The sequence below is a fragment of the Shinella sp. WSC3-e genome, from assembly GCF_945994535.1.
In the GTDB taxonomy this organism is placed as follows: domain Bacteria; phylum Pseudomonadota; class Alphaproteobacteria; order Rhizobiales; family Rhizobiaceae; genus Shinella; species Shinella yambaruensis.
In genome coordinates this window covers 2299963-2409517 of the sequence record NZ_OZ000530.1, presented here as the reverse complement: position 1 = coordinate 2409517, position 109555 = coordinate 2299963, and the positions used below count along the sequence as shown (strand labels likewise).

The following is a 109555-nucleotide window of genomic DNA, read 5'->3' as shown; positions in this document are numbered from 1 at the left end:
CGAGCGGGTGAAGGACTGATCGACCTTGACGATATCGACGGGGAAGCGGTTGAGATAGGACAGCGAGGAATAGCCGGTGCCGAAATCGTCGAGCGCAATGCGGCAGCCAAGGTCGGAGAGCGCGTCGAGCACTTCGCGCACGACGGGATTGTCGAGCATCAGCACCGCCTCGGTGATCTCCACCACGATGCGCGACGGCGTGATGCCGTGCTCCAGAAGCAGGGCGGCAAGGCGCGCGGGCAGGGCGGGCTCGAACTGCAGGGGCGAGAAGTTCACCGCGAGATAGGCGTCGGCAAGCCCGTCGAGCTTCGAGATGATGGCAAGGCTGGCGATCGACTTCGACAGGATGCAATCGCCGATGCGGCCGATCGAGCCGTTCTCCTCGGCAATGCCGATGATCTCGGCCGGCGGCAGCAGGCCGCGCTCGGGGTGGTTGAGCCGCATCAGCGCCTCGAAGCCGGCGACGCGCCCGTCGGCGAGCGACACGATCGGCTGGAGATGGGCGATGAACCAGTCCTCGCGCAGGCCCTGGTCGATGAACTGCTCGGTCTCCAGCCGCTTGCGGGCGATGTCCACCATGTTGCTGTCGAAGAGCTGCACGCCGTTCTTGCCGCTGCGCTTGCGCGCATACATGGCCATGTCCGACTTCTGCAGCAGGCAGGCCGCCGTCTCTGCATGGTCGGGATAGACGGCGACGCCGATGCTGGCGCTGACATGGAGATCGGCACCGTTGACGGTGAGCGGGGTGCGCAGGCTGGCGACGAGCCTTTCGCTGACATCCATGGCGAGCTGGCACGCGTTCGGCGCGCAAAGCAGGATCGCGAATTCGTCGCCGCCGAGCCGGGCGATCCGGTCGCCCGCGCGCAGCTGCCGGCGCAGGCGCGTCGCCACCTGGCAGAGCACGTCGTCGCCCGCCGCATGGCCGAGATTGTCGTTGATCCACTTGAAGCGGTCGAGATCGACGAAGAGGCAGGCGAGCTGCTGGCCGAGCTTGTCGACGTCGCCGATCAGCTCGTCGAGCACGGATTCGAAACCCTGCCGGTTGAGCAGCCCCGTCAGATGGTCGGTGATCGCCTGGCGGTGGTTGCGGTTCTCCGCCTCCTTGAGGTCTGTGACATCGGTCATGACCGACAGCGACAGCGCCTGCCGGCTGCTGCTGGCCGCCACGCCGGTTTCGAGGATCAGCACGTCGATCATGCTGCCGTCGGCGCAGCGGAAGCGCACGGTCGCCTCGCAGATCCCACCTTCCACGCTGTTTTCGTCGTGGCGCTTGCGATAGGTGTCGCGCCAGTCCTCGGCGACGAAATCGGTGAATTCCTGGCCGATCACCGCGGCGCGGCGATAGCCGGTCGCCGTCAGCCAGTAGTCGCTGACGGCGGTGATGCGGTTGTCCGCATCGATGGAGAAGAGCATGGCCGGCGTGAGGTTGTAGATGTCGGTGGCGCGGGCATGGGCGAGCTTCAGCTCCTTCTCCTCGCGCTCCAGCTTGCTCTGCATCTCGTTGAAGTTATGGGCGAGCGCGCCCATTTCGTCGTTCGAGGTCCAGTCGACATGGTGGCGCGAGCCGAGCCGGCGCGTCGCCTCGATGGCCGCCGTCAGCCGCATCAGGGGGCGGATGATGGTGATGCGGTTGCCGATGATGGCGGCGGTGAAGAGGGTGGCGACGGCGAAGAAGAAGATGGTGAAGATGCTCATCTCGTCCTTCGAGAAGCGCGAGAGCAGATGCGCCTTGCGGATCCAGATTTCCGCCGTGCCCACCTTCTTGATGCCGTCGTTCGCCTTGTAGAGGATGTCTGCCTTGACGATGGAACGCGTGTCGTCCGGATCGGGACGGGTGGCGGGCTTCCGGATGTCGATGAGGTCGGACGTGTCGCGCACATGGACGAAGACGATGTCGGCATCCGCCTGCAACGCGCCGACGATCTGATCGATGCTGTCCTTGTCGAAATCCCAGAGCGGCTTGCCGAGCGCCTGGACATTGGCCTGCAGCAGAACTTCGGTGTTCTGCAGGCGCTCGCGCGCCACGCGGTCGGACGAAAGGATCAGGAACAGCACGAAGAGCGGGGCGACGAAGATGAGCAGGGCGCCGATGACGATGGCGATGAAGCGGCTTTCCACCGAATGCATTTTCATGCCGGTTGCCCCCCTGCCATGATGCCAAGCCCGCCCATGATGCCCCTCGTTGGCTTTCGTCATTTTGGAGGCTTAGATTTTCACCAAAGTCTTAAATGTTGCTGAAATGGCGATCCGGAAAAGTGCCGGTTGCTCAGGCTTCCCGCAACGGTAGTGCCTGGCGGCGGACAAAGAAAACCCCGCATCCGGTGGGATGCGGGGTCTTCAGGATCGTTTCTGAACGGAGCCGATTACTCGGACGCTTCCGTTGCTTCTTCTTCCTTCACGCCGGCAGCCGGGACGGCGATCGTGGCGATCGTGAAGTCGCGGTCGGTGATGACCGGGCTCGTGCCCTTCGGCAGCTTGATGTTGGAGATGTGGATGCCTTCGCCGACCTTGAGGCCCGTGAGGTCGGCCGTGAGGAATTCCGGAATGTCGCCGGCCAGCGCGTGCAGCTCGACAGCGTGGCGAACGATGTTCAGGACGCCGCCGGCCTTGATGCCCGGGGACTTCTCTTCGTTGACGAAGTGAACCGGAACTTCGACCACGACGTGGGTGTTGCCCGAAACGCGGAGGAAGTCGACATGCATCGTGAAGTCGCGGACCGGATCCAGCTGGTAGTCCTTCGGCAGGACCTTGATCTTCTCGCCGTTGACGTCGATCGTGGCGACGGTCGTCTTGAAGCCGCCGGCGTGGATGCGCTGGGTGACGTCCTTGGTCGAGATGGCGATGGAGAGCGGGGCCTGCTTGTCGCCATAGATGACTGCGGGAATAAGGCCGTTGCGGCGAAGTTCACGGGAGGACCCCTTACCAACCCGTTCGCGCGTCTCGGCCTTGAGCTCGTAAGTTTCGTGGCTCATGGCTTTACCTTTCATGTGTTACTGGAGAGCCCTTCGCACGCGGAGAGCACTCCGCCGCGCAAAAAGCTTGAGGATTTCGTGAAAGCCTCATCCACGTTGCCTCCAAGGGTGTCTACGCGGACGGGGGCTCGATAAACGAGAATGCCCGGAAATGCAAGGCCCGTGGCCGGATTGACACGATGCGGTCATGATTGGATGTTCGCCTGCAAACCGGTTCGGCGAAGGAGGCCATGATGAGACTACAGATCCTGATGGCCTCGGCCGCATTCGCGCTGGCATCCGCAAGCCCGGCCCTCGCCCAGGCGGTCTCGCCCGCCGAAGCCGAGAGCATCCAGCAGAAGCTCACGCGCTACCTGCCGCAGGACATGATCGAGGCCGGTCTCGTCACCGTCAAGGCGGCGACCTCGTTCTACGAACTGCGCTTCAATCCGGCCGTGCTTGTCGAAAAGCACAAGTCCGGCGCGGTGACGGTCGAGGGGCTGAAGCCGACGACGGCCTATCTCCGGCCCATGCCGGAGGGCACCTACCGCGTCGAGGCCAGCGACAGCTTCGACATCAAGGGCTCGGTCGATGCCGCGCCCGGCAAGAATTCCTTCTCCTATATCATCGCCTCGATGAAGCTCGACGGCATCTACGATCCGGATATCCTCTACTTCACCTCCGCCGACTGGACGGCCGAGAGGATCGCCTTCACCAGCACCTCGCCGCAGGAGAGCATCACGGCGAGCTTCGGCGAGACGGCGATGCGCCTTGCCGCCGAGAAGAAGGGGGAGGGCATCCTCGACATATCCAGCACCGGCGTGATGAAGGCCTTTGCCGAGACGATCACCGGCGGGACGAACGGCCGGGTCGACATAAGCGCCGATACGGTCGACATCGATGTCAGCATGGACGGCGCGCGCAACAAGGTGGTCCAGGACCTCGTCTTCTTCGTGCTCGACAACATGCACAAGGACAGGCTGGAGGCGGCGGATGCGGCGCGGCTGAAGGAGATGCTGCGCTCCGCCCTGCCGGTCTTCGACAATCTCACCGAGACGATCAGGGCCTCCAATGTGACGGTCGGCACGGAGCGGGGCATATTCGGCGCCGAGAGCGTCAGCTATGTCATCGACATGAACGGCATCGCCCATTCCACCCGTGTCGGCTTCGGCTTCGGCGTGGAGAAGCCCAGGCCGCCGGCCGGCATCCTGCTCGCCACCTTCGCGGAGGCCGTGCCGGAGCGCGCGACCTTCAAGGCGGCGGTGACCGATCTCGACCTTGCGGGCGCCGTCAACTATCTCATCGACCATGCGGATTTCACCAAGTCCGAGCCGCTGACGGACGAGCAGAACAAGGAAATCGGCCGCATCGTCCTGCCGGATGGCGCGATGACCGTGGAATTCGAGGACGTTTCCGCCGTTTCGCCGATCTATGACGTGCACCTTGCCGGCAAGATGCAGGTCTATCCCGAGCAGAAGGACCGGCACAGCGCCGAGGTGACGCTGACCATGCGCAACTTCGACAAGACGGTCGCCTATCTCCAGAAGAACGCCGCCACCGTGCCGCAATTCGGCCAGGCCGCCTTCGGCCTCCTGATGATGAAGGGCCTTGCGCGGGATGCCGGCGGCGGCGCGCAGGTCTGGGACGTCAAGGTCGGCGAGGACGGCAAGGTGCTGATCAACGGCCAGCCGCTGCCGTTCCAGCAGTAGGCATCAGGGTCTTGCGCGGCGCCTTGCCGTGAGACGGGCAAGCGCCAGCATCAGCCCGCCGGCGATCAGCCCCCAGAAGGCGCCGGAAATGCCGGCGAAGGAGACGCCCGAGGCGGTGACGAGGAAGGTCACCGCAGCCGCCTCGCGCCCTTCCACGGCGTGGAAGGCGTTGAGCGCCGAGCCGGCGAAGGCGCTGATCAGCGCGAGGCCGGCGACGGCCTGGATGAGGATCGACGGGGCGAGGCTGACGAAGGCCGTGACGGCGCCCGCGGCAAGTCCGAAGATCACGTAGAAGACGCCGGCATTGATCGCCGCCCAGTAGCGCCTGGCCGGGTCGGGATGCGCGTCGCTGCCGGCGCACATGGCGGCGGTGATGGCGGCGAGGTTGACCGCATGGCCGCCGAAGGGCGCCGACAGCAGCGAGAAGAGACCGGTGACGGCGAAGAGCGGGCCGGGGCTGGGCTCGTAATGGTTGACCTTCAGCACGGCGATGCCCGGAATGTTCTGGGAGGCCATGGTGACGATGAAGAGCGGCAGCGCGATGCCGACGAGCCCGGCGACCGTGAAGACAGGCGCGACGATCTCGGGCTGCGGCAGCAGGGCATCGGTGAGCCCGGCAAAGGCGCCCTCGGGAATGTCGATGCCGAAGGCGAGCACCGCGACGAAGGCGGCAAGTGCCGCGGGCACGGCATAAAGCCGGTTGATGCTGCCGACGACCACCCAGGCAAGAACGATCGGCAGGCCGAGCAGCGGATCGAAGGCGATGGCCTTCACGGGGGCGAAGCAGAGGCCGATCAGCACGCCCGAAAGCATGGCGTTGGCGAGCGTCGCCGGAATTGCGGCGACCATGCGGCCGAGCGGCTTCCAGAGGCCTGCCATGACGATCAGCACCGCGCAGACGAGGAACCCGCCGACGGCTGTCGCAAAGCCGCCTTCCACCGCGCCGGAACTGGCGAGCAGCGCCGCGCCCGGCGTCGACCAGGCGATGGAGACGGGAAGCCGCGTCGCGGCGCTGAGAACGATGGCGCACAGGCCCATCGACACGGACAGCGCCATCAGGCCGGAGGCCGCCTGCGCTTCCGTCGCGCCGACGCCCGTCAGCCCGTGCAGCACGACGGCGAAGGAACTGGCAAAACCGACGAAGGCGGTGAGCAGGCCCATGAACAGGGCTTGAGCGGAAAAATCACGAAACATGGCAGGATCGATGCTGAAAAGGAATGTGCACTGGTAACAGGCGCCGGGCGGCTTGGGAACAGGCTTGTGGCGAGGGCAGGGGCGGTGTGCCTTGAATGAGCACCGTCATTCCGCCAGTCTCCGCGCTGACCGGGGCAACCGTATATCGTGCGAGGTCGCCGCCCCCGGCGGGGAGAAGGGGCAGGAGGTGTCCGCCCTCCCAATTCCATGGGCGACCGCTCCTGTCCCCACAGCCAGGGAGAGGCGGAGGCCCTTGCCCGCCTGCGCCACGCTCGGCGCCTTGTACCTTCGTCCCGCTGGACCCGCGGGCGCAAACATGGGTATAGTCGTTGGGCGTTGTATTCTGGTGCGACGATCGGTCGAAGCTTTCGGGGAGGAGAGCGGATGCCTCAGCGTTTCGATCACGCGGATCATGTGCAGACCGTGGCGGCCCATGCGTCGGCGGCGGCAAGTTCGCCTGTTGCCGCGTCCTGGCGCCGCTGCCTCACGCTGCACGGCCTTTCCCCGGAGGAGGCGCGGACGCCCTGGCGCCTGACCGAATCGGAATTCCGCCAGGCGCGGGCGCGCTCCAGCGTGCTGATCGAGGAGGCGCGGGGCGAGATCGACCGGCTCTTCGCCACCGTCGGCAAGGCCGGTTGCTGCCTGCTGCTGACGGACGAGCACGGCATCGCGCTCGAACGGCGCGGGGCGGCGAGCGACGATCGCGATTTCCGCGGCGTCGGGCTCTGGTCCGGCACGGTGTGGAGCGAGGCGAGCGTCGGCACCAACGGCATCGGCACGGCGCTGGCCGACGAGCGGCCCGTGCTCATCCTGCGCGACCAGCATTTCCTCTCGCAGAACACGGGCCTGTCCTGCACCACCGCGCCGATCCGTGACCATACGGGGCGCATCGCCGCCGCCATCGACATTTCCACCTGCCGCGACGATGCGGGCGAGATGACCATGTCGATCCTCTCCCAGGCCGTCCGCGATGCCGCCGCGCGCATCGAGGCGGGTCTCTTCCGCCGCGCCTTCTCCGCCGCCCGCATCCTGCTCGTGCCCGTCGAGGGTCGAACCGCGCCGGCGCTGCTCGCCGTCGACCGCGACGACCTCGTGCTGGGCGCAACGCGCGCCGCACGCCAGGTGCTCGGCCTCGACGACCGGCGCATCGCCACGGGCGTCGCCGCCTCCGATCTCCTGCACGAGGACAGGGCGGAGGACGGGCGCGACCTCGACGACGCGGAACGGGCCGCGCTGCGCCGCGTGCTGACGCGCGCCGGCGGCAATGTCAGCCAGGCCGCCGACCTGCTCGGCATCAGCCGGGCGACGCTGTACCGCAAGATGAAGAAGCTCTCGATCAACTGATATTGCAGCGCAGCACAGGCTGTCGCACCGGCCTGTCTCAATTCTGAAACAGTCGCGGCGACGATCGTCCTGCGGCCCCTACCGCAATCGGCCGAAGCGCAGCACCATCCTTCCCGACGGCCCATCCGGGCCCTTCATGGGAGGAATGACATGCTGCATCAGAAGATCGTCGAAAACCCGTACAAGGCAAAGTACGGCAACTTCATCGGTGGCGAGTGGAAGGAGCCGGTCGCGGGCCGCTATTTCGACAACATCACGCCGATCACCGGCGGCAAGCTCTGCGAGATCGCCCGCTCCGACGCCGCCGACATCGAGCTCGCTCTCGACGCCGCCCATGCCGCCAAGGACAAGTGGGGCCGCACCTCCGCCACCGAGCGTTCCAACATCCTGATGAAGATCGCCCAGCGCATGGAGGACAATCTCGAACTCCTCGCCAAGGCCGAGACCTGGGACAACGGCAAGCCGCTGCGCGAGACCATGGCGGCCGACATTCCGCTCGCCATCGACCACTTCCGCTATTTCGCCGCCTGCGTGCGGGCGCAGGAGGGCACGATCGGTGAGGTCGACCACGACACGATCGCCTACCACTTCCACGAGCCGCTCGGCGTCGTCGGCCAGATCATCCCGTGGAACTTCCCGATCCTGATGGCCGCCTGGAAGCTCGCCCCGGCGCTTGCCGCCGGCAATTGCGTCGTGCTGAAGCCCGCCGAGCAGACGCCGTCCTCGATCCTCGTCTGGGCCGAGCTCATCGGCGACCTCCTGCCGCCCGGCGTTCTCAACATCGTCAACGGCTTCGGCCTCGAAGCCGGCAAGCCGCTCGCCTCCAACCCGCGCATCGCCAAGATCGCGTTCACCGGCGAGACGACGACCGGCCGGCTGATCATGCAATATGCCAGCCAGAACCTCATTCCGGTGACGCTGGAGCTCGGCGGCAAGTCGCCGAACATCTTCTTCGCCGACGTGATGAACGAGGACGACGACTATCTCGACAAGGCGCTCGAGGGTTTTGCGATGTTCGCGCTGAACCAGGGCGAAGTCTGCACATGCCCGAGCCGGGCGCTGGTGCACGAGAAGATCTACGACCGCTTCATGGAACGGGCCGTCAAGCGCGTGGAGAAGATCGTGCAGGGCAACCCGCTCGACACGGCGACGATGATCGGCGCGCAGGCCTCGTCCGAGCAACTGGAGAAGATCCTCTCCTATATCGACATCGGCAAGCAGGAAGGCGCGGAAGTGCTGACCGGCGGCGGGCGCAACGAACTCGAAGGCGATCTTTCCGGCGGCTACTACGTCAAGCCGACCGTCTTCCGCGGGCATAACAAGATGCGCATCTTCCAGGAGGAGATCTTCGGACCGGTCGTCTCGGTCACGACCTTCAAGGACGATGCGGAGGCGCTCGCCATCGCCAATGACACGCTCTACGGCCTCGGCGCCGGCGTCTGGAGCCGCGATGCGAACCGTTGCTACCATTTCGGCCGCGACATCCAGGCCGGCCGCGTCTGGACCAATTGCTACCACGCCTATCCGGCCCATGCGGCCTTCGGCGGCTACAAGCAGTCGGGCATCGGCCGCGAGACGCACAAGATGATGCTCGATCACTACCAGCAGACCAAGAACATGCTGGTCAGCTACTCTCCCAAGGCGCTCGGTTTCTTCTGAGCGACCGCCCCCTTCTCCTCCGGAGAAGGCGCGCAAAGGGTGCGGGAGCCCTGTCCGCCGTCGCTTTCCGCCCCATCCCTCTCCCCGTTCCGGGGGGAGGGAAAATCGTTTGGAGGAAGAGCTGTCATGTCCGAAGTCACGACCCAGCCGCGCGTGATGGCGACCGATGCCGCGCTTGCGCTTATCCGGGAGATCCAGGCGGATCATCCGGAAATCCTGTTCCACCAGTCGGGCGGCTGCTGCGACGGGTCCTCGCCCATGTGCTATCCGGCGGACGACTATATCGTCGGCGACCGGGACGTGAAGCTCGGCGAGATCGGCGGCGTGCCGGTCTATATCAGCGAGAGCCAGTTCGACGTGTGGAAGCACACGCAGCTGATCATCGACGTGGTGCCCGGCCGCGGCGGCATGTTCTCGCTCGACAATGGCCGCGAGAAACGCTTCCTCACCCGCTCGCGCCTCTTTACCGGCGGCGAGGCCTGCCCGCTGCCGGGGCGTTGACGAAAGCCCGCGACATATGGCCCGGCATTTTCCGGAAACCCCGGCCACCCGTGACGTCATCCTCGGCTCTGGGCCGAAGAGCTATATTTCTCAAGGGCTTGTCGATGGTCGGGTCAAGCCCGACCATGACGAAGGAGAGATCGGCGTGGTTTTCTGCGTGTCAGGATGGGCTCAGCGCACCGGGCACCGGCCCGCGCGATAGACACTGAAACCGGCCACCTGCGCCGAGCAGGCATTGCCGAATTCCTTGAAGTCGGTGCCGCGGCGCCCGCAGACCGGGTTGTACTCCATCGTGCAGACGCGCTGGTCGCGCGGGCGCTCGCGGTCTCCACGATCGCCCCGGTCGTCGCGGTCACGATCCCGGCGGTCCCTGTCGTTGCGATTGCGGTCCCTGTCCCTGTCCGGGCGCTCGCGGCCGTCATTGCTCCAGCCGTCGCGGTCCTGGTCCTGCCAGCCGACCCGGTCGCGATCCGGGCGGCGGAACTGGCATTCGCCGCGGCCGATGATGCCGTAGCCGCTGGAGCGCGCCTCGCAGGCATTGGCGAAGGTCTGGCGGTCGCGGCCGCGCTCGCCGCAGACCGGGGCATATTCACGGGTGCAGAATTGCGGCGGGCGCGGATTGTAGCCGCCTCCGCCCTGGTCGGCCTCGACCGAGCAGGCCGCCAAGGTGCCGGCCGCGAGAAGGATGGCGATAGGCCCTGCGAGCCGGGACAGAAATGGCATCGAGATCATGGATTTCCCCTGTCGAATCTAGGGGGAACTTAGCGCAGAAATCGCGGGGCCGATATCGGCCTCGGCAAAAATCCGTCAGTCGAACAGGCTCGACACCGATTCCTCGGCGCTGGTGCGGTTGATCGCCTCGCCGAGCAGGTTGGCCGTCGAGATGACGCGGATGTTGTGCGCCGACTGGACGGCCGTGGTCGGCTGGATCGTGTCGGTGATCACAAGCTCCTTGAGCTTGGACGAGGTGACGCGCGCGACGGCGCCGCCCGACAGAACGCCGTGCGTGATATAGGCGGTGACGCTGGTCGCGCCGTTCTTCAGCAGCGCTTCGGCCGCGTTGCAGAGCGTGCCGCCCGAATCCACGATATCGTCGATCAGCAGGCAGTCCTTGCCGGCGACGTCGCCGATGACGTTCATCACCTCGGACTCGCCCGGCCGGTCGCGGCGCTTGTCGACGATGGCAAGCAGACAGTCGAGGCGCTTGGCCAGCGCGCGGGCGCGCACCACGCCGCCGACGTCGGGCGAGACGACCATGACGTTTTCGAGATTGTAGTTTTCCTTCACGTCGCGCGCCAGGATCGGCACGGCGTAGAGGTTGTCGGTCGGGATGTCGAAGAAGCCCTGGATCTGGCCGGCATGCAGGTCCAGCGTCAGCACGCGGTCGGCGCCGGCCTCGGTGATGAGGTTGGCGACGAGCTTTGCCGAGATCGGCGTGCGCGGGCCGGGCTTGCGGTCCTGGCGGGCATAGCCGAAATAGGGGATCACGGCCGTGATGCGGCGCGCCGAGGAGCGGCGCATGGCATCGATCATGATGAGCATTTCCATCAGGTGGTCGTTGGTCGGGAACGAGGTCGACTGGACGACGAAGACGTCCTCGCCGCGCACGTTCTCCTGGATTTCCACGAAGATTTCCTGGTCTGCGAAGCGTCTGACCGTGGCCCGGCCGAGCGGAACATTCAGATAATTGCAGATCGCTTCGGCCAGGAGCCGGTTCGAATTGCCCGCGAAAACCTTCATTTATGGTCCGCCTGTGGATTATGCTGATGGGGGGGCTTTAAGCGGCAAAATCCGCGAATGCAAGGGTCTTGCGCCGCGGAAAAGCGTTTCTTCGCATTTCGCTGTGATTAACAGCGCAACGCGCTTAACCACGGGTGGTGCCGCGCCAGTCGAGATACTGGCGGATGGTCGTGTCGGCGATGCCCTCCATCGTGCGCGCCGGCACGGCGGCCCACGGGTCGGAGGCCGTGCCCGAGACGCTTTCCTGTCCCTGGATGCGGTGCAGCCGCGCGCCGTTGCCGTCGAGCACGTCCCAGACATAGACGACGGTGGTCTTGCCGTTGTCGTTCATGGCGGAGAAGTAGCCCTTCAGGATGTACTTGCTGGAATTGTCCGAGGCGCTTCGGATCGTCAGCCCGCTTCCGCGCGCCGCCGCGCCGAGGCGCCTGGAGAGCGGTGTCACGGCCTCGACCGGTGCGCCGATGATCGGCAGGAAGCGGATCGTCTCGCCGGCTTGGGCGGCGGTCGGGACGGCGGCGACCTCTTCCGCGCCGGTCGACGTTTCCGCCGCGAGCGAGCGCTGGGCGGTGGTGCGGGCAAGCTCCGCATCCGTCGTCCGGCGCCCCGTGTTGCGGGCGAGCGCGTCGGCCTGGCCCTGCAGCGTGCCGGCGGTGTCCGCGCCGGTCGTGACGCCGGTGCCGGATGACGGGGTGAAGGCGGTTTCCTGGCTGGTGCGCGTGACGGGCGTCGTCTGGGCGCTCATCTGGTCGAGGTCGTTCTGGGTGACCGGGGGCGAATTGAAGGTGCCGCCGCCGACATCGACCTGCGGCGTCAGCGCGTCGGTGCTGTTGCAGCCGGCAAGGGTGGCAATGAGGCCGATCAGTGCCAGCCGCTTCATCAGCTCTTGCATCGTCGTCGTCCGTGTCCTGCGGAAGGCTTTTCGCCTCCTCCGTTCCCCGCAACGATTTATGGGTGCCGCCTCAAGGCCTGTCAATCGCGGGATCTTGCGGGGCCTGCGGTTGACCCGTCAGACCTCGATGAAATCGAGCCCGTAGCGCGACAGCGCCTTCGGCGTGTCGGTCGTCGTCAGATAGGTCTGGCCGAGCGTCATGGCCGTGCCGCTTTCGGAATCGAGCACGATCGTGTGCACGAAAAGCGACATGTTCGGCTGGATTTCCTGCGGATTGCCCATCAGGAACATCTGCTGGTCCATCCAGGAGGGCGCGAAGCGCGCGCCGACGGAATAGCCGCAGGTGTTCAGCCGGTGGCGGGCAAGGCCGCGCTCGTCGATGATGCGGGCGAAGGTCTCGAAGACGGTGCCGAAGGTGTTGCCGGGGCGCAGCACCATTTCCATCGCCTGCATGGCCTCGCGGCAGGCGCTGTAGAGCTCGCGGTGGCGGTTGGTCGGCTCGCCGATGATGGCGGTGCGCATCATCGGTGCGTGATAGCGTGCGCTGACGCCGGACCATTCGAGGGTGAGCTGGTCCTCGGCATCGAGCTTGCGCCGGCCGGACTTGGAGCGGCAGAGCAGGGCGTCGGCGCCCGAGCCGATGACGAATTCATTGGCGGCATAGTCGCCGCCGGCGGCCAGCACCGCGTTCTGCATGGCCGCGAGGATCGCCGCCTCGCCGCCGCCGGGCACGATGAGGGGCAGGGCGGCGGCCAGCGCATCGTCGGAGAGGGCGGCGGCACGCTCGACATAGGCGATCTCGGCCGGGCTCTTGATGAGGCGCAGGCGGCTGACGAGGCCCGACGCATCGACGATCTGGCCGAAGCTCTGGAGCTGGTTGTCGAGGAGGCGCGCATTGCGGCCGGTCAGGCCATGCGTGTCGTATTCGACGCCGATGCGGCAGCCGAGCAGGTCGAGATCGGAGAGCAGGTTCTTCAGGTCCATCGTCGGATCGGCGTTGACGCGGTCGATCCAGATCTCGATCTTCTCGATGTTGGAGGTGTGGCGCGCCTGGCGCAGGTCCGCCGAGCGGGTGAGCAGCACCATCTCGCCGGTCGCCTTGACGACGAGCGTCTGGAAGAAGCAGTAGCCGAAGGTGTCGTAGCCGGTCAGCCAGTACATGCTCTCCTGTGCGAAGAGCAGCATGGCGTCGATCTTCTCCTCCCGCATGCGGGCGGTGAGGCGCTGGAGCCGGTTGGCGTATTCCTCGCTGTCGAAGTGAAGTGCCATGGCGGTGTCTCCCTCGTCCTGTGTCGTTTTGGGGGCCTCAGCCCCGTAGCATGATCGCCGAAATCTGGCGGCCGTAGTCGGGCTCCTGGCGGTGCGTGGTGCGCCGATAGGAGAAGAAGCGGTCTTCGTCCGGATAGGTGCAGATGTCGAGGTTCTCCGCCGTCACCCCAGCGTCGCCCAGCCGCTGCGTCGTCAGGCCCGGCAGGTCGAACAGGGCATGGCCCGGTTTTTCCGACGGCGTGAAATAGCGCTCGTACGCCTTGTCGACGCCGAGGAAACGCTCCACGAATTCCGGCCCCACCTCGTAGTTCCGCCGGCTGATCGAGGGGCCGAGGCTGGCGACGATGTTCCGCCTGTTGGCGCCGAGCCGTTCCATCGCCGCGACGGTGCTCTCGAGCACGCCGTAGAGCGCGCCCTTCCAGCCGGCATGGGCGGCGCCGACGACGCGGGCTTCGGGGTCGCAGAAGAGGATCGGGCCGCAATCGGCGGCGAGGACGCCGAGCACCATGCCGGGCGCGGCGCTGACCAGCGCGTCGGCCTGCGGGCGCGCGCCGTCATAGTCGCTGTCGACCACGACGACGTCGGGCGAATGGACCTGGTGCACGGTGGCAAGCCGGTCGGGCGTTACGGAGAACCATCGGGCGACGCGGGCGCGATTCTCCTCGACCTTCCCGCGCTCGTCCTTCGAGCCGAGGCCGACATTGAGGCCGCGGTAGATGCCGTCGGAAACCCCGCCGGCGCGCGTGAAGAAGCCGTGCTGCGCGGCCTTTCCGGCACGCTCCGTCAGAAGCGGGCTTTCGATCGGGGAGAGGAGCGCGTCGTCCTTCATCGGTCTCTCGGCTGGGCTTTGGGCGGCCCGTCGGGCCAAGGATTTCGGCCGGGGCATGCGGGGTGCAAATCGGGCCGGATGTTGTCCGGCCTGACGCCCGGTGTCAATCCGGCTGGCGGAAGGGAAAGAGCGCAAGCGGCGTGCTGCCGACGGCCAAGACCTTGAAAAGATCACCCATTTTGCCGACGCCTGCGCCGGCGAGCCGGTCGACATCGGCAAGAATCGATTGCTGCGTCGCTGCGTCGCGGTTTCGGCCGAGGGCGGAGGCCCGCTCGCCGATGCCGAGGCCGACGAGGAAATCGCCCTGGTGCAGCATGCCGTGCACATGCAGGCCCACGCTTGCCGCCGCCCCGGCAAGGCGCTCGAAATCCACATGGCTCGTCAGGTCCGCCTCGCCGGGATGGGCGAGCGGCGGGTCGAAGTCGTGCTTCAGCACCGCCTGCAGCGTATCGCCGAAGCCGGTGACGAAATGGCCGTAGTCGATGATGAGCGCGGTGCCGCCGAAGCGGGCGATGCGCTCGCCGATCGTCGCCATGACGGCTTCGCGGGCCGGCGCGATCTCGAAGATCGTGCCGTTCGGCATCGCCTTGTGGTTTTCCGGCAGGAGCGCGGGATCGAGGCCCGCGACGCCGGCGGCAAAGGTCAGCGCGTCATTCGCATCGAGGCCGACGAGGCGCTCGCGGAAGCCGGACGCGGTCTTGATGAACTGGCGGATCGGGATGGCGTCGAAGAGCTCGTTGGCGGCGAGCAGCACGAAGCCGTCCGGCAGCTCCTCGAAACTGTCGTGCCAGGTGACGCGCGCGGCATGGGTGCCGAGCGTCTCGTGCTGGACGGTGCGCAGCTTCGGGCTGGTCTCGATCAGGTGGATCGTCGCGTTCTCGTAGAGCTGCGGGGCGATCCTTGCCACGACGCGCAGCATGTCGGCCATCATCGTGCCGCGGCCGGGGCCGATCTCGGCGATGCGCACGTCCGCCGGACCGCCGTGCTTCTGCCAGGCATGGACGAGGAAGACGCCGAGCATCTCGCCGAAGAGCTGGCTGACCTCGGGCGCGGTGACGAAGTCGCCGGCGGCGCCGAAGGGGTCGCGGGTGCGGTAGTAGCCGTGTTCGGGATCGGCAAGGCACAGGGCGAAATAATCGGTGACGCTGATCGGGCCGTTGGTACGGATCAGCGCCTTGATCTTGCGGGCGAGGGGTGTGGGCATGGACGCGTTCGCTCAGGCACTGGCCGCTGCGGCCGGCCGGGCGCGGAAGATCGCCCAGAGGCCGAGGGCGAGCATCGGCAGCGAGAGCAGCATGCCCATGGTGAGCCAGCCGCCGAGGAGATAGCCGAGCTGGGGGTCCGGCTCGCGGAAGAACTCGACCGTGATGCGCGACAGGGCATAGCCCGCCACGAAGAGGCCTGTAACGAGGCCGGGCCGCTTCAGCGCGGCGAAGCGATAGATGGCGAGCGCGAGCACGACGAGCAGCACGACGCCTTCGAGGCCCGCCTCGTAGAGCTGGCTCGGATGGCGGGCGAAGGGGCCGGCCTCCGGGAAGATCACGGCCCAGGGCGCGTCGGAGAGGCGGCCCCAGAGCTCGCCGTTGACGAAATTGGCGATGCGGCCGAAGAACAGGCCGATCGGCACGACGGCGGCGACGATGTCGAAGAGGCTCCAGACCGGAATGGCGTTGCGCCGGGCGAAGAGGATCATGGCGAGCGTCGTGCCGGCGAGGCCCCCGTGGAAGGACATGCCGCCGTTCCACACCTGCAGGGCGCGCAGCGGATCGGCCGCGACGTTCGGGAAGTCGTAGAACAGGATATAGCCGATACGGCCGCCGAGAATGATGCCGACGGCGGCCCAGACGAGGAAGTCGTCGAGCTGGGTGCGGCTCATCGGCGCCGCGCCCGCCCACAGGCGCGGCGTCTCGATCAGCCGGCGCGCATAGACCCAGCCCAGCAGGATGCCCACGACATAGGCGATGCCGTACCAGTGCACGGCGACCGGGCCGATGGAAAAGGCGATCGGATCGATCTGCGGATAGGGCATGATGGCGAGGAGTTGGGCAAGGTTCGTCAAGATGGGGCTCTTTTGCGTTTTCGGGCGGAAGATGGCGGCGCCTTGGGGCAGGGTCAAGGCGATAAATCGTGATCGGCGGCGGCGTGACGGCGTGAACCGGCGGCGATCCACCGGAATCCGCTTGCAAGCGGCGGTCTCAGACCCTACCTCAGGGACAAGACGCGGGCGCTGGCGCCCGAAAGGACCATCGACACCCGAGGAGGGCAGACCATGACCACCGGTGCGAACCGCATTCTCGACGACTTCGCCAAGCTGATGACCGATGCCGCCGGCGCCGCGCAGGGCGTGCGCAAGGAGGCCGAGACGATGTTCCGCGCCCAGGCCGAGCGCTTCATCAACGGCATGGACCTCGTCAAGCGCGAGGAATTCGAGGCGGTGCGCGAGATGGCGATCAAGGCGCGGGACGAAAACGATGCGCTCCTGAAGCGCATCGAGGCGCTGGAAGCCCGCCTCAACGCGGGCGGCTGAGCCGTTCCGGCACGGGTTTTGACCGACAGGACTCGGTTGGCGTGATTCACCCCGCGCCAACCGTTTTTTTTAATAAAATTTTTACCCCTGTGGACACTTGCGAAAAGCCCTTTTCGAAGAGTCTCTTAAGCCTTCGACCTGAATCTTTTTCACAACCTCTGTCCACAACCGGACGGAGAAAATGGCAAGCCAGGGGCTGGCGTCGTGACTCCGGCGTTATACACTGATTTTAAATGATGATTCGAGACGGGCAGCGCAAGCTTCGGGCAGGGTAAGTCGTCCAGATTGCGCAAAGTGCCGAGCAATCATTCAGTGTTGTATCCGGAGTACGGTTTGCCGCGTCGTGTGTGTGAGCACGATGTCGCATGCCTTCCGGCCTTGAAGGTGATGCATGAGCCTTATGGAATTGGATATCGGGCGTCAGTCCAACCCGGTCGACATGATCGAGTTCGTCGCAGCCAACAATGACTGGACGTTCGAGCGGTCCGGCGAAGACGAGATCGCGATGACGGTCGAAGGCAAGTGGACGGATTACCACGTCTCCTTCTCTTGGATGGAGGAGTTCGAGGCGCTGCACCTTGCCTGCGCCTTCGACATCAAGGTTCCCGAGAGCCGCGTCAACGAGGTGCATTGCCTGCTCTCGCATGTGAACGGCCAGGTGCTGATGGGCCATTTCGACTTGTGGCGCCGCGAGGATGTCGTGATCTTCCGCCAGTCGCTGCTGCTCGCCGGCGGGGCGGAGCCCACCAACAGGCAGGTCGAGGTGCTGCTGTCCAGCGCGCTTGAAGCCTGCGAGGCCTATTTCCAGGCCTTCCAGTTCGTCGTCTGGTCCGGCATGGACGCCCAGTCCGCCGTCGATGCCGTCCTGTTCGAGACGGTCGGGGAAGCGTAAGGATGACGGTTGCAGGTTCGGGCCCCATCATTCTCATCGGTGCCGGAAACATGGGCGGCGCCATGCTTGCCGGCTGGCTGAAGAGCGGCATTTCCGGTTCCTCGGTCATCGTCATCGATCCCGGCCCGCAGCCGGCCCTGGCGAAGCTGATCGCCGACAACGGCGTGCGCCATGAAACGTCGGCGCCGGAGGGCGTGACGGCCGGGGTGATCTTCGTCGCGGTCAAGCCGCAGGTGATCGACCAGGTGCTGCCGCCGCTGAAGGGGCTCGTCGGGCCGGAGACGGTCATCGTTTCGGTCGCTGCCGGCAAGACGGTCGCCAATCTCGAAAGCCATCTCGGCGCGGCCGCCACGGTGCGCGCCATGCCGAACACGCCGGCCATGATCGGCCGCGGCGTGACGGGCGCCTTTGCCAATGCCCGCGTTTCCGCGGGCCAGCGCGATTTCGTGCATGCTCTTCTCAAGGTGAGCGGCCCCGTCGAATGGGTCGCATCCGAGGGGGATATCGACGCCGTCACGGCGGTCTCGGGCAGCGGCCCGGCCTATGTCTTCTATCTCGTCGAGTGCATGGCGGAGGCAGGACGCAAAGCGGGCCTGCCGGCGGACCTCGCCATGCGGCTCGCACGGGAAACCGTCGCGGGGGCTGGTGAACTGCTTCACCAGTCCCCCGACGACGCCGCGCGCCTGCGCCAGAACGTCACCTCGCCCGGCGGGACAACCGCCGCGGCGCTCGCCGTCCTCATGGCCGAGGACGGCATGCAGCCGCTCTTCGACAAGGCGATCGCCGCCGCCCGCAAGCGCGCCGAGGAACTGGCAGGCTGATCTTTCCGGCCGTTCTCAATTTTTGCCCCTCACCCTGACCCTCTTCCCGTAAACGGGCAAAGGGGACTTGCCCCACGAGGGGTGAGTGATCTGGGAATGCGGTGCGGCATATCCCCTTCTCCCCGCTTGCGGGGAGAAGGTGCGGCAGCGGGATGAGGGGCCAGGGCAAATGCTGTAACGCGAGGATTTCTCATGACCGAGACCATTAGCTACGCCGATTTCGAACGGGTCGACATCCGCGCCGGCACTATCATCGAGGCGCTGCCGTTCCCGGAGGCGCGCAAGCCCGCCTACAAGCTGACGATCGACTTCGGCCCCGGGATCGGCATCAAGAAGTCCTCGGCGCAGATCACCGTGCATTACACGCTGGAAGACCTCGTCGGCCGCCAGGTGCTCGCCGTCGTCAACTTCCCGCCGCGCCAGATCGGTCCAGTGCGCTCGGAAGTGCTGACGCTCGGCTTCGAGGACGAGACCGGCGCCATCGTCCTCGCCGGCGTCGAGCGGCCGGTGCCGAACGGCAGGAAGATGTGCTGATTCAGGGAATAGACGGCCTGCCTTGCCACACACGCAGCGTCATCCTCGGCCTCCGAGCCGAGGATCCATTCTCCCGGGTGTGGATGCTCGGGTCAGGCCCGAGCATGACGGAGGGGGGTGGGGGCCCTTGTGTGAGAGAGGTGAGGGCGACTGTCTTGGAGAGAACGGACTTTTGTTCTAATGAATATCCCGCGACAGGGGCAGGCCCAGCCGGAATTCCGTGAATTCCGCCTCGAAACCCTCGCGCTGCGGCGAGCAGGCCATCAGGCCGACCGAAAGGTCCGAAAGCTCCGGTGGGAAATAGGCAAGGCGCGCCATGCGCCAGTCCGTCATGGCATCCGTCCGGTACTGGATAAAGAGCGCATCGCCGTTGCGCGTCACGCGCACGGACATGGCCTCGAAATCATGATCGATGCGGAAGGCGGACCAGTCGGAATGGCCGCGCGTCACCACCACGCTGAAATGTTTCGCGCCGTCGGTGAACTCGATGCCGCATTTCATCCAGGTCGTCTCGTTGTGGCGGACCATCAGGCCGGCCTGGTCGTAGAGCGTCTCGTAGCGGCCGGAAAAGGTCGTCTCCAGCGTGAAGTTGCCGGTCCAGGGGCGGTGCAGGAAATGGCCGCTGTCCGGCTGGAAGCCGTAATAGGTGCGCTGCCAGAAATCGCTCTCAAGACCGGTGCGGACATGGAGGCGGCCGTCGCGGATCGCGCTTTCGGCCGGCGGGTTGAGCCAGGTCAGGCCGTCGAAAGTGGATACGCTCATAGGCTCGCCCCGTTCTTGTTTCCAGTTCTTGCCGCACCGCCCGGCGCTGAAGCGGCGTCGCCTGGCCTGAAATGCCCTATGCGGGAATGCGGATCGTCGCGCGAAGGCCGCCCATCGGGCTGTCCGACAGCGTGACATTGCCGCCGTGGCTGCGGGCGATGTCGCGGGCGATGGCAAGGCCGAGGCCGGTGCCCGACGCATCGAGATTGCGCGCCTCGTCGAGCCGGAAGAAGGGCTTGAAGACATCGTCGCGCGAGCGCTCGGGAATGCCGGGGCCGTCGTCGTCGACGGTGATGGTGAGCCATTTCGAGCGGTGGCGCGCCTCGACATGCACGGTCTTGGCATAGCGCATGGAATTGGAGACGAGGTTTCCGACGAGGCGGCTGAAGGCGTTCGGCCGCACCATGACCTCGTCCTCGCCGTCGATCTCGCTGGAGAAGGCGCGTTCGTGCAACTCCGCCTCCATGGCGAACTTGTCGAAGAGGTCGGTGAGCCGCAGCCGGCCGACGTCCTCCTCCACGTCGCCGCGCGCGAAGGAGAGGTATCCCTCGAGCATGGTCTGCATGTCCGCGACATCCTTGTTGAGGCCCTGCAGGTCGGGATTGTCGCCGGCAAGGGCGAGCTGCAGCTTGAAGCGGGTGAGGATGGTGCGCAGGTCGTGGCTGACGCCGGTCAGCATGGCCGTGCGCTGCTCCATCTGCCGCTCGATGCGCTCGCGCATGAGGATGAAGGCAAGGCCGGCGCGGCGCACCTCGTCCGCCCCGCGCGGCGCGAAGTCCTCCGGCATCTTCTGGCCCTTGCCGAAGCTCTCCGCCGCCTGCGCCAGCGTCAGGATCGGCCGGATCTGGCCGCGCAGGAAGAGGATCGAGATGGTGATCAGCACCAGCGAGGTGCCGACCATCCAGAGCAGGAAGATATGCGTGTTCGAGGCATAGGCCTGGTTGCGCCGCGCATAGACGCGCAGGATCTTGTTGTCGAGCAGGATGCGGATTTCGACGAGATTGCTTTCGCCGACCGTGTCGATCCAGAACGGGCGGCGGATCTGCCGCACGATCTCCTCGCTCAGGATTTCGTCGAGGATGTTGAAGAAGGGTTTGGTGCGCGGGGCGGGCAGTTCCGTGCCGGGCTCGATGGCGATGTTGAGCTCCAGCCGCTCGCGCGCGATGCGCGTGATCTCTGAATAGTTGGCATCCTGCGGATAGGTGTCGATGAGATCGATGATGGCGGCGATGTCGCGGGTGACGGCCGTCGAAAGGCGCTGGGTGACGAGCTGCCAGTGGCGCTCCATGAAAACGAAGGCGACGACCGACTGGAGCAGCACCATCGGGATGATGATGATGAGCAGCGAGCGGGCATAGAGGCCCGTCGGCATCTGCCGGCGCAGCCAGCGGGCAAGGCGCTTCCAGCCGGCCGCCGGCGCGCGTTCGATATCCCGCTTGAAGCTCTCGAAGGTGGTCATGGGACCGGATTTTCCACGATGGTGCAGCGACGATTGTCTGAGTCGCGCCAAGACCTTGCCGCAAGGCCTTCATCATGCGGATGCGCGCGGAAAGCCGCGTTGAACCTCTTCTTGAATTGGACTCGGCAGCGCACGGTCAGCCTTGCTCCACGCTCAATCGATAGCCGATGCCGCGTACGGTCTGCAGCCACACCGGGTTGGACGGGTCGTCCTCGATCTTACGCCTCAAGCGATTGATCTGCACGTCGATTGTGCGTTCGCCCACTTCTGTTTCTTCGCCGATCAGCTCGTGGCGCGGAATGGTCTCGCCCGCGCGCAGCGAGAAGAGCAGCATGATCTCCTGCTCGCGGTCGGTGAGGCGGATGGCGTCGCTGCCGCGCTTCAGCTCCTTGCGCACGATGGAGAAGGTGTAGGGGCCGAACATGACCTGCTCGATCTTCGGCGTCACCGGCGCGGCGTTGCGCTTCAGGATGTTGTTGATGCGCAGCACCAGTTCGCGCGGCTCGAAGGGCTTGGAGAGGTAGTCGTCGGCACCGGCCTCGAGGCCCTCGATGCGGGCCTTCGATTCGGCGAGCGCCGTCAGCATCAGGATCGGCACGGGGCGGATTTCGCGCAGGCTCTTCGTCAGCGACAGGCCGCTTTCACCGGGCATCATCACGTCCATGATGATGAGGTCGAAGTCGAGCCCGCGCAGCTTGCGCCGCGCCTCGTCCGCATCGGCGGCGACGGTGACGCGAAAACCCTCGCCCATCAGGTAGCGGTTGAGCAGATCGCGGATGCGGGTGTCGTCGTCGACGACGAGGAGATGGGATGCATCGTCGGAAGGCGTGCCGGCAGCGGTCATCGTCTGTCCTGCCTTTTCTGCTTTTCAGTCGTTCATTCGCTCTTGGCGTTCTGCATGCCGGTGAGGAACTGGATCACCACCCGGCGCTCGTCCGCGCTCATCGCCTCAAATGCACGGGCGATGCGGCGGGATTGCGGCTCGGCGAGCGCCAGTGCCAGCTCCCGTCCGGCCCGCGTCGGATAGAGCTTGCGCTGGCGGCGGTCCTCGGGGCCGGCCACCTGCTGGATATAGCCGGAATCGATGAGCTGCTTCAAGACGCGCGCCAGGCTCTGCTTGGTGATCTTCAGCGTGTCGAGCAGGTCGGCGACCGTCATGCCGGGCTCGCGGTTGACGAAGTGCACGACCCGGTGATGGGCACGGCCGAAGCCGCTCTTTTCCAGGATCGCGTCGGGATCGGAAATGAAGTCGCGATAGGCGAAGAAGAAGCCCTCAATGATCTCGAAATCGATGCGGCCGCCGCCCGTCATGGCGTCGTGGTGCAGCTCGCTCACGCCGTTCTTGTCCGGCATCTGTCGCGCCACGTTGTCATTTCCTTTCATGCCTTGCCGTCTCCGCGTAATTTATAGCAAAATATGTCAGCTTTGTTGACATATTTTGCCACCCTTGTTAGGGTCCCGCGCATCGTGCGGTTCCCGGGCGCCGAAGAAATCCGGTGTTTTTCCGATCCCCAATCTGGATTACGCTTATGATCGGGTAATCCAGGCCCGTTTCTGGTTAGACCGTAACGGGCGAAACAATCAACTTGAAAGAATGGCGCGGACGCGCCGGAGGATGAGACGATGGCAGTTCCTTTCGATCAACTGGACGGACAAATCTGGTTCAACGGCGAGTTCGTCGACTGGAAGGACGCGAAGATCCACGTGCTGACGCACGGCCTGCACTATGCGAGCGCGGTGTTCGAAGGCGAGCGCGCCTATGGCGGGCGCATCTTCAAGCTCACCGAGCATAACCAGCGCCTGCACACGTCCGCCGAGATCCTCGGCTTCAAGATTCCCTATTCCGTGGAAGAGCTGGACGCGGCGAGCATAGAGCTCCTGAAGCGCCAGGGCTTTTCCGAGGCCTATGCGCGGCCGATCGCCTGGCGCGGCTCGGAGATGATGGGCGTTTCGGCGCAGAACAACCGCATCAACGTCGCCATCGCCATCTGGCAGTGGGGCAGCTACTTCAACCCGGCCGAAAAGCTGAAGGGCATCCGCCTCGACATCGCCGAGTACCGCCGCCCCGACCCGAGGACCGCGCCCTCGAAGTCGAAGGCCGCCGGCCTCTACATGATCTGCACGATCTCCAAGCACGCCGCCGAAGCCAAGGGCTATGCGGATGCGATGATGCTCGACTATCGCGGCCAGGTGGCGGAGGCCACGGGTGCCAACATCTTCTTCGTCAAGGACGGCATCATCCACACGCCGGTGCCGGACTGCTTCCTCGACGGCATCACGCGCCGCACGGTCATCGAGCTTGCCAAGCGCCGGGGCTACCAGGTGGTCGAGCGGGCGATCCTGCCGGAAGAGCTTTCGGACTTCTCCGAGTGCTTCCTCACGGGTTCGGCGGCGGAAGTGACGCCGGTTTCGGAAATCGGCCCCTACCGCTTCACGCCGGGCACGATCTGCGAAACGCTGATGAACGACTACATGAAGGAAGTGTATCCGGTCGCGGCCGCCGCGGAGTGAGCGGCTAATCCGGGTGATGAACCGGGCGGCCCTTTCGGGCCGCCTTTCGTTTGCTCAGGCCGGCTTCTTGCCCAGCACCGCGCCGACGATCGCCGTCAGCACGCCGCCGCCGACGAGGCCGCCGATGCCGTCGGCGACGAGGCCCGAGAGGCCGGCTTCCCCGCCCAGCATCTGCAGGAGAAAGCCGCCGCCGACACCGCCGATGGCGCCGACGATGGTGCGGACGATCGCGCTCACGGCCGCCTGTTTCAGGGCGGCGCCGGCCACGTTGCCGCCAATGGCACCGGCGATGAGCTGCGTGATGATGGGCATCAATGCTTCCATGACTTCCCCTCCGAAAGGTCCGCCCGGAATGGAGAGTGATCCGGACCGGACACTTGCCTCGCTACCGGGGCGCGGCCTGGAGCCCGCGCGCCCGTTGCCGAAAAATTCGGCACCGGCAACGTGCGGACAAAACTGGGATAAGTCAATTTGCCCGTGTGCTCCTGCACCGGAGTTTTTTTGAACGAAAAGAGGCGGCCGCTCAGCGGCCGCCTCTTCCTTCCCCGCAGTGGCTTGGTTGCCGCGGTTGTTATTCTGCTGCGATGACGCCCCGGCGGATCTGATCCTCTTCGATCGATTCGAAGAGCGCCCGGAAGTTGCCCTCGCCAAAGCCTTCGTCACCCTTGCGCTGGATGAATTCGAAGAAGATCGGGCCGATCACGGTCTTCGAGAAGATCTGGAGCAGGATCTTCGTCATGCCGCCGTCGACGACGCCTTCGCCGTCGATCAGGATGCCGTGCTTCTTCATGCGCTCGACCGGCTCTTCATGGCCGACGACGCGCACATAGGAGCGGTCGTAATAGTTGTCCGGCGGGCCGGGCATGAACTTCACGCCGTTGTCGGCCAGCCTGTCGGTGGCGTCGTAGATTGCGTCCGTGCCGACGGCGATGTGCTGGATGCCTTCGCCCTTGTACTTCTTCAGGTATTCGACGATCTGGCTCGTCTCGTCCTTCGATTCGTTGAGCGGAATGCGGATCTTGCCGCAGGGCGAGGTGATGGCGCGCGAGACGAGGCCGGTGATGCGGCCGTCAATGTCGAAGAAGTGGATCTGCTTGAAGCCGAACAGCTCGCGGTAGAAGTCCCACCACTTGTCCATGTTGCCGCGATAGACATTGTGGGTGAGGTGATCGAGATAGTAGAAGCCGACGCCGGCCGGTTTCGGGTCGCGTTCGCCCGTCCAGTCGAATTCCGCGTCATAGGCGGAGCCCTTGGCGCCGTATTTCTCGACGAAGTAGAGCAGCGAGCCGCCGATGCCGACGATGGCGGGTACGTCGAGCGCCTTGTCGTCGCCTTCATAGGGCGTCGCGCCCTTGGAGACGGCATGGGCGAAGGCGTGTTTCGCATCGACCACGCGCCAGGCCATGGAGGCGGCGCACGGGCCGTGCAGGCCGGCGAATGTCATGGCGTGCGAGCCGGGCTCGGCATTGACGACATAGTTGATGTCGCCCTGGCGCCAGACGGAGATCGCCTTGGTGCGGTGGGTCGCGACCTTGCTGTAGCCCATGCGGGCAAACAGATCTTCCAGCTTTTCCGGCTCGGGGTGGGCGAATTCGACGAACTCGAACCCGTCGGTCCCGGCCGGGTTGTCGGCGGTGATCAGCGCCGGCGGTGCGTCATGCGGGAAAGGGCCCATCCTTCGTCCTCCTCGATGGTGATGGCGGGAAGTATGGCGCGTCTTTCATGCAATGTGCTTGCATAGTGCTTGCGCTTTGGCAATTTCATGCGATCTTCGTGCATCATATGGAGATTTGGAGGGCAATCCGTGCAACTGGACGACTTCGACCGTAAACTGCTCGCGCATCTGCAGGAGGATGCGCGCCTGACGAACAACGAACTGTCCGAGCGCATTCATCTTTCCCCCTCGCAATGTTCGCGCCGGCGCATCCGGCTGGAGGAGGAGGGCATCATCCGCGCCTACCGGGCGGAGCTCGACCGCGAGAAGCTCGATCTCGGCATCGTCATCGTCGTCACGGTAACGCTCTCGACGCACAACCGCGACAATGCGGTGCGCTTCGCGCGGCTGATCTCCAACCTGCCGGAAGTGCTGGAGGCTTTTTCGCTGACGGGGGAGATGGACTATATCATCAAGGTGGTCGTGCCGAACCTCAAGGCGTTGTCGGCCTTCGTCAATGATGTGCTGCTGCCGCACGAATCCGTTTCGCATGTGAAGACCGCCATCGTGCTCGATACGCTGAAGGAGACGATGGCGCTGCCGCTCTGAGCACTGTTGCCGGTGTGCAACAGCCATCCCCGTTGCCCTGTTCCCGCGGGAACACGCCCGACTCTGCCGCCGTTGTAGAAACCGATCACAACGAACGAGACAGCGCCGAGCACGGCCGACAGCCAGGGAACAGGATCATGCAGACGAACACCCCGAAACAGGACAACCCGGTCGCCAATCGCCTCCGTCCGGTCGTCTACCTCTATGCCGCGGTCAACATCGCCGTCGTGGCGCTGCTTTTCTCCACCGTCTCGCCGACGCTGGCGACCGGCCCCGCACAGGAGATCGCCAGCCTGCGCTGAGGGCGTCCGGTTTTCGCGTGGCTCGCCGCATGATCCCGGAGTCGGTTGAAGGGCTTATGCGCAAGACCTGACGTTCTGCAGCATGCTTTGCGTGCGGCGCCGTAATGGCTATATCAGGCGCAACGCGGCACTTTGAGCGAGGACCCCATGGGCATGCTTCAGGCGGGCATCATTCCCGTCACCCCCTTCCAGCAGAACTGCACCATTCTCTTCGACAGCGAGACGAAGGAAGGCGTGGTCGTCGATCCGGGCGGCGATGTCGACGTGATCCTCAGCACGCTCAAGGAGAACGGCATCACGGTGAAGGCGATCTGGCTGACGCATGGCCATATCGATCATGCCGGCGGCGCGAAGGAACTGAAGGAGGCGCTCGGCGTCGATATCGTCGGGCCGCACAAGGACGACCTGTCGCTGCTGCAGCGGCTGGAGGCGCAGGCCTCGATGTTCGGCGTGCCGATGAAGGTGAGCAATGTCGTGCCGGACCGCTGGCTCGAGGACGGCGACACGGTATCCTTCGGCGACCATACGTTCGAGGTCTACCACACGCCCGGCCATGCGCCGGGCCACGTCATCTATTTCCACCGCGGCCAGGGCTTCGCCCATCTCGGCGACGTGCTCTTCCAGGGCTCGATCGGCCGCACGGACCTGCCGGGCGGCAATCACCAGCAGCTCCTGGAGTCCATCCGCGACAAGGTGTTCCCGCTCGGCGACGAGGTCGGCTTCCTCTGCGGGCACGGGCCGGGCGGCAAGATCGGCGAGGAGCGGCGCAGCAACCCGTTCCTGCGCGGACTTTAAAGACAAAGGCGCGTGCCGTTATGGTCAGGCCCGACCCATCACGCTCCGGGCACCGCGGTAGATCCTCAGGTCGAGCCAGAGGATGACGTCGGGGGTGGGGTGAGGTCGCCAAAAAAATCAAGGCGGACGCCATGCCGCGCCTGTCGGGCCGTTGACGATTTTCGCCAAACCTCTCCTCCGTCATGGTCGGGCTTGACCCGACCATCCATGCTCCGGGCACGCTTGCGGATCCTCGGGCCATGCCCGAGGATGACGTCGCGCGTGGAGTTGGGGTCGGCAAAAAACCAAGGCGGGCGCCGTGATGGCGCCCGCCTCTCGATGCCGGTCCGGTCCGGCCTCAGCCGGCGGTGCAGAAATGCTCCAGCCCGTCATAGCCGACGAAGGTGCCGGTGCGCGGGTTGAACGAGCGGTAGCGCTGGGCGCAGTAATCGTACCAGGATTGCGTCCACGGCTCGTAGGTCGGCACGACCACGCGCTCGCGGTAGATCACGCGCGGCTCGGGCTCGGGGTAATAATCCGGCTCGACATAGACGCGGCGTTCCTCATAGCGCGGCTGGGAGGCGATCGCGCCGCCGATGATCAGGCCGGTGGCAAGGCCGAGCGCACCGCCGACGACGGCGTCGCGGCCATGGTCGCGGTCGCGGTGATGGCGGCGCGGCTTGCGGTATTCATAGGTATCGCCTTCACGCCAGTAGCCATCGCGGTTGCGGTCACGCGCTTCAACGACGCCGGTCGTTGCGGTGAGGGTCGTCGCGGCGATGGCGGCGGACAGCACCAGGGTCTTGAGAAACTTGTTCATGACGTCTTTCCCTACGCTCCGGCCCAATGCCGGCTGATGGCGAGGAAACTAGACAAACGAGGCTGAATGGCGGCTGAACGAAAAAACCCGGCATCTCTGCCGGGCTTCAACTGAAATTCCTGAAAGCCGCTGGATCAGCCGGCGATCTGCAGGTTGACCGCCTTCGGGCCTTTGCCGCGGCGATCGGGTTCCGTGTCGAAGCTTACCTTCTGGTTCTCGGAAAGGCCGTTCAGGCCGGAGGCCTGCACAGCGGAAATGTGTACGAAGATATCCGCACCACCGTTGTCGGGCTTGATGAAGCCAAAGCCCTTCTCGGTGTTGAAGAATTTTACGGTGCCAGTCTCGGCCATGCGTCAGGTCCTTTTCTCTCTGCCCGTATATTTGGCGGCGGGCAGCATATCAGTTTTGCCCCAAGGGGCGTTAGGCAGGCAGTTCTCGAGGTTGAGGAAAGGGTCCTGTTTTCACCGCAGCCAGCCAGCCAGATAGTCCCGTGGACCGTCCGGATCTTGGCTGCCCGGAATTGTTTCGCGTCTCCGGCGCGCTTTTATTCAAGGTCTTCCCGTGTTCGCAAATTGCCCGAACGGCGCAAGAGTGATGTGTTTGCGTTAAATTGGCAAGCAAAAGTTTTGCCGCCCGTTTGCCGCGCCTCACTTTGGTCAAATTCCGGGCGATTGCCGAAAAAACCCGCAGGCTCTGCGGGGCTTTGCAGTTTTCGTATGATTTATATTGCGCTGCCGAAGGAAGGGCTGTGCATGTGCGGTGCCGCCATACTTGGGCGGACGCGGCCGGACAGGCCAAGGCCAGATGATGTCAGTCCGTCGTGGTCGAGCGCGAGACGCGCAGCAGCGCGCCGTTCGTATCGTCCGTCACGAGCAGCAGCGCGCCGTCGGGCGCCACGATGACATCGCGGATGCGGCCGAATTCGCCGCCGAACATCCGCTCCTCCGCGACGATGGCGCCGCTTTCATCGCGCTCCAGCCGGGCGACGAGCTGGTATTTGAGGGCGGTGACGATCAGGTTGCCCTCCCATTCCGGGAACATCGCGCCGCGATAAATGGCGATGGCGCCCGGCGCGATGGACGGGTCCCAATAATAGAGAGGCGGCTCGAACCCTTCCGCCGCCGAGCCGAGATCGAATTCCGCGCCGGAATAGTGCCTGCCGTAGGAGACGAGGGGCCATCCATAGTTGCGGCCGGGCTGCGGGGCGTTGATCTCGTCGCCGCCGCGCGCGCCGTGCTCGACGGTGAGCAGCGTGCCGTCCTTCGGGTCGATGGTCAGGCCCTGCGGGTTGCGGTGGCCCTTCGACCAGATCTCCGCCAGCCCCTCGGCGCTGCCGAGGAACGGGTTGTCGGCATGCGGGCTGCCGTCCGGGTTGATGTGCAGGATGGCGCCGGCATGGTCGCGCGGGTCCTGCGCGCGGGGGCCTTGGCCTCGGTCGCCGATGCCGAAGAACAGGCTGCCGTCCCCGGCGATGGCGATGCGCGAGCCGAAATGCTGGCCGCGCGCGGTGAGGCGGTTCATCAGGAAGATGCGCGTCGTGTCCTCCAGCGCCGTGCCGTCGGCCGAAAGCCTCGCCCTGGCCACCGCCGTGCCGGAGCCGCCATTGCCGCGGGCGCTGTAGGTCAGGTAGAGCGTGCGGCTGCCGGCGAAATCCGGGGCGAGCGCGATGTCGAGCAGGCCACCCTGGCCGGTGGTCGAGACTTCGGGCACGCCGCGAAGCGGGGCGGAGACCTTTCCGTCGCGCACGAGGCGGAGCGTGCCGCCCTTTTCCGAAACGAGGTAGGCGCCGTCGGGCAGGACCTCGACGGACCAGGGCTGTTTCAGGCCCGTCGCCAGCGTCTCGACGACGAGCGCGGCCTTCTTGCTGGGGATTTCGCGGGTTTCGGCGGCGGATGCGGGGGAGGCCAGAAGCGTCGCGGTCAGGAGGAGCGTCGCGGCGGTGCCCGCCAAAATGCCTTTCAAGGGCCAATTGTCCTGTCGCATCGCCGTCTCCTGTCTTCTGCCGTTAACTGGCCCAGAGGCGAGCGGCTTTCAAGGGCGGGGCCGGCGCGGGCGGCTCACTTTTGCGTGGGCTCGACGTGAGGCGCCGTCTTTTCGATGCCGGAGGTCTTGATCGTGTCGAGCGCGACGGCCGGCGGCGACATCAGGCTGATCACCATCGCGACGCAGGCGGCAAGCGCCGTCATCGCGATCAGGAACATGGCGCGGGACTCGCGTGCCTTCGGCTTCCTGCCGATCTTGTCTTCATCCAGAAACATCGTTTCCCCTCCTGTCCTTCGCTTGCCTTGGCATCGAAAAAGCCCGCCGAAATCGGCGCGACGACGACCGAATTGCGGCAAGGCCCGACATTTATTGTGGCGAAAAGGTGGCAGGGTAAAAAAGGCGGATTTTCAGTGCGTTCGACCGAATAGAGCGCGCGGCTCCGCCGTCCTAGATGCCTCTACGGCCGAACTGGCGGACGGGGCGCGTGGCGCGGTTTTCCACCGGTGCGGAGCCTGCCGTGGCAGATGCGGCCGCGGGGGCCTGCGCCGGCGCGTCGTCGCCTTCGGGAAAGGTGAGGTTGAAGCTCGTCGGGGCCGGTTCCGGCCGGGCGAGCAGATAGCCCTGCATCAGCGGCCCGCCCATGTCGCGGCACAGCGCGATCATCTCCGGTTCCTCGATGCCGCCGACGATGGCGCGGATACCCTTGTGCGCGAACTGGCCGATGACGACGCGCAACAGGGCGAGGCCGGCGGAGTTTTCGGCAAAGCTGCGCAGCCAGGCGGTGTCGAAGGTGACGAATTGCGGCTTCAGGCGCTCCAGCCGCGCAAGATCGCGGTCCTCGCCCATATAGTTGTCGATGGCGATGGCGAAGCCGGCGCCGTGCAGGCGTGCAGCGAAGGATGCCAGCATGTCGAGCTCGTCCTGCGGGTGCTCGCGGATCTCGCAGGCGATGCGCGCCGGCGGCAGGCCCGCCTCGTGTGCGGCGAGCCGCAGCCATTCCACCTCCTGGCGGATCGCCTGGGGCGTCGTGTAGAGGCCGGCGTGGAAATTGATGATCAGCGCGGCCTCGCGCCGGCCGAGCGCGCCGGCGTTGAGGATGTGCAGGCTGCGGCAAAGCCCGTCCACCGCCGTGCGTTCCTCCTCCGGCACCCGCGCGAAGAATTCCGCCGGGGAGCAGGGCATGTCGCCCGCGCTGGCGCGGATCAGGCCCTTGAACGCGGCGATCTGCAGCCGGCCGTCCGGCCGCTCCGAAAAGATCGGCTGGAGGGCGGATTGCAGCAGGAACGGGCCGTAGGCTGCGCCGAAGGCGCCGTCCGGCTGCCGGACGAGATTGGAGAAGATGCTTCTTTCGCTCATGCAGCGCACCATCCGCTGGGACGTCCCGACCGCACGATCATAGGCGATACCCGTTAATACCGGCTTAATCCTTCGCGTAAAAATCTCTTCTGTTGCACGTCGTTTCAACCAATTGGTGTGCCGCTTTCCAGGCAGGCCTGCAATCCATTCCCTCCGTTGATGGGCTTCATGAATTTTTGCGGTAGAGCCCGCATTTCCCGCTTTTTTCGTCCTTCGTGCTTGCAAGACCCGCCCACATTCGACATAGACCTAACCGCTATGGAGCCCGGCGCTCCGGGTCCATGGCGTCAAGCCGTCTTTGAACCCGATGAGGACATCTCCATCATGGCCTTTCTTGCCGACGCCCTTTCCCGTGTGAAGCCTTCCGCCACCATCGCCGTTTCCCAGAAAGCGCGTGAACTGAAAGCGAAAGGCCGTGACGTCATCGGGCTCGGCGCTGGCGAGCCGGATTTCGACACGCCCGACAACATCAAGCAGGCCGCCGTCGACGCGATCAACCGCGGCGAGACGAAGTACACGCCGGTCTCCGGCATTCCGGAACTGCGCGAAGCGATCGCCAGGAAGTTCAAGCGCGAGAACGGCCTCGACTACACCGCCGCGCAGACGATCGTCGGCACCGGCGGAAAACAGATTCTTTTCAACGCCTTCATGGCGACGCTGAATCCGGGCGATGAAGTCGTCATCCCGACGCCGTACTGGGTGTCCTACCCGGAAATGGTGTCGCTGTGCGGCGGCACGCCGGTCTTCGTCGCCACGACGCAGGAAAACAAGTTCAAGCTGAAGGCCGAGGACCTCGAAAAGGCGATCACGCCGAAGACCAAGTGGTTCATCTTCAACTCGCCGTCCAACCCCTCGGGCGCCGCCTACAGCCATGACGAGCTGAAGGCGCTGACCGACGTGCTGATGCGCCACCCGCACGTCTGGGTGCTGACGGACGACATGTACGAGCACCTCACCTACGGCGACTTCAAGTTCGCCACCCCGGTCGAGGTGGAGCCCGGCCTCTACGACCGCACGCTGACCATGAACGGCGTCTCCAAGGCCTATGCGATGACCGGCTGGCGTATCGGCTATGCGGCCGGTCCGCTCGCCCTCATCAAGGCCATGGACATGATCCAGGGCCAGCAGACGTCGGGTGCGTGCTCGATCGCCCAGTGGGCGGCCGTCGAGGCGCTGAACGGCACGCAGGATTTCATTCCGGCAAACAAGAAGATCTTCGAGGGCCGCCGCGACCTCGTCGTCTCGATGCTCAACCAGGCCAAGGGCATCGAGTGCCCCTCGCCGGAGGGCGCCTTCTACGTCTATCCGTCCTGCAAGGGGCTGATCGGCAAGACCGCGCCGTCGGGCAAGGTCATCGAGACGGACGAGGACTTCGTCTCGGAGCTTCTGGAAGCCGAAGGCGTCGCTGTCGTGCATGGCTCGGCCTTCGGCCTCGGCCCGAACTTCCGCATCTCCTATGCGACCTCGGAAGCCCAGCTCGAGGAAGCCTGCAAGCGCATCCAGCGCTTCTGCGCGGCCTGCACGTAAGCGGCGAGCCAAGCCCGCCGGCAAGGGCGGTGCGGCAAACCCCGCCCGCCCGCTGCCGTCGTCCTCGGCTTTGAGCCGAGGACCAGCCGCCGCATCCGGAGGGTGGATGGGGAGGCTGGCGGATCTTTTCGATAATTCGGCCCGCCGGCGACGGCGGGTTTTTTATTGCCGTCCCCCCGTGAAATTTCCGCTTTCGTTGCCGATATTGAGGGAAAGCGAATCCTGGAGCAGGACCATGAAAATGAAGTCACTCGCCGTAACCGCCCTGGCGGCCCTTGCCGTCGCCGCGCCCGCCATTGCCGCGGACGGTTACGAGAACGGCGCCGAGCGGGCGCCGCGCGGCAGCGCAGTCAGCGAACGGGCGCAGTACATGTCGTTCTACGACTATTTCTTCAACAACCCGGGCAAGTCCCGCACGCTGCGCTACGATCCCGGCGAATATTACAAGGGCCTGACCCGGGAATACGACCGGCCGTAACGGTCCTTGCCCCTGTCCCGGGGCATTTGTTCTTCACGCATTTCCGGACGCAAAGCCGCTGCGTACGTTTGCTGGAAATGCTTTAGAGCCCGATCATCGTCAGCATGACGAAGGTGGCGAAGAGGATGAAGTGCGTCATGCCCTCGATGGCGTTCGTCTCGCCGTCGTTGAGGTTGATGGCGGCGGCGATCAGCGTGATCATCACCATGACCGTCTGCACCGGCGTCATCGCCATGATGAAAGGCTGGCCGGTGTAGAGGGCGATCGCCTCCATGACGGGCACCGTGAGGATGACCGTCGAAAGCGAGGCGCCCATGGCGATGTTGACGACGGACTGCATGCGGTTGGCGAGCGCGGCGCGCAGCGCCGTCAGGATTTCGGGCGCGGCGGAGATCGCCGCGACGATGACGGCCATCAGCGCCGGCGGGGCGCCCGTGCCCTTGAGGCCGGTGGCGAGCAGCACCGACATGACTTCGGCCAGCGCGCCGATCAGCACTACGCCGAAGACGATGATGACGATTGAGACGCTTGCCGCCTCGCTGTCGTCCGGCGCCTTGCTCGGCAGGCCCTCCTTCCGTTCGGCGCGCGGATAGGCGTAGCTGAAGAAATAGCTGTGCGCGCCCACCTGCATGCGCAGGAAGAGGGCGTAGAGCGCGATCATCGCGCCGATGGTGAAGGCCGAATAGAGATGCCAGCTTTCGCGCGGCACGAATTCCGGCACGACCATGGAAATGCCCATGGCCGTCAGGATCATCACGCCGTAGGTCTTTCCCGAATCGTCGTTGTAGGGCTGTTCGCCATGGCGGATGCCGCCAAGGAGGGCGGCGAGGCCGAGGATGCCGTTGATGTCGAGCATCACGGCGGCATAGATCGTGTCGCGCACCAGTGTCGGCGACGTCTCGCCCTGCATCATGATCGCCAGCACCACGACCTCCACCAGCACCGCCGCCAGAGTCAGGATCATCGTGCCGTAGGGATCGCCGACCTTCGAGGCGAGGATTTCCGCGTGATGGGCGATGCGGGTGGAGACGAGGATGATGGCGGAAACGAGCGCGAAGGCCGCGACGAGCACCGGCAGGCGGCCCATTTCCAGGAGGCTGTGCTCCGTCGCATAGGCGAGGAGGGCGGCGGCAAGGCCGACGAACAGGAAACGTTCCTTCAGCAGGCTGGAGAGCATGGGCGGGCGGCCTTTCGACAGATGTGCTGGAATAGATGTAGCCGAGCCGCGCAAAAAGAAAACGCCCGCAGGGAGGAGACTGCGGGCGTTCTGTCCTCCCTTGGGGGAGGAGGCACCGGGGCGCTGGATTGCGCAGCATCCCGGTGAGACATGTCAGGCGACGTTTTCGAGGATCGGATAGTCGGTGTAGCCCCTGGCGCCGCCGCCGTAGAAGGTATCCTTGTCCGGCGTGTTCAGCACCGTGTCGTTCTTCAGCCGCTCGACGAGGTCCGGGTTGGCGATGAAGAGCTTGCCGAAGGCGACGAGGTCGGCCCTGCCGCTTTCGACGGCGTCGATGGCGAGCGCCCGGTCGTAGCCGTTGTTGACCATCCAGGCCGCCTTGCCGCCGGCGGCCTTGTAGGCCGCGCGCAACGCCGCATAGTCGAAGGGTGCGTCGCCCTGCTGGTGGTCACGCGCCCCGCCCGTCGCGCCTTCGATGATGTGGATATAGGCAAGGCCATACCTGGCGAGGCCTTCGACCACATGGGTGAAGAGCGGCTGCGGGTTCGGGTCGAAGGCATCGTTGGCGGGCGTGACCGGCGAGATCCGGATCGCGGTGCGGCCGGCGCCGATTTCTGCGGTGATGGCGTCGACGACCTCGAAGAGCAGGCGGGCGCGGTTCTCGATCGAGCCGCCATAGTCGTCCGTGCGGGTGTTGCTGCCGGACCGCAGGAACTGGTCGATCAGGTAGCCGTTGGCGGCATGGATCTCGACGCCGTCGAAGCCGGCGTCGATGGCGGCGCGGGCGGCGCGGCGATAGTCCTCGATGATGCCGGGCAGCTCGGTTCTCTCCAGCGCGCGCGGCTCGGAGGTCTCGGCAAAGCTGCCGCTGCCGTCGGCATTGACGAGATAGGTCTTCGACTTGGCGCGGATCGCCGACGGGGCGACCGGCTTGCCGCCGTTCGGCTGCAGCGTGTCATGCGAGATACGGCCGACATGCCACATCTGCACGACGATCTTGCCGCCGGCCTTGTGCACGGCATCGGTGACTTCCTTCCAGCCTTCCAGCGCTTCCGGCTTGTAGAGGCCCGGCACGTCGGCATAGCCCTGGCCCTGGTGGCTGATGGCGGTCGCTTCGGTGATGAGCAGGCCGGCGCTGGCGCGCTGCTCGTAATAGGCGGCATTCAGCGTGTTCGGCACGGCGCCCGGCGAACGGTTGCGCGTCAGCGGCGCCATGACGATACGGTTGGCAAGCTGGATGTCGCCGATCTTGAGGGGGTCGAAAAGCGAGGTCATGGTAGTCCTTCTTCTGGCTTGGGGAGAGCGCTCAAAGCGAGCGGTTGATGTGGTGGAGGAAGGCCGCGATCTTTTCCTCGTCGCGTTTGAAGAACACCCATTGGCCAACCTTGCGCGTCGTCACGAGGCCGGCGCGCTGGAGGGTGGCAAGATGGGCGGAGACGGTGGATTGCGAGAGCGCGCAGCGCTTTTCGATCTGGCCGGCGCAGACGCCGAAATCCAGCGGGTGCTCCTGGCCGGCGAAATGCCGCTGCGGCTCCTTCAGCCAGGCGAGGATTTCCAGCCGCTTGGGATGGGCGAGGGCCTTGAGGATTTCGTCGGCGTCGAGCTCGGTCATGTCAATCGTGGTTCAGCGATGAATATATCGTATATCAACGATATTGGGTTCGCCGTTTTCCGATGCAAGAGGTCCAGGCAAAAAAAGAGGGCCACAAGCGAAGCTTGGGCCCTGCAGGTGTGAAGGTATTAGAACCTCCAGAGGGGAACAGCCAACGCGCGGCACTGGGAGGAGAAAGACCGCAAGTGCGTCGGCTGAATTGAATATGGGGGAGACGGGCCGCTTCTTCAAGGGAAACGCGTGCCAAGTTTTGCAGGAAGCGTGAAAATTCCGTCTTGGTTAACGGAAGGCAAAAAAAGAGGGCCGCAAGGTCAACTTGGGCCCTTTATAGTTTTGAAGGTAATAAAACCTCCAGAGGGGAACAGCTGGTGCGGTGGCACTGGGAGGAAAAAGCCACCAAAGTGCATCAGCTGCGTGCGATATGATGGTTTTATGGGCATACATCAATCATTTAATGTGCATGCCAGCCATGCATGGGACGCAGGCCTACCGAATCCGCTCCCTCAGAAGTTCCAGTTGCGTGCCTTGGCGACGATGAAGTCTCTGAAAACCTTGAGCTTGGCGGAATTCTTCATCTCGCTCGGATAGCAGAAATAGGTGTCGAAGGAGGGGATATCCGCGCTCAGCGGCAACTGCAGCAGGCCGGGGTCGCGCCCCACGATGTAGTCGGGCAGCATGGCGACGCCGATGCCGAGCAGGCAGGCACGCTTGATCGAGGTCTGGCTGTTGATCTGCAAGACGGAAGGGCGCGGATTGTCGGAATCGCGTCCGGCGATCTCCAGCCAGTTCACATCGAGCAGGTAGCTCGGCGCGGGCTCGCCGAAGGTGATGATCTTGTGGTTGTCGAGATCGTCGATCGACTGCGGCTCGCCGTAGCGGTTGATGTAGGAGGGCGCGGCATAGATGTGCATGTGCACGGTGAAGAGCCGGCGCTGGATGAGGTCCGACTGCTGCGGTTCGCGCAGGCGGATGGCGCAGTCGGCATGGCGCATGTTCACGTCCAGCTCCTCGTTGTCGAGGATGAGCTGCACCTGCATGTCGGGGTAGAGCGCGAGGAATTCCTGCACCTTGTCGGTCAGCCAGCCCTGGCCGAGGCCGACCGTGGTGGTGATGCGCAGCTTGCCGCTCGGCTTCTCGGTGTTTTCCGTCAGCTGCACGCGCACGCTTTCGAGCTTCATCAGCACGTCGTGCGCGGTGCGGTAGAGGATCTCGCCCTGTTCGGTGAGGATGAGGCCGCGGGCATGGCGGTGGAAGAGCTTGATGCCGACATCCTGCTCCAGCGCGCTCACCTGGCGGCTGATGGCCGATTGAGAAAGATGCAGCTTGTCTGCGGCATGCGTGAACGAGCCCGCCTCGGCCGCGGCATGAAAGATCCGCAGCTTGTCCCAATCGAGCGGCATTCTGACCCCCATATGTCTTTGTGGCGGGGAGCGCGTGCTTCCCGCCCGGTCGCTGATTCAACTGTTCCCACGCGGGCGGTCGGACTATCCCGCCACCCTTTGTTGGCGGCTTCTACTCGGCCGCAATTGCGACAGGCATATGACCTGCAAGGTATTTTTCGGTTTCGAGGGCCGCCATGCAGCCCATGCCGGCCGCCGTCACCGCCTGGCGATAGATATCGTCGGTGACGTCGCCTGCGGCAAAAACGCCCGGCACGTCCGTCGCCGTGGAATCGGGCGCCGTCCACAGATAGCCGTTCGGCTTCTGGCGCAGCTTGCCCTTGAAGAGCTCGACCGCCGGCGCATGGCCGATCGCCACGAACACGCCGTTCGTCGCCATGTCGCGCGTCTCGCCGGTCTTGACGTTGCGCAGCTTCACGCCGTTGACGGAGGCGGGCATCGGCGGCTTGGGATCGGCGCCGAGATATTCCACGACCTCATGGTCCCAGACGACCTTGACGTTCTCCTTGGCGAACAGGCGCTCCTGAAGGATGCGTTCCGCGCGGAAACTGTCGCGGCGGTGCACGACCGTCACGGTCCTGGCGAGGTTGGAGAGGTAGAGCGCCTCTTCCACGGCCGAATTGCCGCCGCCCACCACGATGACGTCCTTGCCCCGATAGAAGAAGCCGTCGCAGGTGGCGCAGGCCGAGACGCCGAAGCCCATGAACTTGTGCTCCGTGTCGATGCCGAGCCACTTGGCCTTGGCGCCCGTCGCGATGATCAGCGCGTCGGCGGTCCATTCGGCGCCGCTGTCGGTGGAGATACGGAAGGGGCGCACGTCGAGGTCGACATGGGTCACGAGGTCGTTGACGATCTCGGCGCCGACATGGCTTGCCTGCTTGAGCATCTGCTCCATCATCCACGGGCCCTGCACCGGATCGGCGTAGCCCGGGTAGTTTTCCACATCCGTGGTGATCATCAGCTGGCCGCCCTGTTCCATGCCGGCGATCAGCACCGGCTCCAGCATGGCGCGGGCGGTATAGATGGCGGCGGTGTAGCCGGCGGGGCCGGAGCCGATGATCAGCACCTTGACGTGGCGGGTGGACATGGTCGTTCCTTCCGGGGCCTTCCGCCCCAATGGGCCAATCCGCGCGGGTGGCGCGCAGGCATTGGCCGGCGTGTCGTTTTTCGACCCTCATTTATGAAGGGAGTGCCGTGAGTTTCAAGTGCGCGCAAGGCTTTGCTAACAGGCAAGCGAAGGCGCGTGACATATTTGTGCCGCTTGCGGTAACAATGTTGCGCTGATGTGGGCGATTCGGGTCACTTCCGGTCGCCGCCCTGAAAGGTTTCAAAAACTCCCATGTTTCGTGCCGAACTCGACGCCATCGACATCCGTATCCTGAAGGAGCTTCAGGCCGATGGCCGGATGACCAATGTGGAGCTCGCCGCCCGTGCCGGCATCTCCGCGCCGCCCTGTCTGCGCCGCGTGCGCAAGCTGGAGGAGGCAGGCATCATCGAAGGCTATACCGCGATGCTGAACGCCCCGGCGCTCGGCTACGACCTCGTCGCCTTCTGCATGGTCGGGCTCAAGCACCAGTCGGAGGCGAACCTCAAGGCCTTTGCCGCCGCGACGGGCGAATGGCCGATGGTGCGTCAGGCCTGGATGGTCTCGGGCGACAGCGATTTCCTCTTGCACTGTGTCGCCGAAAACCTCACGCGCTTCCAGGATTTCGTCATCGAGGAACTGACCGCCAATGCGCAGGTCGATACCGTGCGCACCATGCTGACGATCCGCCAGGTCAAGAAGGTCGGGCTGGTCGAGCTTTAGCGCAATACCAGCTAAAGTGCGAAGCGGTTCTGCGTCCGGAATTGCGCCGGAACTCTAGCTCGCCCGCCAGCGCTTCAGGATTTCCTCCGCCAGCCCGGGCGTCGAATTGACCGGTTTGGCATGGCCGTGCGCGGGTTCCTCCGGAAACCGGCAGATGACGGTCTCCTGCGACAGGGCGGCGATGAGCCTGTCGATCTTCGCATGGCCGCCGGACGGGTGGAAGATCTGCACGGGCACGCCCAGCGCGGCCGCCTCGCCCACCATGTTGGTCGAATCGGCGGTGACGACGATCTCGTCCGCCCATGAGAGGTAGGCAAGGAGCGGGTTCTCCCCCGTCCCGTCCCAGAAGCGCACCCCGGGGCGGTTGCCGAGGCCGGAGAGGGCGTTGGCGAGCGGTGCCGGCGTGCGGCGCGACGTGGTGATCATCAGTCCGCAGCCATCCTCCAGCCTTGCTTCGAGACCGCGAAGGAACCGGTCGTTGTCGGCGTCCGTGAACCGATGGTGCCGGCTGTCGCCCCCGACGAGCACGGCGACCCTCGGTCGGGGCAGGGGGGCGAGCGCCTCCGCAAAGGCGGCATGCGCGTCTGCCAGCCGTTCCGGGGAAAGCCGGTTGGGCGCGGTGGTGACGACGAGGACATTTGCGCCGCGGGGCGCATCATGCTGCTGCACGATAAGAAGGTCCGCGCCGTGCCGCCGGGTCCGGGGATCCTTGAAGAGCACGCAGAAGGTCGCGGGCGCCAGCGCCTTCAGCCGGCGCAGATAGGGCACCGCGCGCCGGCCCGTGGCAAGGCAGATGTCCGGAAAGGGCGGGGCGAGCGGCGAGCCGGCCTTCGCGGGCGCATCCTTCGGGTCGATCGGGCCCCGTGGCATCAGCCAGGTGAAAGCACGCCGCGGCGCCACGCGCCGCAGGACCGGTACCGATCCCATGGCCTCCGCAAGGCCGATCAGCGGCTGCTCGTCGCCGGCCTTGCCGTCGGTCAGAACCCAGACGACGGGAGGGGCGCCCTTCGCCATCTCAGCGCCGCGGCCCCGCCATCAGCCGCTCATAGGCGGAAAACTCCTTCTCCAGCATCTGCCGGGTGGTGAAGTTGGCGAGCACATGCGCCCGGCCGTTCGCGCCCATGGCCTTCAGACGGCCCGGGTCGGCAAGCGCCTCTTCAAGGGCGTCGGCAAGCGCGGCGGCGTCGCCGGGCGGCACGAGCCAGCCGGTCCTGCCGGGCAGGACCGTCTCCCGGCTGCCCCCGTGATCGGTGGCGATCACAGGCGTGCCCATTGCCTGCGCCTCGATCGCCGCCCGGCCGAAGGCTTCCGGATCGGTCGAGGCCGAAACCGCAAGATCGGCGGCGGCGAGGATCGCGGGAATATCCCGCCGGCTGCCCGTGAAGGTGACGCGGCCGTCGAAGCCGAGCCGTGCGATGTCGCACTGGAGCTCGGCGACCAGCGCGTCCGAGCCGCCGCCGACGAAGGCGAGGCGAAGACCGGGACGATCGAGCCGGGCGGCGGCCTCCAGCAGCACGGCATGGCCCTTCCACCGCGTGATGCGGCCGACCATCACCACCAGCGGGCCGTCAGCCGAGGCGCCGAGCTCGCTGCGCAGGGCCGCCCGTGTTTCGGCCGATATGGCGGCGGGATCGAAGAGCTCCGGCTCGACGCCGCGCGGTGCGACGACGACGCGCGCCTGCGGAAAACCGTAGACGGTGACGATGTGGTCACGAATGAACCCGGAATTCGCGATGACCAGCGGCGCGCGCAGCATGACGCTGTTGTAGAAGCGCTTCAGGGCGTTGCCGTGGCTGTAGACGCCGTGGAAGGTCGTGACGAAACGCACCGGCCGGCGCGCCAGGCGGCAGGCGAGAAGGCCGACCCAGGCCGGCACGCGGCTGCGGGCATGGATGATGTCGATGCCCTCGGCATCGACCAGCCGTGCGACGGCCCGTGCGGCCGAAATGGCGGAAAAAGGCGACTTCTTTCCGACCGGCAGCGTGACGTGCCTGGCGCCCGCGGCCTCCGCGGCGGCGACGAGCGGGCCGCCTGCGCTGGCGATCCAGTTCGGCAGGCCGAGCGTGCCAAGATGGCCGGCCATTTCGACGGCACTGCGTTCCACGCCGCCATCGCCGAGGGCCGGGAGGAGCTGGAGAACGCGCGGTCCGGTGGTCGTCTGTGCTTCCGGCGGAGGCATCAGGAAATCCTCGATCTTGTGCTGCCAGGTCTGTTCGCGGGCATGGCGGGCGGCATTCTCGCCGAGCCGGAGCCGGAAGTCACGGTCGCCGAGCAGCGCGTCCAGCGCCGCCGTCACCGAGGCCGGATCGGCGCCGTCGCACAGAAGCCCCGTCTCGCCGTCGTGCACGGCATCCGCCGCCCCGCCGTCGCGGCCGGCAAGAGCCGGCACGCCATACCAGGCCGCCTCCAGATAGACGAGGCCGAAGCCTTCGACGGAATTGCCCTCGCGGCGCGCGGGCATGGCAAAGACGTCGGCGCGTGCCAGGAGGGCGGCCTTTTCCGCGTCCGACACGCGGCCGTGGAAGATGACCGCGTCGGCGATGCCGGCGTCTTTCGCGAGGCCTTCGAGCCGGGCGCGGTCCGCGCCGTCGCCGGCGACGTGCAGGGTCAGGCCGGGATAGGCCGGATGCAGGGCCGCGACGGCCTCGATCAGCCGGTCCACGCCCTTGCGCGGCTCCAGCCGGCAGAGCGTCACGACCTGCAAGCCGTCGCCATAGGCCCTCCGCAGCGCCTCCAGCCGCTCGGGATCGGCCGCCGCCTGCGCCGGCACGGTGGGGGTGACGGTGCGCACCCGGCCGGCCGCCACATAGGGCGCGGCAAGGCCGGCGGTGAAGCTGGAATTGGCGATGACGTCCCTCGCCTTGGCCATGGCCGCCAGGATGCGCCGCGCCTTGCGCCGCGACGGGGCCGCGGGGAACTCCATGCCATGGGCGAGCACGGTGACGGGAACGGTGTCTATCGTGAGATTCTCGGCGCTCTTCCAGGTGTCGGTGATGATCCGGTCGTAGGTGCCGGAGCGGACAAGCCTTGCGGCGTCCCGCGCCTTGCGCCAGCGCCGCAGCGGCTTCCAGCCGGAGAAGCGCTTGATGCGGTAGGGGCGGCTTCCATCCGCGGCGTCCGGATCGTCGTCGGCCAGCACGGTGACGGTGTGGCCGCCCTCCTGCAGGGCAAGCGCCATCGAGCCCATCATGTTCTCGATCCCGCCGACGACCGGCGGGAAGCATTGCGTGAGTATGAGGATGTTCATGGGATGTGGGGCTCGAAAATGCGGCGTGTTCGCGGAACTCCTACCACCGGCCGGCGATATGGTCTATGGAGGCGCCGGCGCTCAATCGGCGCGGTCCAGAGGAGATGATGCGGATGCAGACGATCGTATGCATGAAATGGGGCACGCGCTATCCGGCGGACTATGTCAACCGCCTGTGGTCCATGATCAAGCGTAACACGGTGCGTCCGACGCGGCTCGTCTGCTTCACGGAGGATGCCGAGGGCATCGATCCCGCGGTCTCCGTCTTCCCGCTGCCGCCGATCACCATTCCCGAGCGCGTCGCCTGGAAGCCGTGGCGCAAGATCTCGCTTTGGCAGGCCCCGCTGGCAGACCTCGAAGGTGACGTGCTGTTCGTCGATCTCGACGTGGTCATCACCGGGCCGCTCGACGATTTCTTCGATTATGCGCCGGGCAAGTTCTGCATCGCCGAGAACTGGACGCAGCCCGGCCAGGGCATCGGCAACACCTCGGTCTATCGCTGGACGGTCGGCACCAACACGCATATCTACGACGATTTCGTCCGCGATCCGGACGCCAAGATCAACAAGCACACGATCTCGCAGCGTTACGTCTCCGCCGCGGTCGACACCATGACCTACTGGCCGGCGGAATGGTGCGTCAGCTTCAAGCACACGCTCCTGCCGCGCTGGCCGCTGAACTTCTTCAAGGACGTGCCGCTGCCCGCTGGCACCCGCATCGTCGCGTTCACCGGCAAGCCCGACCCCGACGAGGCCGTGATCGGCCAATGGCCGGTGAAGGCCTGGTGGAAGAAGGCCTACAAGCACGTCCGGCCGACGCGCTGGATCGACGAGAACTGGCGCTGAGGCGCGCCGGCCTCTAGAACATTTTCGGTGAATTCCGGTTCACCGAAAATGTTCTGGATTCTTGTTTTTGCCGCATTATCCGACGCCGAAGCGACTTCGCTTCAGCTGGAAATGCTCTGGCGGCCGAGCGTGTCGAGATACCAGCGATAGGCGCGGTCGATGCCCTCGCGGAGCTCCGTGGCGGGTTTCCAGCCCATCGCCGCCAGCTTGGCATTCGACATCAGCTTGCGCGGCGTGCCGTCCGGCTTGGAGGGATCGGTCTCGATCCGGCCCGTAAAGCCGACGACCTCGGCGACGAGCGTCATGAGGTCGAGGATGGCGATGTCCTCGCCCGAGCCGACATTGACGTGCTCGTAGTCCTCGTAATGCTTTAGCAGGAAGACCAGCGCATCGGCGCAATCCTCGCTGAACAGGAATTCGCGGCGCGGCGAGCCGGTGCCCCAGATCGTCACATGGTCGAGGCCGGCAAGCTTCGCCTCATGCGCCTTGCGGATCAGCGCCGGCAGCACATGGCTGGTCTCAAGGTCGAAATTGTCGTTCGGGCCGTAGAGATTGGTCGGCATGGCCGAGATGAAACGGGCGCCGTGCTGCTTCATATAGGCTTGGCAGAGCTTGATGCCGGCGATCTTGGCGATGGCGTACCATTCGTTGGTCGGCTCCAGCGCGCCGGTCAGGAGCGCGCTCTCGGTGATCGGCTGGTCCGCGAATTTCGGATAGATGCAGCTCGAGCCGAGGAAGAGCAGCTTCTCGACGCCGGCCTCGTGCGCCGCCTTGATGACATTCATCTCCATGGCGAGATTGCGCTGGAGGAAGTCCACGGGCGCGCGGTCGTTGGCGAGGATGCCGCCGACCTTCGCCGCCGCCATCACCACCGCCTGCGGCCGCTCGGCCGTAAAGAAGCGCTCGACATCCGCCTGGCGCTCCAGGTTCACCGCATCGCGCGGCGCGGTCAGCACCGTGCAGTTATCGGCCGCCAGCCGCTTGGCGACGGCGCTGCCGACCATGCCGCGATGGCCGGCGACGAAGACGCGTTTTCCCGCAAGGTCGTACATTCAGGGACGGCCCTTTTCCGCAAAGTCTTTCCGCATGAGCTTCAGGTCCTCCCGCACCATTTCGCGGGCAAGCTCGTGCGCGCCCGTTTCATGGCGCCAGCCGAGCACCCGTTCGGCCTTCGAGGGATCGCCGAGCAGGAGATCGACCTCCGTCGGGCGGAAGTAGCGCGGGTCGATGGAAACGAGCTGCCTGCCCGTCGCCGCGTCGAAACCCTTCTCGTCGATGCCCTTGCCCTCCCAGCGGATGGTGATGCCGGCCTCGGCGAAGGACCATTCGGCGAACTGGCGCACGGTGGTCGTCTCGCCGGTCGCCAGCACGTAGTCGTCGGCCTCCGCCTGTTGCAGCATCAGCCACATGCCGCGCACATATTCCCTCGCATGGCCCCAGTCACGCTTGGCGTCGAGATTGCCGAGGAAGAGCTGGTCCTGCTGGCCGAGCGTGATGGCGGCGACGGCGCGGGTGATCTTGCGCGTCACGAAGGTCTCGCCGCGCAGCGGGCTTTCATGGTTGAAGAGGATGCCGTTCGAAGCATGCATGCCATAAGCTTCGCGGTAGTTGACGACGATCCAGTAGGCGTAGAGCTTCGCCGCCGCATAGGGCGAGCGGGGATAGAAGGGCGTCGTCTCGCTTTGCGGCACGTCCTGCACCTTGCCGTAGAGCTCGGACGTGGAGGCCTGGTAGAAGCGCGTCTTCTTTTCGAGGCCGAGGATGCGGATCGCCTCCAGCATGCGCAGCGTGCCGATGGCGTCGGCATTGGCCGTATACTCCGGCGTCTCGAAGCTCACCTGCACATGGCTCTGGGCGGCGAGGTTGTAGATCTCGTCCGGCTGGGTCTGCTGCACGATGCGCACGAGGTTCGTCGCGTCCGTCATGTCGCCGTAGTGCAGGAAAAGCTGCGGGTCCGGCTCGTGCGGATCCTCGTAGATGTGCTCGATGCGGCCCGTGTTGAAGGAGGAGGAGCGGCGCTTGATGCCGTGCACGATATAGCCCTTGTCGAGCAGCAACTGCGCGAGATAGGCGCCGTCCTGGCCCGTCACACCCGTTATCAAAGCCACCGGTTTCTTGGACACGTCTGTTCTCCAGGATGAATGCGGGTTTTAGAGCAGGCCTTTGTCGGAGCCGTTCAGCGTGTCAGCAGGCCGGCAATGCGGTTTTTCAGGTGAAGCGCCTCGCGGAAGAGGAAATCGCCGGCCGTCAGCAGCGGGTGGCCCTGCCGCGCCGCGCGCTGGCTCTTCAGCACGGCCTTGCCGTCGCCTTTCGGCCTGGTACCGTTCTTCTCCACCACATCGGCGATCAGTGCGACGAGATTGTGATCCTCCAGCACGCGCCGGCGCGCCTCGCGGATGGCAGGCAGCCGCTTCTCATATTCGTTGTTGTCGATCGCTTCGCGCATAATCCGATACGCCTCGTCCGGCTTGCGGATGTCGATGGCGATGAAGCTGTCGGCCGGAAAATAATCGGCAGCGTTCGGCGCGCCGAAATAGAAGGGCAGGGATAGGCCGAGGAAGGGGTCGGCCAGCTTCTCCGTGAAGTGGTGCGGGGCGAGGTGGTTCTCGATGGCGATATGGTACTTGTAGGGATCGATCGCTTCCGCCTTGTCGTCCACCGGCGTATGGCCGCGGCCGAAGACGTCGAGATCCGGCATGCGAGCGGCCATGGCCTGGGTGAAATCGTAGCGCAGGCGATGCAGCGTGTGGCCCTGCCGCTTCGTCGAGCAGACCGTGCCGATGACCCTGGTCTTTTCCGGAAAATGGCCGGCGATCTCGTCGGCGGTCATCAGGTGGCGGCTGCCTTCGCCGTAGAACCAGCGCAGGCCCGCCTGGCTCCAGATGCGGCCGGGATGGTGGAGCGCAAAGGGCTCCTGGCTCGTCACCACATGGCCGAACTGCCGCGTGAAGGCGCGGCCGTAGATCTTGATGCCCGACGGCTCCGTGGTGAAGAGGATGGTGTTCTCGGGCGCACAGGCGAGCTCTTCCACCCGCATCGAGCGGCGCTCGCTGCCGGCCGACGGCAGGTTCTCGTAGACCGCCAGCCAGTCGTAGTCGCGCGCCTCGGGATCGAAGGTGAAGGCGAGGCCGCGCGTCGCGGAGAAGCCGGACGGCACCTGCCGGGCAAGGGGGCTTATGCCGTGGGTCCGGTTGACCCGGTCCATGACCTTGACCACCGTCGCGGCGGTGCCGTTCTTCCCTGTGGAAAGCATGGGGCTCGCCTTGTCCGTCACCCCCAGGTGACAGCGAGGATCTCGTAGGCCTTGGAGCCGCCCGGCGCGTTCACCTCGATCGAATCGCCGACTTCCTTGCCGATGAGCGCGCGGGCGATCGGCGAGGAGATGGAGATGCGGCCCTGCTTCACGTCGGCTTCCTGGTCGCCGACGATCTGGTAGACCTTCTCCTCTTCGGTGTCCTCGTCGACGAGCTTCACCTTGGCGCCGAACTTGATCTTGGAGCCGGACATCTTGGAAAGGTCGATAACCTCGGCGCGCGCGACGAAGTCTTCCAGCTCCGTGATGCGGCCTTCATTGTGGCTCTGGGCTTCCTTGGCGGCGTGGTACTCGGCGTTTTCCGACAGGTCGCCATGGGCGCGTGCCTCGGCGATCGCTTCGATGATTCGCGGACGCTCTTCCTGCTGACGCCAGCGCAGTTCTTCCTGCAGCTTGACGAAACCGCCCTGAGTCATCGGTACCTTTTCAACCATTTTATCCCGTCCTTCAGCCCGCGCCGCCCAGGCTCCCGCCTGCGCGAACGCAAAAGAAAACGGTCTCCGGAGAGGAATCCCCGGAACCGTCGAAAGCGTTTGAACGGCCCTTATAGCAGATTGCGTCGTCCGAAAGCCAGTTTTTTCGCCGCAGGCGGACTTTCGCCCACAGAAGCGGGAACAATCACTCCGCGTTGCGGCCTGCCGCTTATCGCGGGAGGCGTGCAGGCCGCGGCGGTTGGGTGCGCATGACAAAGCCGGGCGATGCACGGCCGGGCTTGATGACACATCGCCCCACCGGCTGCCGTCATCCTCGGGTTCAACCCGAGGATCCGCGCGGCCGCCGAGCAGCCTGAAGCCGGGCCTCGCCCGGCTTTCGACGGCGCGTTTCAGTTTCAGAAATAGGCCTGTAGCGGTCGTACTTCCAGCTGGCCCTGCTTCAGGGCCTTGATCGCCTGGGCGGCGGCTTCGGCGCCGGCCATGGTCGTGTAATAGGGCACCTTCTGCATCAGCGCGGCGCGGCGCAGCGACTTCGAATCCGAGATCGCCTTGTTGCTGTCCGTCGTGTTGATGACGAGGCTGACCTGGCGGTTGCGGATGGCGTCCTCGACATGCGGGCGGCCTTCCTGCACCTTGTTGACCTTGGTCGCTTCGATGCCCTTTTCGGCGAGGAAGCGGGCGGTGCCCGAGGTCGCCATGACCTTGAAGCCGATTTCCGTCAGCAGGCGCACAGCCGTCAGCACGCGGTCCTTGTCTTCGTCACGCACGGAGACGAAGACCGTGCCTTCGCGCGGCAGGTCGACGCCGGCGCCGAGCTGGGACTTGGCGAAGGCGAGCGCGAAGTCGGTATCGAGGCCGATGACCTCGCCGGTCGAGCGCATTTCAGGCCCAAGCAGCGTATCGACGCCCGGGAAGCGGGCGAAGGGGAACACGGCCTCCTTGACGGCGATGTGCTTCAGGTTGCGCGGGTCGGGCTTCTCGCCATAGGCGGCAATCGCGGCGTCGAGCGTCTCGCCGGCCATGACGCGGGCGGCGATCTTGGCGATCGGCGCGCCGATGGTCTTCGCCACGAAAGGCACCGTGCGCGAGGCACGCGGGTTCACTTCGAGCACGTAGATCGTGCCGTCCTTGATGGCGTATTGCACGTTCATCAGGCCGCCGACATTCAGCGCCTTGGCCAGCGCCTTCGTCTGGCGCTCCAGCTCGTCGACGGTCTCGTTTGACAGCGTGTGGACCGGCAGCGAGCAGGCCGAGTCGCCCGAATGGATGCCGGCTTCCTCGATATGCTCCATGATGCCGGAGACGAAGACTTGCCTGCCGTCGCAAAGCGCATCGACGTCGACCTCCACGGCATTCGACAGGTAGCTGTCGAAGAGCAGCGGGTTCTTGCCGAGCAGGGTGTTGATCTGGCCGGTCTTGTCGTTCGGGTAGCGCTGCTTGATATCTTCCGGCACCAGTTCCGGCACCGTGTCGAGCAGGTAGGTCTGGAGCTGGCCTTCCGAATGGATGATCTGCATGGCGCGGCCGCCGAGCACGTAGGACGGGCGCACGACGAGCGGGAAGCCGATCTCGCCGGCCACGAGGCGCGCCTGTTCGACCGAATAGGCGATGCCGTTGTTCGGCTGGGTAAGGTCGAGCTTCTGGAGGAGCTTCTGGAAGCGGTCGCGGTCTTCGGCAAGGTCGATCATGTCGGGCGCGGTGCCGAGGATCGGGATGCCGTTCTTCTCCAGCGCTTCGGCGAGCTTCAGCGGCGTCTGGCCGCCGAACTGCACGATGACGCCGACGACTTCGCCGTTGGTCTGCTCGGCCTTGAGGATTTCGATGACGTCCTCGGCCGTCAGCGGCTCGAAATAGAGCCGGTCGGACGTGTCGTAGTCGGTCGAGACGGTTTCCGGGTTGCAGTTGACCATGATCGCCTCATAGCCGGCATCCTTCAGCGCGAAGGCGGCGTGGCAGCAGCAATAGTCGAACTCGATGCCCTGGCCGATGCGGTTCGGGCCGCCGCCGAGGATGACGACCTTCTTGCGATCCGAAATGCCGGCTTCCGAGCGCGTGGCCCCGGCAAACGGGGTTTCGTAGGTCGAATACATATAGGCGGTCGGCGAGGCGAATTCGGCGGCGCAGGTGTCGATGCGTTTGAAGACCGGGCGCACATCGAGCCGGTTGCGCAGTTCCGCGATTTCCTTCGGGCGCTTGCCCGAAAGGGTGGCGAGGCGCGCATCGGAGAAGCCCATGGCCTTGAGCATGCGCAGGTTCTCGGCGTCCTCGGGCAGGCCGTGTTCGCGGATGCGGGCCTCCATGTCGACGATGGCCTTGAACTGCTCGAGGAACCACGGGTCGATCTTCGAGCCCTCGTGCACCTCTTCCAGCGAAAGGCCGAGGCGCAGCGCCTGGGCGACCATGCGCAGGCGGTCCGGCGTCGGCGTGGAGATGGCGGCGCGGATGGCGTTCCTGTCGTTGCCGTCGCCAAGGCCCGGGATTTCGATCTCGTCGAGGCCGGTCAGGCCGGTTTCGAGGCCGCGCAGTGCCTTCTGCAGCGATTCGGCGAAGGTGCGGCCGATGGCCATGACCTCGCCGACCGATTTCATGGCGGTGGTCAGCGTCGGCTCCGCGCCGGGGAATTTTTCGAAGGCGAAGCGCGGGATCTTCGTCACCACATAGTCGATCGACGGTTCGAAGGACGCCGGGGTCGCGCCGCCGGTGATGTCGTTCTCCAATTCGTCCAGCGTGTAGCCGATGGCGAGCTTTGCCGCGATCTTGGCGATCGGGAAGCCGGTCGCCTTGGAGGCGAGCGCCGAGGAGCGCGAGACGCGCGGGTTCATCTCGATGACGACGAGGCGGCCATTGGCAGGATTGACGGCGAACTGCACGTTCGAGCCGCCGGTCTCAACCCCGATCTCGCGCAGCACCGCGATCGAGGCGTTGCGCATGATCTGGTATTCCTTGTCCGTCAGGGTGAGGGCAGGGGCAACCGTGATCGAATCGCCCGTGTGCACGCCCATCGGGTCGATGTTCTCGATGGAGCAGATGATGATGCAGTTGTCCGCCTTGTCGCGGACGACCTCCATCTCGTACTCCTTCCAGCCGAGCACCGACTCCTCGATCAGCACTTCCGTCGTCGGCGAGGCGTCGAGGCCGGAATTGACGATCTCGAAGAATTCCGAGCGGTTATAGGCGATGCCGCCGCCGGTGCCGCCCAGCGTGAAGGACGGGCGGATGATGGCGGGCAGGCCGATCTCGTCGAGCGCCTGTGCGCCGATCGCCATGGCGTGGCTCATATAGCGCTGCTTGCGGTCGGTCTCGCCGAGGTTCCACTGGTTTTCCAGCTCGTCCAGCGCCTTGTCCAGCGCATCGCCGGAAAGCTCGGCCTTCAGCTTGGCGCGCTCGGCCTCATGAACCTTGCGGTCCTTGTCCTTGATCTCGGTGGCGTTCGCCAGCATCGATTTCGGCGTTTCGAGGCCGATCTTGGCCATGGCCTCGCGGAAGAGCGCGCGGTCCTCGGCCTTGTCGATGGCTTCCGGCTTGGCGCCGATCATCTCGACATTGTAGCGGTCGAGCACGCCCATGCGCTTGAGGGAGAGGGCGGTGTTGAGCGCCGTCTGGCCGCCCATGGTGGGCAGCAGGGCGTCGGGGCGCTCCTTGGCGATGATCTTGGCGACGACCTCGGGGGTGATCGGCTCGACGTAAGTGGCGTCGGCGAGGCCCGGATCGGTCATGATCGTCGCCGGGTTGGAGTTGACGAGGATGACGCGGTAGCCTTCCTCCTTCAGCGCCTTGCAGGCCTGGGTGCCGGAATAGTCGAATTCGCAGGCCTGCCCGATGACGATCGGCCCCGCGCCGATGATGAGGATCGATTTCAAATCTTGGCGCTTAGGCATCTCTCTATCCGTTCTCTTCGCTTCGGCCGCGTGCGCGAAAAAACCGGCATGGTGATGGGTTCACCGGCCGGGCGCGCAAAAAAGGTCTTTCAAGGCTAGAAGCGGCTTATAGGCAAATGCGGAGGCGAGCGGAACCCCGAAAATGGACCAATCGACAGGAAATATGCCGGCCCTTCGCGCCGGTTGCCTCAGGGCCGCGCGCCGTCGATATAGGCCTGGATCGAGCGGCCGACTTCCGCGACGAGGCGCTCGCGCGGCAGCGCCACGACGGGCGGCAGCTTGAGCACATAGCGGGTGAAGGCAAGGCCGAGGATCTGCGTCGCCACGAGGCCGGCGACGGCGGGCGCATCCGGCCCGGCAAGCCGCGCGATGGCGGGAGCGACCTGGGTCGCGAAGATCTCCCGCAGCCGCGCGGCGGCAAGATCGTTCGAGGCGGCCGAGCGCAGGGCGATCGGCAAGGCGGTGGTGCCGCCGTCGCCTTCCCAGACCGTGAGGAAGTGCCGCACCAGGGCCTCGCCCACCGCGTTGCGGGGAAGGGCGGTGAGGTCGGGCAGCCGCAGATCGAGATCCGCCGCGCGGGCGAACAGCGCGTCCTTGCCGCCGAAGTAGCGGATCACCATGGCCGGATCGATCGCGGCGGCGGCGGCGATGTCGCGCACCGTCGTGCCGTCATAACCCTTTTGCGCAAAGAGCAGCCGTGCGGCTTCGAGAATGGCCTCGCGGGTACGGTCGGACTTGGTTTTCTTCGCGGGAGAATCAGTCATGGTCAGAAAATGCCAACGCGTGTTGACAAATTCAAGCGCCCGGCATAAAAGTCAACACATGTTGATTTTTATGGAGTGCGAACCATGCTGCCGCAGGAAACCGATGTGCTGATCGTCGGGGCAGGGCCGACCGGCCTTGCGCTCGCCGTCACCCTGCAACAGGCGGGCGTGCGGCCCGTCATCGTCGACCGCCTTGCGGCCGGCCAGAACACCTCGCGCGCCGCGGTCATCCATGCCCATACGCTGGAGGTGCTGGAACGGCTCGGCGTCACGGAAGACCTGGAGCGCCGCGGCTTGCCGCTCACCCGCTTTGCCTTGCGCGACCATGACCGGGCGCTGCTGGAGCTCGATTTCTCCACATTGCCGTCGCGCTATGCCCAGATCCTGATGATCCCGCAGGACGAGACCGAGGCGATCCTTGCCGACCGGTTGGCAAGCCTCGGCGGCGCCGTCGCGCGGGGCGTCACGGCGACGCGGATCGAGCGCGATGCGGCGGGGGCGGTGGTCCATGTCGAGACGCCGGAGGGGCCGCAGGCCATCCGCGCCCGTTATGTCGTCGGCGGCGACGGCATGCACAGCGTCGTGCGCGAGGCCGCGGGCATCGCCTTCGACGGGGAGAGCGCTGCCGGTTCCTTCGTCCTTGCCGATGTCCATATGGACTGGGCCCTGAGCACGGAGGTGACGCTGTTCTTCTCGCCGGAAGGCATGGGCGTCGTCGCGCCGCTGCCGGCAAATCGCTACCGCATCGTGGCGCCCGTCGAGGATGCCCCCGAAGCGCCGGACGCGGCTTTCGTGCAGGCGCTGCTCGATGCCCGCGGCCCGCGCAAGTCGCCGGGCCGCGTGCGCGAGGTCCTCTGGAGTTCGCGTTTCCGCGTGCATCACCGCGTCGCCGCGCGCTATCGGTCAGGCCCGTTCTTCGTCATGGGCGATGCCGCCCATGTGCACAGCCCGGCCGGCGGGCAGGGCATGAATACGGGGCTTGTCGATGCCGTCGTGCTGGGACAGTTGCTGGCGGACGTCATCGCCGGCAGGGCGCCGGACACGACTCTCGACCTCTATGAGGAGAAACGCCGTCCCGCCGCGGCGGAGGTGCTGGCGCTCGCCGACCGCCTGACGCGGATCGCGACCATGCGCAGCCTTGCCGGCCGTATCCTGCGCAACCTCGTCCTGCGCCTTCTCGGTGCATCGCCGGTCTTCCGCCGCAAGCTGGCGCTCAACCTCTCCGGCCTCGCCCGCAAGGGGCTCGGGATGGTTCCCCGACGCTAGGCTGCGTTGCTTGCCCCTCATCCCCCTGCCGGGACCTTCTCCCCTCAAGCGGGGAGAATGGGGAAAACGGCGAACCCATCGCTCCTCTCCCCGCTTGCGGGGAGAGGATGCCGGCAGGCAGGTGAGGGGCCGCGCGCTGCCGCGCCTGCCCATTCACTCCGTCGCCAGAAGCCCCGGCAGCTCCTTCAGGATGCTGTCCCGCGCGCGCAGGCTCGTGCGCGGCTCCTGCTTCTTCTCGTCCTGGATGAGGCGGGCGAAGACGACGGTGCGGTCGTCGCGGCGGGCCCAGCCGACATACCAGCCCCACGGCCGGGCATAGTCGAAATTGCCGTCGGCCTTGCGGGGATAGGCCATGCCGGTCTTGCCCTGCGCGCCCCAGCCGTGGGCAAGGTCGCGCCGCTCGAGGATTTCCATCGCCCGGTCCATCGCATCGGCGGAGACCGGCAGTTCGTGGTTCACCAGCTTCTTCAGGAAGGCCACCTGCTCGCGCGGCGAGATCTTCAGCGAGGAGGCGATCCAGGCGCGCTCCAGCCCGTTGTCCTTGCCCGGGTCGCCTGCCATGTCGGCATTGCCGTAGCCGAAGGCATCGGCATAGTCGCGCAGCTGCTCGTAGCCGAGGAATGCGGTGATGCGCTGCGAATACCAGACGATGGAAAACTCCATCCAGCGCTTCGGCGTTGCCGGCTGGCGCCAGGCATCGCCGCCCCAGTCCGGATCGCCCTTCATGAAGGGCAGGACCGGTTCGTCCGCGTCTTCCAGGAAGCCGGAATCGTAGCCCATCACGGCGAGCGGCACCTTGAAGGTGGAGGCGGGCGTCACGCGGCTCTCGCAGTCTCCCTTTTCCAGGATGACCTCGTCACTCGCCGCATCGGCGACGATCGTACAAATAATGCGGGCTTCGGCCGGCGCGCTGAAGCCTGCGGCCAGCAGGATGCCGACCGCGAAAAGACGCATGTCCATCACGTTTTCCTCGAAATTTGAATGGCTTGTGCATTCTGGATAGCAGTGCTTTGATGCGCTGGCAAAAGATCAATACTGGTCTCAGCCATTAGGAAAATTGGGGCTTTGCCATGGTTCGGCCATATCTGCCGCTGAACGCCTTCCGCGCCTTCGAGGCCTCCGCCCGCCATCTCAGCTTCACGCGGGCGGCGATCGAGCTGAATGTCACGCAGGCGGCGGTCAGCCACCAGGTCAAGAGCCTGGAGGAGCAGCTGAACGTCGTGCTCTTCAAGCGCCTGCCGCGCGGGCTGATGATCACGGCGGAGGGGGAGAGCCTGCTGCCGGTGCTGCGCGACAGTTTCGACCGCATGGCCGATGCGGTGGAGCGCTTTCGCGGCGGCCATGTGCGGGAAATCCTGACGGTCGGCGCCGTCGGCACCTTCGCCGTCGGCTGGCTGCTGCCGCGGCTTGCCGCGTTCCGCGAGCGCCATCCCTTCGTGGAGGTGCGGCTGTCCACCAACAACAACCGCGTCGACCTTGCCGCCGAGGGGCTCGATTTCGCCATCCGCTTCGGCGCCGGCGCCTGGCACGGCACGGATGCGGTGCGCCTTTTCGATGCGCCGCTCTCCGTGCTTGCCATCCCCGCTGTCGCGCGCGATCTCAGGGAGCCGGCGGACCTGCTCGGCCTGACGCTGCTGCGCTCCTACCGCCGCGACGAATGGACCCGCTGGTTCGAGGCCGCCGGCCTGCCGCGCACGCCGCCGCCGCAGAATGCCATCGTCTTCGACACCTCGCTCGCCATGATGGAGGCCGTGCTGCAGGGCGCCGGCGTCGGCCTTGCCCCGCCGCTGATGTTCTCGCGCCTTCTGGCGGCCGGCGCCGTCGTCCAGCCGTTCGAGACGAGCCTTGCGCTCGGAAGCTACTGGCTCACCCGCCTGCAATCGCGCAGCCTCACCCCCGCCATGGCCGCCTTTTCGGCCTGGCTGGCCGAGGCGGTGGCGCAGGAGGGGCTGGGCTAGGTCTTCAGGCCCGGCATGACCAGGACCTTCACCTCGCCCGGCCGCGGCGGGTTGGCGACGGCGTCCGGCAGGTCGTCGAGGCCGATGCGGCGGGAGATAAGGCGATCGACCGCGATCGTGCCGGAGGCGATCAGCGCCGCGGCGCGGCCATGGGTGAAAGGGTTGAGGAAGGAGGTGAGGATTTTCACCTCGCGGAAGAGCAGGTCGAAGGGCTCGAATTCCACCGTTTCGCCCTGCGGCAGCACGCCGAGGATGACGACCGTGCCGCCGTTGCGGGCAAGTTTCGGCGCCTCGGCCACGGTCTCGGCAACGCCCGCGCATTCGATGACGACATCGGCGCCGCCGGGCAGAAGGCCAGCCTTGCCGGCTATGCCCTCGATGGTGTCGCCACTGCCCGGATCGAAGGAATGGGTGGCGCCGATCTCCTCGGCGAGTTTCCGGCGCACGGCCTGGCGGGTGACGAGGATGACCGTGGTTGCGCCGGCAAGGCGGGCGAGCTGCACGACCAGCATGCCGATCACCCCGCCGCCCAGCACCACGACGGTGCTGCCGGGTTTGATGCCGGCCATGTCGGTGCCGTGCAGGCAGCAGGCGAGCGGTTCGCAGAAGGCGCCGTGCTCCGGCGGCAGCGAGAGCGGCAGTTGATAGGCCTGCTTCTGCGGCACCAGCACATAGTCGGCAAAGCCGCCGTCGCGGTGGATGCCGATCGCCTGCAGGTTCCCGCACAGATTGACGCGGCCGCGCCGGCATTGCGCGCAGCGGCCGCAATGGATGTTCGGATCGCCGGTGATGCGCATGCCGGGGCGGACATCGATGACGGCCTTGCCGACGGCCTCGACGATGCCGGAGAATTCATGGCCGAGCGTCACCGGCGGCCGGCAGGGAAACTCGCCGTGGAAGAGGTGGCGGTCCGTGCCGCAGATGCCGGCCGCCTCGATCCGGACCAGAAGATCGTCCGGGCCGGGCTCCGGCTTTTCCACCGTGCGTACGAAGAATTCGCCGATCGCCTCCAGCCGCGCCGCTTTCATGCCGTCCTCCCGTTCTCCCCAGGAGAGATAGGAGCCGCAACGGCGCGGCCGGTCAAGGCCCGCTCCGTCTTCACGTCAGGTTGCGGCGACGCTCCAGCTCGGCATCCGTCGGCGTGTCGAACTCGAAGGAGCCCGTCGTCACCTCGCCGGCGCGGGCATATTTGCTGATGACGATGCCGTTCTCGCTGGCGCGCGAATTCACCAGCGTCAGGGCCCGCGGGAAGGAGGCGTCGCCGAACAGCCGCTTGCCCTTGCCGAGAATGACCGGGAAGGTGAAGACGTTGATCTCGTCGATGAGATCATTCTCGAACAGCGTCTTGAGAAAGTCGGTCGACCCCTGCGTCAGGAGGTCCGGCCCGTCCTCGCTCTTCAGCGCCTTGACGGCGGCAAGCGCGTCCGGGCCGAGCACATGGCTGTTCTGCCAGGTGGTCCTGAAGGCCGGGTTTCGGGTCGCGACATATTTGTTGATGCGATCGAAGAGCGGGCCGATCGGATCATCGGCGCCGGCATAGGGCCAGTGAGCGGCAAAGATGTCGTAGGTCTTGCGGCCGAGCAGCAGGTCGAAGGGTTTTGCGAAAAGTTCATCGATCGTCGCACCGGCCGTCTCGTCGAAGAACGGGGCGACCCAGCCGCCGAACCTGAAGCCGCCGACCGGGTCCTCCTCCGGTCCGCCCGGCGCCTGCATGACGCCGTCGAGGCTGACGAAGGCGCCGACAATGATCTTTCGCATGGATCTTCTCCCGATGGTTTGATGGCCTGATATCTAGAGACGCAGGACGGGACGGCGATCCGACAGACACGCGAAAATTTACCCCCAGCGGGCGCGCACCGCTTCGACGCGGCTGCGGCTGACCGGCACTTCCTGCCCGTCCTTCAGGAGGATCGCCAGCCGGCCCTCCGTGCGCAGCAGCTTGTCGACATGGGCGTCGGCCACGAAATGCGAGCGGTGCACCCTGAGGCCCGGCGTATCGCCGCATTCGGCCAGCGCATCGGAAAAGCGCAGCAGGATCAGCTCGCGGCCGCGGCTCGTCGTCACCTGCGTATAGTGGTCGGCGACCGTCATGTGCAGGATGGGGCCGCGGTTCTCCGGCCTGAGGCGGCGCAGCAGGGGGATTTCCGCCCGGTCTTCCGGAGCCGCGGCCGGCGACGGCGCGGTGGACAGCGCCTCGGCCTGCTTGCTGCCCATCGTCATGAAGGTGAGCGCGCAGAACAGCGCCGAGAGGAGAAGCCCCGTGGCGATGCTTTCGGCGATCCTTGCCGGGGTGGGCGTGCCGCCGAAGGTCATCAGACTGATCGCCTCCGTGGCCAGCCCCACCGGCACGCCGGCCACCAGCGTGCCGAGCGCCATGCGGGCGAGGAGGCCCGGCACCCTCTGCCGGAAAAGCGTGTTGACGGTGACGATGGCGAGGACGGCGATGGCCCAGGCGACGGCGTGCAGCACGAGCCAGAAGCCGAGCCGCGGCACGCTCGCCAGCCGCTCCGCCGTGCCATAGGGACCGGTCACCCAGAAGATCAGCACGACCGCGCCGAAGGTCGCCCAGAAGCGCGGGGCACTGAGGAAGACCTGCAGTTCACGAAGCGCGGATTGCAGGAGGGGGCGTTCCACGAAGTTTTCCGTCCGTTCGGGCCAAAGCGTTTGAGGCGGCCCGATCAATGGCGGAAGACGCTGGCGAATTCAACCGTCCCGGAGCCCGCCATGACCCTTGAGCCGCTTCTCGCCGCCCCCTTTGCCGTAAAGTTCCATGTCGCCACCGTCCTGCCGGCGGCGGTGCTGGGGGCCGTGCTGCTCGCCCGCCCCAAGGGCACGCCCGCCCATCGCCGCCTCGGCAAGGTCTGGCTGCTCCTGATGGTGCTGACGAGTTTTTCGACCTTCTTCATCCACGACCTGAAGACGGTCGGCGATTTCAGCCCGGTCCACCTGCTCTCCGTCTATGTCATTGCCGGAAGCGCCCTTGCGATCCGCGCCGCGCGCCGCCGCGATATCCGCGCGCACCGCGCCCATGTCGCCGGCATGTATTTCGGCGGCATCGTCGTTGCCGGGCTTTTCACGCTGGTGCCGAACCGGGTGATGGGCGCGATGATCTTCGACGGCGCCTCGGGCTTTGCGAGCGTGCTCGCGGCGGCCGTCGTCAGCATGCTCTTCGTTGCGGCCGGGGCCCTTGCGGCGCGCCAGGCGGGCTGGACGGAGCGTTTCGAGACGGTTTTCCGGCGGCGCTGAGGCTCCGCTTTTCGTTTTGCATGGCGGCGCGGCAGGCCCTATAAGTCGTTGCTGAGGAACGAATTCATGCGGTGAGCGTTCGTCGGCAATCAATTCGGGGAAATGCGCCATGGAATGGAAAGGTCGTCGCCAGTCGAGCAATATCGAGGACCAGCGCGGAGCCGGTCGCTCGGCGGGAGGCAGCAACCCGTTCGGCCGCGGCAATGGCGGCTTCCGCATCCCGATGGGCACCGGACGCCGCGCCGGCGGCGGCATGAGCATCGGCACCATCATCTTCCTCGTCGTCATCTATTTCGTCTTCAAGGCGATGGGCATCGACCTCCTGCAGGTGATGGGCGAGGGCGGCGGGCAGGTCAGCATGCCGGGCTTCGAGCAGACCGAAAGCGCAAGCCGCCGCACCTCCCCGCAGGAGGAGGAGACCAAGGCCTTCATGGCGACCGTTCTTGCCGAGACGGAGGATACCTGGAACGGCATCTTCCAGTCGGCCGGCGAGCGCTACGAGGAGCCGAAGATGGTGCTCTTCTCGGGCTCCGTGCAGTCGGCCTGCGGCTTCGCATCGGCGGCCTCCGGCCCGTTCTACTGCCCGGGGGACCGCAAGGTCTATCTCGACATGAGCTTCTTCGACGAGCTGGCAGGCAAGTTCGACGCGTCCGGCGACTTCGCGCAGGCCTATGTCGTCGCCCACGAGGTCGGCCACCATGTGCAGAACCTCACCGGCGTGCTGCCGCGCTTCAACCAGCAGCGCCAGCGCATGAGCGAGGTGGAGGCCAACCAGATGTCGATCCGCGTCGAGCTTCAGGCCGATTGCTATGCCGGCATCTGGGGCAAGTACACCGAGCAGAAGGGCCTTCTGGAGCGCGGCGACCTGGAGGAGGCGCTGAACGCCGCCACCCAGATCGGCGACGACACGCTGCAGAAGCGCATGCAGGGCTATGTCGTGCCGGAAAGCTTCAACCACGGCACGTCCGAGCAGCGTCGCCGCTGGTTCAAGCGCGGCTTCGACACCGGCCGGGTCGATGCCTGCGACACGTTCAAGGGCGACGTATGATCGAAGCGCCGGCGGCATTGCCGCCGTCGGCGAGCTTCAGGTCTTCCTCGACGATCAGGGCATATTTGGTCGCGTGCGTCAGGGCGATGGCGAGCGCGACCGCGAGCATCGGCACGGCGATCGCCAGGTTGCCGCGCAGCTGCCAGAAGAACGGCCGGTGCACCACCTTCACCCAGAGGAGAAGGGCAGCCGGCAGGCCGCCGAAGACCAGCATGTGAACGGCAAGGGAGAGCGGCTGGAGAGAGGCTTGCGGCCGGAAGACGCCGTCCTCGTCCATGAACCAGGCCGCCGCCGCCGCGAGAAGAAGGAGCGCCGCGAAGAGCGGCTTCATCACCCGTTTCCAGGAGACGGCGACGCAGGTGACGATGAAGAGGCAAAGGAAGCCGCCCGTCACCAGCGCGAGCGTGCCGGGGCGGGCGCCGAGCAGGGCCCAGCTCTCCATCCAGAAATCGCGGCTGGTGACAAGGAAGAGATAGAGGCCGGTCGCAAGGCTGACCGCCAGGCTGCCGAAGGCGGGCCTTGCGGCGGGAAAGCGGCGCTGAGCTGAGCGGCCCTGAACTGAGCGGAATGACATTGCCGGTCCTCGAACGCTGACATGCGGAGGACATATCTCGCCCCGCGCCGTTACCGGCGAATGACAAGCGGACCCCATCGCGCGCATTTCTCTCACGAGGAAGCTGACAATTCGCTGACGGCTCCCGCCCGTCGCGCCCGAAGCGGACAGGATTGGAGCGGGAACGGGCTGCCGGCCGCGGCCGCAGCCCGTCCCATGGCCTCAGGCCCGCTTTTCGCTGTCCATATGCGCCAGCATGGCGGCCGGGTAGCGCTCGCCCGCGGCGGCATCCTTCGGCATGGCGGCTTCGATCGCGGCGAGATCGGCCTCGGTGAGCGCGACCTGCTGCGCAGCCAGCGCCTCGGCCAGGCGATCGCGCCGCCGGGCGCCGACAAGCGGCACGATATCGGCGCCCTGCGCGGCGACCCAGGCGATGGCGAGCTGGGCGACGGTGGCGCCCTTCTCCTCCGCGACACGGCGCAGGGCCTCGACGAGCGCCAGGTTCCGGTCGATGTTGCCCTCCTGGAACCGCGGGCTCAGCGTGCGGAAATCGCCGCCTGCCGTTTCGCCCTTCTGCCAATGTCCGCTGATCAGGCCGCGCGACAGCACGCCATAGGCGGTGACCGCGATGCCGAGCGCCCGGCAGGTCGGCAGGATGTCGTCCTCGATGCCGCGCGAGATCAGCGAATATTCGATCTGCAGATCGACGATCGGATGGACGGCCGCCGCCCGGCGGATCGTTTCCGAGCCCACTTCGGAAAGCCCGATATGGCGGATGTAGCCGGCCTTCACGAGGTCGGCGAGCGCGCCGATCGTCTCCTCGATCGGCACAGCCGGGTCGAGACGGGAGGGACGGTAGATGTCGATATGGTCGGTGCCGAGCCTTTGCAGGGAGTAGGCGAGGAAGTTGCGGATCGCCGCGGGGCGGGAATCGTAGCCGCTCCAGGCGCCGTCCGGCCCGCGCAGCGCGCCGAACTTCACGCTGAGCAGCACGTCCTCGCGGCGGCGCTCCTTCAGCGCTTCGGCGATCAGCATCTCGTTGTGGCCCATGCCGTAGAAATCGCCGGTGTCGAGAAGGGTGATGCCGGCGTCGAGCGCGGCATGGATGGTGGCGATGCTTTCTGCCCGGTCGGCGGGGCCATACATGCCGGACATGCCCATGCAGCCGAGCCCGATGGTGGAAACGACGGGGCCGGTCTTGCCGAGGGTGATGGTCTTCATGGGGTTTCTCCTGTTCGCTGCCTTTCGGTCGATGCTCTTTTACCGCCATCGCGGTTGTGCGATAATCCGATCCATCCCGAACAAGTCGTGCGGTTTTTCGAACAATGAGCCAGATTCCCCTTGCCGATCTCGATGCCTTCGTCACCATCGCCCGGGTGAAGAGCTTCCGCGCCGCCGCCAAGCTGCGCGGCGTCTCCGCCTCGGCGCTGTCGGAGGCGATGCGGCGGCTGGAGGGGCGGCTCGATCTTCGCCTTTTCAACCGCACGACGCGCAGCGTGACGCTGACGGATGCCGGTGCGCGCCTCCTGGAGCGGCTGGCGCCGGCGCTGGCCGAGGTCGAGGCGGCGATCGACGGGGTGAACAGCCTGCGCGACCGGCCGGTCGGCCGCCTCCGGCTGAACGTGCCCGGCATCGTCGCGCGCTTCGTGCTGCCGCCGATCGCCACGCCCTTCCTCAAGGCCTATCCCGGCATCACGCTGGAGGTCGCGTCCAACGATGCGCTGGTGGATGTGCTGGCGGAGGGTTTCGACGCCGGCATCCGCTATGAGGAGGCGCTGCACCAGGACATGATCGCCGTGCCGATCGGCCCGCGCCGGCAGCGCTTCGTCGTGGCCGCCGCGCCCGCCTATATCGAGGCGCACGGGGCACCGGAACATCCGCGCGACCTGATGCGGCACCGCTGCATCCTGCACCGTTTCGCCAGCGGCCATGTGCTGCCCTGGGCCTTCGAGCGGGGCGAGGAGAAGGTTTCGCTGATGCCGCCGGCCTGCCTGATCTCCGAATCGAACGAGGTGGAGCAGCATGCCGCCGCGGCGGGCCTCGGCATCGTCTGCACCTTCGAGGAATTCCTGGCGCCGGCCCTTGCCTCCGGTGCGCTGCAGGTCGTCATGCCCGACTGGATCCAGACCTTTTCCGGCCCCTTCCTCTACTATCCGAGCCGCACCCTGATGCCTGCGCCGCTGCGGGCCTTCGTCGATTTCGTGAAGGCGCATCCCTGGCCGGAATGAGGCCTTTCATCAGCGGATCGCGACTAATTCATCAAAAAATTGCAATGTTCACGGATTGTTTCACGGCAAAAAGTGAAATAGAAGTTTTCGCCTGACATTTCGCCCGCGCGTGCCGGGCCGCTATCCTTACCAAGGGTGAAGCCATGATCGATGCCAGGTCCACCCGGCGCGGGCTCCTTCTCGTCTTCATGATCATGTTCCTCGACGTGATCGGCATCGCCATCATCATGCCGGTGCTGCCGACCTATCTGCGCGAGCTGACGGGCGACGATATCAGCCAGGCGGCGATCGACGGCGGCTGGCTGCTGCTCGTCTATGCCGGCATGCAGTTCCTCTTCGCACCCTTCATCGGCAATCTCTCCGATCGCTTCGGCCGGCGGCCGGTGCTGCTCGCCTGCATCCTCACCTTCGCCATCGACAACCTCATCTGCGCGCTGGCGACCAGCTACTGGATGCTGTTCGTCGGCCGGGTGCTGGCGGGCATCAGCGGCGCCAGCTTCGGCACGGCCGCCGCCTATATCGCCGATGTCTCCACGGACGAGACGCGGGCGAAGAATTTCGGGCTGATGGGCATCGCCTTCGGCACCGGCTTCGCGCTGGGGCCTGTCATCGGCGGGCTGCTCGGCGAGTTCGGCCCGCGCATCCCGTTCTACGGGGCGGCCGTGCTCGCCTTCCTCAATTTCGTCGCGGCCTGCTTCCTCCTGCCGGAAAGCCTGGAGACGGCCCACCGCCGCCGCTTCGAGCTTGCCCGCGCCAATCCGCTCGGCGCGCTCCTCCAGATGCGCAACTATCCGGGCGTCATGTGGGTCGGCCTCGTCTTCTTCTGTTACTGGCTGGCGCATGCCGTCTATCCTTCCGTCTGGTCCTTCGTCTCGGCGCTGCGCTACGGCTGGAGCGAGGGGCAGATCGGGCTGTCGCTCGGCGTTTTCGGGGTCGGCGGGGCGATCGTCATGGCCTTCGTGCTGCCGCGCGTCGTGCCGAGGCTCGGCGAGTTCCGCACGGCCGTCGTCGGCCTCGCCTTCGCCGTGCTCGGCCTTGCCGGCTACGCCGCCTCCGTCCACGGCTGGATGATCTATGCGGTGATCGTGCTGACGGCGCTCGAAAGCCTGGCCGATCCGCCGTTGCGCTCCATCGCCTCGGCCCGCGTTCCGCCTTCCGCGCAGGGCGAATTGCAGGGGGCGCTGACGAGCGTTTCCAGCATCACGACGATCATCGGCCCGCTGATCTTCACCCAGGTGTTCAGTCATTTCACGGGGCCGGCCGCGCCGGTCGTCTTTGCCGGCGCGCCTTTCGCGCTCGCGGCCGTGATGCTCTTCATCGGCCTCGTGATCTTCGTCGTGAAGCTGCGTGGTGCCGGAGCGGGTCCGAGCGGGAATCTGGCGGCGGAAAGGGCCTGAAGCGCTTTCAAAACGGGAAATCCGGACGAAAATTCCGCCCGCGAGCGCCGCACGGAGCCGGATTACGGCGTTTTTGATGAAAGCATCAAATCTATTCGATTGATCGCGGCGGGAACTTGTGATCCGAAGCGATGCGAAAGTGAGAAGTATCATGCACATGGCACCGCACCGCGAGGACAACCGCTGGGGCGCCCATTTCCGGGCGACCTTCACCCTCGGCGTGCCGTTGATCGGCGCGCAGCTCGCCCAGCTCGGCATTCACACGACGGACGTGGTCATCCTCGGCCGCCTCGGCGCCGCGCATCTGGCGGCGATCGTTCTGTCGAGCCAGTTCTTCTTCACGATCTTTATCCTCGGCTCGGGTTTTGCCAATGCCGTCATGCCCATGGTGGCGCAGGCCTATGGCCGCGGCGATGCGGTTTCCGTGCGCCGTGCGGTGCGCATGGGCATGTGGGTGGTGCTGCTCTATTCCATGCTGATGGTGCCGCTCTTCTACAATGCCGAAAGCATCCTGCTCTATGCCGGCCAGAAGCCGGAAGTGGCGGCGCTGGCCGGCAGCTACCTGAAGATCGCCCAATGGGGCATGGCGCCGGGGCTGCTCTTCATGACGCTGCGCGGCCTCGTCAGCGCGCATGGCCGGGCCGGCATCGTGCTTTACGTCACGATCGTCATCCTGACCGTCAACGCCTTCTTCGCCTATGCGCTGGTGCTGGGCCGTTTCGGTTTCCCGGCCATGGGCATCGAGGGGGCGGCCATCGTCTCGCTCGGCGTCAACCTGCTGAGCTTCGTGCTGCTGACGGCCTATATCCAGTCACGCCCGGAAATGCGCCGCTACGAGCTCTTCGTGCGCTTCTGGCGGCCGGACTGGCCGGCCTTCCGCGAGGTCGTCCATCTCGGCCTGCCGATCGGCCTGACCATGCTGGCGGAAGTCAGCCTCTTCACCGGCGCCTCGCTGCTGATGGGCAATATCGGCACGCTGGAGCTGGCCGCCCACGGCATCGCGCTGCAGCTCGCCTCCATCGCCTTCATGATCCCGCTCGGCCTGGCGCAGGCCGGCACGGTGCGTGTCGGCGTGGCGCATGGGCGCGGCGATCATCTCGGCGTCGTGCGCGCCGCCTGGGCGGTGCTGATCATCGCCGCGATCATCGCGGTCGCCGGCGGCATCCTCTTCGCCCTCGTCCCGACGACGCTCGCCTCGATCTTCCTCGACAAGGCCGGCAAGGATTCCGCTGCCGTTCTGGCGATCGCCGGCCCCTTCGTGGTGATTGCCGGCATCTTCCAGCTCGTCGACGGCCTGCAGGCGATCGCCGCCGGCCTGCTGCGTGGCCTGAAGGACACGCGCATCCCGATGATCATGGCCGTCATCTCCTACTGGCCGATCGGTTTCCTTGCCGCCTGGTTCTTCGCCTTCCCGGCCGGCTTCGGCGGCATCGGCGTCTGGTTCGGCTTCCTCGCCGGTCTCGCTGCGGCGTCCGTGCTGCTCAACTGGCGATTCTACCGGCTGGTGAAGCAGCGCGGCGGCGATCGGCTCGCCTGAGCCTCTCGGTCGCTTCCTTCCGGGAGCGTGGATTGAAACGATTATGACGACCTGTTGCTCTACTGCGCGCAGGATGCTTCCCCGACGGAATGGCTTCCTTCGGAAAAAGAAAAGCCCCGGACCATATCCGGGGCTTCAGTTTGGCGGCAAACATCGCTCCAAGCACTCCGTCATCCTCGGGCTCGACCCGAGGAACCAAGCCGCGGGTGGGGCGTGGATGGCCGAGGTCAAGCCCGACCATGACGAAGGCGAGGTATCGGCGACGGCTTACGCCCGTTCGGGGATGGCCTCTTCGCCCTTCTTCTCGCGCACCAGGTTGATGAAGCGGCGGAAGAGGTAGTGGCTGTCCTGCGGACCTGGCGAGGCCTCCGGATGGTGCTGCACGGAGAAGACCGGCTTGCCGGCAAGGCGCAGGCCGCAATTCGTGCCGTCGAACAGCGAGATGTGGGTCTCTTCCACGCCGTCGGGCAGGGAGGCGGAGGCGACGGCAAAGCCGTGGTTCATCGAGACGATTTCCACCTTGCCGGTCGTGTGGTCCTTCACCGGGTGGTTGGCGCCGTGATGGCCCTGATGCATCTTCTCGGTCGTGGCGCCGACGGCAAGGCCCAGCATCTGGTGGCCGAGGCAGATGCCGAAGATCGGGATGCCCGTGTCGATCAGCCTCCTGATGACCGGCACGGCATATTCGCCGGTCGCCGCCGGATCGCCCGGGCCGTTGGAGAGGAATATGCCGTCCGGCTTCAGCGCCAGCACGTCGTCGGCGCTGGCGGTTGCGGGCATGACGGTGACCTTGCAGCCGAGGCCGCTGAAGAGGCGCAGGATGTTGCGCTTGACGCCATAGTCGAGCGCGACGATGTGGTACTTCACGTCGCCCTCGGCGAGGTCCTCGTAGCCTTCGTTCCACACCCAGGGCTTCTCGCTCCAGCGCGAGGACTGGCCGGAGGAGGCGACCTTGGCGAGATCGAGGCCGACGAGGCCGCTCCAGGCCTTCGCCTCCGCCTTCAGCGTCTCGATGTCGAAGACGCCGTTCGGGTCGTGGGCGATCACCGCGTTCGGTGCGCCGTTCTCGCGGATCCAGGCGGTGAGCGCGCGCGTGTCGATGCCGGAAAGGCCGATGATGCCGCGGGCCTTCAGCCAGCCGTCGAGATGCCTGGCGGCGCGGTAGTTGGAAGGATCGGTGATGTCGGCCTTGAAGATCGTGCCGACGGCGCCGTGGCGGGCGGCGGGCGTCAGGTCCTCGATGTCCTCGTCATTGGCGCCGATATTGCCGATATGCGGGAAGGTGAAGGTGACGATCTGGCCGAGATAGGACGGGTCGGTGAGGATTTCCTGGTAGCCGGTCAGCGCCGTGTTGAAGCAGACTTCTGCGGTCACCTTGCCGGTGGCGCCGATGCCCTTGCCTTCGATGACGGTGCCGTCGGCGAGAACGAGCAGGGCGGTCGGCTTTTCAGTGGTCCATGCGGGGGTCGAGGTCATGAGTATCCCGTTTCCGGCGCCTGGCCCCGGGCTTGAAAGCCGATGGACCGGGCACCATTTAAGATCGCAGGCAAAGGCGCGCGGAAGCCCGCGTTGGTTCGCCCTGATTGCCGATTTTCGTGCAGGTGCCGGAAAATAGACAAAGCGGATGACGGGGTCAACCGTTGCCTGTGGATTGCGTGGAATTATAAAGCGTTGAGATTCAATCGCTTGCGCAATCCGTTTGCCGGCAGGCCCTTTGCCGGTCTATGAGCATGCACAATCGAACGATGATCGAAGCCCAGCCGCGCATCCGGCGCCGGCGGCTTCCAATGGAGAAAATGATGCGCGATACGATCGCAAATGCCCTCAAGGATGCACTCAAGGCCAAGGATGCCTGCCGTGTCTCCACGCTGCGCCTGATCCAGGCCAAGCTGAAGGACTGCGACATCGCCAACCGCGGTGTCGGCAAGGGGCCGGTCGAGAACGACGAACTGCTGCAGATCCTCGCCAAGATGATCAAGCAGCGCGAGGAATCGGCCAAGATCTTCTCCGAGAACGGCCGGCCGGAACTCGCCGCGCAGGAGCGCGAGGAAATCAAGGTCATCGAGAGCTTCCTGCCCGAGCAGATCGCCGAGGACAAGATGAAGGACCTCATCGCCGCGGCCATCGCCGAAATCGGCGCGCAGGGCCTGCGCGACATGGGCAAGGTCATGGCCGTGCTCAAGGAGCGCTATCCCGGCCAGATGGATTTCGCCAAGGCCTCCGGCGTGGTGAAGGACCTCCTGAAGTAGGCCGGTAACGACATTATCCGGACGAGGGGCGGCTTCGGCCGCCCTTTCTGTTCGGCGGGTGGGTTTCGTCGCGGCACGCATGCCGGGCAATCGGCGGGAACCAAACGCGCCGATTGCCGTTGTATCGGTCAACAGGAGCCCGACGATGCGGCGGCGATCGCCCATCGGCTCGCCCCGGCGAAGTGCATGCGATGCCGCCGGATATGTTTTGCGTTGAATGCCCCGGTGGCCGTCCAAGGAGGCCGAGCCGATGCGTCTGACGTTCCTTCTTTCCCTCGCGCCGCTCCTTGTTGCGGGGCCGGCCGTCGCGCATGACGCGGCGAGCGGCTGGCAGTACGAGGCCTTCTGCTGCAACGGCAACAGCCATAACGGTGACTGCCAGATGATTCCCGCCACCACCGTGCGCATCATCGCCGGCGGCTACCGGGTGACGCTGGCGCCCGGCGACCATCGCCTCGCCACCCGCAGCCACATCTTCCTCATGCCGCAGGACATGACGCGCCGCTCGCAGGACGGCGAGTACCATCTCTGTCTCTACCCGACCGAGGACACGCCGCGCTGCTTCTATGCGCCGGACATGGGCTTCTGACGGTGCCTGTGAATTGCTGTGGGCAGGCGACTATCGCTGGCGGTGGGCGCCGCGCATGGTTATATGGACCCCGACCGAGGGACCCATGCGCTTTTCCAATGCCTTCCTAGACGAGATCCGCGACCGCGTCTCCATTTCGGAGGTGATCGGCAAACGCGTGACCTGGGATCGTCGCAAGACCAATGTGTCGCGCGGCGACTACTGGGCCTGCTGCCCGTTCCATGGCGAAAAGTCGCCGAGCTTCCACTGCGAGGACCGCAAGGGCCGCTACCATTGTTTCGGCTGCGGCGTCTCCGGCGACCATTTCCGCTTCCTCACCGATCTTGACGGCCTGTCCTTCCCGGAGGCCGTGCAGCAGATCGCCGACATGGCGGGCGTCGCCATGCCGCAGCCCGACCGCGAGGCCGAGCAGCGCGAGAAGGAGCGCACCGGCCTCGTCGAGGTCATGGAGATGGCCGCCCGCTTCTTCGAGGACCAGCTCCAGACGCCGGCCGGCGCGAAGGCGCGCGCCTACCTGCGCGACCGCGGCCTGACGGGGCGCACCATCGAGACCTTCCGGCTCGGCTATGCGCCGGAAAGCCGCAATGCGCTGAAGGAGTTCCTTGCCGGCAAGGGCGTGCCGAAGGAGGCGATCGAGGCTTGCGGCCTCGTCGTGCACGGGCCGGACATCCCGGTCTCCTACGACCGCTTCCGCGACCGCATCATGTTCCCGATCCTCTCGGTGCGCGAGAAGGTCATCGCCTTCGGCGGGCGCGCCATGTCGCCGGACGCGCCGGCAAAATACCTCAATTCCAACGAGACCGAGCTCTTCCACAAGGGCAACGTACTCTACAACCACGCCCGGGCCCGCAAGGCCGCGCAGGGCGCGAGCCGCGCCGGACAGGACGAGAAGACCGCTGGCACGGTGATCGCCGTCGAAGGCTATATGGACGTGATCGCGCTCCACCAGGCCGGCATCGAGAATGCCGTTGCGCCGCTCGGCACGGCGCTCACGGAAAACCAGCTCGACCTGTTGTGGAAGATGACGCCGGAGCCGGTGCTGTGCTTCGATGGCGATGGCGCGGGCATTCGCGCGGCGAACCGCGCCGCCGACCTCGCGCTGCCCTTCATCAAGCCGGAGCGCACCGTGCGCTTCGCGCTGCTGCCCGACGGCAAGGACCCGGACGACCTCGTGCGCCAGGAGGGCCGCGCGCCCTTCGACAAGGTGATGGCAGGCGCCCGGCCGCTCGCCGAGATGATCTGGAGCCGCGAGGTGCAGGGTGTGAGTTTCGAGACGCCGGAAAGCCGGGCGGCGCTCGAGGCGCGCCTGCGCCAGGTCACCGGCGTGATCGCCGACGAGGATGTGCGCCGCCACTACCAGCAGAACATGCGCGACCGGCTGAACGCCTTCTTCCGCCCCGCGCAACGGCAGGGCGGCTTTGTCGCCGGCAGAGGCCGTGCGGGGCAACGCCTCGGAAGCGGCGCGCCGCAGGGCACGTCCGTCTCTTCGGGCATTTCCGACCGGCTGGCGCGCTCGGCGCTGGTGCGTGGCGCGCAGGAGCTGCCGGCGCTGCGCGAAAGCGTGCTGGCGCTCACCGTCGTCAATCATCCGGGCCTGCTCTTCAGCGATTATGACGAGATCGCCATCATCGAATACGAGAACCGCGACCTGCAGCGGCTCTGGTCGGCGCTGCTCGGCATTGCCGGCTCCGTCGGCGCCCGGCTGGAACGCGACCGGCTGGTCGAGGAACTGGAGGCGGCAGGCTTCGACACGCTGCTGCGCGGGCTCGACCAGCAGATCCGCAACTCCCGCCTGTGGACCGCGACGGCGGAGGCCGCGCCCGAGGATGCCCGCGAGGGCTTCCTCCAGGCACTCGCTCTGCACAAGCGCACCCGCGCCCTGCTCTGGCAGCGCCGCGAGCTGGAGCGCGAGCTTGCCGTGGCGACCGAGGAGGGCGACGGCGAACGGGTCCCCCAGATCCTTCGCGCGCTGCAGGAGGTGCAGATGGAGACCGTGCGCCTGGAGAACCAGGAAGCCATCATCGAGGGCTTCGGCGTGCTCTCCGGCCGCGTGAAGGGGCCGGCAGGCAAGTAGCCGCCGTCCCGGTCCTCATTCGTCGTAGACGATGGCGAGCTTGTTGCCGACCGGATCACGGACATAGGCGGAATACCAGTTGGGGCCGTAATGCGGGCGCGGGCCGGGCGCGCCTTCGTCCGTTCCGCCATGGGCGAGGGCAGCCGCATAGAAGGCCCCCACCTCGTCATGCGAGGCGGCGGGAAAGCCGATCATGGTGCCGTTGCCGGGGCTTGCCGGCGCGCCGTCGAAGGGCGTGCACAGCCAGAGGATGAAGCCGTCGGGGCCGCCGCCTCTGGTGTAGCCGCGCAATCCCGGATAATCCGCCCGCACGGCCCAGCCGATGGTCGCGAGGACGGCGTCGTAAAAGGGCGTGGTGGCCGCGGCGTCCGATGTGCCGAGGGTTGCATAGACATCCATTCCTGCCTCTCCCATGTCGGTTTTTTGCAACCTTATCTTGAAATTGGAACAAATCAAGAACATTATTGAGCGGTGGACGTCGGCGCGCGGGCGGTTGCCGAACCACGCCCGCTTGGTCAGAATGGGGGGAACGAAAGTGCAGATGATGATCGAAGCCCGACCTTCCACCCCCCTTGCCGCCCTGTTCGATGCGCCGACGGACGATCCGCTCGACGTGCTCAAGCGCGTCTACGGCTATGATGCCTTCCGCGGCAAGCAGCAGGCGGTGGTCGAGCATGTGGTCGGCGGCGGCGATGCCGTCGTGCTGTTCCCGACCGGTGCCGGCAAGTCGCTCTGCTTCCAGATCCCGGCGCTCTGCCGCGAGGGCGTCGGCATCGTCATCTCGCCGCTGATCGCGCTGATGCGCGACCAGGTGGAGGCGCTGAAGCAACTCGGCGTCAGGGCTGCCGCGCTGAATTCCTCCCTGACGCGCGAGGAATTCTTCGCCGTGCGCGATGCCATGCGCGCGGGCGAGCTCGATCTCCTCTACGTCACGCCCGAGCGTATCGTCACGGAAGGCTTTGCCGAGCTCGTCGCCGATGCGCGCATCGCGCTCTTCGCCATCGACGAGGCGCATTGCGTCTCGCAATGGGGTCATGATTTCCGGCCGGAATACCGGGCGCTCGGCGTTCTCGGCGAGCGCTATCCCGGCGTGCCGCGCATCGCGCTGACGGCGACGGCCGATCCGCACACCCGCGGCGACATCATCGAGCGCCTCGGCCTCCAGGACGCGGCGGTCTTCACCACCAGCTTCGACCGGCCGAACATTTCCTACGAGATCGCCGAGCGCGACCAGGCGCGCCAGCAATTGCTGCGCTTCCTCTCGCGCCACCAGGGCGAGAGCGGCATCGTCTACTGCCTGTCGCGCGCCAAGGTGGAGGACACGGCCGACTGGCTGAACGCGCAGGGCGTTCGCGCGCTGCCCTACCATGCCGGCTTCGACCGCGCGGTGCGCGACGCCAACCAGGATGCCTTCCTGAAGGAGGAGAACCTCTGCCTCGTCGCGACGGTCGCCTTCGGCATGGGCATCGACAAGCCGGATGTGCGCTATGTCGCCCATCTCGACCTGCCGGGCTCGGTGGAGGCCTATTACCAGGAGACGGGGCGCGCCGGGCGCGACGGCCTGCCCTCCGAGGTCTGGATGGCCTATGGCATGGCCGACGTCGTGCAGCGCCGCAAGATGATCGACGAGGGCGGGGCGTCCGAGGAGGTCAAGCGCATCGAGCGCGCCAAGCTGACGGCGCTGCTCGCCATCTGCGAGACGGCCGGCTGCCGGCGCAAGGCCATCCTGGCGCATTTCGGCGAAAGCCATTCCGGCCATTGCGGCAATTGCGATACCTGCCGCAACCCGGTCGAGACCTGGGACGGCACGGAGGCGGCAATCAAGGCGCTCGCCGCCGTCTACCGCACCGGCGAGCGTTTCGGCGCCGCCCATGTCATCGACGTGCTGGTGGGCGCGGTCAACGAGAAGACCGAGCGCTTCGGCCACACCTCCATGCCGGTCTTCGGGGCGGGCAAGGACATTGCCGGGCGCGTCTGGCAGTCGATCTTCCGGCAGCTTCTGGCGGCCGGCCTCATCAGCGTCGACCACGCCGCCTATGGCGCGCTGAAGCTGGAGCCCGAGGCGCGCGCCGTCTTCCGCCACGAGCGGCAGGTCCTCCTGCGCAAGGATCGCCCTCAGGCGGGGCGCAAGGGCAAGGCCGGCGGCTCTCCTGCCGCCCGCGAACGCTCCAACCTTGCGGGCTCCGACCGCGAGCTCTTCGAGCTGCTGCGCGCCGAGCGGCTGTCCATCGCCAAGGACCTCGACGTGCCGCCCTATGTCGTCTTCCCGGACACGACGCTGATCGCGCTTGCCAGGGAGCGTCCGCGCGACCGGGAGCAGCTGCTCGACATTCCCGGCATCGGCGTTTCCAAGCGCGACCGGTTCGGCGACGCCTTCCTCGCCGTCATCGACGAATTCAGCGGCTGATTTTTTAGCGCCGCTGTCGGAACGTTCCGGTCCTCCTCGTCCTTGTGTGGGTTCAAGCAAGGAGGACAGTCCGATGAAGGTTACGCAGCATCTCTGGTTCGAGAAGGACATGGAGGCCGCGATCGGCTTCTACACGTCGCTCGTTCCCGGCTCCTCGGTCCATTGGGTCTCGTCGCTTCCGGCCGAAACGCCGAGCGGTCCGCCGGGCAGCGTGAAGATCGCCAGCTTCACGCTCGGCGACCAGCGCTACATGGCGATCGAAGCCGGCCCGCTCGACCCGTTCAACCACAGCTTCTCCATCATGGTCGAATGCGAGACGCAGGGCGACCTCGACCGGCTGTGGGATGCGCTGCGGGACGGCGGCTCGGTGGAGCAGTGCGGCTGGCTGAGGGACCGCTGGGGCCTTTCCTGGCAGATCGCGCCGACGCGGCTCGGCGAGCTGATGAGCGATCCGGACCAGGCGAAGGTCAAGCGCGTGACGGAGGCGATGCTCCAGATGGTCAAGCTCGACATCGCGCCGCTGGAGGCGGCCGCGGCGCGGCAAGCCGGATGAGGCGCAGGCCCGGCCGCTACATGCGGACGGTCATGCCGCCGTCGACCACCAGCACATGGCCGTTGACGAAGGATGCCGCGTCGCTGGCGAGGAACAGGGCGGCGCCGGCGATCTCGTCGGCGCGGGCCCAGCGCTGGACGGGGATGCGCTGGCGCACGAAGGGCATCAGGCCCTCGTCGGCGGCAAGCGCCGCGTTGGTTTCCGTCGCGAACCAGCCGGGGGCGATGGCGTTGCTGGTGATGCCGTGCGGGGCGTATTCGACGGCCATGCTGCGCATGAGGCCGGTGAGGCCGTGCTTGGCGGCGGGGTAGATGCCGTCGTTCGGCATGGCCACATGGCCGCCGATCGAGGTGATGGCGATCAGCCGCCCGTGGCCGTTGCGCTTCATCAGCGCGGCGGCGTCACGCGAGAGGCTCGCAGCGGCGGAAAGGTCGGTGCGGATCAATTCGTCGATCGCCGCGTCGTCCATCTCCGACAGCGGCCGGCGGTCGCGGGCGCCGACATTGTTGACGAGCACGTCGAGCCGGCCGTGCGCCTGTTCGATCCCGGCGAGCACGGCGCGCTGGGCGGTCCGGTCGGCGATGTCGAAGGCTGCCGCGGCGGCGCTGCCGCCGGCTGCCGCGATCCTCTCGACCGCCCCGTCGAGCGTCGCGGCCGTGCGGCCCGTGACCACCACATGGGCGCCGGCCTCGGCCAGCGCCTTGGCGATCTCGAAACCCAGGCCGCGGCCGCCGCCGGTGACGAGCGCCACGCGGCCCTTCTGGGAGAATCTTTCCAGTATCGTCATGGCCCAAATCCTTTCGCGCCGCCACCGGACAGGGCAAGCGCTGTCCTGTCAACCCTGCGGCCGCCAGGCCCGCGGCAATGCACGACTTTGTCCTTTCGCAAAAAGGCGCTATCTCCGGTGCGAAAGGATCGCCATGGCCCAGAACATCTACGACCAGCCCGCCTTCTTCGAGGGCTATTCCAGTCTTCCCCGTTCGGTGCATGGCCTTGCAGGCGCGGCGGAGTGGGAGGCGGTGCGCGCGCTGCTGCCGGACCTTGCGGGCAAGCGCATCGTCGATCTCGGCTGCGGTTTTGGCTGGTTCGCGCGCCACGCGGCGGAGGCGGGGGCGGAAAGCGTGCTCGGCCTCGACCTCTCGGAGAACATGATCGCCCGCGCCCGGGCGGAGACGGCGTCTCCCGCCGTCCGCTACGAGATTGCCGATCTCGACCGGCTGGAATTGCCGGCCGGGGCCTTCGATTTCGCCTACAGCTCGCTCGCCTTCCACTATATCGCGGATTTCGGCTGGCTGGTGCGCACCGTCCATGCCGCGCTGGTGCCGGGCGCCTCCTTCGTCTTCACCATCGAGCATCCGCTCTACATGGCGCCGTCCCGGCCGGATTGGGCGGAGATCGACGGCCGGACTGTCTGGCCGGTCGACGGTTATCTCGTCGAAGGCCCGCGCACGACGGACTGGCTCGCCAAGGGCGTCGTCAAGCACCACCGTACGCTCGGCACGACCCTCAATGCCTTGATCGCCGCCGGCTTTTCCATCCGCCATGTCGAGGAATGGCAGCCGAGCGAGGTGCAGCTTGCGGCACATCCGGAATGGCAGGTGGAGCTCAACCGGCCGATGTTCCTGCTGATCGCCTGCGAACGGTCCTGAAACGGCGAAAAGAGCGGCGCAAACCCTTTACGTCGCTTTCCGCTGCGCTAGAACTATCGCAGTGGAGCAATTCGCCGGCACCATGATCAGAACGACAAGCCGGCGTTTAACGGAAGGGGAGCCGTGCCCATGAAAAGACCGGACCTGCCGCTCGACGGCGCCTGCCGCTGCGGGCGCGTGAAAATCCGCATCAGCGCGCCGCCGATGCTCACCATGGCCTGCCATTGCACCGGCTGCCAGCGCATGTCGGGCAGCGCCTATTCGCTGAGCGCGGCGATCCCGGCGGAGGGCTTTGCCGTCATCGCGGGCGATCCCGCCGTCGCCGGGGCGAGCGCGGAGGCCGGCCATCATTTCTGCCCGGATTGCATGACCTGGATGTTCACCCGGCCCGCCGGGTTCGATTTCTTCGTCAATGTGCGGCCGACCATGCTGGACGAGACCGGCTGGTACAGCCCGTTCATCGAGACCTATACAAGCGAAAAGCTCGCCTGGGCGCAGACGCCGGCCGCGCACAGCTATGAAAAGTTCCCGCCGATGGAGGACTACGAGAAACTGATCGGCGCCTATGCGGCGAGCGCGGCCTGAGCCGTCGCCGCCTGAACCTTTCCATCATTTCCGCGAGTGCGTGCCCATGACCTCCGCCTTCATCGCCCATCTCCAGTCCGAAATCGACGGCCTCAAATCCGCAGGCCTCTACAAGTCGGAGCGCGTGATCACCTCCAAGCAGGCCGGCGAGATCGCCGTCGCCTCGGGCGAGCGCGTGCTGAACTTCTGCGCCAACAACTATCTCGGCCTCGCCGACAACGCGGACCTGGCCGAGGCCGGCAAGCAGGCGCTCGACCGCTACGGCTACGGCATGGCCTCGGTGCGCTTCATCTGCGGCACGCAGGAGGAGCACAAAGAGCTGGAAGCGCGCATCTCGTCCTTCCTCGGGCTGGAGGACACCATCCTCTATTCCTCCTGCTTCGACGCCAATGGCGGCCTCTTCGAGACCCTGCTTTCCGAGGAGGACGCCATCATCTCCGATGCGCTGAACCACGCCTCGATCATCGACGGCGTGCGGCTCTCCAAGGCGAAGCGCTTCCGCTATGCCAACAACGACATGGCGAGCCTGGAGGAGGAGCTGAAGAAGGCGGAAGGCGCGCGCTTCAAGATGATCGCCACGGACGGCGTCTTCTCGATGGACGGCATCATCGCCAACCTTCAGGGCGTCTGCGACCTTGCGGAAAAATACGGCGCGATGGTCATGGTGGACGACAGCCATGCCGTCGGCTTCGTGGGAAAACATGGCCGCGGCTCGGCCGAGCATTGCGGCGTGGAGGGGCGGGTGGACATCATCACCGGCACGCTCGGCAAGGCACTGGGCGGTGCTTCCGGCGGCTATACGTCCGGCCGGCGGGAGGTTGTGGAGTGGCTGCGCCAGCGCTCGCGGCCCTACCTCTTCTCCAACACGCTGGCGCCGGTCATCGCGGCCGCCTCGCTCAAGGTGTTCGATCTCATCGACAATGGCGATGCGCTGCGCGAGCGCCTCTATGCCAATGCCGATCTCTTCCGCGCCGAGATGACGAAGCTCGGCTTCACGCTTGCGGGCGAGGGGCATCCGATCATCCCGGTCATGCTGGGCGATGCGAGCCTCGCGCAGGAAATGGCCTCGCGCATGCTGGCGAAGGGCGTCTACGTCATCGGCTTTTCCTTCCCTGTCGTGCCGCGCGGCCAGGCGCGCATCCGCACCCAGATGTCGGCGGCGCATGGCGAGGCGGACGTTCGCAAGGCGATCGAGGTCTTTGCCGAAGTCGGGCGTGAACTGGGCGTCATTTAGAGAATCGTCTGAATCCCTTGCGGAGATTTCGTCATGTCGAACATGATGCGTGCGCTGGTTAAAGCAAAACCTGAAGTCGGCCTGTGGATGGAAAATGTTCCGGTGCCGGAGGTCGGCCCGAACGACGTGCTGATCCGGGTGAAGAAATCGGCGATCTGCGGCACGGACGTGCATATCTGGAACTGGGACCAGTGGGCGCAGAAGACGATCCCCGTGCCGATGGTCGTCGGCCACGAATTCGTCGGCGAGATCGCCGAGATCGGCTCGGCCGTCACCAAGTACCATGTCGGCGAGCGGGTCTCGGGCGAGGGGCACATCTTCTGCGGCAAGTGCCGCAATTGCCGCGCCGGCCGGGGGCACCTCTGCCACTATACCAAGGGCGTCGGCGTCAACCGGCCGGGTTCGTTCGGAGAATTCGTCTGCATTCCCGAGCACAATGTGGTGCCGATCCCGGATGATGTTCCCGACGAGGTGGCGGCGATCTTCGACCCGTTCGGCAACGCCGTGCACACCGCGCTGTCCTTCGACCTCGTCGGCGAGGACGTGCTCGTCACCGGTGCCGGGCCGATCGGCATCATGGGGGCGATGGTGGCAAAGCGCTCCGGCGCGCGGAAGGTCGTGATCACCGATATCAATCCCGTCCGCCTCGATCTCGCCCGCAAGGTCGGCATCGATCATGTCGTCGACGCCTCGAAGGAGGACCTTTCGCAGGTGATGACCGAGATCGGCATGACGGAGGGCTTCGATGTCGGCCTGGAAATGTCCGGCGCGCCGCCGGCCTTCCGCTCGATGATCGACACGATGAACAATGGCGGCAAGATCGCCATCCTCGGCATCGCGCCCGACGGTTTCGGCATCGACTGGAACAAGGTGATCTTCAAGATGCTGACGCTGAAGGGCATCTATGGCCGCGAGATGTTCGAGACCTGGTACAAGATGATCGCCTTCGTGCAGGGCGGGCTCGATCTTGCGCCGATCATCACCCATCGCATCAGGATCGATGAATTCCGTGACGGCTTCGAGGCGATGCGCTCGGGCAATTCCGGCAAGGTCGTCATGGACTGGAATTAACAGGAGGTCTGGACATGAAATACGAGGGAAGCTGTCACTGCGGCGCCGTCGCCTTCGAGGTGGAGGGCGAGTTCGATAGCGGGCTCGACTGCAATTGTTCGATGTGCCGCCGACGCGGCGGCCTGCTCGCCTTCGTGCCCGCGGAAAACCTGCGCCTGACCACGCCGAAGGAGGATGTCTCGACCTACACCTTCAACCGTCATGTCATCCAGCATCATTTCTGCGCCAAGTGCGGCATCGCGCCCTATGGCGAGGGAAGCGACCCGAAAGGAAACAGGATGGCGGCGGTCAATCTGCGCTGTATTCCGGCGATCGATCTGGAGGCCCTGACGATCAACAAGGTCGACGGGCGCTCTTTTTGACCGGGAGGGCGAATCGGTCGGCGCAAGACATTGATTTCCGGGCGATTGGCGGCCCTTGTCTTTTTCTGAAGGGCGCCTACATGAGGGATAATCGCCCGGATCCGCCGACTTTCCTGTCCGCGAACCCGAATCGGAACCTTTTCCGGCTTTTTTGCCGGAAAAGCTTGACGTAACCGAAAATTCTGGGAATCACCATTGTTGGCTGAGAAGGAATGGGTACGGCGGATCGGGAAGTCATGTCAATTGTGTTGCTTCGGCAACATCGCCACACGCCCGAGGGCCGGGATGTGGTTAATCGGGATTTAATTGTCAATCCGTTAGGTCAGGGACGCTGATTCGCGCTAACGACGCCGGAAGGCGATCGGCGCGGAGCCCCTAACCGCTTGGAAACTGATGCTCAGGAAAGCGACGAAATAAATGGCGACAAAGGTCAAAGAGAACGAGGAAGTCGAAAACGAACGCGAAGGCGCATCCGACGGCCCTCTTCTCGATCTTTCCGACGATGCCGTCAAGAAGATGATCAAGGCCGCCAAGAAGCGCGGCTATGTCACCATGGACGAGCTGAATTCGGTCCTGCCGTCCGAGGAAGTGACCTCGGAGCAGATCGAGGACACGATGGCCATGCTCTCCGACATGGGCATCAACGTCATCGAGGACGAGGACGCCGAAGAGGCGGCCCAGGGCGGTGAGGAAGACGGCGGCGACGACGACAACGAGGGCGAAGGCGGGGAGCTGGCCGCTTCCGGCGGCACCGCGCTTGCGACCGCCAAGAAGAAGGAGCCGACCGACCGCACGGACGACCCGGTGCGCATGTACCTGCGCGAGATGGGTTCCGTCGAGCTCCTGTCGCGCGAGGGCGAGATCGCCATTGCCAAGCGCATCGAAGCCGGCCGCGAGACGATGATCGCCGGCCTCTGTGAGAGCCCGCTGACGTTCCAGGCCATCATCATCTGGCGGGATGAACTCAACGAGGGCCAGACCCTCCTGCGCGAGATCATCGATCTCGAGACGACCTATTCCGGTCCCGAGGCGAAGGCTGCCCCGCAGTTCCAGTCGCCGGAGAAGATCGAGGCCGACCGCAAGGCGGCCGAGGAGAAGGAAAAGACCCGCAAGCCCCGTGCCGCCAACGACGACGACATCACCAATGTCGGCGGCGAAGGCCTGCCGCCGGAGGAGGAGGAAGAGGACGACGACGAGTCGAACCTCTCGCTCGCCGCCATGGAAGCGGAACTGCGCCCGCAGGTCATGGAGACCCTCGACACGATCGCCGAGACCTACAAGAAGCTGCGCAAGCTGCAGGACCAGCAGGTGGAAGCCCGCCTGCAGGCGACCGGCACGCTCTCGCCCGCCCAGGAGCGCCGCTACAAGGAACTCAAGGACGAGCTGATCACCGCCGTCAAGTCGCTGTCGCTCAACCAGAACCGCGTCGACAGCCTCGTCGAGCAGCTCTACGACATCAACAAGCGCCTCGTGCAGAACGAGGGCCGCCTCTTGCGCCTTGCCGAGAGCTACGGCGTCAAGCGCGACTCGTTCCTCGAACAGTATAACGGCGCGGAGCTCGACCCGAACTGGATGAAGTCGATCGCCAACCTTGCGGCCCGCGGCTGGAAGGAATTCGCCAAGAGCGAGAACACGACGATCCGCGACATCCGCCAGGAGATCCAGAATCTCGCCACCGAGACCGGCATCTCCATCTCGGAATTCCGCCGCATCGTGCACATGGTGCAGAAGGGCGAGCGCGAGGCGCGCATCGCCAAGAAGGAGATGGTGGAAGCCAACCTCCGTCTCGTGATCTCGATCGCCAAGAAGTACACGAACCGCGGCCTGCAGTTCCTGGATCTCATCCAGGAAGGCAATATCGGCCTGATGAAGGCGGTGGACAAGTTCGAGTATCGCCGCGGCTACAAGTTCTCGACCTACGCGACGTGGTGGATCCGCCAGGCGATCACCCGCTCGATCGCCGACCAGGCCCGCACGATCCGCATTCCGGTGCACATGATCGAGACGATCAACAAGATCGTGCGCACCTCGCGCCAGATGCTGCACGAGATCGGCCGCGAGCCGACGCCGGAAGAGCTTGCCGAAAAGCTCGCCATGCCGCTTGAAAAGGTGCGCAAGGTGCTGAAGATCGCCAAGGAGCCGATCTCGCTCGAAACGCCCGTGGGCGACGAGGAAGACAGCCACCTCGGCGATTTCATCGAGGACAAGAACGCGCTGCTGCCGATCGACGCCGCCATCCAGGCGAACCTGCGCGAGACGACGACCCGCGTGCTGGCCTCGCTGACGCCGCGCGAGGAACGCGTGCTGCGCATGCGCTTCGGCATCGGCATGAACACCGACCATACGCTCGAAGAGGTCGGCCAGCAGTTCTCGGTGACGCGCGAACGTATCCGCCAGATCGAGGCGAAGGCGCTGCGCAAGCTGAAGCACCCGAGCCGCTCGCGCAAGCTGCGCTCGTTCCTCGACAGCTGAGGCGACGGTGAGATGAAACGAGCCCTGTGACCGAGAGGTCGCGGGGCTTTTTTGTTTATGGAATCAGGGCACACACCTCTCCTCCGTCATCCTCGGGCTTGACCCGAGGATCCCCACGTCCCGCGGCATAGCTTGAGTTCGTAGCATGGATCCTCGGGTCAAGCCCGAGGATGACGGAGGAGAGATGGCAGTGCTACAAGACAGCTCGGAGAAGAGGGGCGGCCCACAACTCATCTAGAACCATTATCCGACGCTGAAGCGATTTCGCTTCGGCTGGAACTGTTCTAGGAACTCCTCGTCGGATCACCGATCTCGGCGTTCAAGTGCACCGCCTCGCTCGCAAGCCGTTCGGCGACCGCCGCATCCACAGGATCTCCCTCGACGTAGACCATCGTCGCCAGCTCGTATTTGCCGCCGGGTTTCAGCCGCGGCTCGATCTCGCGCAGCCGCTTGCCGCGCCAGAAGCCGAAGAGCACGCGGGCCGCCTCGGCGCGGATCAACAGCACCGGGCCGTTGGAAAAGCACACGATGTGACCCCACTTGATGCGCTCCTCCAGCGCTCCTGCGGCAAGGACGGCGGCGCGCAGCCTCTCGACGGTCTCGCGTCGCCAGCCGTCGAGGGCCACGACATAGGCATCCGGGCTGTCCGCCGGTTTTTCCTTGCGCATTCTGCTCTCCTCCCGAAACCGCCGGAGCTTACCGCGAACGGCCGGCAAGGGCGACGGTCTTGGCCTGTGGATGCGGGGGCTTTTGCCGAACACGAGCCGGCGTGCGGATTGCCTCGCTCCCGCCGCCGTGCAAGGCTTGCCCGTGCAAGGTGAATGGAACGACGGAAGGGTAGTCATGCGGGATCGGCTCTGGCGCTTCGTCCTCTCCTTCTCCGCCACCGGGCTGATCCTGGGTACGCTGTGTTTTGCCGCCTCGCTGACGCCGAGCCTCCTGCCGCGCACCTATGTCACGCAGGGCGTGCTTTCGGGCGTCGCCATGGCCTGCGGCTACGGGCTCGGCGTGGCGCTTGCCGCGCTGTGGTTCTGGCTCGAGCTGCCGGAGCCGAAGGACCGGGTCCGTCTCTGGCTTGCCGCGGGCGCGGGGGGCCTTTGCGGCGTCGTGGCGCTGGTCTTCCTCTGGCGCACGGCGGAGTGGCAGAACTCCATCCGCACGCTGATGCACCTGCCGCCGATCGAGACGGCGCATCCCTTCTATGTCGGGCTCATCGCGCTCGCCGTCTTTCTCGTGCTCTTCGGCCTCGGGCGGCTCTTCGCCTTTCTCGCCCGGCTGTTCGCGAGGACCTCGCGCCGGGCGGCGCCGCGGCGGCTCTCCTCCGTCATCGGCACGGCGCTGGCCGCGACGCTATTCTGGACGCTGGCCGACGGCATTCTGGTGCGCTTCGTGCTGCACACGGCCGATTCCTCCTTCCGCCGGCTCGACCAGGTGATCGAGCCGGACACGGCCGAACCTTCCGATCTCAGAAAATCCGGCAGCACCGCCTCGCTGGTGCGCTGGGACGAGCTTGGCCGCATGGGCCGCTCCTTCGTGGCGAGCGGACCGACGGGAGAGGACATCGCCGCCTTCACGGGCAGGCCGGCGATGGAGCCTCTGCGCGTCTATGCCGGCCTCAACGCCGCCGAGACGCCGGAGGCGCGGGCAAAGGTCGCGCTCGACGAGCTGATCCGTGTCGGCGGCTTCGAGCGCGCGACGCTCGTCATCGTCATGCCGACCGGCACCGGCTGGATCGATCCGGAGGGCATCGACACGGTCGAGTACCTGCACCATGGCGACATCGCCAGCGTCGCCATCCAGTATTCCTATCTCGCCAGCTGGCTTTCGCTGCTCGCCGAGCCGGATTACGGCGCCGAGGCCGCGCGGGCGCTCTTCCGCGCGGTCTACGGCCACTGGACGAGCCTGCCGAAGGACAAGAGACCAAAGCTCTATCTCTACGGCCTCAGCCTCGGCGCGCTGTCGTCGGAACAGTCGGCCGAACTCTTCGAGGTGATCGGCGATCCCTACCAGGGGGCGCTGTGGGCCGGCCCGCCGTTTCCGAGCCGCATCTGGCGCAAGATGACGGCGGACCGCAATCCCGGCACGCCCGCCTGGCTGCCGCGCTTCCGTGACGGTTCCTATGTGCGCTTCACCAGCCAGAAGAACGTGCTGCCTGCGGTGGGCGACCATTGGGGGCCGATGCGCATCGTCTACCTGCAGTATGCCAGCGACCCGATCACCTTCTACGATCCCTATGCCTTCTACCGGCAGCCGGCCTGGATGGCCGTGCCGCGCGGGCCGGATGTCTCGCCGGATTTCGAATGGTATCCGGTCGTCACCTTCCTGCAATTGACGCTCGACATGGCCATGGCGACCACGACGCCGATGGGGCTCGGCCATGTCTATGCCGGCGAGCATTATGTCGATCCGTGGATCGCCGTGACGGACGTGACGGACTGGAGTGCGGCGGACATCGCGAGACTCAAGGAGAGGTTCCGCGCGGGGCGATGATCAGCCCTTGACGGCGACGATGAAGAGCCGCGGGAAGCGCAGCAGCCGGCGCCCGTCGGCCATCGGCGGGTAGGCATTCGCGATCCGGTTCTCGTAGTCCGCGAGGAAGGCGTCGTGCTCTCCGGCCGGCAGGCGGTCGAGATAGGGACGCAGGCCCGTCGCCTTCACCCAGTCGACGATGGCGGCCGCATCCGCCATGGGATGGTTGTAGACGGTGTGCCAGACATCGACGCGGGCGGCCTTCGGGCCGAGCGCGTCGAAACAGGCGGCCGGATCAGGCATCGGACCGCGCCGTGGCGTGCCCTCGGCAAGAGCGCCCCGCCAGGGGCCGGCAAGAGCGCTTTCCTCCATCAGGAGATGGGAGGGTTCGTTGCGGTTGTCCGGCATCTGCACGGCCAGCACGCCGCCGGGCCGCAAGCCCTCCACCAGCCGCGCCATCAGCGCCACCGGATCGGGCAGCCACTGGAAGGCGGCATTGGCGAAGAGCAGGGCAGCCGGCTCGTGCGGGCGCCATTTCAGAAGGTCACATTCGACGAAATCGACGCCGGGCAGGCGCCGGCGCGCGGCCTTCAGCATGTCGCCGGCATTGTCCACGCCGCGCACGCCCCGGCCGGGAAAGCGCTCCACCAGCAGCTCTGTCGAGTTTCCCGGCCCGCAGCCGAGGTCGTAGACGGTTCCGGCGACAAGGTCGGCCGGCACCTGTGCCAGCAGGTCGCGGGCAGGGCGGGTGCGCTCGTCCTCGAATTTCAGGTATTGCGCGGCGGACCAGGCCATGGCGGCTCCGTTCAGAGGCTTTCGAGCGACGGCAGGATCAGCGCGGGACCGAGGTCGAAATACTCGTCCGGCATGTCGCTGCGGTTGATCCAGACGGTGCGGAAGCCGAATTTCGTCGCGCCGGCAATGTCCCAGCGGTTGGAGGACTGGAAGGAGACGGCATTCGGATAGAGCCGGTAGTTCGTCGTCACGAGATCGTAGACGGCGGGGGCGGTCTTGTAGGTCTTCAGCGCATCGACCGAGAAGATGTCGTCGATGACGGTGTCGAGCGCGGCGTTCTTCACCGCCGAGGCCAGCATGGCGGGCGAGCCGTTGGAGAGGATGGCGATATGCGCGCCGCGCTGCTTCAGCGCCTTCAGCACGGCCGGCACTTCCGGATAGCAGTCGAGCTTCCAGTAGGCGTCGAGCAGCTTCTGGCGCAGCGTCGGATCGACGCCGCCGATGCGCTTGAACGTATAGTCGAGCGCCTGCTCGGTGAGCTGCCAGAAATCGGCATAGGCGCCCATCAGTGCCCGCGTCCAGGAATATTCGAGCTGCTTGGCCCGCCAGATCTCGGAAAAGATCTGGTAGTTCGGCCCGACATCCCCCGCATGGCGGCGCACTGCCGCGTGCACGTCGAACAGCGTGCCATAGGCGTCGAAGACATAGGCGGCATGGGACATGGGCGGCGATTCCTTCTGGCATTGTCGACGGCGATTGGTCGCCATCGACGTGGGAATGTCAAATTATTTGGCGCCCGCCCCTCATCCCGCTGCCGCGACCTTCTCCCCGTAAACGGGAAGAAGGAAATGGTGGCGCGCTTTTCCCCTTCCCGAACGCGTATTGGTTGGGAGGAACTTCGCCTCCCTTTCTTCTCTCTGTCCGCAGCAGGGCCATCGTACAGGGAAGGAAACCGTCCCCCATCCCCTTCTCCCCGCGGGGGAGAAGGGGATGGGGCAACGTCGCACTCCATATGCGACGGCCTTGCCGCAGGCAGAGAAGGGCGTGGCAGCGGGATGAAGGATGCCCCTTTCAGAACCGCGTGATGACGCTGATGCCGAGGTCGGTTGCCTTGTCCATCGCCGTCAGGGCGGGCACGGCTTCCTCCAGGCTGATATGCCGGCCGATCAGCCGTTGCGGGGTGAGCTTGCCGCTTTCGATCATTGCCAGCATGGCGTCGTAGCGCCAGGCCTGCATGCCGTGGCTGCCGTAGATTTCCAGTTCGTGGCCGATGACCTGGGCCATGGGAATCTGGGGCGTCGCATGGTCGGCGAGCATCAGGCCGACCTGCACGTGCCGCCCGCGCCGGCGCAGGTTGCGGATCGAGTTGAAGCAGGTGACGGGCGAGCCGAGGGCGTCGACCGAGGCATGCGCCCCGCCGCCGGTGATCTCGCGCACGACCTCCGCGACGTCGGCGACCTCGCGCGCATTGATGGTGGCGACGGCGCCCATCTTCTTGGCGAAGTCCAGTTTCTCCGCGGAAATGTCGATGGCGATGGGATTGGCGCCGAGCGCGGCGGCGATCATGATCGCGGAGAGGCCCACCCCGCCGCAGCCGTGCACGGCCACCCATTCGCCGCCCGTCACGCGCGCCTGGTCGACGACGGCGCGGAAGGAGGTGGCGAAGCGGCAGCCGAGGCTGGCGGCCGTCGCATAGTCGATCGCGTCCGGCAGGTGCACGAGATTGTGGTCGGCAAAATCGATGGCGACGAGTTCGGCGAAGGAGCCCCAATGGGTGAAGCCGGGCTGGAACTGCTCTTCGCAAACCTGTTGGTTGCCCGAGCGGCATTCGCCGCAATGGCCGCAGCCGGAGACGAAGGGCACCGTCACCCGCTCGCCCTCGCGGAAACGGCGCACATTCCTGCCGACGGCCACCACCTTTCCGGCAAGCTCATGGCCCGGCACATGCGGCAGGCTTATATCCGGGTCATGGCCCATCCAGCCGTGCCAGTCGGAGCGGCAGAGCCCCGTCGCCTCCACCTTGATCACCACGCCGCCGGGCGTCGGCGTCGGGTCGGGCAGGGTGCGGATCTCGGGTGTCGCCTCGAAGGCTTCGTAATACATCGCGCGCATGGTGATCTCCCTTCCGCCTTTGTATCGCATGCGCCCCGAATGCCCTCAACGGCGCCACCCATGATAAGGCCTGATGCACCCATTCAACATCTTGAATGGACAAGCGCGACCGGCTGTCGGAAGGCATTTGTGACTTGACCGGTCCGGCCCGCCGGGCCTTGATGGGCGAAAAGGAGTTTACAAAATGCCAGTCGATACCTCACCACGCTCGACGACCTGGACCTTCGTGGACGGCGAATGGGTTTCAGGCAACCCGCCGCTCATCGGCCCCACCTCGCACGCCATGTGGCTCGGCTCGACCGTCTTCGACGGCGCACGCTGGTTCGACGGCATCGCGCCCGACCTCGACCTGCATTGCCAGCGCGTCAACCGCTCCGCCGAGGCGCTCGGCCTCAAGGCGGTGGTGAAGGCCGAGGAGATCGAGGCGCTGTCCTGGGAAGGCGTCAAGAAGTTCGACGGCAAGACGGCGATCTATGTCAAGCCGATGTACTGGGCCGAGCACGGCGCGTTCAGCGTGGTGGCGCCGGACGCGGAATCGACCCGCTTCGCGCTCTGCCTCTTCGAGGCGCCGATGGGCGACCCGAAGGCCGCATCCTCGCTGACCCTCTCGCCCTTCCGCCGCCCGACGGTGGAATGCATGCCGACGGATGCCAAGGCCGGCTGCCTCTATCCGAACAATGCCCGCATGCTGGTGGAGGCCCGCAAGCGCGGCTTCGACAATGCGCTGGTGCGCGACATGCTGGGCAATGTCGCCGAAACCGCCTCGTCCAACATCTTCATGGTCAAGGACGGCGTCGTCTTCACGCCCGCCGCCAACCGCACCTTCCTTGCCGGCATCACGCGCATGCGCGTCATCGGCCTGCTGAAAGAAGCCGGTTTCGAGGTGGTCGAGACGACGCTGATGGTCGCCGATTTCGAGAGCGCGGACGAGATCTTCACCTCGGGCAACTATTCCAAGGTGGTTCCGGTGACGCGTCTCGACGACCGCGACCTCCAGCCCGGCCCGATCACCGCCAAGGCGCGCGACCTCTATTTCGACTGGGCCCATTCCGACGGCGATGCGTGAGGGCAAACAAGAACGCCGGGGTTTTCGCCCCGGCGCCAGGTTTGCCAGTGAACCCCACCCCACCCACTGCCGTCAACCAGCGGCAAGCGCAGCGTTTGTTGCATGGATGGTCGGGTCAAGCCCGACCATGACGGAGGAGAGGCGAGGCGGACGTCGCCAAACAAAAACGCCGGGGCTCTCGCCCCGGCGTCAGATTCGCCGGTAAACCCAGCCCCACCCACTGCCGTCATCCTCGGGCCTGACCCGAGGATCCACGCGGCATGTGGGGCGTTTTCCGTTCCTGGCATCTTTCGCTTTATTCGGCGGCGACGATCTTGCCGTCTTCCCACTTGAAAAGCGAGAAGCTCTGCGAGGTGAGGTCGCCGTTCTCGCCATAGGTCAGCTTGCCGATGGCGGTCGGGATGGCTTCGCCGGACTTCAGCGCTGCCGCGACGGCGGCCGAATCCTCTGCGCTGCCGGCCTTCTCGATGCCGGCCTTGAGAACCTCGACGGCGGCATAGGCATTGAGCGTGAAGGCTTCCGGCGGGATGCCCTTTTCGTTGAGCACGGCGACGGCGGCCTGCGAATCGGGGCTCTTCAGCGCGTCGGAGGCATTGGTGAAGAGCGTGCCGGCAGCCGCTTCGTTGCCGATCGCCCAGTATTCGCTGTTCGACAGGCCTTCGCCGCCGATGATCGTGGCGTTGACCGCGAGATCCTTCAGCTGGCGGGCGAGCAGGCCGCCTTCCGGATGGTAGCCGCCGAAATAGATGACCTCGACGCCATCGGCCTTGAGGCGGGTGATAAGCGCGCTGAAATCCTTGTCGCCCGGGGTGACCGAGTCGTAGAGCGCCTCGGTGACGCCGCCCTTGTTGAGCGCGGCCTTGAAGGCGTCCGCCAGACCCTTGCCGTAGGCGCCCTTGTCATGGATCACGGCGACCTTCTTGTCCTTCAGGCTCGCCAGCACATAGGCGGCGGCAACCTCGGCCTGCTGGTCGTCGCGCCCGCAGGTGCGCAGCACGTTCTCGAGGCTGCGGGCCGTCAGGTCCGGCGCGGTCGCCGTCGGGGTGACCATCAGCACGCCGTTTTCAGCAAAGACGTCGGAGGCCGGGATGGCGACGCCCGAGGTCACCGGGCCGACGACGAAGCGGATGCCTTCGCCAACGATCTGGTTGGCGGCCGAAACGCCCTGCTTGGGCTCGCCCGCATCGTCGGCCAGCTTCAGGACGACCTGTTCGCCGAGAATGCCGCCGTTCTTGTTGATCTCGGCGACGGCCGCTTCCGCGCCGTTCTTCACCTGGTCGCCATAGGCGGCGACCGGGCCGGTCAGCGGGGCGACGAGGCCGATGACGATGTCCGCATGGGCGAGCGGGGCAAAGGCGACGGATGCGGCGAGCAGGGCGCCGGCAAAAATCTGCTTCTTCATGGGGGGTCTCCTCAACTGGGGCCATCGGGCGGCCCGGTCGCAGATGCTCACGCGTCCGGACGGCGCTTGCCGGATTCCGATGCGGAGCGGGTTCTTTCACGGTCCGGAACAATCGTTCACGAAAGGCCGGCGTGCTGCAGATTGATTAGGCCGGAAGGGGAAAAAGCGCAACAAAATAATGCATTTGCATATTTGATGGGCGGATCACCCGCGTGAATGGAAGGCAGTATGCGGCATTTGAATCAAAACGGATTGTTAAGATTTACGATTTATAAATATCCGGGAAATTCTGAGGAACTGCGATGCGTTGCGTTTTGATCGTCGTCCTCCTGTTGCTTGCCGGATGCGCGTCTGTTCCGCGGCAGACGCAGAATGCCTGCGCCATCTTCGAGCAACGTGACGGCCTGTTCGACAACTGGCGGCGCGCCGCCTACCGCGCCGAGCGGGAATATGGCGTGCCCGTTCCCGTGCTCATGGCGACGATCTACACGGAGTCCGGCTTCCGGCACAATGCGCGCCCGCCGCGCACGAAGCTCTTCGGCTTCATCCCCTGGAAGCGGCAATCGAGCGCGCTCGGCTTCTCGCAGGCGCTCGACGGCACCTGGGCGCAATACAAGCGCGTGACCGGCCGCTGGGCCGCCAACCGCACGGATTTCTCCGACGCGATCCGCTTCATCGCCTGGTATCACGCCGAGAGCAACCGCAGGAACGGCATCGCCCTCAACGACACCTACCGCCTCTACATCGCCTATTACCACGGCCATGCCGGCTATTCGCGCGGCAACTGGAGCGGCACGGCCAAGGCCGGCGCGAAGCGCGCGTCGAACATGGCGGTCAGCTATTCGCGACAGTTGAAGAATTGCGGAGCGTGGTAGGCAGGACGGATTGCCGCTACGATGTTCCGCGTTTCGGCCGTGCACGCTGGTGTTTCCGCGCGCAGCTTCCATCGGGACAAGGAGATCGGCTTTGCCCACTCCCGTCATCGTCGTCGGTTATGACGCGGCATGGCCGGATTTGTTCGCGGAGATTGCAAAGTCTCTTCGGGCACTGCTCGGCGATGCCGTCAATGCAATCGACCATGTCGGAAGCACTGCCGTGCCGGGGCTTGCCGCCAAGCCAATCATCGATATCGATGTGACGCTTTGCGGCCGGGAACTGATCGAGCCTGCCTGCCAGCGCATTGTGCAGGCGGGCTACGGCGCGCGGGGAAACCGCTATGACGACGATATGTGGGCCTTTCTGGCAAAACGGGAGCCTGCCTGCCGTGTCTATCTGTGCCCACCGGGAAATGAAACGCATCGCAAGCGCTTGGTGTTTCGTGACAGGCTGCGTCAAGACGGGGCGCTTCGTGAGGCCTACGGCGCGTTGAAGCAGCAACTTTCCAGACGGTTCTTTCTGGAGGGAGATGCCTACACCGCTGCAAAGCGGGATTTCATAGAGGCGGTGATCCGCAACGCTCCTCCGCCGCGCTGGTAGGTTCAGGCTTCTGCCCGCCCGTCATCGCATAAAATTACGCGCCCTTGTCGGATCGGCCTTCCGACACACGTCCTTGACATGTCCAAACCCAAGAAGGAGACGATCATGACCTATGTCGATGGATTCCTGCTGGCCGTGTCGAAGGCCAATCTGGAGCGGTACAAGGACATGGCACGCACGGCGGGCGATGTCTGGAAGGAGCTCGGCGCGATCGATTATGTCGAATGCATCGGTGACGACGTGCCCTATGGCGAGCTCACCTCGTTTCCCCGCGCCGTTCTGGCGAAGGACGACGAGGTGGTGATCTTTTCCTGGGTCACCTATGAATCGCGCGCGAAGCGCGACGAGATCCTTGCCAAGGTGATGGCGGACGAGCGCCTGAAGGGCGACAAATGGAAGGATGTCTTCGACGGCAAGCGCATGATCTACGGCGGCTTCGAGGCGGTCGTCGAGTTGTGAGCCGGGGGGAAGCAGGCTAAACCCTTAATCCGGAACCGGAAGAAAGGACACGCCATGACGAACCTCTACTACGCGATCGTCGGATCCACGACGGACACGAATATGGGCCTGGCGCGCTTCATGGGCGTCATCCTCGCCTTCATCGTGGTCGTCGGCACCCTGTTCTGGGCCATCGGCGGCTGACGCGCCATGGCGCAGACGATCGTGACGGTCCCGACCCGCGGGCAGGGGCTCTACGAATTCACCGGCGAGGCCGCCGCCTTCGTGCGGGGCGCGGGCATGGAGCAGGGGGTGCTGACGGTCTTCGTCCGCCACACCTCCTGCTCGCTGCTCATCCAGGAAAATGCCGATCCGGATGTCCGGCGCGATCTCGACCAGTTCTTCCGCCGGCTCGTGCCGCCCTCGGACGATCCCGCCATGCGCTGGATCGTGCACACGCTGGAGGGGCCGGACGACATGCCGGCCCATATCAAGGCGGCGCTGACAGCCGTCTCGATCGGCATTCCGGTCGTCGGCGGCCGCCTCGCGCTCGGCACCTGGCAGGGCCTCTATCTCTTCGAGCACCGCGACCGGCCGCACCGGCGCGAAATCGTCCTGCATCTCGGCCCTTGACGGAACCGGCCGGCACGATGGAACGTTCCTGCGGCGATCCATCCCGGAGCGTGTCGCGATTGCGTTCCGGGTCCTGTTCTCGCCTGTCGCCGGCGAACGCCCGGCGGGCGCCCGCGCGGCGGATTTCGAAGGAGATGTTCATGGCGAATACCGAAAGCATCAACCATGCCGTCATCGAGGCCTTGAACGCCCGCGACTTCGCCGCCCTTGCCGGCAAGGTCCACGAGGATGTCTCGATCTCCGGCATCGGCGAGGGCATGGACAATGGCCGCGCCGCGCTGCGCGATCGTCTCGCCCGGCATTTCGAGTCCTTCGACGAAAGCTATGGCGACGCGCTGGTGATGAGCGATGCGCTCGGCAACAATGTCGCGATCCGCCTGACGGCGCGCGGCAGGTCGGCGGCGGGCGATGCCTATTCGAAGGAGAAGATCCTGCTGCTCGAGCTCGAGGACGGGGCCATCACCCGCATCGCCTTCTTCACCGGTTCATGAAGTTGAACGGAGGCTGAACGACGGCTTCGGCCTCCGTTCAGCCTCGCGCCCCTAAGGTCTCCTCAATCGCCGGACGAAACGGCCCGGCCGGTGTGAACAGGAGATCCCCCGATGACCCGCTTTCTGAAAAAATCCCTTCTTGCCGCCGTTCTCGGCCTCGGCGCGCTGACGGCTACGATGCCGGCCGCCTCCGCCGCCAATACCGAGCTGTCGATCGAGCAGGTCGGCTATCGCAACGGCTTCTTCGAGATCCGCGACCATGACGGGCGCCGCGATCGCTGGGACCGCCGGAACGATCGCCGCCATGGAAACTGGGGCGGCCGCGGACGCTGTGATCCTCGCCTGGCCATGGTGAAGGCGCACGATCTCGGCCTGCGCCGCGCCCGCATCGCCGATGTCACGCCGCGCAAGGTCGTCGTCGAGGGCTTCCGCTACCAGGGCTACGGTCGCATCGTCTTTGCCAACGACCGCTATTGCCCGGTGCTCTGGCGCTGAGCGGAAAGATCGGTTGCCGGCCTTTCCCTGAACGCCGCCCGCAAGGTTACCCCCGGCCGGCGAGCGGCCGCCCTCCCGGTTTCGCCGGGAGGGTTTTTGCGTTTTGCGCCTCACCATTCCCGGCAGGACCGTAGGACCGCAGGCCGTGGAACGAAGGGCGTGCGGCCTGCCTACTCTTCCGGCGGGTGGCGATACCGTGCGATGGCGATTGCCCTTGGGCGGGATGGAAGCATGCTGTTCACGGTGAAGGCGCCGCCGCGAAGAGGGCTTGCAGGGTAAGGGTACCCGCGCGCTTCCTGCTGCAGGATACGGGGGCGAGGCCTTTCCCTGCGGATCGTCCGCACCCGTTTCACGGGCAATCAGCTAGGACGAAAAAGGGCCGGTTGCCCGGCCCTTTCGAGAAAGCGTCGTTCCGCGCGGTTCAGCTGCCGAGCGCGAAGGTCACGTTGACGGTGACGGAATAGCTGTTCTCGCCGGTGGCGAGCGGCACGGCACCGCCTTCGGCATAGTCCTTGGCTATGGCGCGCATCATCGGCATGGGTTCGGCCCGATAGGTGGTTTCGGAGATTTCCAGCACGCGGCCGAGGCCGACGCCGGCGGCATCCGTCAGTTCCTTCGCCTTGGCCATGGCGTTCTCGACGGCCTTCTTGCGCGCCGCGCTGACGGCGGCATCCGGCTTGTCGTTGACGAAGCGGATGCCGTTGCCCTGGTTGGCGCCGAGCGTCACGGCCTTGTCGAGGATCTCGCCGAGCTTGGAGAGATCGCGCACGCGCAGCGTCACCGTGTTGGTGACCTGGAAGCCGATCAGCACCGGCGGCGGGTTCTCGCCGGTCGAGCTCTGCGGATACTGGTATTGCGGGTTGATCATGAAGCCGGAGGTCTGCAGGTCGCGATCTTCGATGCCGGCTTCCTTCAGTGCGGCAAGGATGTCGGCCATCGCCTTGTTGTTGGCATCGAGCGCCTCGCGGGCCGTCTTGGCGTCCTTGACGACGCCGAGGTCGATCAGGGCCATGTCGGGCGCCATCTCCGCGCGGCCTTCGCCGGTGACGACGATGGTCGCCTCGCGCGGCTTGGCGCTGTCCTCAGCCCGCGCGGCCATCGGCATCGCAGCGGCAAGAGCAAGCGAAAGCGCGACAAGGCTGGCGCCCGTGCGGCGGCCCAGGGTTCCGTAGAACATAAAGAAAATCTCCTGATGGTTGCGTCCCTTGCGCCGTTCTTCGCCCGTGATTGTGTAGAGAATACGGCGACGCTTGTGAGGTCCGCCGAATTCGTCTAGACGGTCTCTACGCGTCGGCCGCCATTGACCGACGCCCCCGGCCATCAGCCGGGACGGGCCTGTAGCTCAATGGTCAGAGCCGGCGGCTCATAACCGCTTGGTTGGGGGTTCGAGTCCCTCCGGGCCCACCAATCGCCATAAGGCCTTGATTTTAAACGAGAATTTTCAAGGCATTTTTCCACCGTACACGGCGAAATACACCGCTACGTACACATTTCGAGCCAGATTGAGAGGCTTGAAGTGTATTTATGGAAACGCGAAAGTGGATTCACGTATCAGCAAAGAATTCCCGCTAGCGTCGAATCTCAACTTGGGAAATCACCCATCCGCGTGAATTTGGGGCCACTTCCTGCTGCTGCGGCACGGAAAAGAGCAATAATTTTGTCGGGTGCGGCCATGAGAATGATGGACGATCCGACCATGACGAGAGAAACCCTTTCTCATAGCCTCAAAGCTTTGAATGCGGAGCTTGAGGAACTGCGCCGACGCCATTTTCCGCTTGGTTTGAGGGTCACCAGCCGACTTCAACAAGCCAAAGAATTCGAATCTGAAGGCGACCATGAGGCCGCCCAAATATACCGCCGTCAAGCGAAGGAACTGTCAGCACAAAGAGCTTCTCTGCAAGATTTCAAACAAAGACTTCAGACGATTTCGGACGCGCTTTCAAAAGATTCCGTGGCATGGGAGGCGGAGCGCGACACATTTCAGTCTGTCGTCCGCACCCTCGGTTCTTTGGGTGCACAGGTTCAATCGCCCCAAAATCAACCTATCCAGCAGCCTCAACCTCAACCTCAACCTCAATCTCAACCTCAGCCTCTCGAACATCGGGATGAAAGAACTGTAACTGCTTCCACCAAACTTAGCGTAGCAGGTCGTGTCATCCTCGATTCTCGAAAAGATGCGCTGGACAAGGGAAACAAGGATAAGGTGCGCTATGAGGAGCGGCTTGAAAACACGTTCGCGGCATTCCTGAACGTGGTTGGCGATCATCCTCTCAGCTACTATTTGCCTATCCATTTGCAAGACTTTGCGACGGCCATGGCAAAGCTTCCCACAAATCGTACGAAGTACCCCATTTTCGCCGGGCTGAGCCTTAAGCAGATCGGCGCAAAGAATGACAAATTGCCTGACGGACAGCGGATTAAAAGCCTGTCTCAAACGACGGTCAAAGAACATGTGGCCCAAATCAAACTTATCTGGGAAAAAGCGACGGCCGGTGTCTCAGGAATTCGTGACATCCGATCATTCAAGGTGACAATGCCTGCTGCCGCAACACCTGCCATTGATCGGGAGGGCCTGCCTCCGACGTCTCTGAATACATGGCTGGCAGATAGCGTCACTCCCAAGATGATGCGGAAGCCGCATAAAGCTTGGTTGCCTCTTGTTGGTTTTCTGACAGGGATGCGGCTTTCTGAAATCGTCTATTTGCAATCATCTGACATGGTAACTATTGAAGGGAACGAGGTTTTTGACTTACGGCTTCCACTGATCATTGATGGGAAGCCGGTCGACAGGCCCCTGAAGACGAAGACGTCTGTCCGCATTGTTGCAATCCATCCATTGCTTCGTGATTGCGGTTTCATTGATTTCGCAAAGAATCAGCGTGGCCGGGGTGGGTTTGTTTTCCCTCATTATCATGGGGCTAATGACCCTGCTGACGCTGCCCAGAAACAGATGGGGAATTGGATGGTGGCCCTCGGTATTCACGAGACACAGCGGCAGGTGTTTCATTCCTTGAGGCATAACGCAAAGTCATGGTTCCGCATCAATGTTGGCGATAGCCTTGCGGACAAGCAATGTGGTCACGCGGCATCTTCCGTAGGGGCAAAATACGGGTTCAAAGCACTGGAGCCCGAAGAGGTCCAAAAGATAATGTCTATCCCGGCCCCACGTGGCGTAGATTTCTCACCGTTCATGGACTGGCGGCGTCAGGCGGAATAGCCGGGGGCATTGCCCCGCTTTTCACTGTGGGATTCCGCTTCGATTGAATTGCGAACGAAGGCTAGGAGATCGCTGTAACCAGCGATGCGGTTCTCTAGCCCACGTTTTTTGGCGGAGAGTGCACGCCACATCGAGTTTTGCTCAAGCTCCATCCTTCGATTGAACTCATAGTCGCTTTCTTCATAAGCGCCAGCGGTCATTGTGTACCATGGGCACGTCCGCAAGAATGCGTAATATTCGTCGATATATGGCTTCAAAGCCGCTTCGACAGATATTAGTTCCGACTTCTTTGCCGCAAGATACGCGATAATCTCAGGCAATGCTTTATTGTATTGTTCTATTTTATCCCCTTCGATTAAAGTTTCCATGTTGATCCTCGTACGTCGACCTTTGATTATGAATGATTGTGATTCTAGGCGTCGTCACTGTAAAGGCGTTGCCATACGGTCAACCGCCCGTAGCCCATCCCGCTTGATTTCGGCCTTCAATGCCGCCGCCGCTCCGGGCAGCCGGGATTTGCGGACGAGCCTCTTGTCTGCGCTTCCGTGTGCTTGAATGTAGATCGCCGCGACGTAGCAGAGGATGCCGCCGTTTTGGTCCGTCTCGCAAACCTCGACAACCTCGATATTAACCGTCAGCCCTTTGATTTTCGTGGTTTTATGGCGCATTGAAATCTCCGCTTTCTGATTGAATTTATTGAGAAAAACATAGCAGAAAACGGGATTCCTGAGAATCCTGCAGGTAAATTTGATGCCGGTTTTGGGGTAGTGTCCGTTAATCGGAATGTTTGGATTTTACTGATTTTTGGAAGAGAACGTTTGTCGTAATATCGGCGGCAGGCAGGGGTTGACGGCCAGCGCGGCGACATAGACTTGTTCAGGTCAGGTCAAAATGGCCTGACCGTGGCCGCAGGCCGAACCAGTCGCCGCGATGGCTGTCACCGAACGAAAAGGTTCCATGTCTATTTTCTCTCTGGTCCGCCACGCGGATCGGATCGAGACAAGCGGCTCGATCCGAAGGGCAAGAGAATATCGACATGGAAAAGAGCGAGGCTACCCCTGCCGGAATTCCAGCGTCTCGCCGTCATGTGAGAAAATGTCAACAATTACAGAATGATGAGATTATCCTTACCCGAGAAAATCGTTGACAAGGGCGAGGGTTGCGGTGACGCTTTTACATCGACAATTTGGAAATCGTTATGTCACAGCCTCAATGTTTCGACCGTCTTAGTCTTCTGCGCCAAATGGACACCGAAATGACCGCTGCAATAAAAGCATGCACGGTGCAACATCGTGTCGTTCGCGCATTGCGATCCGCATACATCCAGGCTCTGGAAAACAACGTCCGTTGCTTAGGAATTTCCGAATTACCGCATTCGGCGCAAGACATAGCCGCCCAACGTATACGCATCGACCTGGAGGAAGGTCGAGCAATCGAGATTTCTGAAACTTTGCTTGAATTGCAAAATCAGCGGCTTTCTCTGCGGTCCGCTTTGACGGTTGACGCCGACTGATTTTGCTCTGAGCATAAAAAAACCGACGTCATAGGGTTAGCGGCCCTCGGTCGGTTTTTGCAGGAATGTTAGATAATGATGAACAGTCTTTTCGACATTGTAAAGCCGCCGTTGACGGCTGAGTGACCGGGGGGCTGGCAAATAGCCCAGCCCAGAACCTTCAGTCCTCCCATTTTTCCAAAAGAAATGTTGACATTATTTCGGAGCCTCAGGGTTTCGATTACGGTGCGTTCGGTGCGCGCCAGCACATAGAAAATCTCCATCCGAACAATTCACGTGGCGGACTCCGCAATGGCGTCGTCAGCTTCGCGCAGCGGGTGCGCGGGCAGGAAAAGCCGTGGAAAGAGTGGACCGTTCCGGTAGGCGGCGGCGCGATCATGGAAGCCGAACGGGTCCTCCAGCAAGACAACCGAACAGATTTGTACGTGTCGCAGGCGGCTTTCTGGAAATGGCGCTCCATCTCACAGTTGACGGCGATTGGTGCATGTTATGCAGACCTTGATTACCACAATGTCGCCCGGTGGCGCGCCAAAGCTCCCAGAGATGTTGCTGGTGCCGTTGTCGGTCATCTAGAGGAGGCGATGATCCCGCATCCGTCCTACATTTTATCGACGGGCCGAGGTCTTGTTTGTGTTTGGTTGTCGGAATTGCTGCCTCGTACTGCCCTACCTCGGTGGAATGCCGTCCAGAAGCGCCTAGGATTGGTTTTAGAGCCATTCGGAGCGGACAAGCGGGCATTGGACGCTGCACGGGTATTTCGGCTTGTAGGAAGCGAAAATTCCAGTGCAGACCGAGATCGGTGCAAAGTCGGCATGGTTTGGTGTCACGGTTCGCCTGAAACACCGACACGTCACGATTTTGGGACGCTTGCAGATGAAGTCTTACCCGTCACCCACGCTGAATTAATTTCCCTCCGCGCTGAGCGGGCTAAGCGTAAGGCGGAAGGCAAGGATAAGACAGGCCCGGCGGTACATCTGTCGGCGGCGACCTATTGGGAAACGGTTCTCACCGATCTTCAACGACTTCGGGCGCATCGTTATCCAGAGGGCACTCTGCCGGAAGGCCAGCGTGACGTATGGTTGTTCATGGCGGGCGTGGCCATCTCATGGATTTCTCCAGCGGAAGTGCTTGGTCGAGAAATCATATCGCTCGCGAACGAGGCGGCGGGATGGCGCGACAGTGAAACGAAATCCCGCATGTCCGCCGTTATCAAGCGAGCGCGGCAGGCAGCGGCAGGACAGACGATTACGTTCAACGGTCGTGAGGTCGATTGCCGTTATCAGGTAAAGGCCAACACCATTGTCGAATGGCTGGGGATCGATCCGGCGGAACAGCGCGCGGCATGTTTACGGGTGTTGGTCGACCAAGACCGGAAACGGGAACTCTCCGTTGAGCGCATGGAAAAGTCGCGGCGTGAGAGGGGCGTGAAGGATCGGACCGGACAGCAGGCGGCAAGGTTGGAGATGGGCGGTATGGCGCTATATCTGCAAGCAACGCAGGGCATGCGCCGTGACGACCTAGCAGCCCATTTCAACGTGTCGGCGGGGCAGATTTCCAAGGCCATGGCTGAGGCACGCCAAGCGCGCCAAAGACAAGGAAAATTATGATTTTCCCATGACCGGGGGACAAAGCCCCCCGGACCCCGTGGAAGGTAAACACCATACACCGCATCACTTCGTGACGAACGCTGATTTTCCAGCGTTTCGGCTTGTCAGCCATGGGCTGGCAATGGGTCGCACGGCCCGAGCCTCGAAGGGGGTTCCCGAGAGGGTCTCCACGAAGTGGCCTCCATGGAATGGTTCCCCTGAAGGGGCCGATACTATCGAAGATAGTGCCAGTCGGTCACTATATCTTTCATTCCGGTGCCCAAAAGCGCTTTGCGCCCATGGTTTTCATGACCACACTTATCAGGAGGAAATTCCTATTTGAGGAGGGGGCGATGTATGAGTACCAGCGACTGATTAAAATTAAAGGCGAATTGGGGGATTCGTCGGGACTTCTTAGAGCAATTCGACTGCCCGGCTCTTGGTATGCCGTCATCTGGGAGCACTCGAAACGGTATGCTTCCATGAACCAGGATATCACTGCGCAGAACGGCGTCGGTGATATGACGGACGACGAATTCTTGTTTCACGTCCAGCGTGTCTTTTGGTTCACATTCGGCATTGATTTCATTTATCCACGTTTAGGCTGAGGCCCTGCCATGGGCTATCAGTTCGTGCATCTAGAGGGCTATGCTCGCAAGGCGGACGCGAAGGGTCGGGACACGAATTTCATCTTTGGCGAGGCATCCCGTCGCCCCGAAGCTTCGGTTCATGTTGCGAGTCCTGCTCCACCTATCATTGTGCATGGCCTCAAAATTGAAGAAGTACAGGAATTGCACGATTCTGCTGCGGCCTCGGCTACGGTCGCTGTTAAAGGCGGAAAGACCCGTAAACTCCGATCCGATCAAAAAACACTTCACACGGTCGTCGCCAGCCATCCTTACACCATGAACGAAATCCGCGCCGATCCCGACAAGCGCCGGGAGGCGGAGGCGTGGGAGAAGCGGACAGTCGAATGGTTGCGACACCAGTATGGTGATGATCTGCAATCCGTGATCCGCCACGAAGACGAGTCCCATTACCATATCCACGCATATGTCGTGGCAATCTCCGATCCCGAGTTGAAAGCGCAGAAGCACCATCCCGGCGCGACCGCAAAGCGTTCCGTGATGGATGCTGGCCCAATCGATGGCGAGGATCAAAAGGCACTCATGAAGCGTGCCAATGCGGCATACACGGCAACAATGCGCGCATGGCAGGATTCCTACCACGAAGCAGTTGCCGTACCTTCCGGCCTTACGCGCCTTGGCCCGCAACGTCGTCGCCTGTCGAGGGACGAATGGCAGAGGGAACAAGTACAAGCCCAGGCACTGAAGAAGACAATTGAAAAGGCGAAGATCGTCAAAGCCAACGGCGAAACCTTTATCGCCAAAACGAAGGCTGACGCCGCCACGGTTGCCGCCGACGCTGCCCGCCAACAGGAGGTGGCTCGCAAAATAACCGCCGCTGCGCTGGCCGCGCAAGATCGCGCACGCCAGGAGCAAGAGCGGGCGCAGGCGGCGATGGCATATGTCGCCAGGTACAATGGATGGGCCGGTCGCTTCCGGGCGGTTTGGGATGGCCTGCGGAAATCAAAACTAGCAGAAAGAATCCGCTCTGAGTTGAAGGGCGAAATCGACCGCTGGCGGGATATCGCGCAGACTGCCGAGCGAAAGCAACTTGAGGCTGAGCGCCAGCGCTTCGACGCAGAGCGGAAAGCGCGTGATGCGCAAGACGCGGCGATGCGCGCTGGAATCGAGCGCGACCGGCTGCGGTCGATTCTTTCTCCGGCCTCCGATCCGGCCTCGCCGGACCTGTCACCAGGGCCAAAACTGGTACTGAAACCCAATTTTCAGAAAAAGGAAAAAACGTAATGCGCAAAGTGATATTTGTCGCCGTGATTCTGATCGCATCCAGCGCGACCGCTGGCGAAATCGTCTGGCGATCTCCGACGAGCGGCACACTGACCCCTGTTTCTGATCCTGCACCCCCGCTGGAACCGGAGCAATCTGTTTTCGGAATTCGTTACGAGCCCATCCAGGTTGCCGCCGGGACGGTCGTCTACGCTATGCCGATTGGCGATGTCAGCGGATACGTGTTCGCTTCGGGAAATCCACTGCCGCCCGGCCTGACGCTCGATCCAATTACCGGCAAGATTACCGGTCTTGCGGCGGTCGCAGGAAACTACAACGTCACCATACGCGCGCAACGGGACGGCTTCTATTCGGAGATGGTGATCTCGATCACCATCTCCTGATGCGCTCTCTGGCTCGGAGCGGGAGGGGGCGGGGAACGTTGGAGCCGTCCCCCGCACTCACATCATCCGATCCGTTTGCTGGCGACATGGAGATACAGCACACCGCTACTTTCGGAGACCTTCGGCCACCCTCGCCCAAGACATCCACCACACCGTTCCTTTGCCACCTGCATCATGTCGGCGGCCGTAAATGGGATGGCCTGTTCATCCGCATGATCCCAAGCGGTCATGGCCTGTTCCTGGATGATCTTCGGCACTACGCAAAGGCGGCATCGGCCTTTGGCCTTGGCAACCGCAAAATGCGTGATCGTGTCGTCATCGATGACATCATGGTCTGGTGCCAGCTCCATCATTGTGCGGCACCACTCATCGACCGCACGAGCTTGCCAAGCTCAGCAGCAGGTACAGGAGTAAACGGGATTTTCGGCTTCTTCGTCTCCGCCTCGGACATGAGGTAGATTGAGCCGTTTGCAGCCGTGATACGGATGTCCGCCTTTTCGTAACGGAAAACGTTCTCTCGTCGCTTCGGCTTCCAACTGGTGAAAGCCGCAATGGCGTCACCAGTGTCGAGCATCGAATTCTGGATCACGTCCGCAGATATGTAGATTGTACTCACCATGCCAGGCCCCTTTTCGTTGTGGACGACGAATAGGTATGAGAGGAAAATCATTCCGTCAAGTGGTGTTTTTTAGCAAAGGAATTCTTCATAAACTCAAAAAAAGTCATTTTCTTCTAAATTCCTTTGAAGCGGTCGAATTTTCGAGAGAACTCCTTGCAACGAATAATCGGCAGCTCTTCGACCAAGGAATTCTCGGAAAAATCCTGTCAATTTGGCTCGGGAATTCCTTGCTCGCCGTCGTTTTTCCGTGACAATTCCTTTTCCCTCCGCGCCTCTTCGGCCTCGCGCTGCTTGCGGAATTCCCATCGGACTGCTGCGGACTGAAAATTCCTGACGATATCGGCGCTCGAATTTGCCCGGCACATCAACAAGTCAGCGGGGTCCGAGGCGTAGGCTTCGTCTAGATAGCGGTGAGTTTCAGGTGGCGACATGAGCTTGAGGGCCTTAAGGGCATCGCCTTGCCAACGCTGGTCCGTCAAGTCGCTCATGACCTCGCCTACGAACGGACGATAGCCCCACAGCTGATATCGCGTTGGGAAAAACTCGCGATCTGGATCAGACTTCCACGCTTCTTGAAGCTCGGCCTTTCGGCTCACACAAATACCGCGCTCCTTCAGCATCCGGTTCCACCGCTCATACGAATAGCCGTCGCAATGATCGCCGTGGCCGGGGGCTGGGGCGAAGTCCTTGTTTGGGTCCGGCGTCCAGTCTGTCGGGTCTGCTATGGGATCGGACCGATACGAAACCGAGCGTGTGAAAGCTGCGAAGAGGGATTCCTGCATCGCGAGCACGGCCAGCAAGAAAAGCAACAGCATGCGTTGACGCCGTTTTCGCGCCTCTTCGATCTGACGGCGCAGGCGTTCGATGCGCCTGCAATATTCGTCTTCTCGCCGTTGTCGTTCGCGGCGTCGTCGTTCTTCGTTTTTCTTATTTTTTTCTTTTTGTTTTAGCGTAAGCGGGTAATGGTCCATGGTGATCCTCCGTTTCCTGTAGGATCGCCTTCATGAATTGCAACACACAATAGCCGGTCTTTCACGTTGCGTAGCCTCCCTAAGGTTCATCGTTTTTTCGTGCCCTTGCGGTTGCGTTTGAGTTAGAAATACACCCGATAGATTCGGATCGCGCGGGGGCGAGGGTGGACACAATTAAGAGTAGGCTTCAGGAAAGAGCAGGCAGCATGGCGGTCTGGTGTGTTGCCGATGGCGACGTTGCGGGCACCACCATGGAGACGCACTTCAATTTTTGGCGCATTGCTGGGGATAGGGATTTCAAAGGTCGCCCTCAACGCCCGCCAAGAGACTTCCTTGAGATTGGTCTGTTGATCAAGAATCCAGCTCCAGTACAGCGCATAAATGTGTATTTGCCCGTTGATGTAGAGAGACAATCAATACAAGACGCGGGCGTCCAGTTGGCTCAGACGTCCGTTGCGCAAGGAATTTTCAACGAGAAGCTTCAATGCGTTGTCACACCGGCTCCGGCAAGGATTGAGTTAAAAAACGGTGATAACCTGTTTTGCCGGGTTCATAAATTCATCGAGCAGAATGGAAACCTAGACCCTTCCCATCTTTCTTTAGATAAGTTTTCTGACGGCACTCTCCTTTCAATCGAGAAGGTTGCGATTGAATCTGTTAGCGTTCAGATCAAGGCCGATGAGAGTATTTACTTCAGGTTGAGGGTCTATTTGCCGAGTGGGAAATCCAGTCCATTCATTCACGTCATAACGCCAATTGACCGTAAATTTCAAAGCGGTTTCGAGGAAATCGAGTATATCGACTTTCGCTTCAATGAGCTTCGTACACTGCCGCCACAGGTAGAAAACAAAATTCGCGCTGACGAGAAACAAGGAAAGGTTAATATCAGTCTTGTGGCATTTCTTACAGCTTTTCCAGTTCATTCCGAGCTGTCTGCCAGCAGTATTCAATGGCACAAGAATAGACTTCTTGAGCATGATCCATGGGACGACTATGTGCCAAGCGGCATTCCAGGAGGAATGGTCGTTTATCATTGGAAGAAAGAAGGCAAAGACGGACAGGGGGTTGCAGATTTCTCATCTTTCGTCAAACTTCACACACGCAGGAGCGGCCGCAAGATTTTACTCACCTATCTGGTCGTCGCATTTTTGTTCGGATTGTTTGGTAATTTGGCGGCTTCTGGCGTTCTCGGGTGGTTTTCGAGCGATACTAAAGCGACGGTTGACCAGATTTCTGACGCCCTCGATAAATGAGGAATATCCCAGCAATGATCTTCAATGAAGATACAACCTCATTGATTCCGCTGTCAGTCAACACCCGGCCTGCAAGGAACCTCTCACTGTCCGACCGCGAGCAGGAAGCGTTGCAGTTCATAAGCGGTTTGTCCGAAGACTATCCAGATATTCAAAGCTGGTATGTTAGTAAGGTTGTGCCGGGTCTTCGGACAGGGACAAGATTTTTGCTCCCCATACATCGTGACGGGGAGTTGGTCGCCGTGGGAATTGCGAAGAACGACGGCTTCGAGCGGAAGATATGTACCGTTCGCGTCGCGCCGTATCATGCTGGAAGAGGCCTGGGGCTGCGGGTGTTTGATGGACTATTGAAGTGGCTGGATGACGATCATCCCGGCCTGACGGTCAGCGCCACAAAGCTGCCCGCATTCGAAAGAATATTTGACTGGTACAGATTTAGGCTCACCGGTGTGGAAAGCGGCCTGTACGTACCGGGTAGGCAGGAAATTGGCTATAATGACGCAATTTTTGCGAAAAAGGATGGTCAGAATAAAGTTCTCGAACCGGTTCACGATAGAAATCTTATCGCCTCGCCCAAATCTGTTCCGTGACTTGCGTCGATGACCAACAGTCGGCAAGGAAGCAGTTCGGCGTAGGACTCGGCGGCTCTTAACGCATTCGTTTGCGATTTTTCGATTTCTTGCGGGACGACATTCCTTGTATCTCCTCGTGAGAGGCGTCGCTCAGAGATCGTCTCACCAGAGGCTTTGAAAAAAATCAGTCCATCCGGCTTCATAGCTGCGATTACATCGGCAGGAATGATGACCTCATGCCCGCCAACGTAAACAAGGCTATGCGCATCTAAGAGCATCAATGATACAGGAGTTTCAGATCGGATCACGTTCACCATATCAACGAGGACATGCTGATCCTGAATTACCTCGTTGGTGGAACGCGTTCCGGCGGTTTCGCGATGAAGCCGCAATAGGGCGCTCGCTGAAAAATGAACAACATCATCGTTGCCGCTCGCGTACTCCGCACAAACGGTAGTTTTTCCTACCCCCGACACCCCGAAAACAATCATGAGCTTCGTGTCGAGCATTACCAGAACTCTAGTTGGTCCTGGCATACGGCTTTTCTCCGCTCATCTTTCATGTACATGTAGGACTGAGGAGGAGTAAAATTGTCTAAAACTTCCTTTGGATCAATGTATTCCTCGTATTCTCGCACTTCGCCGATTTTCAGGGCATAAGCAATTTTTCGGTCTGAGAAATATTGATCGAAAAAATCTTTTGTAATTCCAGAGCCGTATCGAGTTTTCTCCCATATTTCTTCGGGAGCGTCTTCCAATATTGTGTCGATATCAAATTCACCAACAATACGGCCAACTGGCATCGTACAATATACAACGACCGTCGTAACATCCTTGCGGGCAAAGACTTTCCTTCTGAACTCAAATGTTTTCACGCCTTTAAATATGTTTTCAACGTGCTCTGGATTAATCGATAACAATACCTTCATGTACCTTCCCCAATTCGATGATTTTTTGGAATTGAGCCTCACTCAAAGGCTTTAAATCCCAACGCGGTTGTTCTGGTACATCAGCCAGTTCCATGAGGTTGCCGCGCGTGATCCGCTTATTGAACGCAACGTTATAGGTCATCTTGACCGTGTAGAGCCTGCTCCAAGACACGTACATGTCCTTAAGTTCGCCTTCGGTGAAGACGCTGTGCGGCTTGGTGTACTCAAGGAATTCATCAAGGGAAGCGAAATCCTTACGCCGCCGTGTTTCCTCCACAACGCATATTGAGGTCGCAACGGAGCGATAAAACGCGGGTCCTTTGTTGTCGGAAGTCCTGTACATAATAACCGCATCCCCCTTTTTCATACGAGTTAGCGGCAGCTTTGCGACGTAGATTTTGTGTATGGTGTTCGTGTAGGAAACGTCCTGCACGATCTCCTTTGGTTCGTTGTTCAGGATTAAGTCTGGTAAGAATCGTGAGTGAAACTCAGGGTAAACTGCTAGAAGCCAGAGGTTTGCGTGGGAAATTCTGATGAATGGATAGGACTTCAACATATCCATTGAATGTTCTGTCAGCGAACGAGAAAGTACCAATTCGACGCCGTTCTTCGTCGTCTTTGTGCCAGTCTGTTCGAACCCATAGCGGGAAAACAATTTTATGAGGCTTTCGTGAACATCGAAAACCGTCACGTAAATTCCTGTCGCCCCCACATCCAAAGCCGTGTCGAATATTTTCTTGATAACTCGTTCGCCGAGTTTGGTCCCTTTGCCCTCAATTTTCAGCGTGCCTACCTTCAGCCAATGACCATCGGGAAGATGAGGATCAACGTCCGTCACCGGGCCATGTTCCGACTTCAGATAGATCATGCCGCTTAGGCTCTGATGCTCATCCACCACGACATAAACATCTTCTTCCGCCTTGCCGTTGAACCAGGCTGAGAACTCGTCATAGCCAGCTTTCAAGCTATCAAAAAAAGGGTCGTTAAGAGATAAATTCTTGAATTTTGTAAGTAATAGCGTCCGCGCCATGAAACTCCCCGTAATCCTCCCATTGGCGAATAGCATTTGGTGCGAGTCTATCGATGTGTTCTATAGTGACTTGACCTTGCACGACGCTTGTCCACTGAAAAGTGCGCTTTTTGGTTGCCTCTCGGAGAATGCATGATAGCGCGGGAGCCGAGTGGAAAACTGGCCGGTGTCACGATAGTCGAAGGGGCATTGGCCAGTGTCTGCTGACAGGCTGACTCGCTAAACTATGTTGACATTTTCAATAACTGGCGTACACAGAAGCAAGCTCGAAAACGTACCCAAATACCCCACAAGGCTTTGTTTTCGTTTCTAATCTAGGCTTACGCCGATGCGCCCGCTTCCTCCCTCCGGGCCCACCATTTCTGTGCTGTTCGCCACATACATTTGAACTTTCGCCACGAAAACTGAGCAAAATCCACCTAGAGATGCGCAACTAAGGTGGATTAAAAAGTTCATAAAGTCCTCGTCTTCTCGTTAATAGATGCCACGAGCGACGTCAATATATTAGCTACGTATTCTTGAGCCGTTGTTGCTCTACGTTAACGAGATCAAAGATGTTCGACTGCCGGAATACTCGACGAACCTCGCGAAACACGGTTTCAAATTGAGGTGTTGAACTCATTTGAGGATCAAGCCTCGTCGACCACGTAGCTTTCAGAGCTTTTTCTTTCCTTGAAAAGGCCTCATCCAGTTCCTGCGCATTTCTGCCTCGAAATACGAGCTTCTGGGCAATTGGATTTGCCAGTTCGGCAAGATCGATCCCGAATTCACTTTGAAGTTTCCAGATGTCGAAAAGGTCTCTTGGCTGATTTCTGGCTCTGTCTGTGAGAGCGACGATCTTCTCAGTCGCAATCTCCTCCACTGAATATGTCTTTACCGTCTCGCTAGGAGAGAAATCAAAGACAGAGCTGGCTCGGGAAATCTGCACAGCGGGGATAAGTGGAGTTTCTGCCTGACTTCGGCTTAGATGCCGGGAACAGGAGAGACCATGACGAGACGACCGCGCCGGAACCATAGCCCGGCTTTCAAGGCGAAGGTGGCACTTGCCGCCATCCGAGGTGAGCAGACGCTGGTGGAGTTGTCCCAGCAGTTCGATGTGCACGCCAACCAGATCAAGCAATGGAAAGACCAGCTCCTTGAGGGGGCGACAGGTGTGTTCGGCGATGAAACGAAAGCGGAGCCGTCGGGTCCGACCATCGATGTCAAAACGCTGCACGCGAAAATCGGCGAACTGACACTGGAGAACGATTTTTTATCCGGTGCGCTCGGCAAGGCGGGATTGCTGGGCGGAAAGAAATGATCGACCGCGAGCACAAGCTATCCGTCGTGCGCCAGGCGAAGCTTCTCGGCTTCAGCCGTGGCAGCGTCTACTATCTGCCTCGTCCGGTGTCTGACGGCGATCTGGCCCTTATGCGCCGGATTGACGAATTGCATCTCGACTACCCCTTTGCCGGAAGTCGGATGTTGCAAGGGCTCTTGAGAGGAGAAGGTCTGGAGACCGGGCGGCGACACGTCGCCACGCTGATGAAGAAGATGGGCATCGAGGCGATCTACCGCCGCCCGAACACCTCGAAACCAGCGCCAGGGCACAAAATTTATCCCTACCTCCTACGAAAGCTGGCAGTCACCCGGCCCAATCAGGTGTGGGCAATGGACCTGACCTACATCCCCATGGCGCGGGGATTTGTCTATCTGTGCGCCGTCGTGGACTGGTTCAGCCGGAAGGTCTTGTCATGGCGGTTGTCGATCACGATGGAAGCAGCCTTCTGCATCGAGGCGGTGGAGGAGGCACTTGCCCGTCATGGCAGGCCGGAAATCTTCAATACCGACCAGGGATCGCAGTTCACCTCCATCGACTTCACCGCCGTGCTGAAGAGGTCACAGATTGCCATCTCGATGGATGGCAAGGGTGCGTGGCGAGACAATGTCTTCGTCGAGCGGCTCTGGCGTTCGATCAAATACGAGGAAGTCTACCTCCATGCCTACAAGACTGTGTCCGAGGCACGCGCTGGCATCGCCCGATATCTGAACTTCTACAACACCAGACGCCCACATTCATCCCTTGACCGGCGGACGCCGGATCAGGCCTACTTCAACGCGCTGACACCAATGATGGTGGCGGCATAATCGAGGCGGAAATCCACTTAGCGAAACGCCCGAAGCTGTTCAGACAAACCGAGCCACCTCTCACACGATGTACCTGCGCCATCCAACTACCCTTGTTGGATTTGCGGCAAATCTCCCGCTTATTCCTACTGCAGCATTCACATTTCCAGTCATCCCCGACGGCGTCCCAGGTGCCACGTCCCTGCGGCATCGCGGCGACCATTGCCTCGAACTCGGCATCAGTAGGGGCGAGCACCCGTTTTGGCTTGAGACGCTTTGGCCGAATAGATTGCCCTGCACCATCGTTGGAGATCGAGCGTGCATCCAGCAAGGTCGATAGTGTCTTCTCGTAAAGCTGCGGAAGGGCTGCCCTGATTTGCGTCAGGAAAAAGTGGCGATCTTCAAACGGCATAACGACGGTGCGACGTGACTGATCACGCCGATGCTTTCCATCTGCGAATCTCGCGGCCATGCGGCGAGAGAAATCGACCCGGTCGGCAAAGTCATCCTTTGCGTCCAGCCAAAATTCGTTTGCAACGCGGAGGTTGACCTCATGGAGGGTGTTGGGGACCGCTCGAATAAATTCTGAAATTTCCGCAGGTGTAAACGTGAAGTTCGGATCAATTTGCCCCGATAGCAAACGCTTCGCTTCTCCGTCTGCAGCATTGCAGTCGGCGCATATAATGGTAGCACCGAATCTTTCCACAAAGATCAGCAATGCGTCTTTCGCATTCGCGATCTGTTCGTTTAGCAGTCCATCGCCGTCCACTTTTGGATTTGATGCATCGAACAGCTTACGGGCGTGATCACCTAAATGGTCGTGGTGCATCTCCAATCGACACAAAAGGACTCCGTTTGAACCAACGCGCGCTATCTCCGGCTTCGTGCGTCGGCAACATGGGCAGTTCCACCCCGTCCATGTTGCCGCCCACCAGCAATTTAAGTCCAGTCGGTCAGTATTGAACCGCTGAAGGAGCTTTCTTGTTTGCTCGCTCCATCGACCATCACGATCACCGGCAAAGTCGGACAGTTGCTCATCCGTCATCGCTTCAATGTCAGGCACTTCCACGATAACGCTTCGTTTAATAGCCACTTACCCACCTTGCATCAGCCGAACCACTTTCGATATACCATTGGCTCAAGAAGAACAAAATGGCAACATAAAGTTAAATTCGACAGGAGAGCTATTCCTACGAAAGACAGTCGGCGTAGGATGATCGACGTGTTCACTATCCTACGCTGGATTCGATAGGACAATTACAAGGGCAGCGCCAACTACGAGCGCAACGATGACAGCAACTCGAATCCATTCGGAACGCAGCTACTGACGTTCGGAAGAGCCGACCCGAGTGATCACTGCCCGATAGTAATGTCAATTACACAGAACTCCGAATAAGAGGTGCGTTCGACAAGCAGCGAGACCGGTTGGCTCCCTGCCTATCCTTCACCTTTTGCCAAAGCACGCCACTGACGATGCGAAGGTCGGGTATTTCAACGACGACATGCTCTTCCGTGGGATTGGGTCTGGAAACCCTGCGTTCAGTGGCAGGATTCTTGCGATACTCCAGGCGATTGAAAATGAGCCGACCGACATACAGTTCGTTGTTTAGTATGCCTGTACCCCGGTTCCGATGCCCACGGATTGCCGTACCTTGCCAAGGCTTTCCACGTGGTCCCGCGATTCCAAGCTGGTTCAGTTTTGCAGCAATAGCGTCGGGCGTCAGCCCCTTGCTAAACTCGTTGAAGATCGTGACGACGGTCTCCGCCTCTTTCGCATCAATGGTCCGCAGACCACGTATCAGATTCCCTGTCGCGTCGTACTCTTTGATCACGCGATAGCCATAGCACAAGCCGCCTGGAATGCGGCCACCTTTCGCGACCGTTTTCATTCCTTCTCGTGTCCGGTACCGCGTTTGCTCTATCGTTTCCTGGCTGAGGACAGCTCGGATTCCCAGCTCGATAGCCGAAACGGCACTTCCGCCCTGGACGGTCCACAGTTCCACATCGTGAAACTGTAGCAGTTTCAGGATTCTGGCGCTATGTTCCAAATCACGAGATAGGCGATCTAGGGTAAGGCACAAAAATACATCGCACGCATGCTGCTGGGCCGCAAACAAAGCGCCTTGTAAACCCGGGCGTG

At 63.9% G+C, this 109555-nt stretch carries 112 protein-coding genes and 1 tRNA gene (2 of these 113 running past the window's edge); 53 read left to right on the top strand and 60 right to left on the bottom strand.

Translation table 11 applies throughout. The features are described from left to right. Both AABF56_RS11885 and AABF56_RS11880 read right to left on the bottom strand, forming a co-directional pair. Positions 1-2127, bottom strand: partial view of an EAL domain-containing protein gene (locus tag AABF56_RS11885; protein ID WP_272807496.1) — the 5' portion only. The gene continues 261 nt to the left of window position 1, outside the view; the window shows 2127 of its 2388 coding nt (coding positions 1-2127); its start codon is at positions 2125-2127; the stop codon falls past the left edge of the window. 236 nt (positions 2128-2363) lie between these two features. Then, on the bottom strand, positions 2364-2972 hold the full coding sequence (locus tag AABF56_RS11880; RefSeq protein WP_272806075.1) for a 50S ribosomal protein L25/general stress protein Ctc: 609 nt from the start codon (positions 2970-2972) through the stop codon (positions 2364-2366). 233 nt (positions 2973-3205) lie between these two features. Here AABF56_RS11880 and AABF56_RS11875 point away from each other — a divergent pair, with 233 nt between their 5' ends. Then, positions 3206-4660, top strand: coding sequence for a hypothetical protein (locus AABF56_RS11875; RefSeq protein WP_272806074.1), 1455 nt, complete (start codon positions 3206-3208; stop codon positions 4658-4660). A gap of 3 nt (positions 4661-4663) precedes the next feature. Here AABF56_RS11875 and AABF56_RS11870 read toward each other — a convergent pair whose 3' ends face one another. Next, positions 4664-5854 (bottom strand): benzoate/H(+) symporter BenE family transporter, encoded by a 1191-nt coding sequence (locus AABF56_RS11870; RefSeq protein ID WP_272806073.1) that lies wholly within the window; start codon positions 5852-5854, stop codon positions 4664-4666. Positions 5855-6238: 384 nt separating this feature from the next. On the opposite strand from AABF56_RS11870, the gene AABF56_RS11865 reads away from it, so the two are divergent. The 3 genes from AABF56_RS11865 (at position 6239) to AABF56_RS11855 (ending at position 9358) form a co-directional block, all read left to right on the top strand. Further along, on the top strand, positions 6239-7198 hold the full coding sequence (locus AABF56_RS11865; RefSeq protein ID WP_272806072.1) for a helix-turn-helix domain-containing protein: 960 nt from the start codon (positions 6239-6241) through the stop codon (positions 7196-7198). A 150-nt stretch (positions 7199-7348) separates the two neighbouring features. Further along, a complete protein-coding gene (gene adh / locus AABF56_RS11860; protein ID WP_272806071.1) occupies positions 7349-8857 on the top strand; it encodes an aldehyde dehydrogenase in 1509 nt (502 codons plus the stop codon). 126 nt (positions 8858-8983) lie between these two features. Next, on the top strand, positions 8984-9358 hold the full coding sequence (locus tag AABF56_RS11855; RefSeq protein ID WP_272806070.1) for a DUF779 domain-containing protein: 375 nt from the start codon (positions 8984-8986) through the stop codon (positions 9356-9358). Positions 9359-9529: 171 nt separating this feature from the next. Here the strand turns inward: AABF56_RS11855 and AABF56_RS11850 are convergent, their stop codons facing one another. The 7 genes from AABF56_RS11850 to lgt form a co-directional block, all read right to left on the bottom strand. After that, complete coding sequence (locus tag AABF56_RS11850; protein ID WP_272806069.1) at positions 9530-10090, bottom strand: Kazal-type serine protease inhibitor family protein; 561 nt, start codon at positions 10088-10090, stop codon at positions 9530-9532. Positions 10091-10165: 75 nt separating this feature from the next. Continuing rightward, positions 10166-11098 (bottom strand): ribose-phosphate pyrophosphokinase, encoded by a 933-nt coding sequence (locus AABF56_RS11845; RefSeq protein ID WP_244767010.1) that lies wholly within the window; start codon positions 11096-11098, stop codon positions 10166-10168. A 124-nt stretch (positions 11099-11222) separates the two neighbouring features. Then, positions 11223-11987, bottom strand: coding sequence for a hypothetical protein (locus tag AABF56_RS11840; protein WP_272806068.1), 765 nt, complete (start codon positions 11985-11987; stop codon positions 11223-11225). Between the two features lie 117 nt (positions 11988-12104). Next, complete coding sequence (locus tag AABF56_RS11835; protein WP_272806067.1) at positions 12105-13256, bottom strand: M24 family metallopeptidase; 1152 nt, start codon at positions 13254-13256, stop codon at positions 12105-12107. Between the two features lie 37 nt (positions 13257-13293). Next, positions 13294-14085 (bottom strand): peptidoglycan editing factor PgeF, encoded by a 792-nt coding sequence (gene pgeF, locus AABF56_RS11830; RefSeq protein WP_272806066.1) that lies wholly within the window; start codon positions 14083-14085, stop codon positions 13294-13296. Between the two features lie 103 nt (positions 14086-14188). Further along, entirely contained in the window at positions 14189-15289 is a 1101-nt protein-coding gene (locus tag AABF56_RS11825; RefSeq protein ID WP_272806065.1) for a class I SAM-dependent methyltransferase, read from the bottom strand. Positions 15290-15301: 12 nt separating this feature from the next. Continuing rightward, positions 15302-16114, bottom strand: a complete 813-nt coding sequence (gene lgt, locus AABF56_RS11820) for a prolipoprotein diacylglyceryl transferase (protein WP_443021157.1) — start codon at positions 16112-16114, stop codon at positions 15302-15304. 240 nt (positions 16115-16354) lie between these two features. On the opposite strand from lgt, the gene AABF56_RS11815 reads away from it, so the two are divergent. From AABF56_RS11815 to AABF56_RS11800, 4 genes are all read left to right on the top strand, one after another. After that, positions 16355-16612: an accessory factor UbiK family protein gene (locus AABF56_RS11815; protein ID WP_244767004.1), complete on the top strand. Its 258-nt coding sequence runs from the start codon at positions 16355-16357 to the stop codon at positions 16610-16612. 391 nt (positions 16613-17003) lie between these two features. After that, positions 17004-17504, top strand: a complete 501-nt coding sequence (locus tag AABF56_RS11810) for a YbjN domain-containing protein (RefSeq protein ID WP_064330750.1) — start codon at positions 17004-17006, stop codon at positions 17502-17504. A gap of 2 nt (positions 17505-17506) precedes the next feature. Beyond that, positions 17507-18325, top strand: a complete 819-nt coding sequence (gene proC / locus AABF56_RS11805; protein ID WP_272806063.1) for a pyrroline-5-carboxylate reductase — start codon at positions 17507-17509, stop codon at positions 18323-18325. 192 nt (positions 18326-18517) lie between these two features. Further along, the gene (locus AABF56_RS11800) at positions 18518-18859 is read left to right on the top strand and encodes a tRNA-binding protein (protein WP_272806062.1); all 342 of its coding nucleotides are present in this window, start codon (positions 18518-18520) and stop codon (positions 18857-18859) included. Positions 18860-19036: 177 nt separating this feature from the next. Here the strand turns inward: AABF56_RS11800 and AABF56_RS11795 are convergent, their stop codons facing one another. From AABF56_RS11795 to AABF56_RS11780, 4 genes are all read right to left on the bottom strand, one after another. Continuing rightward, on the bottom strand, positions 19037-19621 hold the full coding sequence (locus tag AABF56_RS11795) for a DUF1349 domain-containing protein (protein WP_272806061.1): 585 nt from the start codon (positions 19619-19621) through the stop codon (positions 19037-19039). Positions 19622-19697: 76 nt separating this feature from the next. Then, complete coding sequence (locus tag AABF56_RS11790) at positions 19698-21080, bottom strand: ATP-binding protein (RefSeq protein ID WP_244766999.1); 1383 nt, start codon at positions 21078-21080, stop codon at positions 19698-19700. 136 nt (positions 21081-21216) lie between these two features. Further along, entirely contained in the window at positions 21217-21924 is a 708-nt protein-coding gene (locus AABF56_RS11785) for a response regulator (protein WP_244766998.1), read from the bottom strand. A gap of 32 nt (positions 21925-21956) precedes the next feature. Further along, positions 21957-22433 carry a MarR family winged helix-turn-helix transcriptional regulator gene (locus AABF56_RS11780; RefSeq protein WP_244767160.1) on the bottom strand — a complete coding sequence of 159 codons (477 nt, stop codon included), beginning with the start codon at positions 22431-22433 and terminating at the stop codon, positions 21957-21959. Positions 22434-22703: 270 nt separating this feature from the next. Between AABF56_RS11780 and AABF56_RS11775 the strand changes: the two genes are divergently transcribed. Then, positions 22704-23591 (top strand): branched-chain amino acid aminotransferase, encoded by an 888-nt coding sequence (locus AABF56_RS11775; protein WP_272806060.1) that lies wholly within the window; start codon positions 22704-22706, stop codon positions 23589-23591. Between the two features lie 54 nt (positions 23592-23645). On the opposite strand, the gene AABF56_RS11770 is transcribed toward AABF56_RS11775, so the two are convergent. Together AABF56_RS11770 and hppD are read right to left on the bottom strand one after the other, a co-directional pair. After that, positions 23646-23915 carry a hypothetical protein gene (locus AABF56_RS11770; protein WP_244766996.1) on the bottom strand — a complete coding sequence of 90 codons (270 nt, stop codon included), beginning with the start codon at positions 23913-23915 and terminating at the stop codon, positions 23646-23648. A gap of 247 nt (positions 23916-24162) precedes the next feature. Next, positions 24163-25266, bottom strand: coding sequence for a 4-hydroxyphenylpyruvate dioxygenase (gene hppD, locus AABF56_RS11765; protein WP_272806059.1), 1104 nt, complete (start codon positions 25264-25266; stop codon positions 24163-24165). Between the two features lie 87 nt (positions 25267-25353). Here hppD and AABF56_RS11760 point away from each other — a divergent pair, with 87 nt between their 5' ends. The 3 genes from AABF56_RS11760 (at position 25354) to AABF56_RS11750 (ending at position 26951) form a co-directional block, all read left to right on the top strand. Further along, the gene (locus tag AABF56_RS11760; protein WP_272806058.1) at positions 25354-25854 is read left to right on the top strand and encodes an Lrp/AsnC family transcriptional regulator; all 501 of its coding nucleotides are present in this window, start codon (positions 25354-25356) and stop codon (positions 25852-25854) included. A 137-nt stretch (positions 25855-25991) separates the two neighbouring features. Beyond that, on the top strand, positions 25992-26156 hold the full coding sequence (locus AABF56_RS11755) for a hypothetical protein (RefSeq protein ID WP_244766993.1): 165 nt from the start codon (positions 25992-25994) through the stop codon (positions 26154-26156). A gap of 153 nt (positions 26157-26309) precedes the next feature. Then, on the top strand, positions 26310-26951 hold the full coding sequence (locus tag AABF56_RS11750) for an MBL fold metallo-hydrolase (protein WP_272807495.1): 642 nt from the start codon (positions 26310-26312) through the stop codon (positions 26949-26951). A 337-nt stretch (positions 26952-27288) separates the two neighbouring features. On the opposite strand, the gene AABF56_RS11745 is transcribed toward AABF56_RS11750, so the two are convergent. The 5 genes from AABF56_RS11745 to AABF56_RS11725 form a co-directional block, all read right to left on the bottom strand. After that, the gene (locus AABF56_RS11745) at positions 27289-27750 is read right to left on the bottom strand and encodes a BA14K family protein (protein ID WP_272806057.1); all 462 of its coding nucleotides are present in this window, start codon (positions 27748-27750) and stop codon (positions 27289-27291) included. 134 nt (positions 27751-27884) lie between these two features. After that, on the bottom strand, positions 27885-28100 hold the full coding sequence (locus AABF56_RS11740; RefSeq protein ID WP_064330734.1) for a cold-shock protein: 216 nt from the start codon (positions 28098-28100) through the stop codon (positions 27885-27887). A gap of 460 nt (positions 28101-28560) precedes the next feature. Next, entirely contained in the window at positions 28561-29733 is a 1173-nt protein-coding gene (locus AABF56_RS11735) for a PQQ-dependent sugar dehydrogenase (protein ID WP_272806056.1), read from the bottom strand. Between the two features lie 74 nt (positions 29734-29807). Beyond that, positions 29808-30008 (bottom strand): hypothetical protein, encoded by a 201-nt coding sequence (locus AABF56_RS11730; protein WP_272806055.1) that lies wholly within the window; start codon positions 30006-30008, stop codon positions 29808-29810. A gap of 172 nt (positions 30009-30180) precedes the next feature. Next, positions 30181-31089, bottom strand: coding sequence for an EAL domain-containing protein (locus AABF56_RS11725; RefSeq protein ID WP_244766990.1), 909 nt, complete (start codon positions 31087-31089; stop codon positions 30181-30183). Between the two features lie 324 nt (positions 31090-31413). Here AABF56_RS11725 and AABF56_RS11720 point away from each other — a divergent pair, with 324 nt between their 5' ends. Next, a complete protein-coding gene (locus AABF56_RS11720; RefSeq protein WP_244766989.1) occupies positions 31414-32616 on the top strand; it encodes a pyridoxal phosphate-dependent aminotransferase in 1203 nt (400 codons plus the stop codon). Between the two features lie 235 nt (positions 32617-32851). Further along, positions 32852-33094: a hypothetical protein gene (locus AABF56_RS11715; RefSeq protein ID WP_244766988.1), complete on the top strand. Its 243-nt coding sequence runs from the start codon at positions 32852-32854 to the stop codon at positions 33092-33094. Positions 33095-33176: 82 nt separating this feature from the next. On the opposite strand, the gene AABF56_RS11710 is transcribed toward AABF56_RS11715, so the two are convergent. The 5 genes from AABF56_RS11710 to trxB all read right to left on the bottom strand — a co-directional run bounded on the left by AABF56_RS11710 (position 33177) and on the right by trxB (position 38370). Continuing rightward, complete coding sequence (locus AABF56_RS11710) at positions 33177-34271, bottom strand: calcium:proton antiporter (protein ID WP_272806054.1); 1095 nt, start codon at positions 34269-34271, stop codon at positions 33177-33179. A gap of 153 nt (positions 34272-34424) precedes the next feature. Continuing rightward, entirely contained in the window at positions 34425-35546 is a 1122-nt protein-coding gene (locus tag AABF56_RS11705; RefSeq protein WP_244766986.1) for an alkene reductase, read from the bottom strand. A gap of 31 nt (positions 35547-35577) precedes the next feature. Continuing rightward, on the bottom strand, positions 35578-35883 hold the full coding sequence (locus AABF56_RS11700) for an ArsR/SmtB family transcription factor (protein ID WP_244766985.1): 306 nt from the start codon (positions 35881-35883) through the stop codon (positions 35578-35580). Positions 35884-36386: 503 nt separating this feature from the next. Next, positions 36387-37283, bottom strand: a complete 897-nt coding sequence (locus AABF56_RS11695; protein ID WP_244766984.1) for a LysR family transcriptional regulator VtlR — start codon at positions 37281-37283, stop codon at positions 36387-36389. Positions 37284-37395: 112 nt separating this feature from the next. Further along, a complete protein-coding gene (trxB, locus tag AABF56_RS11690) occupies positions 37396-38370 on the bottom strand; it encodes a thioredoxin-disulfide reductase (protein WP_272806053.1) in 975 nt (324 codons plus the stop codon). A gap of 252 nt (positions 38371-38622) precedes the next feature. Between trxB and AABF56_RS11685 the strand changes: the two genes are divergently transcribed. Next, positions 38623-39090 (top strand): Lrp/AsnC family transcriptional regulator, encoded by a 468-nt coding sequence (locus AABF56_RS11685; protein WP_023516337.1) that lies wholly within the window; start codon positions 38623-38625, stop codon positions 39088-39090. Between the two features lie 54 nt (positions 39091-39144). Here the strand turns inward: AABF56_RS11685 and AABF56_RS11680 are convergent, their stop codons facing one another. Both AABF56_RS11680 and AABF56_RS11675 read right to left on the bottom strand, forming a co-directional pair. Further along, complete coding sequence (locus AABF56_RS11680; RefSeq protein ID WP_272806052.1) at positions 39145-40104, bottom strand: mitochondrial fission ELM1 family protein; 960 nt, start codon at positions 40102-40104, stop codon at positions 39145-39147. A 1-nt stretch (position 40105) separates the two neighbouring features. Beyond that, a complete protein-coding gene (locus tag AABF56_RS11675; RefSeq protein WP_272806051.1) occupies positions 40106-42337 on the bottom strand; it encodes a glycosyltransferase in 2232 nt (743 codons plus the stop codon). 113 nt (positions 42338-42450) lie between these two features. Here AABF56_RS11675 and AABF56_RS11670 point away from each other — a divergent pair, with 113 nt between their 5' ends. Next, positions 42451-43182 (top strand): hypothetical protein, encoded by a 732-nt coding sequence (locus AABF56_RS11670; RefSeq protein ID WP_272806050.1) that lies wholly within the window; start codon positions 42451-42453, stop codon positions 43180-43182. A 101-nt stretch (positions 43183-43283) separates the two neighbouring features. Here AABF56_RS11670 and fcl read toward each other — a convergent pair whose 3' ends face one another. The 6 genes from fcl to AABF56_RS11640 all read right to left on the bottom strand — a co-directional run bounded on the left by fcl (position 43284) and on the right by AABF56_RS11640 (position 51571). Continuing rightward, a complete protein-coding gene (gene fcl / locus AABF56_RS11665; RefSeq protein ID WP_272806049.1) occupies positions 43284-44234 on the bottom strand; it encodes a GDP-L-fucose synthase in 951 nt (316 codons plus the stop codon). After that, on the bottom strand, positions 44235-45305 hold the full coding sequence (gene gmd, locus AABF56_RS11660; RefSeq protein ID WP_272806048.1) for a GDP-mannose 4,6-dehydratase: 1071 nt from the start codon (positions 45303-45305) through the stop codon (positions 44235-44237). Between the two features lie 53 nt (positions 45306-45358). Next, entirely contained in the window at positions 45359-46435 is a 1077-nt protein-coding gene (locus AABF56_RS11655; RefSeq protein ID WP_272806047.1) for a glycosyltransferase family 10 domain-containing protein, read from the bottom strand. Between the two features lie 17 nt (positions 46436-46452). Continuing rightward, complete coding sequence (gene greA / locus AABF56_RS11650; RefSeq protein WP_024271251.1) at positions 46453-46929, bottom strand: transcription elongation factor GreA; 477 nt, start codon at positions 46927-46929, stop codon at positions 46453-46455. 395 nt (positions 46930-47324) lie between these two features. Next, entirely contained in the window at positions 47325-50807 is a 3483-nt protein-coding gene (gene carB, locus AABF56_RS11645; RefSeq protein ID WP_272806046.1) for a carbamoyl-phosphate synthase large subunit, read from the bottom strand. 188 nt (positions 50808-50995) lie between these two features. Beyond that, positions 50996-51571: a TetR/AcrR family transcriptional regulator gene (locus tag AABF56_RS11640; protein ID WP_272806045.1), complete on the bottom strand. Its 576-nt coding sequence runs from the start codon at positions 51569-51571 to the stop codon at positions 50996-50998. 84 nt (positions 51572-51655) lie between these two features. Between AABF56_RS11640 and AABF56_RS11635 the strand changes: the two genes are divergently transcribed. After that, positions 51656-52837, top strand: coding sequence for an FAD-dependent oxidoreductase (locus tag AABF56_RS11635; RefSeq protein WP_272806044.1), 1182 nt, complete (start codon positions 51656-51658; stop codon positions 52835-52837). A 153-nt stretch (positions 52838-52990) separates the two neighbouring features. Here the strand turns inward: AABF56_RS11635 and blaOXA are convergent, their stop codons facing one another. Continuing rightward, a complete protein-coding gene (gene blaOXA / locus AABF56_RS11630) occupies positions 52991-53797 on the bottom strand; it encodes a class D beta-lactamase (RefSeq protein WP_272806043.1) in 807 nt (268 codons plus the stop codon). A gap of 110 nt (positions 53798-53907) precedes the next feature. Here blaOXA and AABF56_RS11625 point away from each other — a divergent pair, with 110 nt between their 5' ends. After that, positions 53908-54795 carry a LysR family transcriptional regulator gene (locus tag AABF56_RS11625; protein WP_064330716.1) on the top strand — a complete coding sequence of 296 codons (888 nt, stop codon included), beginning with the start codon at positions 53908-53910 and terminating at the stop codon, positions 54793-54795. Here the strand turns inward: AABF56_RS11625 and AABF56_RS11620 are convergent. The 3 genes from AABF56_RS11620 to AABF56_RS11610 all read right to left on the bottom strand — a co-directional run bounded on the left by AABF56_RS11620 (position 54792) and on the right by AABF56_RS11610 (position 57429). Beyond that, complete coding sequence (locus tag AABF56_RS11620; RefSeq protein WP_272806042.1) at positions 54792-55823, bottom strand: zinc-dependent alcohol dehydrogenase family protein; 1032 nt, start codon at positions 55821-55823, stop codon at positions 54792-54794. The two genes, AABF56_RS11625 and AABF56_RS11620, sit on opposite strands and share 4 nt — an antisense overlap. 70 nt (positions 55824-55893) lie before the next feature. Further along, a complete protein-coding gene (locus tag AABF56_RS11615; protein ID WP_272806041.1) occupies positions 55894-56553 on the bottom strand; it encodes a dihydrofolate reductase family protein in 660 nt (219 codons plus the stop codon). A gap of 78 nt (positions 56554-56631) precedes the next feature. Continuing rightward, positions 56632-57429, bottom strand: coding sequence for a LytTR family DNA-binding domain-containing protein (locus AABF56_RS11610; RefSeq protein ID WP_272806040.1), 798 nt, complete (start codon positions 57427-57429; stop codon positions 56632-56634). 90 nt (positions 57430-57519) lie between these two features. Between AABF56_RS11610 and AABF56_RS11605 the strand changes: the two genes are divergently transcribed. After that, positions 57520-58041, top strand: coding sequence for a DUF2306 domain-containing protein (locus tag AABF56_RS11605; RefSeq protein ID WP_272806039.1), 522 nt, complete (start codon positions 57520-57522; stop codon positions 58039-58041). 109 nt (positions 58042-58150) lie between these two features. Next, on the top strand, positions 58151-59089 hold the full coding sequence (gene ypfJ, locus AABF56_RS11600; protein ID WP_244766968.1) for a KPN_02809 family neutral zinc metallopeptidase: 939 nt from the start codon (positions 58151-58153) through the stop codon (positions 59087-59089). On the opposite strand, the gene AABF56_RS11595 is transcribed toward ypfJ, so the two are convergent. Beyond that, positions 59073-59663, bottom strand: a complete 591-nt coding sequence (locus AABF56_RS11595; RefSeq protein ID WP_272806038.1) for a phosphoethanolamine transferase domain-containing protein — start codon at positions 59661-59663, stop codon at positions 59073-59075. The two genes, ypfJ and AABF56_RS11595, sit on opposite strands and share 17 nt — an antisense overlap. A gap of 201 nt (positions 59664-59864) precedes the next feature. Next, a complete protein-coding gene (locus AABF56_RS11590) occupies positions 59865-60863 on the bottom strand; it encodes an aldo/keto reductase (RefSeq protein WP_272806037.1) in 999 nt (332 codons plus the stop codon). A gap of 104 nt (positions 60864-60967) precedes the next feature. Here AABF56_RS11590 and AABF56_RS11585 point away from each other — a divergent pair, with 104 nt between their 5' ends. The 3 genes from AABF56_RS11585 to AABF56_RS11575 all read left to right on the top strand — a co-directional run bounded on the left by AABF56_RS11585 (position 60968) and on the right by AABF56_RS11575 (position 64804). Beyond that, the gene (locus AABF56_RS11585) at positions 60968-61870 is read left to right on the top strand and encodes a LysR family transcriptional regulator (RefSeq protein ID WP_244766965.1); all 903 of its coding nucleotides are present in this window, start codon (positions 60968-60970) and stop codon (positions 61868-61870) included. 143 nt (positions 61871-62013) lie between these two features. Beyond that, a complete protein-coding gene (locus AABF56_RS11580) occupies positions 62014-63267 on the top strand; it encodes a TCR/Tet family MFS transporter (protein WP_272806036.1) in 1254 nt (417 codons plus the stop codon). Between the two features lie 151 nt (positions 63268-63418). Next, complete coding sequence (locus AABF56_RS11575) at positions 63419-64804, top strand: MATE family efflux transporter (RefSeq protein ID WP_272806035.1); 1386 nt, start codon at positions 63419-63421, stop codon at positions 64802-64804. Between the two features lie 267 nt (positions 64805-65071). Here the strand turns inward: AABF56_RS11575 and carA are convergent, their stop codons facing one another. Further along, entirely contained in the window at positions 65072-66280 is a 1209-nt protein-coding gene (carA, locus tag AABF56_RS11570; protein WP_272806034.1) for a glutamine-hydrolyzing carbamoyl-phosphate synthase small subunit, read from the bottom strand. Positions 66281-66603: 323 nt separating this feature from the next. Here carA and AABF56_RS11565 point away from each other — a divergent pair, with 323 nt between their 5' ends. From AABF56_RS11565 to dnaG, 3 genes are all read left to right on the top strand, one after another. Next, positions 66604-67053 carry a GatB/YqeY domain-containing protein gene (locus AABF56_RS11565; RefSeq protein ID WP_244766961.1) on the top strand — a complete coding sequence of 150 codons (450 nt, stop codon included), beginning with the start codon at positions 66604-66606 and terminating at the stop codon, positions 67051-67053. Positions 67054-67303: 250 nt separating this feature from the next. Then, a complete protein-coding gene (locus AABF56_RS11560; RefSeq protein ID WP_244766960.1) occupies positions 67304-67642 on the top strand; it encodes a hypothetical protein in 339 nt (112 codons plus the stop codon). Between the two features lie 85 nt (positions 67643-67727). Beyond that, positions 67728-69716: a DNA primase gene (dnaG, locus tag AABF56_RS11555; RefSeq protein ID WP_272806033.1), complete on the top strand. Its 1989-nt coding sequence runs from the start codon at positions 67728-67730 to the stop codon at positions 69714-69716. A gap of 15 nt (positions 69717-69731) precedes the next feature. On the opposite strand, the gene AABF56_RS11550 is transcribed toward dnaG, so the two are convergent. Next, complete coding sequence (locus AABF56_RS11550; RefSeq protein WP_272806032.1) at positions 69732-70115, bottom strand: VOC family protein; 384 nt, start codon at positions 70113-70115, stop codon at positions 69732-69734. A 145-nt stretch (positions 70116-70260) separates the two neighbouring features. On the opposite strand from AABF56_RS11550, the gene recQ reads away from it, so the two are divergent. Both recQ and AABF56_RS11540 read left to right on the top strand, forming a co-directional pair. After that, complete coding sequence (gene recQ, locus AABF56_RS11545; protein ID WP_272807494.1) at positions 70261-72123, top strand: DNA helicase RecQ; 1863 nt, start codon at positions 70261-70263, stop codon at positions 72121-72123. A gap of 73 nt (positions 72124-72196) precedes the next feature. Then, positions 72197-72676: a VOC family protein gene (locus AABF56_RS11540; RefSeq protein WP_244766957.1), complete on the top strand. Its 480-nt coding sequence runs from the start codon at positions 72197-72199 to the stop codon at positions 72674-72676. Between the two features lie 16 nt (positions 72677-72692). Here the strand turns inward: AABF56_RS11540 and AABF56_RS11535 are convergent, their stop codons facing one another. After that, positions 72693-73463, bottom strand: coding sequence for an SDR family oxidoreductase (locus AABF56_RS11535; protein ID WP_272806031.1), 771 nt, complete (start codon positions 73461-73463; stop codon positions 72693-72695). A 133-nt stretch (positions 73464-73596) separates the two neighbouring features. Between AABF56_RS11535 and AABF56_RS11530 the strand changes: the two genes are divergently transcribed. The 6 genes from AABF56_RS11530 to rpoD all read left to right on the top strand — a co-directional run bounded on the left by AABF56_RS11530 (position 73597) and on the right by rpoD (position 80049). Beyond that, positions 73597-74325: a class I SAM-dependent methyltransferase gene (locus AABF56_RS11530; RefSeq protein WP_272806030.1), complete on the top strand. Its 729-nt coding sequence runs from the start codon at positions 73597-73599 to the stop codon at positions 74323-74325. A 129-nt stretch (positions 74326-74454) separates the two neighbouring features. After that, positions 74455-74910: a GFA family protein gene (locus AABF56_RS11525; protein WP_272806029.1), complete on the top strand. Its 456-nt coding sequence runs from the start codon at positions 74455-74457 to the stop codon at positions 74908-74910. 46 nt (positions 74911-74956) lie between these two features. Continuing rightward, positions 74957-76144 (top strand): glycine C-acetyltransferase, encoded by a 1188-nt coding sequence (locus AABF56_RS11520; protein WP_272806028.1) that lies wholly within the window; start codon positions 74957-74959, stop codon positions 76142-76144. A gap of 33 nt (positions 76145-76177) precedes the next feature. Continuing rightward, a complete protein-coding gene (gene tdh, locus AABF56_RS11515; protein WP_272806027.1) occupies positions 76178-77215 on the top strand; it encodes an L-threonine 3-dehydrogenase in 1038 nt (345 codons plus the stop codon). Positions 77216-77229: 14 nt separating this feature from the next. Further along, positions 77230-77577 (top strand): GFA family protein, encoded by a 348-nt coding sequence (locus AABF56_RS11510; protein WP_272806026.1) that lies wholly within the window; start codon positions 77230-77232, stop codon positions 77575-77577. A 417-nt stretch (positions 77578-77994) separates the two neighbouring features. Continuing rightward, on the top strand, positions 77995-80049 hold the full coding sequence (rpoD, locus tag AABF56_RS11505; RefSeq protein ID WP_244766950.1) for an RNA polymerase sigma factor RpoD: 2055 nt from the start codon (positions 77995-77997) through the stop codon (positions 80047-80049). A gap of 284 nt (positions 80050-80333) precedes the next feature. On the opposite strand, the gene AABF56_RS11500 is transcribed toward rpoD, so the two are convergent. Continuing rightward, positions 80334-80717 carry a DUF1801 domain-containing protein gene (locus AABF56_RS11500; protein ID WP_272806025.1) on the bottom strand — a complete coding sequence of 128 codons (384 nt, stop codon included), beginning with the start codon at positions 80715-80717 and terminating at the stop codon, positions 80334-80336. Between the two features lie 175 nt (positions 80718-80892). Here AABF56_RS11500 and AABF56_RS11495 point away from each other — a divergent pair, with 175 nt between their 5' ends. After that, positions 80893-82539, top strand: a complete 1647-nt coding sequence (locus tag AABF56_RS11495) for an alpha/beta hydrolase (protein ID WP_272806024.1) — start codon at positions 80893-80895, stop codon at positions 82537-82539. On the opposite strand, the gene tam is transcribed toward AABF56_RS11495, so the two are convergent. From tam to AABF56_RS11480, 3 genes are all read right to left on the bottom strand, one after another. After that, positions 82540-83313 (bottom strand): trans-aconitate 2-methyltransferase, encoded by a 774-nt coding sequence (gene tam, locus AABF56_RS11490; protein WP_272806023.1) that lies wholly within the window; start codon positions 83311-83313, stop codon positions 82540-82542. Positions 83314-83324: 11 nt separating this feature from the next. Further along, positions 83325-83975: a haloacid dehalogenase type II gene (locus tag AABF56_RS11485; protein ID WP_244766946.1), complete on the bottom strand. Its 651-nt coding sequence runs from the start codon at positions 83973-83975 to the stop codon at positions 83325-83327. 349 nt (positions 83976-84324) lie between these two features. Then, a complete protein-coding gene (locus AABF56_RS11480) occupies positions 84325-85365 on the bottom strand; it encodes a zinc-dependent alcohol dehydrogenase family protein (protein ID WP_272806022.1) in 1041 nt (346 codons plus the stop codon). 184 nt (positions 85366-85549) lie between these two features. Between AABF56_RS11480 and AABF56_RS11475 the strand changes: the two genes are divergently transcribed. Further along, positions 85550-86431 (top strand): branched-chain amino acid aminotransferase, encoded by an 882-nt coding sequence (locus AABF56_RS11475; protein ID WP_272806021.1) that lies wholly within the window; start codon positions 85550-85552, stop codon positions 86429-86431. A 295-nt stretch (positions 86432-86726) separates the two neighbouring features. Here the strand turns inward: AABF56_RS11475 and AABF56_RS11470 are convergent, their stop codons facing one another. Beyond that, positions 86727-87833, bottom strand: coding sequence for an ABC transporter substrate-binding protein (locus tag AABF56_RS11470; RefSeq protein ID WP_272806020.1), 1107 nt, complete (start codon positions 87831-87833; stop codon positions 86727-86729). A 302-nt stretch (positions 87834-88135) separates the two neighbouring features. Here AABF56_RS11470 and AABF56_RS11465 point away from each other — a divergent pair, with 302 nt between their 5' ends. From AABF56_RS11465 to AABF56_RS11435, 7 genes are all read left to right on the top strand, one after another. Beyond that, positions 88136-88708, top strand: a complete 573-nt coding sequence (locus AABF56_RS11465) for a transglycosylase SLT domain-containing protein (protein WP_244766942.1) — start codon at positions 88136-88138, stop codon at positions 88706-88708. A gap of 91 nt (positions 88709-88799) precedes the next feature. Further along, positions 88800-89309, top strand: coding sequence for a GrpB family protein (locus tag AABF56_RS11460; RefSeq protein WP_272806019.1), 510 nt, complete (start codon positions 88800-88802; stop codon positions 89307-89309). Positions 89310-89414: 105 nt separating this feature from the next. After that, positions 89415-89768 (top strand): DUF1428 domain-containing protein, encoded by a 354-nt coding sequence (locus AABF56_RS11455; RefSeq protein ID WP_272806018.1) that lies wholly within the window; start codon positions 89415-89417, stop codon positions 89766-89768. A gap of 54 nt (positions 89769-89822) precedes the next feature. Beyond that, positions 89823-89951, top strand: coding sequence for a hypothetical protein (locus AABF56_RS11450; protein WP_256364426.1), 129 nt, complete (start codon positions 89823-89825; stop codon positions 89949-89951). Between the two features lie 6 nt (positions 89952-89957). Beyond that, the gene (locus AABF56_RS11445; RefSeq protein WP_272806017.1) at positions 89958-90380 is read left to right on the top strand and encodes a secondary thiamine-phosphate synthase enzyme YjbQ; all 423 of its coding nucleotides are present in this window, start codon (positions 89958-89960) and stop codon (positions 90378-90380) included. A gap of 140 nt (positions 90381-90520) precedes the next feature. Beyond that, on the top strand, positions 90521-90871 hold the full coding sequence (locus AABF56_RS11440; protein ID WP_272806016.1) for a nuclear transport factor 2 family protein: 351 nt from the start codon (positions 90521-90523) through the stop codon (positions 90869-90871). A gap of 111 nt (positions 90872-90982) precedes the next feature. Beyond that, complete coding sequence (locus tag AABF56_RS11435; protein WP_272806015.1) at positions 90983-91366, top strand: hypothetical protein; 384 nt, start codon at positions 90983-90985, stop codon at positions 91364-91366. 421 nt (positions 91367-91787) lie between these two features. Here the strand turns inward: AABF56_RS11435 and AABF56_RS11430 are convergent, their stop codons facing one another. Continuing rightward, positions 91788-92543: an SIMPL domain-containing protein gene (locus tag AABF56_RS11430; protein WP_272806014.1), complete on the bottom strand. Its 756-nt coding sequence runs from the start codon at positions 92541-92543 to the stop codon at positions 91788-91790. 154 nt (positions 92544-92697) lie between these two features. Between AABF56_RS11430 and AABF56_RS11425 the strand changes: the two genes are divergently transcribed. Next, positions 92698-92773, top strand: a tRNA-Ile gene (locus AABF56_RS11425). A gap of 271 nt (positions 92774-93044) precedes the next feature. Next, positions 93045-94583, top strand: coding sequence for a hypothetical protein (locus AABF56_RS11420; protein ID WP_272806013.1), 1539 nt, complete (start codon positions 93045-93047; stop codon positions 94581-94583). Here AABF56_RS11420 and AABF56_RS11415 read toward each other — a convergent pair. Further along, on the bottom strand, positions 94571-94951 hold the full coding sequence (locus tag AABF56_RS11415; RefSeq protein ID WP_272806012.1) for a hypothetical protein: 381 nt from the start codon (positions 94949-94951) through the stop codon (positions 94571-94573). The two genes, AABF56_RS11420 and AABF56_RS11415, sit on opposite strands and share 13 nt — an antisense overlap. Positions 94952-95005: 54 nt before the next feature. Further along, positions 95006-95251, bottom strand: a complete 246-nt coding sequence (locus AABF56_RS11410) for a hypothetical protein (protein ID WP_272806011.1) — start codon at positions 95249-95251, stop codon at positions 95006-95008. 587 nt (positions 95252-95838) lie between these two features. On the opposite strand from AABF56_RS11410, the gene AABF56_RS11405 reads away from it, so the two are divergent. From AABF56_RS11405 to AABF56_RS11385, 5 genes are all read left to right on the top strand, one after another. Continuing rightward, complete coding sequence (locus AABF56_RS11405; RefSeq protein ID WP_272806010.1) at positions 95839-96096, top strand: hypothetical protein; 258 nt, start codon at positions 95839-95841, stop codon at positions 96094-96096. Positions 96097-96218: 122 nt separating this feature from the next. Further along, positions 96219-97703: a hypothetical protein gene (locus AABF56_RS11400; RefSeq protein WP_272806009.1), complete on the top strand. Its 1485-nt coding sequence runs from the start codon at positions 96219-96221 to the stop codon at positions 97701-97703. 332 nt (positions 97704-98035) lie between these two features. Beyond that, positions 98036-98290 (top strand): hypothetical protein, encoded by a 255-nt coding sequence (locus AABF56_RS11395; RefSeq protein WP_272806008.1) that lies wholly within the window; start codon positions 98036-98038, stop codon positions 98288-98290. Positions 98291-98299: 9 nt separating this feature from the next. Further along, entirely contained in the window at positions 98300-99553 is a 1254-nt protein-coding gene (locus AABF56_RS11390) for a plasmid recombination protein (RefSeq protein WP_272806007.1), read from the top strand. Next, positions 99553-99936 (top strand): Ig domain-containing protein, encoded by a 384-nt coding sequence (locus AABF56_RS11385; RefSeq protein ID WP_272806006.1) that lies wholly within the window; start codon positions 99553-99555, stop codon positions 99934-99936. Before AABF56_RS11390 ends, AABF56_RS11385 begins: the two co-directional genes overlap by 1 nt. Positions 99937-99998: 62 nt before the next feature. On the opposite strand, the gene AABF56_RS11380 is transcribed toward AABF56_RS11385, so the two are convergent. The 3 genes from AABF56_RS11380 to AABF56_RS11370 form a co-directional block, all read right to left on the bottom strand. Further along, positions 99999-100289 (bottom strand): hypothetical protein, encoded by a 291-nt coding sequence (locus tag AABF56_RS11380; protein WP_272806005.1) that lies wholly within the window; start codon positions 100287-100289, stop codon positions 99999-100001. Next, complete coding sequence (locus tag AABF56_RS11375) at positions 100286-100555, bottom strand: hypothetical protein (protein ID WP_272806004.1); 270 nt, start codon at positions 100553-100555, stop codon at positions 100286-100288. Before AABF56_RS11375 ends, AABF56_RS11380 begins: the two co-directional genes overlap by 4 nt. Positions 100556-100761: 206 nt before the next feature. Continuing rightward, positions 100762-101526, bottom strand: coding sequence for a hypothetical protein (locus tag AABF56_RS11370; protein WP_272806003.1), 765 nt, complete (start codon positions 101524-101526; stop codon positions 100762-100764). A gap of 206 nt (positions 101527-101732) precedes the next feature. Here AABF56_RS11370 and AABF56_RS11365 point away from each other — a divergent pair, with 206 nt between their 5' ends. Both AABF56_RS11365 and AABF56_RS11360 read left to right on the top strand, forming a co-directional pair. Then, positions 101733-102779: a hypothetical protein gene (locus AABF56_RS11365; RefSeq protein WP_272806002.1), complete on the top strand. Its 1047-nt coding sequence runs from the start codon at positions 101733-101735 to the stop codon at positions 102777-102779. A 14-nt stretch (positions 102780-102793) separates the two neighbouring features. Next, positions 102794-103369 (top strand): GNAT family N-acetyltransferase, encoded by a 576-nt coding sequence (locus AABF56_RS11360; protein ID WP_272806001.1) that lies wholly within the window; start codon positions 102794-102796, stop codon positions 103367-103369. Here AABF56_RS11360 and AABF56_RS11355 read toward each other — a convergent pair. The 4 genes from AABF56_RS11355 to AABF56_RS11340 form a co-directional block, all read right to left on the bottom strand. Then, a complete protein-coding gene (locus AABF56_RS11355; RefSeq protein ID WP_272806000.1) occupies positions 103327-103860 on the bottom strand; it encodes an ATP-binding protein in 534 nt (177 codons plus the stop codon). The genes AABF56_RS11360 and AABF56_RS11355 overlap by 43 nt on opposite strands. After that, positions 103860-104279 (bottom strand): hypothetical protein, encoded by a 420-nt coding sequence (locus AABF56_RS11350; protein ID WP_272805999.1) that lies wholly within the window; start codon positions 104277-104279, stop codon positions 103860-103862. Before AABF56_RS11350 ends, AABF56_RS11355 begins: the two co-directional genes overlap by 1 nt. Next, complete coding sequence (locus AABF56_RS11345) at positions 104257-105309, bottom strand: N-acetyltransferase (RefSeq protein WP_272805998.1); 1053 nt, start codon at positions 105307-105309, stop codon at positions 104257-104259. The genes AABF56_RS11350 and AABF56_RS11345 overlap by 23 nt, the downstream gene beginning before the upstream one ends. 508 nt (positions 105310-105817) lie before the next feature. Next, entirely contained in the window at positions 105818-106324 is a 507-nt protein-coding gene (locus AABF56_RS11340; RefSeq protein WP_272805997.1) for a nucleotidyl transferase AbiEii/AbiGii toxin family protein, read from the bottom strand. Between AABF56_RS11340 and AABF56_RS11335 the strand changes: the two genes are divergently transcribed. Beyond that, positions 106298-107436, top strand: a protein-coding gene (locus AABF56_RS11335) for an IS3 family transposase (RefSeq protein ID WP_168168997.1) whose coding sequence is annotated in 2 segments (ribosomal slippage) — positions 106298-106556 and positions 106556-107436 — 1140 coding nt in all. Because the reading frame shifts where the segments join, the coding sequence is not laid out codon by codon here. The genes AABF56_RS11340 and AABF56_RS11335 overlap by 27 nt on opposite strands. Here the strand turns inward: AABF56_RS11335 and AABF56_RS11330 are convergent. Together AABF56_RS11330 and AABF56_RS11325 are read right to left on the bottom strand one after the other, a co-directional pair. Then, positions 107402-108484 (bottom strand): hypothetical protein, encoded by a 1083-nt coding sequence (locus tag AABF56_RS11330; RefSeq protein WP_272805996.1) that lies wholly within the window; start codon positions 108482-108484, stop codon positions 107402-107404. The genes AABF56_RS11335 and AABF56_RS11330 overlap by 35 nt on opposite strands. A 307-nt stretch (positions 108485-108791) precedes the next feature. Then, positions 108792-109555, bottom strand: partial view of a recombinase family protein gene (locus AABF56_RS11325; protein ID WP_272805995.1) — the 3' portion only. It continues 163 nt past the right edge of the window; only the last 764 of its 927 coding nucleotides appear in the window; the start codon falls outside the window, past its right edge — the gene reads right to left on this strand; the stop codon is at positions 108792-108794.

Bases quoted from the DNA above. Each gene is read 5' to 3' on its own strand.
- AABF56_RS11760 (WP_272806058.1), top strand. From the start codon at position 25,354: ATGCGATCTTCGTGCATCATATGGAGATTTGGAGGGCAATCCGTGCAA.
- lgt (WP_443021157.1), bottom strand. From the start codon at position 16,114: ATGCCCTATCCGCAGATCGATCCGATCGCCTTTTCCATCGGCCCGGTC.
- AABF56_RS11705 (WP_244766986.1), bottom strand. From the start codon at position 35,546: ATGACCTCGCTTTTCGACCCCCTCAAGATCGGCGACATCCAGCTTGCC.
- AABF56_RS11815 (WP_244767004.1), top strand. From the start codon at position 16,355: ATGACCACCGGTGCGAACCGCATTCTCGACGACTTCGCCAAGCTGATG.
- AABF56_RS11560 (WP_244766960.1), top strand. From the start codon at position 67,304: ATGCGTCTGACGTTCCTTCTTTCCCTCGCGCCGCTCCTTGTTGCGGGG.
- AABF56_RS11350 (WP_272805999.1), bottom strand. From the start codon at position 104,279: ATGAAGGTATTGTTATCGATTAATCCAGAGCACGTTGAAAACATATTT.
- AABF56_RS11485 (WP_244766946.1), bottom strand. From the start codon at position 83,975: ATGTCCCATGCCGCCTATGTCTTCGACGCCTATGGCACGCTGTTCGAC.
- AABF56_RS11770 (WP_244766996.1), bottom strand. From the start codon at position 23,915: ATGGAAGCATTGATGCCCATCATCACGCAGCTCATCGCCGGTGCCATT.
- AABF56_RS11825 (WP_272806065.1), bottom strand. From the start codon at position 15,289: ATGCCCACACCCCTCGCCCGCAAGATCAAGGCGCTGATCCGTACCAAC.
- AABF56_RS11370 (WP_272806003.1), bottom strand. From the start codon at position 101,526: ATGGACCATTACCCGCTTACGCTAAAACAAAAAGAAAAAAATAAGAAA.
- trxB (WP_272806053.1), bottom strand. From the start codon at position 38,370: ATGTCCACCCGCCACGTCAAGGTGCTGATCATCGGCTCCGGCCCCGCC.
- AABF56_RS11640 (WP_272806045.1), bottom strand. From the start codon at position 51,571: ATGACTGATTCTCCCGCGAAGAAAACCAAGTCCGACCGTACCCGCGAG.
- AABF56_RS11565 (WP_244766961.1), top strand. From the start codon at position 66,604: ATGCGCGATACGATCGCAAATGCCCTCAAGGATGCACTCAAGGCCAAG.
- AABF56_RS11730 (WP_272806055.1), bottom strand. From the start codon at position 30,008: ATGTTTCTGGATGAAGACAAGATCGGCAGGAAGCCGAAGGCACGCGAG.
- AABF56_RS11740 (WP_064330734.1), bottom strand. From the start codon at position 28,100: ATGGCCGAGACTGGCACCGTAAAATTCTTCAACACCGAGAAGGGCTTT.
- AABF56_RS11495 (WP_272806024.1), top strand. From the start codon at position 80,893: ATGCGGGATCGGCTCTGGCGCTTCGTCCTCTCCTTCTCCGCCACCGGG.
- rpoD (WP_244766950.1), top strand. From the start codon at position 77,995: ATGGCGACAAAGGTCAAAGAGAACGAGGAAGTCGAAAACGAACGCGAA.
- AABF56_RS11605 (WP_272806039.1), top strand. From the start codon at position 57,520: ATGACCCTTGAGCCGCTTCTCGCCGCCCCCTTTGCCGTAAAGTTCCAT.
- AABF56_RS11680 (WP_272806052.1), bottom strand. From the start codon at position 40,104: ATGGCGAAGGGCGCCCCTCCCGTCGTCTGGGTTCTGACCGACGGCAAG.
- tdh (WP_272806027.1), top strand. From the start codon at position 76,178: ATGTCGAACATGATGCGTGCGCTGGTTAAAGCAAAACCTGAAGTCGGC.
- AABF56_RS11745 (WP_272806057.1), bottom strand. From the start codon at position 27,750: ATGAACAAGTTTCTCAAGACCCTGGTGCTGTCCGCCGCCATCGCCGCG.
- carB (WP_272806046.1), bottom strand. From the start codon at position 50,807: ATGCCTAAGCGCCAAGATTTGAAATCGATCCTCATCATCGGCGCGGGG.
- AABF56_RS11755 (WP_244766993.1), top strand. From the start codon at position 25,992: ATGCAGACGAACACCCCGAAACAGGACAACCCGGTCGCCAATCGCCTC.
- AABF56_RS11865 (WP_272806072.1), top strand. From the start codon at position 6,239: ATGCCTCAGCGTTTCGATCACGCGGATCATGTGCAGACCGTGGCGGCC.
- AABF56_RS11795 (WP_272806061.1), bottom strand. From the start codon at position 19,621: ATGAGCGTATCCACTTTCGACGGCCTGACCTGGCTCAACCCGCCGGCC.
- AABF56_RS11345 (WP_272805998.1), bottom strand. From the start codon at position 105,309: ATGGCGCGGACGCTATTACTTACAAAATTCAAGAATTTATCTCTTAAC.
- AABF56_RS11410 (WP_272806011.1), bottom strand. From the start codon at position 95,251: ATGCGCCATAAAACCACGAAAATCAAAGGGCTGACGGTTAATATCGAG.
- AABF56_RS11845 (WP_244767010.1), bottom strand. From the start codon at position 11,098: ATGAAGGTTTTCGCGGGCAATTCGAACCGGCTCCTGGCCGAAGCGATC.
- AABF56_RS11615 (WP_272806041.1), bottom strand. From the start codon at position 56,553: ATGCGAAAGATCATTGTCGGCGCCTTCGTCAGCCTCGACGGCGTCATG.
- hppD (WP_272806059.1), bottom strand. From the start codon at position 25,266: ATGGGCCCTTTCCCGCATGACGCACCGCCGGCGCTGATCACCGCCGAC.
- AABF56_RS11725 (WP_244766990.1), bottom strand. From the start codon at position 31,089: ATGAGCGAAAGAAGCATCTTCTCCAATCTCGTCCGGCAGCCGGACGGC.
- AABF56_RS11835 (WP_272806067.1), bottom strand. From the start codon at position 13,256: ATGGCACTTCACTTCGACAGCGAGGAATACGCCAACCGGCTCCAGCGC.
- AABF56_RS11620 (WP_272806042.1), bottom strand. From the start codon at position 55,823: ATGAAAGCGGCGCGGCTGGAGGCGATCGGCGAATTCTTCGTACGCACG.
- AABF56_RS11810 (WP_064330750.1), top strand. From the start codon at position 17,004: ATGAGCCTTATGGAATTGGATATCGGGCGTCAGTCCAACCCGGTCGAC.
- AABF56_RS11540 (WP_244766957.1), top strand. From the start codon at position 72,197: ATGAAGGTTACGCAGCATCTCTGGTTCGAGAAGGACATGGAGGCCGCG.
- fcl (WP_272806049.1), bottom strand. From the start codon at position 44,234: ATGTACGACCTTGCGGGAAAACGCGTCTTCGTCGCCGGCCATCGCGGC.
- AABF56_RS11455 (WP_272806018.1), top strand. From the start codon at position 89,415: ATGACCTATGTCGATGGATTCCTGCTGGCCGTGTCGAAGGCCAATCTG.
- proC (WP_272806063.1), top strand. From the start codon at position 17,507: ATGACGGTTGCAGGTTCGGGCCCCATCATTCTCATCGGTGCCGGAAAC.
- blaOXA (WP_272806043.1), bottom strand. From the start codon at position 53,797: ATGGACATGCGTCTTTTCGCGGTCGGCATCCTGCTGGCCGCAGGCTTC.
- AABF56_RS11420 (WP_272806013.1), top strand. From the start codon at position 93,045: ATGATGGACGATCCGACCATGACGAGAGAAACCCTTTCTCATAGCCTC.
- adh (WP_272806071.1), top strand. From the start codon at position 7,349: ATGCTGCATCAGAAGATCGTCGAAAACCCGTACAAGGCAAAGTACGGC.
- AABF56_RS11500 (WP_272806025.1), bottom strand. From the start codon at position 80,717: ATGCGCAAGGAAAAACCGGCGGACAGCCCGGATGCCTATGTCGTGGCC.
- AABF56_RS11360 (WP_272806001.1), top strand. From the start codon at position 102,794: ATGATCTTCAATGAAGATACAACCTCATTGATTCCGCTGTCAGTCAAC.
- AABF56_RS11585 (WP_244766965.1), top strand. From the start codon at position 60,968: ATGAGCCAGATTCCCCTTGCCGATCTCGATGCCTTCGTCACCATCGCC.
- AABF56_RS11595 (WP_272806038.1), bottom strand. From the start codon at position 59,663: ATGTCATTCCGCTCAGTTCAGGGCCGCTCAGCTCAGCGCCGCTTTCCC.
- AABF56_RS11855 (WP_272806070.1), top strand. From the start codon at position 8,984: ATGTCCGAAGTCACGACCCAGCCGCGCGTGATGGCGACCGATGCCGCG.
- AABF56_RS11800 (WP_272806062.1), top strand. From the start codon at position 18,518: ATGACCGAGACCATTAGCTACGCCGATTTCGAACGGGTCGACATCCGC.
- AABF56_RS11415 (WP_272806012.1), bottom strand. From the start codon at position 94,951: ATGGAAACTTTAATCGAAGGGGATAAAATAGAACAATACAATAAAGCA.
- AABF56_RS11720 (WP_244766989.1), top strand. From the start codon at position 31,414: ATGGCCTTTCTTGCCGACGCCCTTTCCCGTGTGAAGCCTTCCGCCACC.
- AABF56_RS11405 (WP_272806010.1), top strand. From the start codon at position 95,839: ATGACCGCTGCAATAAAAGCATGCACGGTGCAACATCGTGTCGTTCGC.
- greA (WP_024271251.1), bottom strand. From the start codon at position 46,929: ATGGTTGAAAAGGTACCGATGACTCAGGGCGGTTTCGTCAAGCTGCAG.
- AABF56_RS11695 (WP_244766984.1), bottom strand. From the start codon at position 37,283: ATGCCGCTCGATTGGGACAAGCTGCGGATCTTTCATGCCGCGGCCGAG.
- carA (WP_272806034.1), bottom strand. From the start codon at position 66,280: ATGACCTCGACCCCCGCATGGACCACTGAAAAGCCGACCGCCCTGCTC.
- AABF56_RS11625 (WP_064330716.1), top strand. From the start codon at position 53,908: ATGGTTCGGCCATATCTGCCGCTGAACGCCTTCCGCGCCTTCGAGGCC.
- AABF56_RS11355 (WP_272806000.1), bottom strand. From the start codon at position 103,860: ATGCTCGACACGAAGCTCATGATTGTTTTCGGGGTGTCGGGGGTAGGA.
- AABF56_RS11365 (WP_272806002.1), top strand. From the start codon at position 101,733: ATGGCGGTCTGGTGTGTTGCCGATGGCGACGTTGCGGGCACCACCATG.
- AABF56_RS11670 (WP_272806050.1), top strand. From the start codon at position 42,451: ATGCAGACGATCGTATGCATGAAATGGGGCACGCGCTATCCGGCGGAC.
- AABF56_RS11470 (WP_272806020.1), bottom strand. From the start codon at position 87,833: ATGAAGAAGCAGATTTTTGCCGGCGCCCTGCTCGCCGCATCCGTCGCC.
- recQ (WP_272807494.1), top strand. From the start codon at position 70,261: ATGATCGAAGCCCGACCTTCCACCCCCCTTGCCGCCCTGTTCGATGCG.
- tam (WP_272806023.1), bottom strand. From the start codon at position 83,313: ATGGCCTGGTCCGCCGCGCAATACCTGAAATTCGAGGACGAGCGCACC.
- AABF56_RS11790 (WP_244766999.1), bottom strand. From the start codon at position 21,080: ATGACCACCTTCGAGAGCTTCAAGCGGGATATCGAACGCGCGCCGGCG.
- AABF56_RS11870 (WP_272806073.1), bottom strand. From the start codon at position 5,854: ATGTTTCGTGATTTTTCCGCTCAAGCCCTGTTCATGGGCCTGCTCACC.
- AABF56_RS11435 (WP_272806015.1), top strand. From the start codon at position 90,983: ATGACCCGCTTTCTGAAAAAATCCCTTCTTGCCGCCGTTCTCGGCCTC.
- AABF56_RS11390 (WP_272806007.1), top strand. From the start codon at position 98,300: ATGGGCTATCAGTTCGTGCATCTAGAGGGCTATGCTCGCAAGGCGGAC.
- AABF56_RS11395 (WP_272806008.1), top strand. From the start codon at position 98,036: ATGTATGAGTACCAGCGACTGATTAAAATTAAAGGCGAATTGGGGGAT.
- AABF56_RS11480 (WP_272806022.1), bottom strand. From the start codon at position 85,365: ATGCGCGCGATGTATTACGAAGCCTTCGAGGCGACACCCGAGATCCGC.
- AABF56_RS11840 (WP_272806068.1), bottom strand. From the start codon at position 11,987: ATGCAAGAGCTGATGAAGCGGCTGGCACTGATCGGCCTCATTGCCACC.
- AABF56_RS11880 (WP_272806075.1), bottom strand. From the start codon at position 2,972: ATGAGCCACGAAACTTACGAGCTCAAGGCCGAGACGCGCGAACGGGTT.
- AABF56_RS11550 (WP_272806032.1), bottom strand. From the start codon at position 70,115: ATGGATGTCTATGCAACCCTCGGCACATCGGACGCCGCGGCCACCACG.
- AABF56_RS11675 (WP_272806051.1), bottom strand. From the start codon at position 42,337: ATGAACATCCTCATACTCACGCAATGCTTCCCGCCGGTCGTCGGCGGG.
- AABF56_RS11710 (WP_272806054.1), bottom strand. From the start codon at position 34,271: ATGCTCTCCAGCCTGCTGAAGGAACGTTTCCTGTTCGTCGGCCTTGCC.
- AABF56_RS11655 (WP_272806047.1), bottom strand. From the start codon at position 46,435: ATGCTTTCCACAGGGAAGAACGGCACCGCCGCGACGGTGGTCAAGGTC.
- AABF56_RS11380 (WP_272806005.1), bottom strand. From the start codon at position 100,289: ATGATGGAGCTGGCACCAGACCATGATGTCATCGATGACGACACGATC.
- AABF56_RS11520 (WP_272806028.1), top strand. From the start codon at position 74,957: ATGACCTCCGCCTTCATCGCCCATCTCCAGTCCGAAATCGACGGCCTC.
- AABF56_RS11440 (WP_272806016.1), top strand. From the start codon at position 90,521: ATGGCGAATACCGAAAGCATCAACCATGCCGTCATCGAGGCCTTGAAC.
- AABF56_RS11875 (WP_272806074.1), top strand. From the start codon at position 3,206: ATGAGACTACAGATCCTGATGGCCTCGGCCGCATTCGCGCTGGCATCC.
- AABF56_RS11525 (WP_272806029.1), top strand. From the start codon at position 74,455: ATGAAAAGACCGGACCTGCCGCTCGACGGCGCCTGCCGCTGCGGGCGC.
- AABF56_RS11575 (WP_272806035.1), top strand. From the start codon at position 63,419: ATGCACATGGCACCGCACCGCGAGGACAACCGCTGGGGCGCCCATTTC.
- AABF56_RS11580 (WP_272806036.1), top strand. From the start codon at position 62,014: ATGATCGATGCCAGGTCCACCCGGCGCGGGCTCCTTCTCGTCTTCATG.
- AABF56_RS11445 (WP_272806017.1), top strand. From the start codon at position 89,958: ATGGCGCAGACGATCGTGACGGTCCCGACCCGCGGGCAGGGGCTCTAC.
- AABF56_RS11700 (WP_244766985.1), bottom strand. From the start codon at position 35,883: ATGACCGAGCTCGACGCCGACGAAATCCTCAAGGCCCTCGCCCATCCC.
- AABF56_RS11775 (WP_272806060.1), top strand. From the start codon at position 22,704: ATGGCAGTTCCTTTCGATCAACTGGACGGACAAATCTGGTTCAACGGC.
- dnaG (WP_272806033.1), top strand. From the start codon at position 67,728: ATGCGCTTTTCCAATGCCTTCCTAGACGAGATCCGCGACCGCGTCTCC.
- pgeF (WP_272806066.1), bottom strand. From the start codon at position 14,085: ATGAAGGACGACGCGCTCCTCTCCCCGATCGAAAGCCCGCTTCTGACG.
- AABF56_RS11590 (WP_272806037.1), bottom strand. From the start codon at position 60,863: ATGAAGACCATCACCCTCGGCAAGACCGGCCCCGTCGTTTCCACCATC.
- AABF56_RS11375 (WP_272806004.1), bottom strand. From the start codon at position 100,555: ATGGTGAGTACAATCTACATATCTGCGGACGTGATCCAGAATTCGATG.
- AABF56_RS11475 (WP_272806021.1), top strand. From the start codon at position 85,550: ATGCCAGTCGATACCTCACCACGCTCGACGACCTGGACCTTCGTGGAC.
- AABF56_RS11850 (WP_272806069.1), bottom strand. From the start codon at position 10,090: ATGATCTCGATGCCATTTCTGTCCCGGCTCGCAGGGCCTATCGCCATC.
- AABF56_RS11535 (WP_272806031.1), bottom strand. From the start codon at position 73,463: ATGACGATACTGGAAAGATTCTCCCAGAAGGGCCGCGTGGCGCTCGTC.
- AABF56_RS11715 (WP_244766988.1), top strand. From the start codon at position 32,852: ATGAAAATGAAGTCACTCGCCGTAACCGCCCTGGCGGCCCTTGCCGTC.
- AABF56_RS11530 (WP_272806030.1), top strand. From the start codon at position 73,597: ATGGCCCAGAACATCTACGACCAGCCCGCCTTCTTCGAGGGCTATTCC.
- AABF56_RS11465 (WP_244766942.1), top strand. From the start codon at position 88,136: ATGCGTTGCGTTTTGATCGTCGTCCTCCTGTTGCTTGCCGGATGCGCG.
- AABF56_RS11785 (WP_244766998.1), bottom strand. From the start codon at position 21,924: ATGACCGCTGCCGGCACGCCTTCCGACGATGCATCCCATCTCCTCGTC.
- AABF56_RS11450 (WP_256364426.1), top strand. From the start codon at position 89,823: ATGACGAACCTCTACTACGCGATCGTCGGATCCACGACGGACACGAAT.
- AABF56_RS11780 (WP_244767160.1), bottom strand. From the start codon at position 22,433: ATGCCGGACAAGAACGGCGTGAGCGAGCTGCACCACGACGCCATGACG.
- AABF56_RS11750 (WP_272807495.1), top strand. From the start codon at position 26,310: ATGCTTCAGGCGGGCATCATTCCCGTCACCCCCTTCCAGCAGAACTGC.
- AABF56_RS11340 (WP_272805997.1), bottom strand. From the start codon at position 106,324: ATGGTTCCGGCGCGGTCGTCTCGTCATGGTCTCTCCTGTTCCCGGCAT.
- AABF56_RS11685 (WP_023516337.1), top strand. From the start codon at position 38,623: ATGTTTCGTGCCGAACTCGACGCCATCGACATCCGTATCCTGAAGGAG.
- AABF56_RS11430 (WP_272806014.1), bottom strand. From the start codon at position 92,543: ATGTTCTACGGAACCCTGGGCCGCCGCACGGGCGCCAGCCTTGTCGCG.
- AABF56_RS11735 (WP_272806056.1), bottom strand. From the start codon at position 29,733: ATGCGACAGGACAATTGGCCCTTGAAAGGCATTTTGGCGGGCACCGCC.
- ypfJ (WP_244766968.1), top strand. From the start codon at position 58,151: ATGGAATGGAAAGGTCGTCGCCAGTCGAGCAATATCGAGGACCAGCGC.
- AABF56_RS11635 (WP_272806044.1), top strand. From the start codon at position 51,656: ATGCTGCCGCAGGAAACCGATGTGCTGATCGTCGGGGCAGGGCCGACC.
- AABF56_RS11385 (WP_272806006.1), top strand. From the start codon at position 99,553: ATGCGCAAAGTGATATTTGTCGCCGTGATTCTGATCGCATCCAGCGCG.
- AABF56_RS11510 (WP_272806026.1), top strand. From the start codon at position 77,230: ATGAAATACGAGGGAAGCTGTCACTGCGGCGCCGTCGCCTTCGAGGTG.